Origin of the sequence: Streptomyces sp. NPDC088400, from assembly GCF_044753355.1 — a bacterium.
Classification (GTDB): domain Bacteria; phylum Actinomycetota; class Actinomycetes; order Streptomycetales; family Streptomycetaceae; genus Streptomyces.
In genome coordinates this window covers 283,703-382,375 of record NZ_JBIVMZ010000009.1, presented here as the reverse complement: position 1 = coordinate 382,375, position 98,673 = coordinate 283,703, and the positions used below count along the sequence as shown (strand labels likewise).

Annotated in this window: 70 protein-coding genes (1 of these 70 running past the window's edge); 24 read left to right on the top strand and 46 right to left on the bottom strand. The window is 70.0% G+C overall.

Features of this window, described 5'->3' with window-relative positions:
• Positions 1-94: 94 nt before the first annotated feature.
• The 8 genes from ACIQD6_RS24145 to eccD form a co-directional block, all read right to left on the bottom strand.
• On the bottom strand, positions 95-466 hold the full coding sequence (locus ACIQD6_RS24145; protein ID WP_401885551.1) for a hypothetical protein: 372 nt from the start codon (positions 464-466) through the stop codon (positions 95-97).
• A gap of 2 nt (positions 467-468) precedes the next feature.
• The gene (locus ACIQD6_RS24140) at positions 469-936 is read right to left on the bottom strand and encodes a YbaB/EbfC family nucleoid-associated protein (RefSeq protein ID WP_401885598.1); all 468 of its coding nucleotides are present in this window, start codon (positions 934-936) and stop codon (positions 469-471) included.
• 109 nt (positions 937-1,045) lie between these two features.
• Positions 1,046-4,621: an AAWKG family protein gene (locus ACIQD6_RS24135; RefSeq protein WP_401885549.1), complete on the bottom strand. Its 3,576-nt coding sequence runs from the start codon at positions 4,619-4,621 to the stop codon at positions 1,046-1,048.
• Between the two features lie 111 nt (positions 4,622-4,732).
• Complete coding sequence (locus ACIQD6_RS24130) at positions 4,733-5,242, bottom strand: type VII secretion system-associated protein (protein ID WP_401885548.1); 510 nt, start codon at positions 5,240-5,242, stop codon at positions 4,733-4,735.
• A gap of 95 nt (positions 5,243-5,337) precedes the next feature.
• Positions 5,338-5,658 (bottom strand): WXG100 family type VII secretion target, encoded by a 321-nt coding sequence (locus ACIQD6_RS24125; RefSeq protein ID WP_401885545.1) that lies wholly within the window; start codon positions 5,656-5,658, stop codon positions 5,338-5,340.
• 107 nt (positions 5,659-5,765) lie between these two features.
• Positions 5,766-6,110, bottom strand: a complete 345-nt coding sequence (locus ACIQD6_RS24120; protein WP_401885542.1) for a WXG100 family type VII secretion target — start codon at positions 6,108-6,110, stop codon at positions 5,766-5,768.
• Positions 6,111-6,325: 215 nt separating this feature from the next.
• Positions 6,326-7,774: a type VII secretion protein EccB gene (eccB, locus tag ACIQD6_RS24115; RefSeq protein ID WP_401885541.1), complete on the bottom strand. Its 1,449-nt coding sequence runs from the start codon at positions 7,772-7,774 to the stop codon at positions 6,326-6,328.
• An 18-nt stretch (positions 7,775-7,792) separates the two neighbouring features.
• A complete protein-coding gene (gene eccD / locus ACIQD6_RS24110; protein ID WP_401885538.1) occupies positions 7,793-9,193 on the bottom strand; it encodes a type VII secretion integral membrane protein EccD in 1,401 nt (466 codons plus the stop codon).
• Between the two features lie 276 nt (positions 9,194-9,469).
• Here eccD and eccCa point away from each other — a divergent pair, with 276 nt between their 5' ends.
• Positions 9,470-13,438: a type VII secretion protein EccCa gene (gene eccCa, locus ACIQD6_RS24105; protein ID WP_401885596.1), complete on the top strand. Its 3,969-nt coding sequence runs from the start codon at positions 9,470-9,472 to the stop codon at positions 13,436-13,438.
• Between the two features lie 234 nt (positions 13,439-13,672).
• Here the strand turns inward: eccCa and ACIQD6_RS24100 are convergent, their stop codons facing one another.
• On the bottom strand, positions 13,673-14,866 hold the full coding sequence (locus ACIQD6_RS24100; RefSeq protein ID WP_401885536.1) for a S8 family serine peptidase: 1,194 nt from the start codon (positions 14,864-14,866) through the stop codon (positions 13,673-13,675).
• Positions 14,867-15,300: 434 nt separating this feature from the next.
• Between ACIQD6_RS24100 and ACIQD6_RS24095 the strand changes: the two genes are divergently transcribed.
• Both ACIQD6_RS24095 and ACIQD6_RS24090 read left to right on the top strand, forming a co-directional pair.
• Positions 15,301-18,621 (top strand): right-handed parallel beta-helix repeat-containing protein, encoded by a 3,321-nt coding sequence (locus ACIQD6_RS24095; protein ID WP_401885535.1) that lies wholly within the window; start codon positions 15,301-15,303, stop codon positions 18,619-18,621.
• A 160-nt stretch (positions 18,622-18,781) separates the two neighbouring features.
• Positions 18,782-20,938 (top strand): NB-ARC domain-containing protein, encoded by a 2,157-nt coding sequence (locus tag ACIQD6_RS24090; protein ID WP_401885533.1) that lies wholly within the window; start codon positions 18,782-18,784, stop codon positions 20,936-20,938.
• Here the strand turns inward: ACIQD6_RS24090 and ACIQD6_RS24085 are convergent.
• Both ACIQD6_RS24085 and ACIQD6_RS24080 read right to left on the bottom strand, forming a co-directional pair.
• Positions 20,851-21,447 carry a transcriptional regulator gene (locus ACIQD6_RS24085; protein WP_401885532.1) on the bottom strand — a complete coding sequence of 199 codons (597 nt, stop codon included), beginning with the start codon at positions 21,445-21,447 and terminating at the stop codon, positions 20,851-20,853. The two genes, ACIQD6_RS24090 and ACIQD6_RS24085, sit on opposite strands and share 88 nt — an antisense overlap.
• Positions 21,444-22,697, bottom strand: a complete 1,254-nt coding sequence (locus ACIQD6_RS24080; RefSeq protein WP_401885530.1) for a hypothetical protein — start codon at positions 22,695-22,697, stop codon at positions 21,444-21,446. The genes ACIQD6_RS24085 and ACIQD6_RS24080 overlap by 4 nt, the downstream gene beginning before the upstream one ends.
• Positions 22,698-22,987: 290 nt before the next feature.
• Between ACIQD6_RS24080 and ACIQD6_RS24075 the strand changes: the two genes are divergently transcribed.
• Both ACIQD6_RS24075 and ACIQD6_RS24070 read left to right on the top strand, forming a co-directional pair.
• Positions 22,988-26,158, top strand: a complete 3,171-nt coding sequence (locus ACIQD6_RS24075) for an AfsR/SARP family transcriptional regulator (protein ID WP_401885529.1) — start codon at positions 22,988-22,990, stop codon at positions 26,156-26,158.
• A 1,137-nt stretch (positions 26,159-27,295) separates the two neighbouring features.
• On the top strand, positions 27,296-28,252 hold the full coding sequence (locus tag ACIQD6_RS24070; protein ID WP_401885527.1) for a phosphotransferase enzyme family protein: 957 nt from the start codon (positions 27,296-27,298) through the stop codon (positions 28,250-28,252).
• A gap of 99 nt (positions 28,253-28,351) precedes the next feature.
• Here ACIQD6_RS24070 and ACIQD6_RS24065 read toward each other — a convergent pair whose 3' ends face one another.
• The 3 genes from ACIQD6_RS24065 to ACIQD6_RS24055 all read right to left on the bottom strand — a co-directional run bounded on the left by ACIQD6_RS24065 (position 28,352) and on the right by ACIQD6_RS24055 (position 30,389).
• Positions 28,352-29,170 (bottom strand): SAM-dependent methyltransferase, encoded by an 819-nt coding sequence (locus ACIQD6_RS24065; RefSeq protein ID WP_401885525.1) that lies wholly within the window; start codon positions 29,168-29,170, stop codon positions 28,352-28,354.
• A 125-nt stretch (positions 29,171-29,295) separates the two neighbouring features.
• Complete coding sequence (locus ACIQD6_RS24060; RefSeq protein WP_401885523.1) at positions 29,296-29,529, bottom strand: DUF397 domain-containing protein; 234 nt, start codon at positions 29,527-29,529, stop codon at positions 29,296-29,298.
• A complete protein-coding gene (locus ACIQD6_RS24055; RefSeq protein WP_401885521.1) occupies positions 29,529-30,389 on the bottom strand; it encodes a helix-turn-helix domain-containing protein in 861 nt (286 codons plus the stop codon). Before ACIQD6_RS24055 ends, ACIQD6_RS24060 begins: the two co-directional genes overlap by 1 nt.
• 343 nt (positions 30,390-30,732) lie before the next feature.
• Here ACIQD6_RS24055 and ACIQD6_RS24050 point away from each other — a divergent pair, with 343 nt between their 5' ends.
• Positions 30,733-31,134: an ATP-binding protein gene (locus ACIQD6_RS24050; RefSeq protein WP_401885520.1), complete on the top strand. Its 402-nt coding sequence runs from the start codon at positions 30,733-30,735 to the stop codon at positions 31,132-31,134.
• A 649-nt stretch (positions 31,135-31,783) separates the two neighbouring features.
• Positions 31,784-32,470 (top strand): DNA-binding response regulator, encoded by a 687-nt coding sequence (locus ACIQD6_RS24045; protein ID WP_401885517.1) that lies wholly within the window; start codon positions 31,784-31,786, stop codon positions 32,468-32,470.
• 51 nt (positions 32,471-32,521) lie between these two features.
• Here ACIQD6_RS24045 and ACIQD6_RS24040 read toward each other — a convergent pair whose 3' ends face one another.
• Positions 32,522-33,379, bottom strand: coding sequence for an ABC transporter permease (locus ACIQD6_RS24040; protein ID WP_401885515.1), 858 nt, complete (start codon positions 33,377-33,379; stop codon positions 32,522-32,524).
• The gene (locus ACIQD6_RS24035) at positions 33,376-36,009 is read right to left on the bottom strand and encodes an alpha/beta fold hydrolase (RefSeq protein ID WP_401885513.1); all 2,634 of its coding nucleotides are present in this window, start codon (positions 36,007-36,009) and stop codon (positions 33,376-33,378) included. Before ACIQD6_RS24035 ends, ACIQD6_RS24040 begins: the two co-directional genes overlap by 4 nt.
• A 367-nt stretch (positions 36,010-36,376) precedes the next feature.
• Between ACIQD6_RS24035 and ACIQD6_RS24030 the strand changes: the two genes are divergently transcribed.
• The gene (locus tag ACIQD6_RS24030) at positions 36,377-37,297 is read left to right on the top strand and encodes a phosphotransferase (protein WP_401885511.1); all 921 of its coding nucleotides are present in this window, start codon (positions 36,377-36,379) and stop codon (positions 37,295-37,297) included.
• A 6-nt stretch (positions 37,298-37,303) separates the two neighbouring features.
• Here ACIQD6_RS24030 and ACIQD6_RS24025 read toward each other — a convergent pair whose 3' ends face one another.
• Entirely contained in the window at positions 37,304-38,563 is a 1,260-nt protein-coding gene (locus ACIQD6_RS24025; RefSeq protein ID WP_401885510.1) for a sporulation protein, read from the bottom strand.
• A 712-nt stretch (positions 38,564-39,275) separates the two neighbouring features.
• On the opposite strand from ACIQD6_RS24025, the gene ACIQD6_RS24020 reads away from it, so the two are divergent.
• The 3 genes from ACIQD6_RS24020 (at position 39,276) to ACIQD6_RS24010 (ending at position 40,365) form a co-directional block, all read left to right on the top strand.
• Positions 39,276-39,554, top strand: coding sequence for a hypothetical protein (locus tag ACIQD6_RS24020; protein WP_401885507.1), 279 nt, complete (start codon positions 39,276-39,278; stop codon positions 39,552-39,554).
• Entirely contained in the window at positions 39,551-39,823 is a 273-nt protein-coding gene (locus ACIQD6_RS24015) for a hypothetical protein (RefSeq protein WP_401885505.1), read from the top strand. Before ACIQD6_RS24020 ends, ACIQD6_RS24015 begins: the two co-directional genes overlap by 4 nt.
• A gap of 299 nt (positions 39,824-40,122) precedes the next feature.
• The gene (locus tag ACIQD6_RS24010) at positions 40,123-40,365 is read left to right on the top strand and encodes a hypothetical protein (RefSeq protein WP_401885502.1); all 243 of its coding nucleotides are present in this window, start codon (positions 40,123-40,125) and stop codon (positions 40,363-40,365) included.
• 317 nt (positions 40,366-40,682) lie between these two features.
• Here the strand turns inward: ACIQD6_RS24010 and asnB are convergent, their stop codons facing one another.
• The 6 genes from asnB to iolC form a co-directional block, all read right to left on the bottom strand.
• The gene (gene asnB / locus ACIQD6_RS24005; RefSeq protein ID WP_401885500.1) at positions 40,683-42,578 is read right to left on the bottom strand and encodes an asparagine synthase (glutamine-hydrolyzing); all 1,896 of its coding nucleotides are present in this window, start codon (positions 42,576-42,578) and stop codon (positions 40,683-40,685) included.
• Positions 42,579-42,934: 356 nt separating this feature from the next.
• The gene (locus tag ACIQD6_RS24000; protein ID WP_401885498.1) at positions 42,935-44,434 is read right to left on the bottom strand and encodes a CoA-acylating methylmalonate-semialdehyde dehydrogenase; all 1,500 of its coding nucleotides are present in this window, start codon (positions 44,432-44,434) and stop codon (positions 42,935-42,937) included.
• 11 nt (positions 44,435-44,445) lie between these two features.
• Positions 44,446-46,410, bottom strand: a complete 1,965-nt coding sequence (iolD, locus tag ACIQD6_RS23995; RefSeq protein ID WP_401885496.1) for a 3D-(3,5/4)-trihydroxycyclohexane-1,2-dione acylhydrolase (decyclizing) — start codon at positions 46,408-46,410, stop codon at positions 44,446-44,448.
• A complete protein-coding gene (gene iolB, locus ACIQD6_RS23990; protein ID WP_401885494.1) occupies positions 46,407-47,441 on the bottom strand; it encodes a 5-deoxy-glucuronate isomerase in 1,035 nt (344 codons plus the stop codon). The genes iolD and iolB overlap by 4 nt, the downstream gene beginning before the upstream one ends.
• 16 nt (positions 47,442-47,457) lie before the next feature.
• Positions 47,458-48,393, bottom strand: coding sequence for a deoxyribose-phosphate aldolase (locus ACIQD6_RS23985; RefSeq protein ID WP_401885491.1), 936 nt, complete (start codon positions 48,391-48,393; stop codon positions 47,458-47,460).
• Positions 48,390-49,457, bottom strand: coding sequence for a 5-dehydro-2-deoxygluconokinase (gene iolC / locus ACIQD6_RS23980; protein WP_401885489.1), 1,068 nt, complete (start codon positions 49,455-49,457; stop codon positions 48,390-48,392). Before iolC ends, ACIQD6_RS23985 begins: the two co-directional genes overlap by 4 nt.
• 565 nt (positions 49,458-50,022) lie before the next feature.
• On the opposite strand from iolC, the gene ACIQD6_RS23975 reads away from it, so the two are divergent.
• Both ACIQD6_RS23975 and ACIQD6_RS23970 read left to right on the top strand, forming a co-directional pair.
• The gene (locus ACIQD6_RS23975; RefSeq protein ID WP_401885486.1) at positions 50,023-50,220 is read left to right on the top strand and encodes a helix-turn-helix transcriptional regulator; all 198 of its coding nucleotides are present in this window, start codon (positions 50,023-50,025) and stop codon (positions 50,218-50,220) included.
• 167 nt (positions 50,221-50,387) lie between these two features.
• Positions 50,388-50,717, top strand: a complete 330-nt coding sequence (locus ACIQD6_RS23970; protein WP_401885484.1) for a heavy-metal-associated domain-containing protein — start codon at positions 50,388-50,390, stop codon at positions 50,715-50,717.
• A 690-nt stretch (positions 50,718-51,407) separates the two neighbouring features.
• Here ACIQD6_RS23970 and ACIQD6_RS23965 read toward each other — a convergent pair.
• Both ACIQD6_RS23965 and ACIQD6_RS23960 read right to left on the bottom strand, forming a co-directional pair.
• Positions 51,408-52,706: a citrate synthase gene (locus ACIQD6_RS23965; RefSeq protein ID WP_401885481.1), complete on the bottom strand. Its 1,299-nt coding sequence runs from the start codon at positions 52,704-52,706 to the stop codon at positions 51,408-51,410.
• A gap of 320 nt (positions 52,707-53,026) precedes the next feature.
• Positions 53,027-55,264 (bottom strand): ATP-dependent RecD-like DNA helicase, encoded by a 2,238-nt coding sequence (locus ACIQD6_RS23960; protein WP_401885479.1) that lies wholly within the window; start codon positions 55,262-55,264, stop codon positions 53,027-53,029.
• A gap of 227 nt (positions 55,265-55,491) precedes the next feature.
• Here ACIQD6_RS23960 and ACIQD6_RS23955 point away from each other — a divergent pair, with 227 nt between their 5' ends.
• Positions 55,492-56,919, top strand: coding sequence for a glycoside hydrolase family 30 beta sandwich domain-containing protein (locus ACIQD6_RS23955; RefSeq protein ID WP_401885476.1), 1,428 nt, complete (start codon positions 55,492-55,494; stop codon positions 56,917-56,919).
• 222 nt (positions 56,920-57,141) lie between these two features.
• Here the strand turns inward: ACIQD6_RS23955 and ACIQD6_RS23950 are convergent, their stop codons facing one another.
• The gene (locus tag ACIQD6_RS23950; RefSeq protein ID WP_401885473.1) at positions 57,142-58,479 is read right to left on the bottom strand and encodes an MFS transporter; all 1,338 of its coding nucleotides are present in this window, start codon (positions 58,477-58,479) and stop codon (positions 57,142-57,144) included.
• A gap of 70 nt (positions 58,480-58,549) precedes the next feature.
• Here ACIQD6_RS23950 and ACIQD6_RS23945 point away from each other — a divergent pair, with 70 nt between their 5' ends.
• The gene (locus ACIQD6_RS23945) at positions 58,550-59,593 is read left to right on the top strand and encodes a GlxA family transcriptional regulator (RefSeq protein ID WP_401885470.1); all 1,044 of its coding nucleotides are present in this window, start codon (positions 58,550-58,552) and stop codon (positions 59,591-59,593) included.
• Here ACIQD6_RS23945 and ACIQD6_RS23940 read toward each other — a convergent pair.
• From ACIQD6_RS23940 to ACIQD6_RS23930, 3 genes are all read right to left on the bottom strand, one after another.
• Positions 59,553-60,344, bottom strand: a complete 792-nt coding sequence (locus ACIQD6_RS23940) for a sugar phosphate isomerase/epimerase family protein (RefSeq protein ID WP_401885593.1) — start codon at positions 60,342-60,344, stop codon at positions 59,553-59,555. The two genes, ACIQD6_RS23945 and ACIQD6_RS23940, sit on opposite strands and share 41 nt — an antisense overlap.
• Before the next feature lie 65 nt (positions 60,345-60,409).
• Positions 60,410-61,639, bottom strand: a complete 1,230-nt coding sequence (locus ACIQD6_RS23935; RefSeq protein ID WP_401885467.1) for a dihydrodipicolinate synthase family protein — start codon at positions 61,637-61,639, stop codon at positions 60,410-60,412.
• Positions 61,636-62,787, bottom strand: a complete 1,152-nt coding sequence (locus ACIQD6_RS23930) for a Gfo/Idh/MocA family protein (RefSeq protein WP_401885464.1) — start codon at positions 62,785-62,787, stop codon at positions 61,636-61,638. The genes ACIQD6_RS23935 and ACIQD6_RS23930 overlap by 4 nt, the downstream gene beginning before the upstream one ends.
• 182 nt (positions 62,788-62,969) lie before the next feature.
• On the opposite strand from ACIQD6_RS23930, the gene ACIQD6_RS23925 reads away from it, so the two are divergent.
• Complete coding sequence (locus tag ACIQD6_RS23925) at positions 62,970-64,079, top strand: LacI family DNA-binding transcriptional regulator (protein ID WP_401885462.1); 1,110 nt, start codon at positions 62,970-62,972, stop codon at positions 64,077-64,079.
• A gap of 125 nt (positions 64,080-64,204) precedes the next feature.
• Positions 64,205-64,996 carry a sugar phosphate isomerase/epimerase family protein gene (locus ACIQD6_RS23920; protein ID WP_401885460.1) on the top strand — a complete coding sequence of 264 codons (792 nt, stop codon included), beginning with the start codon at positions 64,205-64,207 and terminating at the stop codon, positions 64,994-64,996.
• A gap of 134 nt (positions 64,997-65,130) precedes the next feature.
• Here the strand turns inward: ACIQD6_RS23920 and ACIQD6_RS23915 are convergent, their stop codons facing one another.
• A complete protein-coding gene (locus ACIQD6_RS23915) occupies positions 65,131-66,045 on the bottom strand; it encodes an EamA family transporter (protein ID WP_401885458.1) in 915 nt (304 codons plus the stop codon).
• Between the two features lie 186 nt (positions 66,046-66,231).
• On the opposite strand from ACIQD6_RS23915, the gene ACIQD6_RS23910 reads away from it, so the two are divergent.
• Entirely contained in the window at positions 66,232-67,140 is a 909-nt protein-coding gene (locus ACIQD6_RS23910; RefSeq protein WP_401885455.1) for a LysR family transcriptional regulator, read from the top strand.
• 227 nt (positions 67,141-67,367) lie between these two features.
• The gene (locus ACIQD6_RS23905; protein ID WP_401885453.1) at positions 67,368-69,221 is read left to right on the top strand and encodes a glycoside hydrolase family 3 protein; all 1,854 of its coding nucleotides are present in this window, start codon (positions 67,368-67,370) and stop codon (positions 69,219-69,221) included.
• 139 nt (positions 69,222-69,360) lie between these two features.
• On the opposite strand, the gene ACIQD6_RS23900 is transcribed toward ACIQD6_RS23905, so the two are convergent.
• From ACIQD6_RS23900 to ACIQD6_RS23870, 7 genes are all read right to left on the bottom strand, one after another.
• Entirely contained in the window at positions 69,361-70,866 is a 1,506-nt protein-coding gene (locus ACIQD6_RS23900) for a S28 family serine protease (RefSeq protein WP_401885450.1), read from the bottom strand.
• 189 nt (positions 70,867-71,055) lie between these two features.
• Complete coding sequence (locus tag ACIQD6_RS23895; protein ID WP_401885591.1) at positions 71,056-71,424, bottom strand: hypothetical protein; 369 nt, start codon at positions 71,422-71,424, stop codon at positions 71,056-71,058.
• A 185-nt stretch (positions 71,425-71,609) separates the two neighbouring features.
• Complete coding sequence (locus ACIQD6_RS23890) at positions 71,610-75,473, bottom strand: ABC transporter ATP-binding protein (RefSeq protein ID WP_401885448.1); 3,864 nt, start codon at positions 75,471-75,473, stop codon at positions 71,610-71,612.
• Positions 75,474-75,658: 185 nt separating this feature from the next.
• A complete protein-coding gene (locus ACIQD6_RS23885) occupies positions 75,659-76,516 on the bottom strand; it encodes a serine hydrolase (protein ID WP_401885446.1) in 858 nt (285 codons plus the stop codon).
• Between the two features lie 155 nt (positions 76,517-76,671).
• Positions 76,672-78,381 carry a thiamine pyrophosphate-binding protein gene (locus tag ACIQD6_RS23880; protein ID WP_401885443.1) on the bottom strand — a complete coding sequence of 570 codons (1,710 nt, stop codon included), beginning with the start codon at positions 78,379-78,381 and terminating at the stop codon, positions 76,672-76,674.
• Positions 78,381-79,394, bottom strand: coding sequence for an agmatinase (gene speB / locus ACIQD6_RS23875; RefSeq protein ID WP_401885441.1), 1,014 nt, complete (start codon positions 79,392-79,394; stop codon positions 78,381-78,383). The genes ACIQD6_RS23880 and speB overlap by 1 nt, the downstream gene beginning before the upstream one ends.
• Positions 79,395-79,569: 175 nt before the next feature.
• Positions 79,570-81,060 (bottom strand): sodium:solute symporter, encoded by a 1,491-nt coding sequence (locus ACIQD6_RS23870; RefSeq protein ID WP_401885438.1) that lies wholly within the window; start codon positions 81,058-81,060, stop codon positions 79,570-79,572.
• 170 nt (positions 81,061-81,230) lie between these two features.
• On the opposite strand from ACIQD6_RS23870, the gene ACIQD6_RS23865 reads away from it, so the two are divergent.
• Positions 81,231-82,841: a PucR family transcriptional regulator gene (locus ACIQD6_RS23865; protein WP_401885436.1), complete on the top strand. Its 1,611-nt coding sequence runs from the start codon at positions 81,231-81,233 to the stop codon at positions 82,839-82,841.
• A gap of 39 nt (positions 82,842-82,880) precedes the next feature.
• Here the strand turns inward: ACIQD6_RS23865 and ACIQD6_RS23860 are convergent, their stop codons facing one another.
• Genes ACIQD6_RS23860 through ACIQD6_RS23850 form a run of 3 tightly spaced genes read right to left on the bottom strand, consistent with a single transcriptional unit; the run spans position 82,881 to position 83,750 of the window.
• Positions 82,881-83,156 (bottom strand): hypothetical protein, encoded by a 276-nt coding sequence (locus tag ACIQD6_RS23860; RefSeq protein WP_401885433.1) that lies wholly within the window; start codon positions 83,154-83,156, stop codon positions 82,881-82,883.
• Positions 83,156-83,500 carry a hypothetical protein gene (locus ACIQD6_RS23855; protein ID WP_401885430.1) on the bottom strand — a complete coding sequence of 115 codons (345 nt, stop codon included), beginning with the start codon at positions 83,498-83,500 and terminating at the stop codon, positions 83,156-83,158. Before ACIQD6_RS23855 ends, ACIQD6_RS23860 begins: the two co-directional genes overlap by 1 nt.
• A gap of 4 nt (positions 83,501-83,504) precedes the next feature.
• On the bottom strand, positions 83,505-83,750 hold the full coding sequence (locus ACIQD6_RS23850) for a hypothetical protein (RefSeq protein ID WP_401885428.1): 246 nt from the start codon (positions 83,748-83,750) through the stop codon (positions 83,505-83,507).
• A gap of 126 nt (positions 83,751-83,876) precedes the next feature.
• Here ACIQD6_RS23850 and ACIQD6_RS23845 point away from each other — a divergent pair, with 126 nt between their 5' ends.
• Together ACIQD6_RS23845 and ACIQD6_RS23840 are read left to right on the top strand one after the other, a co-directional pair.
• Positions 83,877-84,671 carry a helix-turn-helix domain-containing protein gene (locus tag ACIQD6_RS23845; protein ID WP_401885426.1) on the top strand — a complete coding sequence of 265 codons (795 nt, stop codon included), beginning with the start codon at positions 83,877-83,879 and terminating at the stop codon, positions 84,669-84,671.
• A complete protein-coding gene (locus ACIQD6_RS23840; protein WP_401885424.1) occupies positions 84,664-84,885 on the top strand; it encodes a DUF397 domain-containing protein in 222 nt (73 codons plus the stop codon). Before ACIQD6_RS23845 ends, ACIQD6_RS23840 begins: the two co-directional genes overlap by 8 nt.
• Before the next feature lie 34 nt (positions 84,886-84,919).
• Here ACIQD6_RS23840 and ACIQD6_RS23835 read toward each other — a convergent pair whose 3' ends face one another.
• Entirely contained in the window at positions 84,920-85,534 is a 615-nt protein-coding gene (locus ACIQD6_RS23835; protein WP_401885422.1) for an RloB family protein, read from the bottom strand.
• A gap of 71 nt (positions 85,535-85,605) precedes the next feature.
• Positions 85,606-86,853, bottom strand: a complete 1,248-nt coding sequence (locus ACIQD6_RS23830) for an ATP/GTP-binding protein (protein WP_401885419.1) — start codon at positions 86,851-86,853, stop codon at positions 85,606-85,608.
• A 305-nt stretch (positions 86,854-87,158) separates the two neighbouring features.
• Here ACIQD6_RS23830 and ACIQD6_RS23825 point away from each other — a divergent pair, with 305 nt between their 5' ends.
• The gene (locus ACIQD6_RS23825; RefSeq protein WP_401885417.1) at positions 87,159-88,316 is read left to right on the top strand and encodes an acyl-CoA dehydrogenase family protein; all 1,158 of its coding nucleotides are present in this window, start codon (positions 87,159-87,161) and stop codon (positions 88,314-88,316) included.
• Positions 88,317-88,371: 55 nt separating this feature from the next.
• Positions 88,372-89,247, top strand: coding sequence for an acyl-CoA thioesterase (locus ACIQD6_RS23820; RefSeq protein ID WP_401885415.1), 876 nt, complete (start codon positions 88,372-88,374; stop codon positions 89,245-89,247).
• Between the two features lie 238 nt (positions 89,248-89,485).
• Here the strand turns inward: ACIQD6_RS23820 and ACIQD6_RS23815 are convergent, their stop codons facing one another.
• The 4 genes in view from ACIQD6_RS23815 to ACIQD6_RS23800 are tightly spaced (each overlapping or abutting the next) and all read right to left on the bottom strand, a layout consistent with a single transcriptional unit that may run on beyond the window.
• The gene (locus ACIQD6_RS23815) at positions 89,486-90,709 is read right to left on the bottom strand and encodes a cytochrome P450 (RefSeq protein ID WP_401885413.1); all 1,224 of its coding nucleotides are present in this window, start codon (positions 90,707-90,709) and stop codon (positions 89,486-89,488) included.
• Positions 90,706-92,682 carry an amino acid adenylation domain-containing protein gene (locus ACIQD6_RS23810; RefSeq protein ID WP_401885410.1) on the bottom strand — a complete coding sequence of 659 codons (1,977 nt, stop codon included), beginning with the start codon at positions 92,680-92,682 and terminating at the stop codon, positions 90,706-90,708. The genes ACIQD6_RS23815 and ACIQD6_RS23810 overlap by 4 nt, the downstream gene beginning before the upstream one ends.
• A complete protein-coding gene (locus ACIQD6_RS23805; RefSeq protein ID WP_401885407.1) occupies positions 92,675-93,970 on the bottom strand; it encodes a cytochrome P450 in 1,296 nt (431 codons plus the stop codon). The genes ACIQD6_RS23810 and ACIQD6_RS23805 overlap by 8 nt, the downstream gene beginning before the upstream one ends.
• Positions 93,970-98,673, bottom strand: the 3' portion of a protein-coding gene (locus ACIQD6_RS23800) for a type I polyketide synthase (RefSeq protein WP_401885405.1). 1,404 nt of this gene lie beyond the right edge of the window; the window shows 4,704 of its 6,108 coding nt (coding positions 1,405-6,108); the start codon falls outside the window, past its right edge — the gene reads right to left on this strand; its stop codon occupies positions 93,970-93,972. Before ACIQD6_RS23800 ends, ACIQD6_RS23805 begins: the two co-directional genes overlap by 1 nt.

Below are 98,673 nucleotides of genomic sequence, written 5' to 3'. Positions count from 1 at the left end.
AGTACGCCAAATTCTCCCTGGCCTCAAGGGGCATTTCCCCAATGAGGCCAAAGAGCATTTTCCGGACATCCGGAGGGAAATTGATCTCCTCCACTTAGTGCCTACCGCCTCCGACTTCATCGGAGGGGACGTCGAGCTTCGCCGCCTGCTGATCGATCGCGTCCTGCGCGTAGGACTGCGTGCCCGCGATGTTCGAGAGGTTGCCGAGCGTGGCCAGTTCGAGCGCCGAGAACGCGCTGCTCATGCCCCTGAGGAACGACACGCACATGTCGTTGTTCGCCTGGTACTTCGGGTGGACCTGGTGGTAGAAGTCGTCCGAATAGCCGTCCCAGCCACGGTAGTTCGCCTGGTCGGCGATGAAGTTGTCCGTGACCTCGTCCGTCTCACTCGACAGGCCCGAAATATCGTCGGCCCCCTGCTGGAGACCGGGAACATTCGCCTCGTACCTGCCCCAACCCATGCCCATGTTTACCGTCCCCTCGGCAGTGTGTCGTCCGCGTCTTCATGAATCTCGTCCCGCAGACGGTCCCCCGCGGACCGCCTCATACCGCTTCCCGGACCTCCGTCGAATGCCGAGCCGAACGCCCGCTCCCAGTCGATGTCCACTCCCCTGACCCCTGTCGCCCCGCCGCTCCCCTGGGCAAGTGGCGCGAACATGTCCATTACTTTACGGGCCATCTGCGCGCGCCCTTCATCGGCCGCCTCCAGTATGGACGCTGCCAACTGCGGTCCCGTCATGGACTGGTGCTTGCCGTCCAGGAATTTGAGCCCGGTCAGCTCGCCCTGCGGGCCGACCGTGGCCTCCACGACGCGGTCACGCGACCGCACGGTGGCCGTGGCCCGGCTGAGTTCGCCCTCGGCGTGTGCGACGGCGTTCTGTACGGCCTCCAGTTCGGCCATGGCCTGCGACAGCTTCTGTTCCATCGACTCGCTCAACGAACACCCCTCCAACTGGTCGTGCGGGTTTCCCCGGTCGTACGGGTCACCCCGGTCGTACACGTCCGACGCATCCGATACGGCGTCACCGTCACGCTCTCCGTACCGTTCACCGGCCGATCACCGCCGGCGCGCCGCCTTCGTCCGTTCCCCAGACATCCTCGTCCTCGGGCACCCACGAGTCGCGGGCACGGTCACCGCTCTGGGTCTGGGTCTGGTTGGGCGCGCCGCCGCCTGCCATCGGCGGGAGGAACGGGTTCTGACCGGCGGTGTTACCGCTGGCCGCGACCCTGACCTCGTCGTCGGCGTAACCGCGGCTCCCGGGAAGGGGCGGCCTCGCGCCCGGCTGCGGACGGCGGTTGCTGACGACATCCCCGTCGATCACACTGCGGACGCGCTCGGCCTTCGAGTCCTGACCGCCGCCCGCGCCGCCCATGCCGCCACCCATACCGCCCATGCCGCCACCCATGCCGCCGCCCATGGGCATCCCGCCCGAGCCGGTGCCGGTGCCGCCCGAGGACGAACCCATGGCGTCCGCGCCGCCCCCGCCGAAGCCCGGGAGCGGTCCGCTGTTCAGCTGGGTGCGGTTGTGGTTCGGCGCGCTCGACCCGGAGGACGCCGCCGCCGCGTTGCTGTCCAGGGGCGACTCGTAGGGGTTCTCGTCGAACAGCTCCTCCTCGTAGCCGGAGAGGTCGTACGAAGGCGAGTTGTAGCCGTCGAGGGAGCCGCTGTTGAGGGGGCCGGAGGTGGGGGGCTGGTAGCCGTTCAGCGGGTTGTCGAGGTCGTTGAGGTAACCGGACCTCGTCGTGCCGTCCGGGTTGGTGATCGTGGTGGAGCCGGTGTCCGGGTCGATCGTCTGGCTGGTGCCGTCCGGGTACTCCATGACCACGTTGCCCTGCGGGTCCAGCCGCGTCGTGCTGCCGTCCGGATTGGGCAGCAGATCACCGGTGTTGAGGGGGCCCGAGACGGTCGTACCGTCGGGCCGCGTCAGGGTCGAGCTGTGCGTGAGCGGGTCGATCGTGGTGGAGCTGCCGTCCGGGTATTCGGTGACCAGCCGGCCGTTGTCGTCGATGTGCGACTCGCCGCCGCCGGGGACGTCCAGGACGTCGCTGACGGGGAGGTTGCCTTCGTTGACGGGACCGGAGATGTCGGGCGAGAGAAGATCGCCACCGTTCAGGAGCCCTCGGCTCTGGTCGCCGAACCGCGCCTCGGCCTCGTTCTGCTTCTTCTCCGCCTCTTGCTGAAGCTGCTCCTGCTTCGCCTGGGCCTCGTTCTGCTTCTTCTCCTGCTCCTGTTGGAGCTGGTCCTGCTTGGCCTCGGCCTCGTTCTGCTTCTTCTCCTGCTCCTGTTGGAGCTGGTCCTGCTTGGCCTCGGCCTCGTTCTGCCTGGCCTCCGCCTTGGCCTCCTGCTCGGCCTGCTTCTGCTCGGCCTCCTTCTCCTTCTCCTCCTGCTTCGCCTCCTGCTCGGCCTGCTTCTGCTCCTGCTCGGCCTGGAGCTGCTCCTGCTTGTCCTCCTGCTCGGTGCGGATGCGGTCCGCCTTGGCCTCCTGCTCGGCCTGCTTCTGCTCGGCCTCCTTCTCCTTCTCCTCCTGCTTCGCCTCCTGCTCGGCCTCCTTGGCCTCCTGCTTCTTCTCCTGCTCTGCCTGCTTCTGCTCGGCCTCCTTCTCCTTCTCCTCCTGCTTCGCCTCCTGTTCGGCCTGCTTGGCCTCCTGCTCGGCCTCCTGCTCGGCCTGCTTCGCCTCCTGCTCGGCCTCCTTCTTCGCCTGCTCCTTCTTGGCCTCCTCCTGCTGGGCCTTGGCCTGGTTCATCTGGAGCATCTGCATCTGCTCCTGACGCCCCTGCGCCTCCTCCTGCTTGCGCTCGGCCTCTTCCTGCTTGGCCTCCTGCTTCGCCTGCTGCTCGGCCTGTTTGGCCTCCTGCTCCTTCTCCTTCTGCTCCTGCTTCGCCTCCTGCTCGGCCTGCTTGGCCTCCTGCTCCTTCTCCTTCTCCTCCTGCTTGGCCTCCTGCTCGGCTTCCTTGGCCTCTGCCTTGGCCTCCTGCTCGGCTTCCTTGGCCGCCGCCTTGGCCTCCGCCTCGGCCGCCTTCTCCTCCTGCTCCTTCTCCTTCTGCTCCTGCTTCGCCTCCGCCTCGGCCGCCTTGGCGTCCGCCTTGGCCTCCGCCGCGGCCGCCTTGGCCTCCGCCTCGGCCTTCTCCTTCTCCCTCTCGGCCTTCGCCTCTTCCTTCTCCTTCTCCGCCTTGGCCTCCGCCGCGGCAGCCTTGGCCTCCGCCTCCGCCTTCTCCTTTGCCGCTTCCTCCTTCGCGATCCTGGCCTGCTCCTTCTGCCAGGCTATGAACTCGTCCTGCTTCTTCTGGGCCTCTTCAGCAGCCTTCTTTGCGTCGTCCTCCTTCTTCTTGTTGTCATCCTCCAGCTTGTCGGCCTTGTCCTCGGCGAGCCCCTCCTTGAGGGTGTCTCCACCTCGGGACTTGACGGTCCCCAGGTCGAAACTGCTGTTGCTCCAGGCGTTCTTCACATATTCCATCGCGTCGATCGCGGCGGCCTCAAGATTGTCCTTGACGGACTGCTGCCACATCTCGATGGATTTGTTCCCGATGGCCTCCCAGGTACTGAGATCCTTGAGGTCACCGAAGTCCATCAGCGTGTCCCGCTGCGCCTTGGCCCTGTTGTCGAACCCCTCTTCCGCAATATAGTTCGTGTAGTAGCTGTAACCGGCACCCTCGATCTCGTAAGTGATCTTCGTTATGTTGTGATCCCACGTATAGTTCATCACGTCTGTCAGCAGATCGCTGAGCCAGCGCAGCGGGTTCCCCATTTTGAGTTCCCAGTCCATCCAGACGTTGTGCAGATCTATCACCGCCTTCTGGAGGTCCTTTTTCGCCTGCCGGATCTCATTCCCCTGCTTCGACTGGTAACTCCCGTTCGGGCTCGTGTCCTCCTTGTAATCGGTGTACTGCTTGTTGATTTTATTGAGGAGGTCCCAGAAGACACCCGCCGCCTGGCCGCGCCACGCCTCGTTCTTCTCCGTACCGAGCCTGCCCGCCCATTCCTCCACTATCGCCTGCTGCTTCACGAAGAACTCGGCGACCCGGTCGAAGGAACCGGCCACCACGTCGAAGGTCCCGAGCGACACGGAGTCGGCGTCGGCCACGGGGAGGCCGTTCCAGGCGAAACCGTGGGTGCCGAGCTTCTCGTCGTTCCGCAGCTTCTCCAGCGCCAGCCCGGTGCCGTAGGCGTACTGCGTGAGCTTCGTGGTGTCCCAGGTGGGCTTGCCGTCCATCCCCAGGTGTCCGTCGATACTGCTGCTGAAGGTCCCGCCCTCGTAATAGCCACCGGTCGGCGGCCCGTCCACCGACTTCTGACCGAGCAGCGTGATGCGCGCCTTGTGCATCGTCACGTCCGACCCCGCACCGCCGCTCGTCGAATAGAACGGGATGACGAAGTCTGTGTTGTTGATGTCGTAGCCGGCGTTCTCGTACAGCCAGTTCAGGTCTTCGGTGTCGACGTAGTCGACATAGCCGACATCGGATATCTCCACCTTCATCTGGGGAATACCCTCATTGCCGACCAGCGTGTCGAAGAGATCGGCCCGCGGTGGCGCTTTGAATCCCGTGAAGAAGCTGATGGCCTCCGCCCACTTGTCGTTGGTGCCATCGAGTGCGCTGGTAATCTTGCTGGGATCGAGCGCCATGCCGGGAGCCCTTTTCGGTCAGGAGGTACGGGTCAGGGAGTACGAGTCGGACGTACGAGGGAGATGCGATGCGAGAAAATTCAACAGGCCTGCGAGGAAAGCGGGACAGGATCAGTCCTCGTCTTCGTCATCCCCGCCCCCGCCCCCACCGCTGCCTTCGGAGAGCACATCGTCGACGTCCTCGAAGAAGTCGACGAACTTCTTGCCATCGATCTTGTCCAGACTCTCGTCCTGCGTCTTGAACATCTTGTCCATGCTGTCTTCGAGGTTGGCCTCGATCTCCTCGAACAATTCGCTCTGCTGCTTCAGGATCCCGTCGAGCTGCTCCAGAATGGTGTTCAACGACTTCACCAGGTAACCGCCGTTGACCCGCCCCCCTTCGTCAGCCGCCATCGTGCCGATCGCGATCGGAATCTTCTGTCCGTCGTAAAAGCCCGACGCCGTCTTCGCCCCGTTGTCCGCCAGCAGATTCCCCACCGCCGGAACCGCCAGGTCGTCGCCCGGGGCGGTCCCGTCCTCCCTGATCAGCCTGATCGCCTCCCGGAACGGGCCCACGTCGTCGGTGAGGAAGCTCTGCATCCAGGCCTTGTTCAGATTGACCGTGGTGGTGTTCTCAGCCATGCCGTTCTCCTCCTGTTTGCGCGAAGGGCGGCCGTCCGCATGACGTACACGCGGACGGCCGCCCGGGAAAAAAAGGGGGGGTGTCGCCTACGCGGTCAGCCGCCGATGCGCACGGTCTCCCACAGCTGCGTGAGGGACTTCTCGCTGTACGAGTAGCTGTCGGAGACGTCGGTGAGCAGCGCCGAGTTCTCGGCGAGGATCCTCTTCATCTCCGAGACGGCGTTGTTCCACGCCGTCTGCTTGTCGGTGTACACACCCCGGTCCTCACCCTCCCAGGACTCCTTGAGGGACTGGAGTTCCGCGTCCAGGTTGGTGAGGATGCTGTCGATCGCCTTGGTCTGCTGGACCATGTCGTCGGCGGCGTTGTTCATGTGGGAGTAGTCGACGTAGATCTGTCCGTCGTTGAAATCAGGCATCGTTGACCTCATCTCGCAGCAAGTGCGTCAGGTACAGGTGGGGGAAACGTTCATCCGGACACCCCTTGCGGAGGGGTGTCCCGGCGCGTGGGCGACCGGTGTCCGGATCAGCCGTGCAGCGCGTTGAAGATCGCGTCGGCCCGGCCGCGCTGCTGCTCGATGGCGTCGCTCGACTCGACCTGCTGCATGCCCTTCGCCCGGCGCGTCTCCTCGAGCGTGTCGGTCATGTTCTGGAGGTTGAGGGAGATGATCTCCGCCTGGCGGTCCCACGCCTCCAGCAGCTTCTGGTAGGCCCCACCGTCGCCACCCTTGTAGCCGGAGGACAGGTTGTTCTTCATGTTCTCGACGTCCTGGCGGCAGTTCTGGACACCGCTGAAGGCACTCTCCAGAGCGGTGATGCCGTTCGCTGTTGCCTGATCCTCCGACTGCTGCCTACCACTGGGACCTGCCATGGGCGTGTGCCTCCTGATTTTCGCCGCCCGGCGTACGGCCCGACGGCATGCGCGACCGGACGGGGAAGGTCTGCATCCGGTTGGTCTGGACAACTGAGACTAGAGAGTGGCCAGTTCCGGCTTCAATGGCCTCACTCACTTTCTTCTAGACACGCGTTCGCTTTAGGTGGTTCCCGGTGGAGATCTCACCCTGGTGAAACCCCATGAGATGAATCTCACTCCTTGCCGCACCGTGGTGCGGTCGTGCCGCTCCGGCCCAACGCGGCGGCCTCCGGCGTCAGATCAGGCCCCGTCGGCAGCATCGCCAGCAGCGGCGACGGGAGTCCCCGCGCCTGGCCTTCCGAGTAACCGAACGCCGCGAGCGCGTCCGCCGAGCCCACCCGGTACTTCATGCCGGTGTCCGTCACCAGATAGACCGTGGCGCCGACTTTGCTCCCGCCCGCGCCCAGCGCGCGCACCAGGGCCCCGCCGCCCGGCGGCACGGTGATCCTGCCGACCCGCAGACAGGCCGGCGTCAGCCCCTCGGCCGGCGCCTGGGCCTCCGGCCCGAGCTCGCCCGCCCCGACCAGGGCCACACTGATCCGCGGGCCGGGGTTGTCGGACTCGACCCGTACACAGGCGGTCCGGTCCTCCGGTACGGCCACCGCCTCCGGCGGCGCCTCGGGGAGGTCCGCGTCGTGCACCGACTCGCCCGCTCCCGGCGCGAGATGACCGCTCAGTACGTCCGCGCCCAGCACGGCCACCTTCGCGGCGCCGCCCCCGTACACCTTCTCGCGGGTCTCCGGGGCGCCGAGCAGCAGCGCGGCGCCGGTGGCGGTGAGCGGGGTCAGGCCCTCGCTCCGCAACAGGTAGTAGCGCTCCGCGGAGCCGGGCACCGTGACCCGGAAGACTTCGCCGACCTTGGTCGCCCGGCCGCCGAGCGACGGTCCGTCCTCGCCCATGTCCGGCACGTCCTGCGGGGTCAGATCGGGCCCCGACGGCAGGGAGTTGAGGAAGGACGCCGACACGGGCGCCAGCGGTGTGGAGCCGTAACCGAGGGCTTCCCTGGCGCGGTTGTCCTTGTCGAGCCGCAGTTTGCTGCCCCGCCACACCAGATAGCCGGCCTTGTCGGGCCCGGCCACCAGCAGTGTCTTCGAGGTGGCCAGGCCGGACGCGTCGGACTGCGCGCCCACGGCGAGGATCGTGCCGGCCGGGCCGGTGCTGCCGCCCGAACACACCTGCCACGGGCCGGTGTCCAGGTCCCCGCTCGCCGGCAGCGCGTCGGGAGCCCCGGTGATACCGACGGGTGCCCCGTGCGGCGTACCGCTCAATGAGCCGGTGCCGACGGCGGAGGCCTTCATCTTGGCGCCCAGGAGCAGCCGCGCCGAGGCGTAGTTGCGTACCGGCCGCAGCCGCCCGTCCAGATAGAGATAGCGGGAGCCGGTGTCCTTGTTGACGACGAGCGTTCCGGATGCCCGCCAGGAGTCCTTGGTGCCCGGCTTGAGCAGACCGAGGACGAACGCCCCGGCCGACAGCAGGACGGCGATCACCACACCGATGACCACACCCCTGTTGGTCCTGCCCTGCGGGCTCTCCGGGGCGTCCGGGTCGGCGCGCAGCATGCCCGAGGTCAGCCGCCCCATGATGAACATGTGCGCCTGAACCTGATCACGTTTGTTCTGCATGGCAGCGTCCCCTCCGGTTCAGCCGTTGATGGCGCGCAGCATGCCGTACACGCCGAGCACCCACAGGCCCAGGGGCAGCAGGCTGATCGCCAGGCCCGTGTGCAGGATCTCCCCGAGGCGTCCCCAGTACGGGACGAGGCGCCGCCCGGGAACGGTCCAGGAGGCGATGGCGACCGCCGCCGTGGCCGCCAGCAGGCCCGCGGCCGACACCAGTCGCATGCCCGGCGAGTAGTCCGGTACGTAGACGATGACCAGCAGGAGCAGGCCTCCCACGCCCGGGATCACCAGGGAGAGGCGCTGCCAGATGTTCCCCAGGCCCTGCGCGTGCAGGATGAGCAGCAGGGCCAGCGCGACCGTCATGATCGTCTCGGCGAGCTCGGCCTGCCGGGCCAGTACGGCCAGGCAGGCGGCGCAGACCACGCCCACCGCCCCGTACAGCGAGGTCATCCAGCCGTCGGCGAGGATGGCGCGGGCCGACACCGAGGCGGTGGAGTGCGGTTCGATGCCCTCCTGCAACTGCTGTGCGTTGGTCGGCAGGGGCGGCATGCGCATCCCCGACATGCGGAACGACAGCGAGGGGACGAACGCGCCGAGGATCACCGCGACGACGGAGAGGATCCCGGCGGTGTGCACCGGAGCCAGGTCCGTGGCGATGATCAGGACGGCGGCGAGCGCGCCGAACACCGAGATCACGGCGACGCCGAGGTAGAGCGCGGCGAACGAGGCCACGATGGCCAGCGCGAGGACCGCGCCGCCCGCTCCCGCCGCGCAGGCGGCGAGCAGCCGCGCGCCCAGCGTCTCGTACGCGTGCGGGCCGCTCAGCTGACCGCCCGGCAGCAGCCAGCCGGCCAGGGCCAGATACGGCCCCACCATGAAGCCCAGCACCGCTCCGGCGCCGGAGTCACCGACCGCGCGGCTCGCCGCGCCCGCGCCCGCGAGCAGCAACAGCCCCGCGGCGGCGGCGAACGCGGCCCTGGGGAGCGCGGAGCCACCCGGCAGCGCGATCACGATCATGCCGCCGACGAGCACCGCGATCACGACACCGAGCAGCGCCCACCGGCTGACCTTCGGGCTCCAGCCGTACGGGTGCTCCCGCATGGTGGTGGAGATGCCGTCCACCAGGTCGTCGAGGTGCACTTCGGGCAGTGCCTCGTTGCGGGGTCTGAGGTAGAGGGTCTCGCCGTCCCGCAACCCGTACGAGTCGAGGGTGCGTTCCTCGTCCATCGGTTCGCCGCCGAGGCGCTGAAGTATCCAGCCCCCGTGGTCGATACCGGCTTCTTCGAGATCGTCGCCGCCGTAGCCGAGGACGGCGGGCAGCAGGTCCGCGACGGGAACGTCGGCGGGTACGGCGAGATCGATGCTCTTGGCGGGGGCTCGTACCGTCAGACGGCACAGCTCGGCCACCTGATTGTCAGTCATCGGGATGGCTCACGCTTCTCCGTTGGTACTACTGAGAATGGGACGGAACGCTGGATGACGCGCCACCGAACGTCACGCGTCGCTGTCGCGCTCCAGAACAAGCTGAATGGGGCCGGTTGGTATCGGCCAGCGGGACGATCGTAGTATCAGCCGCCTGCCGTGGACGATGTGGCCTGTGGCACAGACTTTCTCATGACGAGTGGGCGTCCCAGCCCGTCAACGACGTTCTGCCCCGCTCTCCCTCACCCTGCCCCGTAAGGAGACGGTTCCTTGAGTGTGGTCCTGTTCCGCCGCCCGGCCCGACGCCGCGGCCCGGAGATGCCCGACGGGGAGCTGAATCTCCAGGAGCCGCCGACGCTCCCCGAAGTGGTGCCCGACACCTCCGCCGTGTGGACCTATCTCCCCATGGCACTCATGTCCGTTTCCATGATGTTCATGTTCATGCGTCCCGGCATGACCAGGGGCAGCGGCGGATTCATCTATCTCGCCCTGGGTCTCATGGTGGTGGCCTCCGCCGCCATGCTGATCGGCCAGATGATGAAGCGCAGCGCCGAGCGCAAGCAGAAGCTCAAGGGCGAGCGGCGCGACTACCTCCGCTACCTCACCCAGATCCGGCGCAAGGTGCGCGGCGCCGTCGTCGACCAGCAAAAGGCGCTGGCCTGGCGCCACCCCGAGCCCGCCGCGTTGTGGTCGATGGTGGGCACCACCCGGCTGTGGGAACGCAGGCCGCGCGACGAGGACTTCGGCGAGATCCGGGTGGCGGTCGGCGACCAGAAGCTGGGCCTGAAGCTGACCCCGAACGCCACCACCCCCGTCGAGGACCTGGAACCGCTCAGCGCACACGCGCTGCGCAGCTTCATCCGCGCCTACGCGACCGTGCCCGACCAGCCCATCGCGCTCTACCTGCGGGCCTGGGCCCGGATCCTGTTCCGGGGCGACGAGGAGCGGATACGTTCCGTCGCCCGCGCCCTCGTCGCCCAACTGGCCACCTTCCACTCGCCGGACGACGTGTGGATCGCGCTGTGCGTCTCCGACGAGCGGCGCGCGGACTGGGAGTGGGCGAAGTGGCTCCCGCACAGCCTCCACCGGCACGACACCGACGGAGCGGGCCCCACCCGGATGACGGTCTCGGCCTTCAACGAGCTGGAGGACCTGCTCGGCGCGGAGTTCCTGGAGCGGCCCCAGTTCGACCCGGACGCCGTCGCCGGGCGCGAGGAACCGTTCACCGTGATCGTGGTGGACGGGGGCACCATCCCCGGCGGCCACCGCCTGGACGGCCCCGGCTTCCGCAACACCGTCGTACTGGACCTGACCGGCGCGCTCAGCTGGCGGCCCGGCCGGGTCACCCTCCGCTTCGAGGTGACGGAGGACTCCTTCGCGCTGGTACGCACCGACCGGGACCGCAAGGAGCAGACCACGCGGCTCGGCACCCCGGACAGCTTCGGCCCGACGGCCGCGACGGCCCTGGCACGGCGGCTCGCCCCGTACCGCATGGGCATGGGCGGGGGTTCGGACGCCTCCGAACCGCTGGCCACGAACGTCGAACTGACCACGCTGCTGGGCATCCCGGACCTGCACCGCCACGAACCGCCCGAGCTGTGGCGGCAGAACGTCGGATCCAACCGGCTGAAGGTGCCGATCGCGCTCGGCGCGGACGGCGAACCGGTGGAACTCGACATCAAGGAATCCGCGCAGGGCGGCACGGGCCCGCACGGCATGCTCATCGGCGCCACCGGCTCCGGCAAGAGCGAACTGCTGCGCACCCTCGTCCTCGCGCTCGCCCTCACGAACTCCTCGGAGACGCTCAACTTCGTCCTCGTCGACTTCAAGGGTGGCGCCACCTTCCTCGGCCTGGACGAACTGCCGCACACCTCCGCCGTGATCACCAACCTGGCCGGCGAGGCGGCACTCGTCTCCCGTATGCAGGACGCCCTGCACGGTGAACTGATGCGCCGTCAGGAACTGCTGCGGTCGGCCGGCAACTACACCTCGGCCCTGGACTACGAGAAGGCGCGGGCCTCCGGCGTCGCGCTGGAACCGATGCCCAGCCTGTTCGTCGTCGTCGACGAGTTCAGCGAACTGCTCGCCGCACACCGCGAGTTCATGGAGCTGTTCGTGATGATCGGCCGGCTCGGCCGAAGCCTCGGCGTGCATCTGCTGCTCGCCTCGCAGCGCCTCGACGAGGGCCGTATGCACCAGCTGGAGAGCCATCTCTCCTACCGGATCGGTCTACGTACCTTCTCCGCCATGGAGAGCCGTGGCGTCCTGGGCGTGCCGGACGCCTACCAGCTGCCGCCGCACCCCGGCAGCGGCTTCCTCAAGTCCGGTGTGGAGGCGCTCGCCCGCTTCCGTGCCGCGTACGTCTCCGGCCCGTACCAGCAGCGGCGCGGCAGCGCCAACCAGGCGCGAGTGGCCAGCCAGACCGTGCCGTGGACCAACAGCTACGTCGTACCGCGGCAGTTGCCCGACACACCGGAACCCGAGCCCGTGCAGGAGGAGGAGACCGGCGACACACTGCTGTCCGTGGCCGTGGAACGGCTCCAGGGCGCCGGCCCGCCGGCCCACCAGGTGTGGCTGCCGCCGCTGGACCTGCCGGCGACGCTCGACCAGGTCCTGCCGCCGCTCACCCCGGACCCCGAACTCGGGCTGACCACCGTGGGCTGGGCGAACCGCGGCAAGCTCACCATCCCGATCGGCATCGTCGACCGGCCCTTCGACCAGCTCCGCGACCTGCTGACCGTCGACCTCTCGGGCGCGGGCGGACACATCGCCATCGCCGGTGGCCCGCAGAGCGGCAAGAGCACGATGGTGCGCACCATCCTGACGGCGCTGGCGCTCACCCACACGCCCCAGGAAGTGCAGTTCTACTGCCTCGACTTCGGTGGCGGCACGCTCGCGGGGCTCAACGGACTGCCCCACATGAGCGGGGTCGCGGCACGCCTGGACACCGAGCGGGTGGGCCGTACGATCTCCGAGGTCACCTCGCTGCTGGAGGCGCGGGAGCGGTTCTTCCTCGACCAGGGCATCGACTCCATGGCGAGCTTCCGCCGCCGCCGTGCCGCCGGGGAGTTCCCCGACGAGAAGCACGGCGACGTGTTCCTGGTGATCGACGGCTGGTCGACGGTCCGCCAGGACTTCGACCGGAAGGTCCAGACGTTCGGCGCGATCGCCGCGCGCGGCCTCAACTACGGCATCCACCTGATCGTCACCACCGCCCGCTGGGTGGAGCTGACCTCGTCGATCCGCGACCAGGCCGCGACCCATCTGGAGCTGCGGATGGGTGACGCCATGGACTCCGAGATCGACATGCGCCGCGCCGCGACCGTACCGCGGCTGCCCGGCCGGGGCCTGACCCGTGAGGGCAAGCTCCACTACCTCACCGCGCTCCCCCGGATCGACGGGGTGGAGTCGGCCGACGATCTGTCCGAGGGTGTCGCCGGCCTTGTCGCGGCGCTCAAGGAGAGCTGGCAGGGCCCGCCGGCCCCACGGGTACGGATGCTGCCGGCCAAGCTGCCGATCGCCGAACTGCCCGCGCCCGAGGGCGACTTCCGGGTTCCCATCGGCCTGGAGGAGGAGCGGCTGTCCACTGTGTGGCACGACTTCTCCGAGACTCCGCACATGATCGTGGTCGGCGACACGGAGAGCGGCAAGACCAACATGCTGCGGCTCACGGCCAAGGCGATCATGGACCGGTACACCCCGGCCGAGGCCCGGATCATGGTCGTGGACTACCGCCGCGCCCTGGTGGAGGCGATCCCGGACGAATACCGCCTCGGGCACGCGGTGTCCATGGACGCGCTGAAGGAACTGATCGCCGGCGCCGCCCGGGCGGTCACGGCACGCCTGCCGGGCGAGGACATCTCCCCGTCCCGGATGCGGCTGGCCGACTGGTGGACCGGCCCGAGGCTGTTCATCCTGGTCGACGACTACGACATGCTGGGCACGAGCCCGATGAACGCGCCGTTCGACCCGCTGCTGAATCACCTCGCGCTCGGCTACGAGGTGGGCCTGCACCTGATCGTCTCCCGCTCGGCGGCCGGCGCGGGCCGCGGCCTGGGCGAGATCCTGCTGCGACGCATGCAGGAGGTCAACACCCCGACCCTGCTGCTGTCCTGCCCGCCGTCGGAGGGCTTCATCCTCGGCAGCCTCAAGGGCCGCAACCTGCCGCCGGGGCGCGGGACGCGGATCACCCGTCGCAAGACGATGCAGGTGCAGACGGCGATGCTGGGGGACGGAGACATCTGACCGGGCCGGGGCCTTCGGGCCCTGACGAGCCGTGGCGAGCCGTGGCTGGGCCCTTCCCGAACCGGGAAGGGCCCTTCCCGTTCCGGGCCCCTGACGGGCCGGCGTACGGGCCAGCCGTACCGAAATTCCCGGGATACGGAGTTCCAGGTACGGGTGGGGCTGCTCGTACCCCTGGCCTCCCCCGCGAGCCCCGGCCGCGGGGGGCGACGCGAGCCCCGCGCCGTAAGACAGGGTCTACCTTCCCGCCGGGCGCCAGCCGCGCGCGCGGCCTCGGGGGATCACCACCGCCGCCGCGGCCACCAGGAGCACGATTCCCCCGCCCACCCCCGCGATGACCAGCGCTCGTTCGCGCGGTACGGCGGAGAAGGCGGGCGGGACCACTGCCGCCGCCGGCCGCGGCCTGTCGCCCTGACGCTCCGTCAGTACGGCCGTCAGCGCGGCGTACGGGTCCAGCCGCGGCGGCGCCGCCGGGTAGGCCGCCACCGTGAGCTGCCGGGAGACCTCCGCCGCCGACATGTCCGGATGCCGCGTCCGCACCAGCGCCGCCGCGCCCGCGACGTTCGCGGCGGCGAGCGAGGCGCCCGAGCCGATGAAGTGGCCCGAGCCCTCGGGGCCGACGCTCACCACCGCGTCGCCGGGCGCCGCCAGGTCCGCGCCGGGTACCACCGGGGCGTTGTCCGGGCGGCCCCCGTCGGGGCCGTAGTCCGTCACGGCCAGCACCCCGGGGGCGGCCGCGGGCCAGTACCAGGGCTCCGGCTTCTCGGTGTCGCCGGTGGCTCGGTCCTTGGGCAGCGCGTCCGGGGCGAGCGGGGCGACGACGAGGGCGTCCTTCTCGCTCGCGTACTCCACTGCCGCCGTCAGCACGGACTTGCCGGTGGCCAGCGCCTGTCCGACGTAGATGACGGAGGCCCCGGCATCGGCGGCCTCCCGTATCCCGCCGGCGAGTTGGTCCGCCGTGGCCTGGCCCCGCTGGTCCGTGCCCTGTACGGCCAGGATCCGCGCCTGGGGCGCCACCCCCGCCAGGCCCTTGCCCCCGGTGCGTGTCGCGGCGATCAGGCCGGCCGCGAAGGTGCCGTGCCCGACACAGTCCTGGCCCGCGCCACCGAGCGCCGTGACCCGGCCGGACAGCCCGGCCGCGTCCTGCCCCACCCCGGTGTCCACGACCGCGACCGTCGTCCCGGCCCCCCGCGAGAGCGTCCGGGCCCGTTCGAGCCCCAGCGCCCCCGACGTCCACGATTCGGCCTCGGCCTTCTTCGCCGAGGCCTCCACGCACGGCTCGTCCGGCCCCAGGGCGGACCGTACGACAGGCAGTCCGACGGATTCCGCGGCGGCGGGCGCCGCTCCGGCGACGGTCAGCGGTACGGCCACCAGCAGGGCGGCGGCCACCGCCGACGCGACCGGACGGCGGTGGATACGAGCACAGTCCATGGCGCGCATGATATGCGCCGCCGGTGGAGGCGGAACGTACAGGTGGGGGCCGTGAGTTCAGGAACGGGCGGAGGCCGGACGTACGGGAACAACCAGACCTACGAAAACGGGAACAACCGGACCCAGGGAAACGGGAACAACCGGACGTACGGAAGCAGATGGAGGCGCGACGTGTGGAGGGACGAACGGCCGGCGCGACGCCCCGAAGAGCACCGGCCGGACACCGGAAGGGCAAGCGACGGCCGACGGGCACACGGCGCCCCGCGCGGGTGCGCCCGGCCGACAACGTGAACTCCTCCCTCTCGCCTGGAAGATCTCAGCATCGTTCCCGTAGCCTTCAACGCGTGCGCACAGCCGTACGAAGATCCTCTCCCCCGTTCCGCCCCGGGCGGGGAAGACCGGCGGCAGCGGCACCACAACGAGGAGGTTCGAGCGTGTCACGGCAGTTGCTCACGGTCTGCCCGGAACAACCGGAGAGCTTCCGGACGATCGGTGAGGCTCTGGCTCAGGCGCGTACCGGTGCGGTGATCCGGGTCCGGCCCGGCCGTTATCCCGAGAACCTCACGGTCAAGACCCGCGTCACCATCGCCGCCGAGGGCGAGCGGGGCAGCGTGGAGATCTGCCCGCGCCGGGGCACCGCGATCCTCCTGGTCGCCGACGCCGTGATGCTCACCGACCTGACGCTGCGCGGCGGCAGCGAGGACCTGCCGGTGGTGGACTCCCCGCGCGGCCAGGTCGCCATGGACGGCTGCACGGTCGTGGGCTCGGGCTGGACGGCCGTGATCGCCCGGGACACGGGCTCCGTGGCCATGCGGGACTGCCGGGTCAGCAACCCGGACGGCGCCGGAGTCGTGGACTCCGCGCCCACCGGCAGCACCGTCGCCGATTCCGTCCTGGAGAATTTCGGCACGTCCGCCGTCGTCATGGGCGAGCAGGCCCGTACGACCGTGCGCGGCTGCCGGTTGCGCGACGCCCGCGCCAACGGCGTACTGGCCAGCGGCGAGTCGCAGGGGCTGGTGGAGGACTGCGAGATCTCCGGCACCGACAAGCCCGCCATCGCCCTGGAGGGCCGGAGCAGCACCCGCGTCCTGCGCACCACCGTCCGGGGCAGCGCGGTCGGTGTCTACATCACGAGCGGCTCGCGCCCGTCCCTGGAGTACGTGACGGTCACGAACACCACGGGCCCCGGCTTCATGCTCGCCTCGAACGCCGATCCCGAACTGCTGGGCTGCCGCACCTCACGCACCAAGGGCAGCGGTCTCGCCGTCACCGAGCGCTCCCGGGGCACCTTCCAGGACTGCGAGTTCGACTCCGCGGCCGAGCCCGCGATCCGGGTGATCGGCTCCAGCGCGCCCAGCCTCACCGGCACCGTGGTGCGGGACTGCGCCGACAAGACCGCCGCCGTCCTGCTGGAGGAGGAGTCCGCGCCGGAGTTCGACGGACTGGTGGTCGCGGACTCGGCCGCCACCGCGATCCGGATACGCACCGGCGCCAATCCGCTGGTGCGCCGCGCGCGGATCACCTCTCCGGGCGGCCACGGCGTGGAGGTGATCGAGGACGGGCGCGGCCGGCTGGAGCACTGCGAGATCGAGAAGGCGGGCGCCACCGCGGTCCGTATCGCCTCGGGCGGCAATCCAGAGATCCGCGACACGGTCATGAACGCGGCGGCCGAGGCCTCGGTCTCCGTCGGCTCGGAGGGCCTCGGCACCGTACGGGACTGCCGGATCGAGAACAGTTCGGCGTCCGCCGTCGTCGTGGAGAACGGCGGCGAACTGTCCGTGGTCCGCGCCCACATCATGGACTCGGGCGCCCACGGCGTCCTGCTGTCGAGCGGCGCCCGCGCCTCCCTCAACGCCTGCCAGATCACCGGCTGTCTCGGGGACGGCGTCCGGATCGACAGCACCGAGACGGTCTCCGTCGTCGGCTGCTCGGTCCGGGACAACCGCGGGGCGGGCCTGCGGCAGTCCCGCGCGAGCGAGCGGCTCACGGTGGAGGACCTGAACAGCGCGGGCAACGTCACACCGGACGCCTGGGGCGACACGCTGGTCGAGATGGGCGCGGCGGGAGGAGCCGCCGGCGACAAGGCCAAGGTCCCCGAAGGTCCGCTGGAGGAGCTGGAGTCGCTGGTCGGCCTCGCCGACGTCAAGCACCAGGTACGTACGCTCGTCAACCTCAACCAGCTCGCCCAGCGCCGCGCCCAGCTCGGCATGCCGGTCCCGCCGATGAGCCGCCACCTGGTCTTCTCGGGCCCGCCCGGCACCGGCAAGACCACCGTCGCCCGGCTGTACGGAGGCATCCTGGCGGAGCTGGGAGTGCTGCGTTCCGGGCATCTGGTGGAGGTGTCGCGGGCCGACCTCGTCGCGCAGATCATCGGTGGCACGGCCATCAAGACCACCGAGGCGTTCAACGACGCCCTCGGCGGTGTGCTGTTCGTCGACGAGGCGTACACCCTTCTCTCCGACAGCAAGGGCTCCGGCGCGGACTTCGGCCGTGAGGCCGTCGACACCCTGCTGAAGCTGATGGAGGACCACCGCGACGACGTCGTCGTCATCGCCGCGGGCTACACCGACGAGATGGGCACCTTCCTCTCCTCCAACCCGGGCCTGGCCTCCCGGTTCACCCGTACCATCGAGTTCGCCAACTACGCGGTGGACGAGCTGGTGACGATCACCGAGAGCATGTGCGAGGCCCATCGCTACGAGCTGGACCCGCGGACCCTGGACGCCCTCGCCCGGCACTACGAACTGATGCCGCGCGACGCCACCTTCGGCAACGGCCGTGCGGCCCGCCGGGTGTTCGAGGAGATGGTGGACCGGCAGGCCTTCCGGCTCAGTTCCATGAAGGACCCGGCGGAGAGCGACCTGACGCTCCTGCTGCCCGAGGACGTGACGCCGGACACCGCCACCGGCGCGGACTCCGGCCCGGACTCGGTGCAGTTGCTCGCCGAGCTGGACGCCATGGTCGGCCTGGCGGCCGTCAAGAACGAGGTGACCGCCCTGGTCAACCTGCTCACCGCCACCAGACAGCGCGAGGCCGCCGGGCTGCCCACCCCGAAGATCAGCCAGCACCTGATCTTCTCCGGCCCGCCCGGCACCGGAAAGACCACCGTCGCCCGGCTCTACGCGGACCTGCTGCGCTCCCTCGGTGTCCTGCCCAAGGGCCAGCTCGTCGAGGTGGCACGCGCCGACCTGGTGGGCCGCTACGTGGGCCACACCGCGCAGAACACCAAGGAAGCCTTCGAACGGGCCATAGGCGGTGTGCTGTTCGTCGACGAGGCGTACACCCTCACGCCCGAGGGCTCGTCCTCCGACTTCGGCCGCGAGGCGGTCGACACCCTGCTCAAGCTGATGGAGGACCACCGCGACGAGGTCGTGGTCATCGCCGCGGGCTATACGGAGGAGATGCAGCGCTTCCTGTCCTCCAACCCGGGCCTGGCCTCGCGGTTCTCCCGTTCGGTCGAGTTCGAGAACTACACCACGGACGAGCTGATCGAGATCCTGACCAAGCACGCCTCGGGCTACGGGTACGACTCCGCCCCGGAAACGCTCAAGGCGCTGCACACCTACGTGGACGCCCTGCCGCGCGACCGTTCCTTCGGCAACGCCCGCACGGCCCGCCAACTGCTGGAGACCATGATGACGAGGCAGGCGGGCCGCATCGGCGCCCTGCCCGCACCGGACCTGGACGACCTGCGCCTGCTGCTCCCGGCGGACCTCCCTCCGCTGTCCGTCCCCGCCTCGCAGCGAACGGGCTGAGAGGCGGCCGGCCCCGGGCAGCCCTGAGTGGACTGACCGGGGCCGTGACCGTCACCACGGGTGCCGGAGAGCCAGATCACCCCTCGCGCGGTGGATATCGATTGCGCGCACGGAAAGGATTCCTCCCACAGGCGGTACTCACGCGGTCGGAGGGGGACGGGTGCGGGGGCATGAGCGTGGAGACCACAACGAACTGAGCGGTACGGTGCACGGCGCCGCTGTACAGGCCGGGGCGGTGTACGGCGGCATCCACATCGGTGCCGGGGCCGCCTCGGGAGCGCGGGCACCGCAAGTGCCCTGGCAGCTCCCGCCGTCGGTCCCTCTCACCGACCGCTCGGCGGAGCTGGACGCGCTGGAGCGTCACCGAACCCGCGCCGAACGGGCGGGCCATCCCATGCTGACGGCGGTCAGCGGTCTGGGCGGGGTCGGCAAAACCGCCGTCGCGCTGGCCTGGCTGCACTCGCTGCGCCCGCACTTTCCCGGCGGTCAGTTGTACGCGGACCTGGGCGGCCAGGCCTCGAACGGGCCGACGACGCCTGGCGAGGTCATCAACGGCTTCCTGCGGGTGCTGGGGGTACCGGCCGAACAGGTGCCCACGACACTCGCCGAACAGACGGCGCTGTACCGCTCGTTGACCGCAGATCGGCGGATCGTGGTGCTGCTCGACGATGTCGCCACCGCGGCCCAGGTCCGGCCGCTGCTGCCGGGGGGCCGGAGCGTGACGGCCGTGACGAGCCGATGGCGGATTCCGGGCCTGACCGTCGACGGCTGCTACGCGGTCCATCTGGAGCCCCTCGGCACGGAGGCCGCGGTCGAGTTGCTGGCGGCGACCCTCGGTGACGACCGGGTGGCCGCGCAGCCCGACGAGGCGCGCGCCCTGGTGGAGCTCTGCGCCGGCCTGCCGCTGGCGGTCCGCGTCGCCGGGGCCCGTCTCGCGGCCCGCCCGAGACGCCGTATCACCACGATGGTGCACGCACTCACCGAGGAACACGACCGGCTGGAGGCGTTGGCCATCGACGGCGATCACAACGTACGGGCGGCGCTGGATCTGTCGTACCACGGGCTGCCCCCGGGGGCAGCCCGGCTCTACCGGCTGCTGGGGCTGCACCCGGGCCGGGAGTTCGACGGCGTGGCCGCTTCGGCCGCGCTGGCCGGGGACGCGACAGAGCCGCTCGACACCCTGCATGACGCGAATCTGCTCATCGATGTCGGGGAGGAGCGCTACCGCTTCCACGATCTCGTACGGCTGCACGCCGCCGCGAGGGCGGCGGCGGACGACTCCGCCGAGGACCGCGACGCGACGTTGCGCCGCATCGCCGACCACTACCTCGCGACAGCCACCCGCGCCGAGGAGATCATCGACCCTCAACACCGCACGCTCCCCCGCGACTACGGCGAAGGACCGGTGATCACGACGGATCTCGGCAATGACGCCGAGGACGCGCTGAACTGGCTGGAACGTGAACTGCCCAATCTGATGGCTGTCGTCCACCGTGCCCGCCCCGCGGGTTTCCCGACCGTGGGCTGGCAGCTCGCCGACGCTCTGTGGCCCCTCTTCCTGCGGCGCAAGTTCTACGGGCACTGGCGTGCGGCCCATGCGGAAGGGCTCGTCGCGGCGAGGGAGTTGGGTGACACCACGGCCGAATGCCGCATGCTCACGTCGGGTGGGGTGGGTGAACTCGGCTCGGGGAATCATGAGGGCGCCCTGGATATGTTCGAGGAGGCGGCCGGCATCTTCCGGAGCGGCGGTGACGCCCGCGGCCATGCCCGCACCCTCAACTACCGGGGACTGGCCCACCAGAGACTCGGCCACCTGGACCGGGCGGCCGAGCTCTTCTCACGTGCCGCCGCGGAGTTACCCAGGTGCGGCGATCCACGGGCCGGCGGACTGGCCCGGCTCAACCTGGCCGATGTCGCCCTCGCACGAGGACTCCCCGAGGAGGCGATCGCCGACGCCGACGCCGCCCGCCGCGTCCTCGCGGACGAGGGCGACACGTACAACGCCGCCCGCGCGGCCAGACTTCTGGGCCGCGCGCTCCTCGATCAGGCGCCCCTCGACCACGGTCTGCTCGACCGGGCGGAGGAGCTCCTGTCCGGCGCGCTGACCACGTTGCGTGGCATGGCCGCCGACTCCGAGACAGCCCGCACCGTGGAAAGCCTGGCCCGGCTCTCCGAGCGGCGCGGGCAGCCCGGCCGCGCCCGGAATCTCTACCGGGAGGCGCTGGATCTCTACTCCGCGGCGGGCCGGTCGGAATCGGCCGACGCCCAGGGCGTACGACTCCGGATCGAACAGCTGGAGGGCGATGCCACGGCCTGAGCCCGCCGCAGCCGCACCGACGCCGATCCCAGTGCCTCGGCCGGCAGCCCGGCCACCAGGCAGGTGTGGGCCAGCGAGGCCCAGATCCCCCAGCCAGGCGCCGGGGCCCGCCGGGCTCGCAGCGTCAGTGTCGGGCCGTCGGCACCGAAACGCATCCAGCAGTCGGGGCCACGATGCACCGCCACCACCAGGGCGCCCGGATGGCACGCCGCCAACTGCGCGGCGCTCTCGGCTCCTTCGCCCTCCCTCAGCAGTACGTCGGCGAGCTGGGCCCACCGGCCCGGCGCGGGGAGATCGACACGCAGATGCTCGTCCACGACCGGGGCGTCGGAGTCCAGCCGTACCAGCGCGACCCGGACCCGGAGAACCGGCCCTCGCACCCCGGCCGAGCCGGGGACTGCCGAGCCGGGCGCCACCGCGCCGAACTCGACCGCCTCGGACATGGCCACGTCGTAGTCGGTCGCCTCGGACACGGCCGCCTCGGACACGACGACACTCGGCGCCGTCACAGCGCTGCGCTGCCGGGCTCGTCGTGGCGCACCGTGAGCGGCAGGCGCGCCGGCTCCACCGTCTGTCGTATCGCGGGTGCCCGCAGGCGGAGCTTCCGGTAGATCAGCGCGCGCATCTTGCGGGCGAACTGCCCCGGCTCGGAGGTGATCCGGGCCGCGACGCGTTCGTGACGCAGCGCGTCGTACGCCGTGGAGCTGCGGCTGAGCTGCGGGCGCAGGGGCCGGTCCCCGCGCAACCGGGGTGCGAAGCGACGCAACTCCGCCAGGGGGGAGCCGGGGTCCACCTCCGCCTCGGGGAGGCCGGCCATCAGTACGGGGGCGCCGGTCATGACGCCGTAGAGCGAGACGGAGCCATGGTCGCCCACGATGTAGTCCGCCGCGACGAGCGCCCCGACCCAGTCGCCGTACTGGCTGATCAGCGTGAGCCCCGCGCGCTCCAGCCCCGCCAGCCAGCTGCGGATCTGCCACTCGCCGTGGGCGTTCCAGACGTGCGGGTGCAGCAGCGCGGCGACGCGGTACTCGTCCCGGGGCAGTTCGTGGACCAGTCGCTCCAGCGACTCCCAGTTCCGCCCCAGCAGCGAGTCGGACCCCCAGGTCGAACAGGCGAGGACCAGCCGCTGCCGGGCCCTGGTGTGCAGAGCCTCGCGGTAGAGCGCGCGCGAGGGCAGGCTCGCCATGATGCGGTCGAAGCACGGGTCGCCGACCACTTCCGCCGCCGGCAGGGCTTCGGGGCACTCACGGCCGAGGCGGGTCAGCTCTTCGTGGTGCGCCAGGACGATCGCCTCGGGCACCACCGTGCCGTCCCTGATCAGCCGTTGCCTGCTGAGCCCGTACACACCCCGCTCCGCCACCAGCCGCCCGCGCCGCCCGCCTGGGGTGATCTTGTTGTGCCCGGCGCCGTGCGGGAGCACGATCACGGGGGCGTGGAGTTCGTGGAGGCCGCCGTGGCTCGCGGCCAGCGCGAGGTCGAACTCCGTCTGCACCGCCTGGCTCCATGGCAGAACCAGCCCTTTGAGCTGGTCGAGAAAGGTGGCGACGCCATTGCTGAAGACATCGGGCGCCGAGGTGAAGAACACCTGCACCTGCGAGTCGCCCGCCAGCAGTCGCACCGCCTCGAGCAGCCGCTGCCCCGAGACCACCGTGTGCACGACGGCCAGGACCCTTCTACGGATACGGCGGGTGGCCCAGCGCTCGACGTCAAGGCGCACCGGCACATGACGCCACTGGGTTTCCGGCACTGTCACACTCATCAGATCAATCCCCCGGTTCTTCTCAAGTCCAGTGATCGGTCCGCTCTGCCGCGACGATCCGGCGCGGCCACGTACCAGAGTTCCCCCGGAGGTTGGACGGTCGGCTTGCAGGAATCCTGCATTCCCCGGGCAGCGGTCGTGGCGATGGGCAACCGGGGGGTGTGCGCCCGCCGCGCTCCTGTGCGCCGTTCTCTGCTACTCCTGGCCCCGCGGAAAGAATGGGACGAATGCCATAGAAATATTCAGTCGCTGCCTGAGGCGGCAGGAAAGAAGCACACCTATCGGGGGCGATGGTGGAACTTCTTGCTCTGGGATCCCTTGAGTTGTGGCATGAGCAGCAGCGGCACGCGCTCGGCTCGGTGAAAGAGCTCTGTGTGTTGGCCGTTTTGGTCCACGCCCGGGGCGAGCCGGTCACCGTGGACACGCTGATGGACCGTGTCTGGGACGGCGACCCTCCGCCAACAGCCGTGGGCACCATGCAGACTTACCTGTCCAGGCTGCGGCGACGGCTGCATCACGCGGTCGGTGACCTGGCCGGGATAGACCGACCCTCCCCACGCCTCTACCGGCTCCTCGCGGATCCGGAGGACATCGATCTGCTGCGGTTCCAGCGGTTGCGGAAGGCTGGCACCGCGGCTGCCGGAAGAGGGGAGCGGGAGGCGGCCATCAGCCTGCTGCACACCGCCGAAGGCCTCTGGCGAGGTGAGCCGCTGGCCGAATTCACCGGGAGCTGGACCGTGTCGGCGCGCGCCCGGCTGATCGAGGATCACCGCCGGGTACGGGAGGAACGGATCCGCCTTGAGCTGGAGTTGGGGCGGCACGCGGATCTCATCGGCGAACTGCGCGAAATGGCGTCGCAGAATCCGCTCGCCCAGAAGGTGGTCGCCTCACTGATGCTGGCTCTGTACCGCTCCGGGCGGCACGACGAGGCTCTCACCCTGTACCGGACCACACACCGGCGCCTCCATGAGGAGCAGGGCATCGAGCCCCGGACGGAACTCCAGGAACTGCATCGGCGCATTCTCGACCAGGACCGAACGCTCATGGAGACACACCCGGGCGCCGTCGCGTCGGCGGCTGCACCGGGCTCTCGCAACAACCTCCCCCGGGACACTCGGGATTTCACCGGGCGTACCGGCGAGCTGCGCATTCTGCTCTCGGAACCGGTGTCCGACAACAACGGGACCAAGGCCCTTCCGCTGACCGTGATACACGGGATGCCCGGCGTCGGGAAGACCGCACTGGCCATCCACGCCGCACACCAGCTGAGCTCGTCTTACCCGGATGGCTCGTTCTACGTCGATTTGCACGCCTACAGTGGCCACCCACCCCATGAACCGGCCGAGGCGCTCGCCGTCCTTCTCCGGGCCACGGGTTCATCCGGAGAGCTGCCGGCCTCGCTCGACGAACGTGTCGCCAGATGGCGGGAGTGGACCGCCCGCCACCGTGCGCTCGTGGTACTCGACAACGCCAAGGACGCCGCACAGGCCAGTCCCCTGCTGCCGGGTACTCCCACCTGCCGGGCGATCGTGACCAGCCGGAACCGACTGGCCGGGCTGGAAGGCGCCACATCGCTCTTCGTGGACGTCCTGTCAGGGGCGGAGGCGGCCACGCTGTTCACCCGGGTCGCCGGCGCCGCTCGACTGGCCCCCGACTCCGAAGCCCTGGGCCAGGTCGTGGACGCGTGCGGTTGCCATCCGCTCGCCCTGCAGATGACGGCGAGCCACTACCGCCACCGGGACTCCTGGGACCTGCGCCATCTACTCGACCGACTGACCCAGGCGGCGGACCCACTCGACGAGTTCGACGCGGCCGTCACCTCGGCCTTCCGGCTCACGTACGCCGAACTGAGCACTCCGGCGCAGACACTGTTCCGCCGCGTGGCGCTGCATCCGGGCCCTGACATCACCCTCCGGGCGGCAACCGCACTCGCCGGACCGGAGACGGGGACGAATTCCGGCACGAAAGCCTGGGCCGGCTCCGTACAGGTCCGCAGAAGCCTGGAAGAACTGCTGGACTGCCACCTGCTCGAAGAGCCCGTACGCGACCGCTATCGCCTCCACGACCTCGCCCGCGCTTTCGGCCTCCAGATCTGTATCCGGACCGAGCCGGAACCCACCCGTCAGGAGGCGGTCGACCGGCTCCTCGCCTACCACCTGACTACCGCCCACCGTGCCGACCGCCTCGCGAATCCCAACCGTCGGGCGCTTCCTCTGCCCCCCGAACGGATCTCTCCGCACGCGATCGAACTCGCCGACCCGGACGAGGCGTCGGTGTGGCTCACCGTGGAACGCGCCAACATCCTGGCGGTCGCGCGTACGGCGGCTGCCGAGCGACCGGACTACGCCGCACTGTTCCCGCACGTACTGGCCAAGTCGCTCAAGACATGGGGAACATGGGACATCGCGGCCGAGCTCTACAGAGCCGCCGTGCCCGCCCTGCGCGCGAACGGCGACCGAGCGGCTCTCGCACGGACCCTGATGGAGCGCGCGGACGTGCTGGCACAGAAGGGTCACGACGAGGCCCTGCGCTGTGCGACGGAGGCCCTGTCCCTCTTCCGGGATCTCGACGACCCGCACGGCTGCGCCGATGCCCTGTTCCAATCGGGCCGTGCCCACCTGGCGGCGGGCCAGCACGACACGGGCCTGCGGCTCGTGGACCAGTCGCTCGGGCTGTACCGGGTGGTTCACGACCGGCACGGCGAGGCCGAGTGTCTCAATCTCCAGGGCATGGTGCTGTCTCGAGCCGGCCAGTACAACGAGGCGATCCGCAAGGTGCGGGCCATGCACGACATCTACGAGGAGATGAACGACCTGTACGGGGTGGCTCAAGCCCTCAACAACGAGGGCGAGTTGCATGCCCTTCAGGGACGTGACGCGGACGCCCGCGACTGCTACGAGCGCTCGCTGGTGCTGATGCGGCGGCGCGGCGGAAGGCAACAACTGGCGATTTTGGAGACCAACCTGGGGGCGCTCAATCAGGCGACCGGGCAGACCGCACTGGCACTGGCCTGCTTCCAGCGGGCTCTCGACAGCCACCGGGCCGGCGGCGACACCCTCGGCGAAGCGAATGTGCTGATCAACATGGGCACGGCATACGCGGAGACTCAGCGAAGAGACAAGGCCCTGCTGCATTTCAACCTGGCGGAGAAAGTGGCCCGCGGTATCGACAATCCGTACGAGCGTCAGCGCGCGCTGATCGGGGTGGCCGATGTTCAGCGCGATTCGGGACGGTTCGACATCGCGCTGAGAGTTTATGAGCAGGCGCTTGACGTGGCTCGGAGCATCGAATTCCCACTGGGTTGCGCACACGCGCTCGCGGGACTCGCGCGAACCACCCTGTTCTCGCACCGAATCGAACTGGCCCGGCAGTACGGGAGAGAGGCCATCGCGCTCTACCAGAGCCTTGAAGCGGAGGCGGAGGCAGAGGGCCTGCGGCGCCTCCTGCGGGCCACGGCGTGACCGGCTCCTGATCACATGCTCAGAGAGCCGGCCCCTTTACCGATGAACCGGATCAGACGCTTACGCGGCTGCCCCGCTCCATCCCGCGCGCCACATCCACTGGAACACGTTCGCCAAGACGGTACACCCCGTTTGAACCGACTCGACGGCAGTGGCTATGACGGCTTTACAGGTAGAGCTCACTTCACTCCTTACGTGTGAAAAGACGGTGACAACAGGTAGCGATCAACGTTGCTGCCTGGGAAGATACACGTCCGTGGACGCGTACGTAGAAACAGTTGCGAAGACGCGATCAAGGCGCTAGGAGGCGTCCGTCCCGCGTTCCCGCCGGCAACCACCGCAGGCGGTGTGTGTGAGCGATGAAGTGTGACCGATGGTGCGTGTTTCCGACCCCGCACCCGCGTGACCCACCGCGTTCAAGGGAGCGGCGGAGCCGTCGGTGAGACCGGACGACGTCGTCAGCACACACGGCACACGACAGTTTGAGCTTGTGCCGCCTGACCGGTGATCGACTTACTCACACACCGACAGGATCGCGCCCTGATTTTCCGCAGCCGCGGCTCCGCCCACGGTGACCGAGGGGACGAACCCCGGACGCTCCATATGCCCCTTCTGTGCAGACAGGGCGATTCCCTCCCGCATTCGCCGCTCGCCCAATACCCGCCGGCAACGCTCTCCTGCCGGCCGGCAGGCAGCCGACACCCGCGCAGCCGCTCCCCCGGAGGAGCTCTTCCGGCATTCCGGACCGTACCGCCGGCCCGGTCCCGTACCCTCGCCTCACCGCCCCGCGCGATCCCCCGGTCGGGTGGCCGCCCACCTCACGGGTGATTCGAACGCGCCCTTACGGTCGGCCACCCGCACCTGGCACGGCCTTCGAGTTCACCTCGAACGTTTGTTCTATGATTCCCCCGGCGTCCCCCGTTACAAGCCCTTGATCAGGGGCGTTGTCCGGACGTCCGTCCCGACCGCAGCGAACCCCGGAGGAATCATGCGACCTGTCCCCGCTCCCCTTGGCGTCACCCCCGGACATCCCGCGTTCGAGAACGCCGGTGCGCCCCGCCCGTCGAGCACCCGCCCGGTTGACGCCCCGCGCCGCCGCGTGGCCCTGTCATCACGACCGTCACCGAGGTGGGGGGCATGAGTCACGAGCAGAGCCGGGGCCACGCTCCCCTCCCCCTGCACGCCAAGGTCCTGCCGTCGCCACTGCGGGCATGGGCCGAGCGCGTCGTAGGACCTCTCTCCGCCGTGGAGGACACGTCGCATCCGCGCGCGAGTTCGCGCGTCTGGGGTGTCACCGACAGCCGTGGACGGCGCTTCTTCCTGAAGCAGTCACCGGCGCCCACGTTCTACGAACGCGAGACCTTCGGGTACCAGTCCGCCGTGCCGGCCCTGGGATACGGACACGCACCGAGGCTCGTGGACAGCGATGCCCACCGGCTGGCGCTGCTGCTGACCGCCGTGCCCGGCACGCCCGTGTCGCGGCTGGCCCTCATCCCCGCCGAACACCGTTCCGTACACCGCCAGTTCGGCGCCCTGCTGCGGCGGCTGCACGGCTCGGAGAAGCTGCCGGCCGGGGCCCGCCGCGACGCCGAAGCGGCGATCGGGCGCACAGCCGCCGACGCCGGGGTACACCTCGCGCGCGCCGGTGACCTGCTGACCGACGGCAGGCGCGCGCTCGTCCGCCGCGCCGCCGACCATCTGCTCAGGCTGACCGACCGGCTCACGCCCGGCCATATCCACGGCGACGCCCAGGAGCGCAACGCCCTGTGGTCGGGCCGGCTCGCAGGGCCCGGCCGGCTGGCAGGGTCCGGCCGGCTCGCGGTCATCGACTTCGAACGGTCCCGGTATGCCCCGGCCGTCCAGGATTTCGTACGGCTGGCCTGCGGGCCGTGGCAGGACCGCGACGACCTGCGCGCCGCGTTCTTCCAGGGGTACGGCCGGCCGCTGACCGACGCGGAGCGCCAGGCGCTGACGTGCCTGGCGGCGCTCGACGCCGTGAGCTGCCTCGCCTACGGGCCGGCCCACGGCGAACACGACGTCACCGCGCGGGGGTTGCGCACGATGGACCGGCTGGAGCGAGGGATCTTCGTATGACCCGGCCGGGTCATACGACCCGGGCGCCCCGGTCAGGTCGCATGACCCGGGCGCCTCGGCCGCGTCGTACGCTCCGGGCGCCCCGGACTCCCCGGCCCGTCAGGGCTTGCGGGCCACCCCCGCGTAGATGGACACCGCCGCGTCGGTGAGGCCGTCCTGCGGTTCGCCGTCGGGACGCCACTTGTGGGACACCACGACGCCCGGGTCGACCAGGTCCAGGCCGTCGAAGAAGCGGACGACCTCGTCCCGGGCCCGTACCTGAGCGGGTATGCCACCTCGGTGGTAGATGTCCACGGCCTTCTCCCAGACGTCCGGGGCGAAGTCCGGAGTGCAGTGGGAGAGAACCAGGTAACTGCCGGAGGGCAGGGCGTCGAGGAGGTACGCCACAATCTCGTACGGCCGGTCCTCGTCCGGAACGAAGTGCAGCAGCGCGTTGAGGGACAGGGCCACCGGGCGGTTCACATCGATCGTATGGTGCAGCCGCTCCGACCCGATGATGCCCTTCGGGTCCCGGACGTCCGCCTGGATGTACGCGGTGCGCCCCTCGGGCGTGCTGCGCATCAGGGCCTCGGCGTGGCGCAGGACGATCGGGTCGTTGTCGACATAGACGACCCGGGAGTCCGGGGCCGCCTCCTGGGCCACCTGATGGAGATTGGGGCGGGTGGGGATGCCCGTACCGATGTCCAGGAACTGGCGTATACCCGCCTCCTTGGCGAGCCAGCGCGTGGCCCGGTGCATGAACAGCCGGTTGGTCCGCGCGGTGATCTTGATGGTCGGCAACACCGACTCGACCTTGGCGGCGGCCGCCTTGTCGACCTCGTAGTAGTCCTTGCCCTCAAGGTAGTAGTCGTACATGCGGGCGGGGTGGGGCTTGGTGGAGTCGATCTCGTCGACCGCCGGGTGGCCGAGGTCCGTCATGCTGGTCCGTCCGTTTCTGAGGTCGCGGGGGGAGTGGATAGGGGCAGGGATGGCGAGAGCGGAGATGGAAAGGGCGGGGAAGGCCGGAGGGGGCGGGCAGGCCGGGCGGGTGGGGCGCCCGGCCGCTACAGCAGAAAGTCGGCGAGACCGCCCTTCGCGCCCTCGATGAACTCGGCCATGGCGGTTGTCGTGCAGATGAGGCTCGGCCCCGACGGGTCCGTGGACTGGCGGAGCGCGATGTACCCGCCGTCCACCTTCTTGGTCTCGACGCAACTGCCCCCGTTGGGACCGCTCCACGGCTTCTCCCAGCCATCGGCACCCAGCTCGTCGGCGGACATGCCGTTGCAAATGTCCGGCATCAGAGCTCCTTGCGTATCCCTTGAAGAAAAGCTCTGGTTGCGTCAACAGGGGCCGCACGGGCGGACATGTTGTCCAGGACTTCGAGGTAGGCGGCGATGTCGGGGCGCTGTTCCATATAGACCGCACCGGTCAGGTTCTCGGTGTAGACCACGTCCGGCAGTTCGGGGATGTCGAACCGGAAGAGATGGAAGGGTCCGAACGCCCCGAGATGCGGACCGACCGAGAACGGCATGATCTGCAAGGTCACATTCGACAGATCAGTGGCTTCGAGTAACCGGTCGACCTGCTTCCGCATGACCTCCGCGCCGCCCACAGGTCTGAGCAGAACCGCTTCCTCCATAAGGATCCACAGAATCGGCCCGTCCGGTTTGTCGAGCAGCTGCTGGCGCTTGATCCGCAGCGCGACACGCCGCTCCAGCTCCTCGGCGTTGCGGTGGGCACCCACCCGCAGCACCGCGCGCGCGTAGTCCTCGGTCTGCAGAAGACCGGGAACGTAGTGCGGTTCGTACGTCCTGATCAGACTGGCTTCGTCCTCAAGGCTGACATAGGCGCTGAACCAGCTGGGCAACGCGTCGCGGTAACGGTGCCACCAGCCGGGCCGGTTGGCGGCCTTGACCAGCTCGATGAACTCCTCGGCCTCGGTCTCGGCCACTCCGTACGCCTGGAGGAGAAGCCGGACGTACGGGAGCTTGAGGCTGACTTCCGAATTCTCCATCCGCCGAACGGTCAGCGGGGTCACATCCAGAACCTGGGCCGCCGTTTCGCGGGTCACCCCGGCGCTTTCACGCAGCGCGCCGAGGCGCTTGCCCAGGACGATTCGCAGGACTGTGGGTGCAGTTCCCGTACGGACCTCACTCACGTGCCGCCTCCTGACGCCGACTCATGTCACAAAGTCTGACAGGTAGTTGGGGCTCCATCCAGAGAGATGGTGAGCATTCTGAAATTATCAGAACGGTTGGTTGCGAGCTGAGTGCGTCAGCCCGCATAGTGAAGACGTGGCTCATATCACGGATCACCGTGCACACAAGCAACGCCAGTCGGCCGCTGGGGAGTTAGGACCTGTCCGGGGCGCTGCCCCAGAGGCGCGGGCCCATCACCCCTGGGGAGCCTGGTGCGCTTCCGTCCGCAGGCAGCCGGAGGGAAACACCTCCGGGCTCCGGCTCCGTGCGCACGGTCAGGATTCATACGGGCATGGGGTGCGCGTGCACGGGCACGCGTGGGACGGCGTGTTCACGCTTCCCAGCCGTCAGGACTCCGTGGCCAAGGCGAGACACCGGGTCGGCGCCGAGCTTCAGCGCCGGAGCGTGTCCGACGACCTGTGCGACATGGCCGTCCTGCTGATGTCCGAGCTGTTCACCAACGCCGTGCTGCACACGGCCAGTGCGCAGATCAGCTGCGAGGTACGGGTCACGTCCGCACACGTACGGCTCGATGTGCACGACCAGGGGGCGCAGGACGGGGCGCTCAGCCCCCGGTGCCCCGACTCCCGCGCGGAGGGCGGGCGAGGGCTGCTTCTGGTCGACACCCTGTCCGAGGCGTGGGGCGTGACGGCGCGCGCGGGCGGCGTCGGGCGCACCGTCTGGGCGGTACTCCCCCGCATCTGACCCACGATCCCCCACTCACCTCACAATCCCCACCCGCCTCGCAATCCCCCCACCCACCTCACGATCCCCACCCGCCTCACGATCCCGGTGGCCCGCGATCCACCCGCCCGGCGAGTGGCCCGCCCGGCCCGCTCGGCGAGTCGCCGCTCAACAGGCCGTACGGGAAATGGAGTTGCGCCACCCGAGCCACGCGTCAGCATGGAGGGACGACGGTCCCGACCGGCAGTACAGGGGTCTGCCGGTCGGGCGGAAACCGTCAGGACGCTGACGCGACGGGCGGCTTCCTGGTCCGCCGCACGGACCGCCCCCCACGGCCGGGGCTATGGCCGGGGGCGGTACCGCTGCGGCGACCAGGGGCTGCCGGTGACGTCGCGAGCGACCATCACCTTCCCATCCTCTCGCACCTGAAGACTGGATTGCCGATCACTGGCATGGAGTCGCCACTCTCTGAACTGGCACTTGTCACGGTACGCAATCATGTGCGTACATGGAGTGGCGTACGACTCCGAGGGGATGGCGGGGGTGGTCAGCCGTGGGGGATGTTCCAGGTTCTGTGCTCAACAGGTCGACGCTGTCTGTGGGGGTGGCAGGGGAGGACGTGTTGGACACGTACCATCCGCCAGGTCGGCCGATCCGAGGTGTGCGGCAAGTGACGGCCACGCTCACCGCGTTGGTCCGCTCCGCCCGCCGTGAGCTGCTCATCTTCGACGACCCGGGGAGCTGTCTGGGCCAGTGCATTCCGGAGCAGTTCCTGGAATTCGCGGGCGCCTGTGTGCGGGCCGCGGGTGAGCGGTCCTGGGACGATGTCGGCCCGGGTGCCCTCGCCGGTACGGTCGCCGGCACCGGCAGGCGGGCGCGTCCGCCCACGATCACCGTCCGCCGGATCGTGCCCCGGCACGGGCTGGCCGGGCTTCCGTATCCCTTACCCCCGCAGCTCCCCGGCCGGGCGAGACAGACGGACTCCATCCCGTTCAAGTTGATCCTGGTGGACCGCGCGGTCGCCGCGGTCCCCCTCGATCTTCAGCTGCACTACCACGGGCTGCTGCTGATCCGTGACCCCGTGGTGGTCCAGGCCCTGGTCCGTACGCACCAGATGTGGTGGGAGACGGGCGAGGACCTGCCCACGGCCACGCTCCCCACACCGGGAGTCCTGCCGGGGCATCTGCGGCCGGTCCTGGAGGCCCTGCTGGCCGGGCTCACCGACGAGACGGCGGCCACCCGACTGGGCATGTCCAGCCGGACCTACAGCCGCCGGGTGGGCGACCTGCTCACAGCCCTCGGCACGACGAGCCGCTTCCGGGCGGGTGCGGAAGCGGCTCGTCGAGGCTGGGTGTAGGTCCTGGTGGTGCGCGCCGCGCTGCTTGGCGGACACGCCCCGGGCCGGGCGTTACGACACGATGTCCTTACGGGAGAAGCCCCGGAAGGCCAGCGCGAACAGCACCACGGCATACGTCACCGAGATCGCCGCGCCCTTTGCCATGCCGCTCCACTCCAGCTGTGGCTGAAGCGCGTCCGCCCAGGCGAACTGCCAGTGCGCGGGCAGGAAGTCCCGCCATGAACCGAGCGCCGTCACGGCGTCCAGCACATTGCCGATGATCGTCAGCCCGACCGCGCCGCCCACCGCGCCCAGCGGCGCGTCGGTCTTGGTCGACAGCCAGAAAGCGAGGGCGGCGGTGACCAGTTGGGAGACAAAGATGAACGCGACGACCAGCGCGAGCCGGGGTACGGCTTCGGAGGTGGCCAGGGAACCGCCCGTGGGCAGTTCGAGGGGCGCCCAGCCGTACGCCGCCGTGCCCGCGGCCAGCGCGACCAGGGGGAGCAGCAGCATCGCCGCGGCGCTCATACCGAGGGCCACCGCCAGCTTGCTCCAGAGCAGCCGGGCCCTCGGCACGGGCGCGGCCAGGAGATAGCGCAGCGACGACCAGCTGGCCTCGGAGGCCACCGTGTCGCCGTGGAACAGCGCGACGGGCACCACCAGCAGGAAGCCCGCCGAGACGAAGAGGCAGGTAGCGGCGAAGTTGGCACCGGAGGCGGTCGCGGTGTCCATCAGCGTCACCCGGCCTTCGCGATCACCGCCCGGTGTACCGCCGATGGCGAAGGCCACGATCAGCACGAAAGGAAGGACGGCCAGCATGGCGCCCATGGCCAGTGTCCGCCTGCGCTTCAGCTGCCGCAGCGCCTCGACCCGCAGCGGCAGCGTACGGCGCGCGCGGTAGCCGGGGGCCGATTCGATCAGCGCGCTCATGCGGAGCCTCCTGAGATCAGGGTGAGGAACGCGTCCTCCAGGCGGCGGTGCGGTCCGACGCCCGTCATGGGGACGTCCAGCCGGACCAGTTCGGTGATCAGGGTGCTGGTGCTCGCGCCGTCCAGCTGGACGAGCAGGCCGTCGTCCGTGCGGACGGCGGAGCCGATCCCCGCCAGCGCGGAGATCTTGTCGACCACGGGTTCCGGCACCTGTTCCGTGGTGGTGACGAGCAGGGTGTCACCGGAGCCGGTGATCTCCGCGACGGGGCCCGCCTGGACGAGCTGCCCACGGTCCATGACCACCAGATGAGTACAGGACTGCTCCACCTCGGAGAGGAGGTGACTGGAGACGATGACCGTCCTGCCGCCGGCCGCGTACCTGATCATCACGTCCCGCATCTCGCGGATCTGGGGCGGGTCGAGACCGTTGGTCGGTTCGTCCAGAATCAGCAGGTCCGGCATGCCGAGCATGGCCTGTGCGATGGCGAGCCGCTGCCGCATGCCCTGAGAGTAGGTGCGTACGGCGCGGGCGAGCGCGTCGCCGAGACCGGCGATCTCCAGGGCCTCCTCGATATGGGAGTCCTCGGCGGGGCGGCCGGTGGCCTGCCAGTACAGCTCCAGGTTGGCGCGTCCGGACAGGTGCGGCAGGAAGCCCGCGCCCTCGACGAACGAGCCGACCCGGGAGAGCACCGGAGCGCCCGGCCGGATGGCATGCCCGAAGACCCGGATCTCACCGGCGTCGGGACTGATCAGCCCCATCAGCATGCGCAGGGTGGTGGTCTTGCCGGCGCCGTTCGGGCCGAGAAGGCCGAGCACCTGACCCTTCTCGACGCGGAAGGAGAGGTCGCGGACGGCATAGCGGTCGGAGGACTTGGCGTACCGCTTCGCCAGGCCGGTGATCTGGAGGGGCACATCGGCGAGCGCGGGATCGGGCGCCGGAGCGGTGGTGCGGCACCGGGCGGTGAGCAGCAGCACGGCCGCGATCAGTACGCCGGCGGCCGGAAGTCCCCAGGTCCACCAGGGCAGTCCGGTGGAGCCGGCGGTGAGGGCGGGCACGGTGGGGACGGTCAGCGCGCCGTCCACGGACACCTGGTAGGTGGCCGGGGTGACCGGTGAGGCGTAGGCGAGGTCGGTGGCGGCGACGACGACCCGGAGCCGGTGGCCGGGGACGACCTGGTGGTCCACGGCGGGCAGGGTGAGTTCCACCGTCTTGCCCTCGCGCGCGTCCTCGACCCGTACGGGCGTGACGAGTTGTGAGGGCAGCACCTGCCGGCGGCCGTCGGGGCCGACGTCGTACACCTTGGCGAAGAGCACCGCGTCACCGCTGTTGGAGCTGACCGTGGCCCGGACGGTCGGTGAGCCGGTGATGCGGATCGACCGGTCGAGCGGCTTGGAGTCGAAGCGCGCGTACTGCCCGGGGAAGTCGAGGGAGAGCCCGACGCCGAGCGTCGACAGCTGGGAGAGTCCGGCGCCGCCCAGGCCCGGTACGGCGGAGATGGCGGGCGGGCTCGCGCCCGCCGGGTTCTTGAAGGTCTGTGTGCCGCCGGTGAGCGGGATCGATGTGGTGCCGCTCTCCAGGCCCGGATAGCGGTCGCTGCTCGCCCCCCGCAGCAGGGTCTGGCCGTCGGTGGAGTCGACGCCCCCGGTCCGGCTGACCCGGAACGCGGGCCCGGTGTCCGTGCCCTTGTCGTCCTTCAGATAGCGGCCGAACCAGGAGGAGATCCGGCCCTCGACCCGCGCGACCTCCCGGTCCCCGCCGTCGTGTCCGCCCGCCATCCAGTCGACGTCCACGGGTGCGCCGTTGTCACGGATGGCCTTGGCCATGGCGTCGGCGTGGCCGAGCGGGAAGAGGGAGTCGGTCTGCCCCTGGACGATCAGCGCGGGCACATCGATCTGGCCGGCCCTGGCGGACGGGCTGCGCTCCTCCAGGAGTTCACGGGCGGCGTCGTCCGGCTTCCCGGAGACGGCGACCCGCTCGTACATGTCGCACAGCTGCTTCTCGAAGGTCTCGCAACCGCCGCCGGTGGAGAAGAAGATCCCGGCCCACAGCTTCTTGAAGACACCGTTGGGGAAGAGCGCGTCGGCGAGGTTCCAGTAGGTGATCTGCGGAGCTATGGCGTCGACCCGCTTGTCGTAACCGGCGGCGAGCAGCGAGACGGCCCCGCCGTACGAGGAGCCGGTCATCCCCACCCGGGGGTCGCCCTTCCCGTCGAGCCGCACCTCCGGCTGCCGGGCAAGCCAGTCGATCATCCGGGAGACGTCCTTGACCTCGTGGTCGGGGTCGTTGAGCCCGATCTCACCGGTGGACTTCCCGAAACCGCGCGCCGACCAGGTCAGCACGGCGTATCCGTCGCGCGCGAGCTTCTCGGCCTGGGCCCGCACATCGTTCTTGCTGCCGCCGAAGCCGTGCCCGATCAGCACGGCGGGCCTGCGCCCGCTGCCCGAGGTGAAGTACGACGTGTCGATCTTGGCGCCCGGCATCTCCAGGACCTGGTCCTCACGGTGCACGGCGGGCGCACCGTCCGAGGCGACGGCGGTCCAGGTTCCGGCACCGACAAGCACAGCGGCGGCGGCCAGAACGGCCGGCCACCGTGCGCGCAGCCAGGCCCTGCGGGGGGTTCGGGTCTCCATGATTGAACCCTAAACGGGCCCGGGACCAGGGATCGCTGTCTGCGGTCTGAACGGCGGGACATCCTCGGGTAGTACGAGGTGCCCTCGCCGTACACCAGACGCGGTACACGCCCGGCCCGCCGCCCAGTGGGGGATCCCCCGGGAGAAACCGGCCGTTGAGCGCGCGCACACCGGTCCCGGCGGCCACATCACCGGGTATCGGCTGACGTCAGAGTGAGCGCTGCCTCCGCGAGTCGCGATCGCCCCGCCCCGGCCCCGTCTGTCCTCACCGCTCGTGGGTACCGTCGCCTTGATGCCGGTTGCCGACCGCTGTCTGTTCTGCGGCCGACGCTACCGGTTGGCGGTAATCGAAGGAGTGGGTACGGGCATGCCGTCTGGTGCCGCACGTCGCGCGGGAGAGGGATTCACGGCAGCCGGTGCCACAAGGGTTTTGGGCGCGGCGTGCCGGCAGGCGGGACTCGACGGAGATCGGGCGTCCCTGATCCGCCTGGGCGAGAACGCGTTGTTCAGGCTGGCGGCACACCCCGTGGTGGCGCGCATCGCGCGCTCGACGGAGTATCTGGAATCGGCGCGGGGCGAGGTGGAGGTGTCGCGCTGGCTGTCGCGTGAGGGCTTCCCCGTGACCCGTGTGGTCGATGATCTGGAACAGCCCCTCGTCGTGGACGGCCATCCGGTGACGTTCTGGCACCTGATCCAGGAAGGCAACAGGAAGGCGACGTACGGGGAGTTGGGCGCCGTCCTCCGTGATCTGCACTCGCTCCGTCTGCCGGACACGCTGTCCCTGCCCCCGTATCCGGTACTGGACCGGACGGAACGACGGATCAAGGCCGCGGTCGACATACCGGAGGATGACCGCGCGTTCCTGCGAAAGCGGGCACACGAGCTTCGGGACCGGATCAGAGGCCTTCGGTTCGGATCCGAGAAGGGGCCCGTGCATGGCGACGCACACGTACAGAACCTCATGGTGGACCGGAACGGCCAGGTGGTTCTGATCGACCTGGAGCGGTTCAGCTTCGACTTTCCCGAGTGGGATCTGATGGTCACAGCCACGGAACATCACAGCCTGGGGTGGCAGACCAAGGATGAGTACAGCGCCTTCGTCGGCGCGTACGGCAGGGATCTCCGTACCTGGCCCGGCTTCCCCACCGTGCGGGCCGTGCAGGAATTCAACATGACGACGTGGCTCATGCAGAACGTGTCCGAAAGCGCCGATACGGCAGCGGAGTATGCCCGACGTATCTCCTCTCTCCGGAACAAGGACGCCCCGCGCGACTGGAAGCCGGGCTGATCTCGGCTATTCGTCGTCCAGCCGGTTCATCGCGTCCCGCACCTGCCCGTTGAACTGCTGAACGACAGAGTTCGCCGCATGGGCGGAAATCTCGCGCTGGAAGTCGGCCACGTACCGCTGGAACCGCGCGGACTGCAGAGCGTCTCCCGCTTCGACGGCGAGACGCGCGGTCGCCACGGCCTCTTCGAGTTCTCCATTGAGCAACTGGCTCTGGGCGAGCACCATTCGACAGAATCCGAGCGTACGAACGTACTTGGGATCGGTGAGCGCAACGGCCAGTTCGGCGAAACGGACGGCTTCGGGGCCCTCCCCCAGATCGCGGAAGCAGTGGCAGAACTCGCCGAACAACTCGGCCTCGTCCATGTAGATGAGCCATTCAGGATCGTCGGAGCTGTCAGCCCGCTCGAAGAACCGTTCTGCTTCATTCATCGCGCGAGCAGCGCCCTTTCGGTCCCGCGCGGTCGAGAACGCGCGTGCCTCGTGCGCGGAGAACAGCGCCATGGCGCGGGGTGTGGAGCTGCTTCTGCCTCCCTCGACGGACGCGCGGGCAAGCGTCAAAGCCCGGGGCGCCTGCCCCAGATAGTTGGCTTGATGGCTCATGTTGGTGAGGATGCGCGCCCCCATCATGCGGTCGCCCGCCACTTGGGTGAGACGCAGCGTCGACAGCATGTAACGGCCGGAATGAGCATGGTTGCCGCTGTCGTACGCACTCCAGGCAAGGAGCTGCGACATTTCCGAGGCGGCACGGAAAAGAGACTCCCCTACTTTGGCGCTGTAGCTGGCTCCGAGCAGGGGCAGCACATCTTCGCGGAAGTAGTGCCTGAACGCCTTGTGAGCGTGCCCGCCACCAAATTGGAAGTCCAATTGCATGAAGAACCCGGCGGCGGTCCGGATCGCGGCAACATCCCGCATGCCGACTCGGCGAGCGGCGGGAGTGTCTGTGGGTAAGCCGTCCGGGCGAGAGACAAGCCAGGCAAGAGCGGCCGAGTTCACGTCACTGTCGGGGAGCGGCTCATCCGCCGGCCCGTCCTCCGGGCGCTGGTGCGTGAGGCCGTCGAGAATGCTCAGCGTCTCGGTCAAGGAACCGGCGTAGGGCATTCCTACTGCCGGGGTCGGGATGGAAGTTATGCCAGGGAAACCGATGTCCTTCGGCGCGATCCTTCGCCGCAGCTTGTCGCTCAACGCCTCTGCGACGAACACAGCGGTCTGCCGCTGAATCCCTCCGCCGTCCAGCCATCGCTGAACGGCGACGTGCGTGGTTCCCACGTGCTCACCGTGTCGCTGCGCGACCTCGCGAACGCGTTTGGCCAACCCTTTGTTCGAGGCTCCGGCCTCCCTCATGACGGAGGCCAACTGATGGTTCGGGTCCCTGTTCACATTCTGCCCCCGATGTCACGTCACGTGTTCATCCTGTCACAGCAGTTTCCGTCATGAGGGTTCACCGTGAACCTCCGTCATGGGGGTTCACCGTGAACCCCCATGCCCGCTCCTCCTGTTTCCCGTGTGCGTACGAACCCCCTTATGAACTCTGCCGCTTGGCCAAATCCGGTCGTTGACTGTCAAGACACAACAGACCCCGGTGGTGCATGCCGGCACCCAGGGGCGTGGCCTACTGAAGAAAGCGGGTCGACATGCGGAACCCTGTCGGCAGAAATTTCGAGTGGCTGCTGAGGCTGCTGTTTCCTGCTCCGGGCCGACATCGAGGGGGTGGGGTTCGTACGGCCGTGGGCTGCTTGGATGAGCCGACGCTGAGCGTGCCGCGCATCCCTGACTCGTGCCTCTGGCCGCCAGCTCGCGGCGAGGAAGTCCGTCTCGTCAGGCCGTACGTGATCGCGCACGAGCATCAGATGGAGCAACGGCATCAGTGCGGCTCCCCCCTCGGGCTGGACTGCGGTGCGCTCTGGACGGGGGTGGCGAGGTGAGTACTCCTCCTCGCTTGTTGCCATGGCTGTGCCAGGCCGGGCAACGCATCTATCTGGTGACCGACGAGGACTGCGGTGGTCCTCTGGCTCTGTTGGCTGACGAGATCGAGGAGATTCAGCTGCGCGCGGGTGAGATCCTGCTCGGTCACGCTACGGAGATGCTGAACGCCTCGAACGCCGAAGCCGGGGAGCTCCGTTTCCTGAGCAACCGATTGTGTGAAGCGCTGCGTGACACTCTGCGGGTGGCCGAAAGCAGGGGCGGGCGACTTCCGGCAGTCGTTGACAATGACGAACACAGCGACGGCCAGGCGCAGTCCGAAGGCACATCCGGATGAGCCATACCGAGGACGGGGAACAGGACTGGCGGATCGCACCTGTACCGAGCCGATCCCTGCGTCGCGAGCAAGACGGCCAGCTGGCGCTGACCTTTCAGATCGTCCGCCATCGGAAGCACGTCGCCCTTGCTCCACTGCTACTGACCGCGGCTGAGGCGGAGAAACTCCATGCCGATCTCTGCTACGCGCTCGACAAGGAGCCGGCACCCGACGACGCGCCGGAGTGCCGCAAGCCAGTCCAGTACTCCGGCAGCCGAGACAGATTCTGACCTCTGACTCTGGGACCGGACCGGGCGGGGCTGCCCTGCTCAGTGAGCGTAGACGTGACACCGGCCCCAAAAAAGCCACGCCGGCGGACGGGACACCGCACGCGAGTGTCTCCCGAACGGAACCCGCGCGGCTTTTCGAGCATCTGGTCTCATGCGACGAACCTGACGGCGCCGGCCGAGGGGGAGCCCAAAGCAACTCTTCTGAACGGAGCACCGCCACAGGATGCCGACGTCGCCGCGATTATCGCGATTCAAGCAGGTGTAATCGCGCCTGCCTTCCTGTCACATGGAGAGAAAACTTGAAGAACATACGCCGCGTTCTGGCCGGTTCCGCTGTGGGTGTCATCGCCGCTTCGACTCTGGCACTGGGAGCCGGTACGGCCTCCGCCTCGCCGGAGTCGCCGCGGGAGCCGCAGTCGCCGCGCCTCTTCAGCAGCGCCCTTGCTTGCCAGACCACCGGTAACACCTGGGCCCAGCAGGGAAAGCTCACGGGCTTCCGCTGTGTCCAGGAGGGCAACGCCTGGGCCCTCTACACCTGGTAGACCCCAGATGAGTAAGTCCGAAGTAGCGTCGTCCGCCCAGAGGGCGGGCCCGGGGGCGTCTGGTGCGTGCGATCGCAAGGCGCCGGAGTGTCTTCGTAGCGGAGCTACGGGGACATTTCGGCAACGCGGCGAGCGTGCGTGCCAGGCGTTTCCGGGCAGACGGGACTTCGGACTTACTCATCTAGGTGCTGATCCCCGGGGCGCCCCTGGCATGGCGCCCCGGAAACCATTCCGGGGCGCCATGCCAAACGGGACGCGAGGGGCCTGTAACCGCGGAAGGGCCCGTGCGGTTGCCCCTCGGGCCGGGGAGCCGCCCCTCACGAGAGCGCGATCTCCGGGTTGTAGATGTCCAGCCAGAGCGCCAGGTCCAGCGTGCGTTCCAGGCCTCGGCGTGAGGCCACGGTGACCTGGGGGGTCTCGCGTTCCGCCGCGCGGCGGAGCCTGTCCGGGGCGATCAGTTCGAACACCCGGTGGGAAGGGGTGGCGAGCAGGTCCTTGGCGTGTTGCTGGAGGGCCAGGGCGTACTTGGGGTCCTGGGTGGAGGGGTACGGGCTCTTCACCCGGTCGTAGACCGACTTCGGCAGTACGTCCGCCGTCGCCTCGCGCAGCAGGCTCTTCTCCCGGCCGTCGAAGGACTTCAGGGACCACGGGGCGTTGTACACGTACTCGACGAGCCGGTGGTCGCAGAACGGCACCCGTACCTCCAGGCCGACCGCCATGCTCGCCCGGTCCTTGCGGTCCAGCAGTATGTGCACGAAGCGGGTCAGGTGCAGGTTGCAGATCTTGCGCATCCGGAACTCGAAGTCGCTCTCGCCGCCGAGGCGTTCGATGCCGCTGATGGCCGTGGCGTAGCTGTCGCGCAGGAATGCCGGGACGTTCAGCGCCGTGTTCAGCTCGGGCCGCAGTACGTCGGCGTCGTCACCAACGTACTTGTCGTACTGCACCAGCCACGGGAACATCTCGGCCTGTCTCGCCTCCTCGTGGAAGAACTGGAGGTAGCCGCCGAAGACCTCGTCCGCCGATTCGCCGGAGAGTGCGACCGTCGAGTGCTCCCGGACCGCCTTGAACAGCAGATACAGGGACGCGTCCATGTCGCCGAGGCCCATGGGGAGGTCACGGGCCCTGATCACCTTGGCCCGTACGGCCGGGTCGGCCAGGGCGTCCGAGTCGAGGACGATGTCCTGGTGGTCGGTGCCCGAGGCACGCGCGACATCGTGCACGAAGGGGGCGTCCGGGGTGGTACGGAGTTCGTCGGCGACGAAGTGTTCCGTACGCCCGACGAAGTCGACGGCGAAACTCCGCACCGTCTCACCGGTCTCGGCCAGTTGTCGCGCGGCCAGTGCCGTCATCGCGGAGGAGTCGAGTCCGCCGGACAGGAGCGTGCAGCGCGGTACGTCGGCGACGAGCTGGCGCCGCACGATGTCGTCCAGCAGGGTGCGCACCCGCCCCACCGTGGTCGCCCGGTCGTCGGTGTGCGCGCGGGTCTTCAGGGCCCAGTAGACGTGCCGGCGCAGGCCGCCCCGGTCCACGGTCACCACCGTGCCGGGCTCGACTTCGCGCATGCCGTCCCAGATCGCGTGGCCGGGCGTCTTCACGAAGGTGAACAGCTCACGCAGCCCGTCCAGGCCGACCCGGGCGCGGGCGAGCGGGTTGGCGAGGATCGCCTTGGGCTCGGACCCGAACAGCACCCCGTCCGGGGTCGGGTAGTAGTAGAACGGCTTGATGCCCATCCGGTCGCGGATCATCACCAGCTTCTGCTCCCGGCCGTCCCAGATGGCCAGGGCGTACATCCCGTTCAGCCGTTCCGCCATGGCCGCGCCCCACTCCAGGTAGCCGTGCAGCACGACCTCCGTGTCGGAGTCGGTGGTGAACCGGTGGCCCCGCCCGGTCAGTTCGCGGCGCAGTTCCGTGAAGTTGTAGGTCTCGCCGGAGTAGACGAGCACGAGCGTGCCCTGTGGGGTCTCAAGTGTCCGTGGGGTCTCAAGTGTCCGTGGGGTCTCAGGTGTCCGCGGGGTCTCAAGTGTCATCGGCTGCCGCCCGCCCGGCAGGTCGATGATCGCCAGGCGGCGGTGGCCGAGTGCGGCGGGGCCGTCGATCCAGGTGCCGGCGTCGTCGGGGCCTCGGCAGGACATCGTCTCCGTCATCGCGTCCAACGTCCCTGACTCGGCACGCAGTTCACGGTCGAAGGAGACCCAGCCGGTGATGCCACACATGTACGTCCTCCTGCTTCCGATCCGAAGCCGGGGCGCAGGTCATCAGCCAGGCCGTGTACATGCGCGTGTACGGACAGCGCGTCCATGGCAGGTGAGTGCGCCGGGGCCAGATCGGTTGTATCCGGCATCTGTGTCGCGGGCGTGAGTCGTACGCCCGCGCCTGGTCAACGCGGCCGTGACACGGTCGGTCACGGGACCCGGCGATTTCCGCCGTACGCGGTGAACAGCCGCCTGCCTGGAAACGCCTGCGGCCCGTACGGGCGGGGGAACGCCGTACGGGCCGCAGCGAGTTGAGGAAGTGCGTGGGTCGGTGGTGTGCGGGTCGGTGGTGCGTGGATCGGTCGTTCGCGGGTCGGTCAGTGGTTGCGCGGGAATCCCAGGTCCACGCCCGCCGGGGCGTCCGACGGGTCCGGCCAGCGGGTGGTGACCACCTTGCCGCGCGTGTAGAAGTGCACTCCGTCGTTGCCGTAGATGTGGTGATCGCCGAAGAGCGAGTCCTTCCAGCCTCCGAAGGAGTGGTAGCCGACCGGCACCGGGATCGGCACGTTCACCCCGACCATGCCGGCCTCGATCTCCAGCTGGAACCGGCGGGCGGCGCCGCCGTCGCGGGTGAAGATGGCCGTGCCGTTGCCGAACGGCGAGGCGTTGATCAGGTTCACGCCCTCCTCGTACGTCTCCGTACGCAGCACGACCAGCACCGGGCCGAAGATCTCGTCGCGGTACGCGTCCGAGTCGGTGGAGACCTTGTCGAGGAGGGACAGCCCGATCCAGTGGCCGTCCTCGTTGCCCTCGACCGTGTAGCCCGTACCGTCCAGGACGACGTCCGCTCCCTGGGCCGCCGCGCCCGTGACGTACGAGGCGACCTTGTCGCGGTGGGCCTTGGTGATGAGCGGGCCCATCTCGGAGGCCGGGTCGTTGCCGGGGCCGATCTTGATCTTCTCGGCGCGCTCCCGGATCCTGGCGACCAGTTCGTCGCCGATCCCGCCGACCGCCACGACCGCCGAGATCGCCATGCAGCGCTCGCCGGCGGAGCCGTACGCCGCCGAGACGGCCGCGTCCGCCGCCGCGTCCAGGTCCGCGTCCGGCAGTACCAGCATGTGGTTCTTGGCGCCGCCGAGCGCCTGTACCCGCTTGCCGTTGGCCGAGGCCGTCGTGTGGATGTAGCGGGCGATCGGGGTGGAGCCGACGAAGGAGACCGCCGCCACGTCGGGGTGCGCGAGCAGGGAGTCCACCGCGACCTTGTCGCCGTGCACGACATTCAGCACGCCGTCGGGCAGCCCCGCTTCGTGCGCCAGCTCCGCCAGCAGGTTCGCGGTCGACGGGTCCTTCTCGCTCGGCTTCAGTACGAAGGTGTTCCCGCAGGCGATCGCCAGCGGGAACATCCACATCGGCACCATCGCCGGGAAGTTGAAGGGCGTGATGCCCGCGACGACGCCCAGCGGCTGGCGGATCGAGGACACGTCCACCCGGCTGGCGACCTGGGTGGACAGCTCGCCCTTGAGCTGAGTGGTGATCCCACAGGCCAGCTCGACGATCTCCAGACCGCGCGCGACCTCGCCGAGCGCGTCCGAGTGCACCTTGCCGTGCTCGGCGGTGATCAGCGCGGCGATGTCGTCACGGCGCGCGTCGAGCAGCGCGCGGTAGCGGAACAGGATGCTGGTGCGCCGGGCAAGGGACGAGGTCCCCCAGTCGGCGTACGCGGCCTTCGCGGCGGCGACCGCGCTGTCGACCTCGTCGGCCGAGGCCAGCGCGACCTGGGTGGTCACGGCGCCGGTCGCCGGGTCGGTGACCGGGCCCCAGTTGCCCGACGCGCCCTCGACGGCCTTGCCGCCGATCCAGTGGTTGACGGTCTTCATTGCGTACTCCTTCACAGATGACGGCGCCGGGCGGCTGCGTGGCGGTCGTACTCCTCACGGGCCCTGACGGCGGATGTACGGGTCGCGGTCTCGGCCACGGGAACATCCCACCACGCCTGGGCCGGGGGGACGCCCGACACGATGTCTGCCGTTTCGGTCTCCACATAGACACAGGTGGGGGCATCGGAGGCGCGCGCCTCGGCCAGGGCTTCGCGCAGGTCACGGACGGTCTTGGCGCGGATGACCCGCATCCCGAGGGAGGCCGCGTTGGCGGCGAGGTCGACGGGCAGCGGGTCGCCGGTGAAGGTCGCGTCGTCGGCCCGGAAACGGTAGGCGGTGCCGAAGCGTTCGGAACCGACCGTCTCGGAGAGGCCGCCGATGGAGGCGTAGCCGTGGTTCTGGAGGAGCACGATCTTCAGGGGCAGCCGCTCCTGGACCGCCGTGACGATCTCGGTGGGGTTCATCAGGTACGTACCGTCCCCGACGAACGCCCAGACCGGCCGCCCGGGGTCCGCGAGCAGCACGCCGATGGCGGCGGGGATCTCGTAGCCCATGCATGAATAGCCGTACTCGACGTGGTACTGGTCGCGGGAGCGGGCCCGCCACAGCTTGTGGAGATCGCCGGGGAGCGATCCGGCGGCGTTGATGAGGATGTCCTCGTCGGTAGCGAGGGCGTCGAGCACGCCCAGGACCTGCGCCTGGGTGGGGCGTACGAGCTCCTCGTCGGCGGCGAACGCGGCCTGGACGCGGTGCTCCCAGCGCTCCTTGTCCTCGCCGAACTCGCTGGTGTAGGCGGGGTCGACGCGGTGGCCGGACAGCCCCGCGGTGAGCTGTTCGAGCGCCGTACGGGCGTCGGCCACCAGGGGGTGGGCCGCGAGCTTGTGGGCGTCGAAGCCGGTGACGTTGAGGTTGAGGAAGCGCACGGCGGGGTTCGAGAAGAGCGTGGCGGACGCGGTGGAGAAGTCCGACCAGCGGGTCCCGACGCCGATCACCAGGTCCGCTGTCCTGGCCAGTTCGTCGGCGGTGGCAGTGCCGGTGTGGCCGATCGCGCCGACGTCGCTGGGGTGGTCATGGCGCAGCGAGCCCTTGCCGGCCTGGGTGGAGGCGACCGGGATTCCGGTCGCCTCGGCGAGCGCGGCCAGCGATTCCTCGGCCGCGCTGTAGTGGACACCGCCGCCCGCGACGAGCAGGGGGCGGCGGGCTTCCCTGACGAGCCGTACAGCGTCGGAGAGCTCTTCCGGATCGGGCGCCTGGCGGCGGACCCGCCAGACGCGCTCGGCGAAGAACTCCTCCGGCCAGTCGTACGCCTCCGCCTGTACGTCCTGAGGCAGCGCGAGCGTGACGGCCCCGGTCTCGGCGGGGTCGGTGAGTACGCGCATCGCGGCGAGGGCGGCCGGGATGAGCGCTTCGGGGCGGGTGATCCGATCGAAGTACTTCGAGACGGGCCGCAGGGCGTCGTTGACGGATACGTCGCCCGCGGTGGGCACTTCGAGCTGCTGGAGCACGGGGTCGGCGGGACGGGTGGCGAACGTGTCGCCGGGGAGCAGCAGCACGGGGAGGCGGTTGATGGTGGCGAGGGCCGCACCCGTGACGAGGTTGGTGGCGCCGGGGCCGATGGAGGTGGTCACGGCATGGGTGGAGAGGCGGTTGCTCTGGCGTGCGTAGCCAACGGCGGCGTGCACCATGGCCTGTTCATTGCGTCCCTGCAAGTACCGCATGTCCGCGGTGGCCTCGACAAGGGCTTGGCCGATACCCGCCACATTGCCGTGGCCGAAGATGCCCCAGGTGGCGTTGATCAGCCGCTGTCGGCGGCCGTCCCGCTCGGTGTACTGCCGGGACAGGAAGCCGATCAGCGCCTGGGCGACGGTGAGGCGACGCGTCCCCGTCGGCGGATTCGACGGCCCGTTCGTCGGCGCGCTGTCCGGCGTGTCCTTCGGCGTCGGCGCCTTGTTCGGCGAGATCGGCGGGGTGGTCATCGGGGTCCCTCCTCGGCTCCGTCGGGGCCCTCTTCGGCTCCGTTTGGTCCCTTCTCCGGTCCGCGAGCGTCCTTCCCCGGGCCGCGAGCGCCCTTCTCCGGTCCGTACAGCGGCAGCCGCGGGTCCACGGCGAGCCCCGGCCAAGTGTCCCGGATCCAGCCGTGGTCGGGGTGGTCGCGGATCAGCCACTCCCGGGACTCCCCCGGGCCCGCCATGACATTGAGGTAGTACATGTCGCGGCCGGGCGAGGCGATGGACGGGCCGTGCCAGCCGTCCGGGATGAGGACGGTGTCGCCCGTACGGACCTCGGCCAGGACATCCGTACCGCCGGGGCGGGAGGGCGAGACCCGGTGGTAGCCGAGGCCGCCGCCGTCGATCTCGAAGTAGTAGATCTCCTCCAGCTCGGCCTCGATGCCCGGGTGGTGCTCGTCGTGTTTGTGCGGGGGGTACGACGACCAGTTGCCGCCTGGTGTGAGCACTTCGACCGCGATGAGCCGGTCGCAGTCGAAGACACCGGCCGCGGCGAAATTGTTGACCTGGCGCGAGCAGTTGCCCGCGCCGCGCAGCTCGACCGGGACCTCCGGCGCGGGGCCGTAGCGAGCGGGGAGTCGTCGCTCGCACTTCGCTCCTGCCAGGGCGAAGCGGCCTCCCGCGCCGGAGGCGATCTGTGCATGGGCATCGCGGGGTACGTATACGAAGTCCGTGGCTCCGCTGAACACGCTCTCCCTGCCCAGCAGTTCGAAGAACTCACCTTCTGTGTGGACCGTGCAGCCGCCCGTGAGCGGGAGCACGATCCATTCGCTGTCCCCGGTGGTGAGGGTGTGCGCGCCGCCGGGCGGAAGCTCCAGGACGCGCAGAGCGCTGTGGGACCAGCCGGCCCGCTCGGGGTCGATGTCCAGGGCGTACGGGCCCGCGGCGGCGCTGCCCGCGGGGATATGACGGTCGTGCGATTCCTGCGACTTCTGCACCGCCTGTGACTCCTGCACCGCCTGTGACTCCTGGTCCGCTGGTTCGGTCCGGTTGGCTGTCATGAGGTCTCCGTACCTGTCAGAGCAGTCCCACTGCCGTGTCGACAGCCCCCGCCACGTCCCCGTCGACCGGATAGAGCAGCGAGCGGCCCACCACCAGCCCCTGAACCGTGGGCAGTCGCAGCGCCGTGCGCCATTTCTCGTACGCGCCCTCCTGGTCGCCCCCGATCTCGCCGCCCAGCAGGACGGCCGGGAGCGTCGAGGTCTCCATCACCCGGGCCATATCGTCGGCGTTCTCGGTGACGGGAACCTTCAGCCAGGTGTACGCCGAGGTACCGGCCAGTCCCGAGGCGACGGCGATCGACCGTGTCACGGCCTCGGCGCTCAGGTCCGTACGGAGCCGTCCGTCGACGCGACGGCATATGAACGGCTCGACGAAGACCGGGAGTCCGCGTTCGGCCATGGCGTCGATGGCGCGGGCGGTGGAGTGCAGGGTGTCCAGGGAGCCCGGGTCCTCGTAGTCGATACGGAGCAGCAGCTTGCCCGCGTCGAAGCCGAGCCGGGTGAGGTCCTCGGGGCGGTGTCCGGTGAAGCGGTCGTCCAGCTCGAAGGCGGCGCCGGCGAGGCCGCCGCGATTCATCGAGCCGACGACGACGCGGTCCTCCAGGGCGCCGAGCAACAGCAGGTCGTCGAGGATGTCCGCGGTGGCCAGGACGCCGTCGACACCGGGGCGCGAGAGAGCGAGGCAGAGCCGCTCCAGCAGGTCGGCGCGGTTGGCCATGGCGAGCCGGCTGTCCCCGACGGCGAGGGCGCCACGGGCCGGATGGTCGGCCGCGATGATCATCAGCCGGCCGGTGGAACCGCCGTTGGTCGCGTCAGGCCCTGTGGTCGCGTCAGTGCCTCCACCGGCCGGGCGCAGCAGGGGGCGGCGGCTCCGGCGGGCGGCGGCTTCGGCGATGGCCTCGGGGTGGTGGGCGCGCAGCCTGACCAGCTCGGACACGTCGACGCCGGTCATGACGGGGTCCCCGGGGACGGCGTGGGCGACGGCACGGGGGCCTGCGCGGGCTCCTGTGCCGGATCCTGCGCCGGGACCGGGCCGCCCGCGACGACCTGGGCGACCTCCGTGTCGTACGGCATCGCGGAGGAGCAGGCGAGGCGGCCGGCGACGATCGCGCCCGCGGCGTTCGCGTACCGCATGATCCGCTCCAGCTCCCAGCCGGCGAGCAGCCCGTGACAGAGGGCGCCGCCGAACGCGTCCCCGGCGCCCAGGCCGTTGACGACCTCGACGGGGACGGGCGGCACTTCGGCCCGGGTGCCGTCGCGGTGCAGGGCGAGCACTCCCTTGGGGCCCTGCTTGACGACGGCCAGCTCGACCCCGGCGGCGAGCAGCGCCCGCGCGGCGGCGTAGGGCTCCCGCTCCCCCACGGCCACCTCGCACTCGTCGAGATTGCCGACGGCGACGGTGGCATGCCGCAGAGCCCGCGCGTACAGCTCGCGCGGATCGGCGTCACCCAGATCCCCCGGGTCGCCCGGATCGGCACCGGAGGCCGTCGGCCAGAACATCGGCCGCCAGTCGAGGTCGAAGACGGTGGTCCCCGACGCACCGCGCGCCTCCAGCGCCGCGAGCGTCGCCGAACGGCTGGGCTCCGCGCACAGGCCCGTACCGGTCATCCAGAAGATCCTGGCCGCCCGGATCGCGTCCAGGTCCAGTTCGTGTGTGTGGATCTCCAGGTCGGGCGCCTTGGGCCGACGGTAGAAGTAGAGCGGGAAGTCGTCCGGCGGGAAGACCTCGCAGAAGGTGACCGGGGTCGGATACCGCTCGACGGGCGTCACCCAGCGGTCGTCGACCTCGAACTCCCGCAGCGCCTGGTGGAGATAGTCCCCGAAGGGATCCTGGCCGGTGCGGGTGATGACGGCGACGCGGTGCCCAAGCCGGGCCGACGCGACCGCGACATTGGTCGCGGAACCGCCGAGGAACTTCCCGAAGACGTCCACCTGCGCCAGAGGTACGCCGGTTCGCAGCGGATAGAGATCCACTCCGATCCGGCCCATGGTGATCACGTCGTACGGCGCGGACATACGTGTCCCTTCGGTTCGGCGGCCACGACTGGTCCTGGCTCGACTGCTTCCGGCCTGCTTCTGGTCTGCTTCTGACCCGACTGGTTCCGGCTCGACTGCCCCTGGTTCGCCCGGTCCTCGCTCGCTCCAGGCCCCAGGGCCCGTCCGGCGAATCTCCTCTTCGCGGGACACGCCTCAGGTGTAATGCTCTCGACAGAGTCCTGTCAATACTTTGTCCTTACATTCGGACGAAGGCCTGCGGAGTCGCGGCGACCGCTCCCCCGACTGAACTGACGCATGAGTGAACTGACGCATGAGCAAACGGTGTTACCCGCCGGCCGAACCCCCAAAACCGACCTGACCCGGCGAACCCGCACCACATGTGCCGTATGCGTGACAAGAGTCCACTTTCCGTCATACATATCTCCATTACGGGGACGTCCGGTCACGGAGTGGTGGCAACCTCGACCTCCTGGTCACCCTGCGTCGCCCGACGGGCACAGGCTGGGTGATCGCCACCGCTCAGCCGCAGTTTCCTCGACGGCCCACCGGCCGCCCCTGCGGCGAGCGCAGGGAGGTGCCACTGATGACGGACCGAAATCTCTGGTCCTACAAGGAGATCGCGGCGCACATCCGGGTGCAGCCGGACACCGTCCGTTCGTACCGCAAGCACGGGCTGCTCCCACCGCCGGACCACGTGGAGAACGGCAAGCCCTACTGGCACGCGGACACCGTCCGCACCTGGGTGGCCAATCGTCCGGGCAACAGAGGCAACAGACGCTGACACAAGGGGCCGACATGGGGTCCCGTGCCGGATTCCTGCACGGGACCCGCCCCCCCACCGCCCGACACCGCTCCGGCACACGACCCCGACCTTCGCTTCTATACCCCCTAGGGGTACAGTTTTCTCCGCTGGACCCCCGAAGCCGAACCTTCGAAGAGGAGAACGCCATGACCGCCGAGACGAAGACCGGGACCACCGAGGCCACCGAGGCCACCGAGGCCACCGGCTCCTGCTGCTCACCCACCGGCTCCTGCCACGACGGTGCGGCCGACACCGAGGCCGGCCAGGTCACCACCGTCTACCAGGTCACCGGCATGACCTGCGGCCACTGCGAAGGCGCCGTCTCCGACGAGATCTCCGGCATCGAGGGCGTCATCTCCGTGCAGGCCGTGGCCGCCACCGGGCAGGTGACCGTCGCGTCCAAGGCCCCGCTGGACGAGGCCGCCGTGCGCGCCGCCGTCGACGAGGCGGGCTACGAACTGGCCGACCGGGCCTGACTCAGATCCGATCCAGGCCGGGCCCGGACCCGCCCCACACCGGACCCGGCCTGACCAGGCCCGACCGGCAACCCTGCATAATTCCCCCAAGGAACCGAGGCGGTTACCAACTCTTTGCGTCGCCCGCCCTTCACATGAACCACAGGACCTTCACAAAGAGATCTAGATCACATAGATTAATGGGTAACCATTAGGTTGGCTCGCGTGTCTAAGAGGACGATGCCAGAGAACGTCTTGGGGGACGTTCGACGGTATGTCGCGGGATGTCTTGGGGGACATCCTGGACAAGCGATTGGCCGGGGCACGTGCACCGGGGAGCTTTGAGCGGCCCTCCCGTACGTACCCCGGTCCGACCGCGCGAGTAGCCGTTATCGGTTACGGCAGACGCCCGGCCGGATCCCGTGGGGGGAATCCGCTCCGGGGATATGGAAAGCGCCCCGCTCGCCGACCCGTGGGGGGATCGGTGGCGGGGCGCTTTTCCTCAGGCTGCGTCTTCAGGCTCCGGCCTTCGGGGCCAGCCTTCAGGCCGCGTCTTCAGGCTCCGGCCTTCAGGTCCGGCCTTCAGGCTCTGTACGGTTCAGCCCGTACGGCCCGCCGCAGCCCACTACAGCACTGAGCCGTACAGCGCGAGAAGCGCCGTACGGCAAGTGCGCGCGGGACGCGGGCGTCACGAGACGCGGGCGTTCCGCCTCAGCGGGACTCGACCGGCACGAAGTCGCGCAGGACCTCGCCGGTGTAGATCTGGCGCGGGCGGCCGATGCGGGAACCCGGCTCCTTGATCATCTCGTGCCACTGGGCGATCCAGCCGGGCAGCCGGCCGAGCGCGAAGAGCACGGTGAACATCTCGGTCGGGAAGCCCATGGCCCGGTAGATCAGACCCGTGTAGAAGTCCACGTTCGGGTAGAGCTTGCGCTCGACGAAGTACTCGTCGGCCAGCGCGTGCTCTTCGAGCTTGAGCGCGATGTCGAGCAGCTCGTCGGACTTGCCGAGCGCCGAGAGGACGTCGTGCGCCGCCGCCTTGATGATCTTCGCCCGGGGGTCGAAGTTCTTGTAGACGCGGTGCCCGAAGCCCATGAGCTTCACGCCGTCTTCCTTGTTCTTCACCTTGCGGATGAAGGTGTCGACGTCGCCGCCGGCCGCCTGGATGCCTTCGAGCATCTCCAGCACCGACTGGTTGGCGCCACCGTGCAGCGGGCCCCACAGGGCGCTGATGCCGGCGGAGATCGAGGCGAACATGTTGGCCTGCGAGGAGCCGACCAGACGCACGGTGGAGGTCGAACAGTTCTGCTCGTGGTCCGCGTGCAGGATCAGCAGCTTGTCGAGCGCCGAGACCACGACCGGGTCCGGCACGTACTCCTGCGCCGGGACCGAGAAGGTCATCCGCAGGAAGTTCTCGACGTACCCGAGGTCGTTGCGCGGGTAGACGAAGGGGTGGCCGATCGACTTCTTGTACGCGTAGGCCGCGATGGTCGGCAGCTTGGCGAGCAGCCGGATCGTGGAGAGGTCGCGCTGCTTCTCGTCGAACGGGTTGTGGCTGTCCTGGTAGAACGTCGACAGCGCGCTGACCACGGAGGACAGCATCGCCATCGGGTGGGCGTCGCGCGGGAATCCGTCGTAGAACCGCTTGACGTCCTCGTGCAGCAGCGTGTGCTGGGTGATCTCGTTCTTGAACGAGGCGAGCTCGTCGACCGTCGGCAGCTCGCCGTTGATCAGCAGATACGCCACCTCGACAAAGCTGGACCCGTCGGCAAGCTGCTCGATCGGATAGCCGCGGTAGCGCAGGATGCCCTGTTCGCCGTCGAGATAGGTGATCGCGGACTTGTAGGCGGCGGTATTGCCGTAGCCGCTGTCCAGGGTCACCAGACCGGTCTGAGAACGAAGCTTCCCGATGTCGAAGCCCGTATCGCCGACGGTGCTGTCGATCACCGGGTAGGTGTACTCGCCGTCGCCGTACCGCAGTACTACCGCGTTGTCGCGTTTCTCGCTCACGTCATCCCTCACCGACGTAGTGCCTCTTCTCCGAGGTGCCCTGACTGTCTCTACCATCCCCCATTTGGCTCAGGAGAGTGCACTCGGGGTCGGCCTTTAGGCCTTTTGGCGGCACTCAGTGCCGCCAACTTGTTCATCCTGCCCTCTTCGCCCCAGTTGTGGGAAGTGCAGGCGCCGAAAGTCCCCGGCCTCGTTTCGCACTCACCTACAGCCTCCCCCGTCTCCTCTGCCTCACCCCTCTCAGCCGCCTCACTCGTCTCACCCGCCTCGGGGCAGGACACAGGCGCGGGCGGCGGGCACGCGCAGGGGATTCCTGGCTCTCAGACTCCGCCCGACAGCCGGTGATCGAGCGCCGTGAAGCGTCTGCCCGCCGAGACCGTGCGTACCGCCTGCCCGATGGCCTTGCGGGAGCCGACCAGCACGACGAGCTTCTTGGCCCGGGTGACCGCCGTGTAGAGCAGATTGCGCTGGAGCATCATCCAGGCCCCGGTGGTGACCGGAATGACCACGGCCGGGTACTCGCTTCCCTGGGAGCGGTGGATGGTCACGGCGTACGCGTGCGCCAGCTCGTCCAGCTCGTCGAAGTCGTACGGCACTTCCTCGTCCTCGTCCGTCAGCACGGTCAGGCGCTGGTCGTCCATGTGGAGCGAGGTGACCACCCCCACCGTGCCGTTGAAGACTCCGTTCTCCCCCTTCTCGTAGTTGTTGCGGATCTGGGTGACCTTGTCCCCGACGCGGAAGACCCGGCCGCCGACGCGCTTCTCCGGCAGATCGGGTCTGGCGGGCGTGATGGCCTGCTGGAGCAGGCCGTTCAGCGCGCCCGCGCCGGCCGGGCCCCGGTGCATCGGCGCCAGGACCTGCACGTCACGCCGCGGGTCCAGGCCGAACTTGGCGGGGATGCGGCGGGACGCGACATCGACCGTGACCCGCCCCGCGTCCTCCGTCTCGTCCTCCACGAAGAGGAAGAAGTCGGCGAGGCCCTGAGTGATGGGCTGTACACCGGAGTTGATGCGGTGGGCGTTGGTGACCACCCCCGACTGCTGGGCCTGCCGGAAGATCCGGGTGAGCCGGACCTGGGGCACGGGTCCGTCCTCGGCGAGCAGATCGCGCAGCACCTCGCCCGCCCCGACCGAGGGCAGTTGGTCCACATCCCCGACGAGCAGCAGGTGCGCGCCCGGGGCCACCGCCTTCACCAGCTTGTTGGCCAGCAGCAGATCCAGCATCGACGCCTCGTCCACCACCACCAGATCGGCGTCCAGCGGCCGGTCCCGGTCGTACGCCGCGTCGCCGCCCGGCTTCAGCTCCAGCAGCCGGTGCACGGTGGACGCCTCGGCGCCGGTCAGCTCGGCGAGCCGCTTGGCCGCCCGCCCGGTGGGGGCCGCCAGCACCACCTTGGCCTTCTTGGCCCGCGCCAGCTCGACGATCGACCGGACCGTGAAGGACTTTCCGCAGCCGGGACCACCGGTCAGGACGGCGACCTTCTCGGTGAGCGCGAGCCGGACCGCCTCCTGCTGCTCGGGCGCCAGCTCCGCGCCCGTACGCCCCGCCAGCCACGTCAGCGCCTTGTCCCAGGCCACGTCCCGGAAGGACGGCATCCGGTCCTCGCCGGTACGCAGCAGCCGCATCAACTGGGCAGACAGGGACAGCTCCGCGCGGTGGAAGGGCACCAGATAGACGGCCGTGACCGGCTCGCCGCCGTCCGGACCCGGCACCTTTTCCCGTACGACCCCTTCGTCCTCGGCCGCCAGCTCGCCGAGGCACTCGATGACCAGGCCCGTGTCGACCGCGAGCAGCTTCACCGCGTCCGAGATGAGCTGCTCCTCGGGCAGGAAGCAGTGGCCCTGGTCGGTGGACTGGGACAGCGCGTACTGGATGCCGGCCTTGACCCGCTCCGGACTGTCGTGCGGAATGCCGACGGCCTGGGCGATCCGGTCGGCGGTGAGGAAGCCGATCCCCCAGACGTCGGCCGCCAGGCGGTACGGCTCGTTCCTGACGACCGAGATGGAGGCGTCGCCGTACTTCTTGTAGATGCGCACGGCGATGGAGGTGGAGACACCGACGCTCTGGAGGAAGACCATGACCTCCTTGATGGCCTTCTGCTCCTCCCACGCGGCGGCGATCCGCTTCGTCCGCTTGGGGCCGAGGCCCGGGACCTCGACGAGTCTCTTGGGCTCCTGCTCGATGATGTCGAGCGTGTCGAGACCGAAGTGCTCAGTGATCCGGTCGGCGAACACGGGGCCGATGCCCTTGATCAGACCGGAGCCGAGATAGCGGCGGATGCCCTGGATCGTGGCGGGGAGGATCGTCGTGTAATTCTCCACCGTGAACTGCTTGCCGTACTGGGGATGCGAGCCCCAGCGGCCCTCCATGCGCAGTGACTCGCCGGGCTGCGCGCCGAGCAACGAGCCGACCACGGTGAGGAGATCGGCGCTCCGTCCGGTGTCGACCCGGGCGACCGTGTAGCCGTTCTCCTCATTGGCGTACGTGATCCGCTCAAGGACACCCTCCAGTACCGCAGGACGGCCACCCTCACCCTGCCTGGTCCCGCCGACGGACACGCCACCACCCCCACAACTCTCGGTCTGGAATGGAGGCTACCGCCGGGGACCGACACAGCCCCTGTCCCTGTGGACCAAGGGCATACAGAAGACTGTCCACAAGCCGTGTGCCCCCGTGATCAGCGCAACAGCGGCCGCGGGTGCGGGTGCGGCGTGACCGCCGGTCACGAGGGGAAGGATCATGTCAGTGCCATCCTTACGCCCCCCACACGCAGGGATCACCACACGTGCCATCCTTTCGAGCCCCCACACGCAGCAGCATCCCCGCGGCGGCGAGCGCCCTCGCGCTCGTTGTCGCCTGCCAGACCCTCACCAGTCCGGTCGCGCGGGCATCCGGGACCACGGCGGAGGTCTGGATCACCACCGCCGACGGCGTCAAGAAGCTCACCAAGTCCGCGGACGGCACCTTCGACAGCAGTCCGCGCAAGGTCGACATCACGGTCGACGCCGATGCGCGCGCTCAGCGGTTCACCGGCGCGGGCGCGTCCCTCACCGAGGCCTCCGCGGAGCTGATAGCCGGCCTCCCCGAGCGCCGGCGGACGGCTCTGCTGCACGATCTCTTCTCCTCCGGCGGTGACGGGATCGGCCTGGACTATCTCCGCCAGCCCCTCGGCGGCACGGACTTCGTCGCCCGGCTGCCGTACTACTCGTACGAGGACGACCCGGGCGACTTCTCCATCGCCCGCGACAAGCAGAAGATCCTGCCCCTGGTACGCCGGGCCCTGAAGATCAACCCCGATATCCGCATCATGGCCTCGCCCTGGTCGGCGCCCGGCTGGATGAAGAAGAACGGCTGGCTGGGAGGCGGCCGCCTCAAGCCCGAGCACTACGACGACTACGCCGGTTACCTGGTCAAGTCCATACAGGCGTACCGGAAGGCGGGCGTCCCGATCGACGACCTCACCGTGGCGAACGAGCCGCTCTTCGAGGCGGTCTATCCCTCGATGCGGATGTCCTCCGACGAGCAGGTCAAGCTCTTCCGGATTCTCGACAGGAAGCTGTCGGCGGCGGGGCTCGGCACCGGCCTCTTCGCGTTCGACCACAACTGGAGCCGCCCCGACTACGCGTTGGACGTGCTCAACAAGACCTCGGACATCAAGCGCGTCCAGGGCGCCTCGTTCCACTGCTACCGCGGCCGACCCGAGCAGCAGCAGGACGTGCGTGACGCCGGCGAGCGGGTGTTCTTCACGGAGTGTTCCAGCACGGACGGCAAGAACGGCACCCAGGACTTCTCGGAGGCGCTCAAGTGGCAGACGGAGAACTGGGTGATCCGTACGCTCCGCTCCGGCTCCGAGACCGTGGTGCTCTGGAATCTCGCTCTCGACCAGCACGGCCGCCCGAATTACGGCTACTGCAAGGACTGCAACGGCGTGGTCGAGGTGCGGGGCGACACCGTCCGCAAGAACGCCGAGTACTACACCCTCGGCCATGTCTCGAAATTCGTGGACCAGGGCGCCCGCCGCATCGGCTCCACCACGCAGGGCCCGGGAGGCGTCCAGAACGTGAGCTTCGAGAATCCGGACGGCACACGCGTCTCCGTCGTCCTCAACAGCGCCCGTTCGGCGCGGACTTTCTCCCTCACGGAGAACGGGAAGTCGCTCGCGTACAAACTGCCCGCGGGCGCCGTCGCCACCTTCACCTGGCCGGGCCCGTGACCAGGATCCGCAGGCCCTGACACGTACGGGCAAGGTTCCTCCGGCTGCTCACGTGGCCGCTCACGCGACACGCTGCGACACACTCATGGGGCCCGGTCCGTCGGACCGGGCCCCGCTCCCCCTCCAGCAGAGCTTTCCAAATCCCCCCGGATTCCTCCCCCGAAAGCTCTGACGCCGTATATGACTCACGTAACCCAGGAAGGGTTGCACGGCTTCGCAGAGTTATTTTTCCGTGTTCGCCGCCGTCGCCGTGTTCACCGCCTCCGCCGGGCGCCCACGGACGACGAGGGCCAGCAGCGCGGCCGCCGCGCAGAGCGCTCCGGAGCCCGTCCACACCGGGTCGTACGTCCCGAAGGTGTCCCGTACGACACCGCCGAGACCGGCCATCAGCCCGGCCCCCACCTGGTGCGCGGCGTTGACCCAGCCGAAGACGATCGCGCTGTCCGCACCGTAGAAGTCGCGGCAGAGCGCGATGACCGGAGGCACGGTCGCCACGTCCAGCAGCCCGAAGCACACCGCGAACAGCACCAGCGGCAGGTGCACGGTGGCGCTCATCAGCAGGGGCAGCAGGACCAGGGAGACACCGCGCAGGACGAAGTAGCCCGCGAGCAGCCTCCTGGGGTCGTACCGGTCGGTCAGCCAGCCGGATGCGACGGTGCCCGCCACATTGCAGACGCCGATCAGCGCGAGGACGGAGGACGCTGTGGTCGCGGCCATGCCGTGGTCGTGGGCGGCGGGGGTGAAGTGGCTCCACATGATGCCGTTGGTGGAGGCGCCGCAGACCGCGAAGACCCCGGCGAGCAGCCAGAACGGGCCCGTGCGCGCGGTGGTCAGCAGCACCCGTACGGTCCGCCTCGCCGCGCCGGGCACGGGGGCCGGGCGGGGCACGAACTCCCCGGCGCCGTACGGCTTGAGCCCCACGTCCGCCGGATGGTCCCGCAGCAGCAGCCGGACCACCGGCAGCAGGACGAGCGCGGCGAGCGCCACCGTCACCAGGGCCGCGCGCCAGCCGTACCGTTCGACGGTCCAGGAGAGCACCGGCAGGAAGACGAACTGTCCGAAGACCCCGGCGGCGGTGAGGATTCCGGTGACCAGCCCGCGCCTGGCGACGAACCAGCGCTGGGTGACGGTCGCCGCGAACGTCATCGCCAGGGCGCCGCTGCCGAGGCCGACCAGCAGCCCCCAGAAGAGGGTGAACTGCCAGGCCGCGGCCATGACCGTGGTCAGCAGCGCTCCCGCCGCGAGGACGGCCAGGGCCGCCACGACCGTACGGCGGACACCGAACCGGTCCATCAGCGCGGCGGCGAAGGGCGCGATCAGCCCGTACAGCGCCATGTTGACCGAGACGGCGACGCCGATCGTGGAGCGCGACCAGCCGAAGGTGCCGTGGAGCGGGTCGACGAGCGTCCCGGACAGGGTGGTGAAGCTGCCCGCCACGACGATCGCCAGAACCGCGGCGACGGCGACCCACCAGGCACGGTGCACCCGTGGGGCGCGCGGTCGGCCTGACCGGTCCGCGGGCCGTGCCTCTCGTGCCGGTGCTTCTCTTGTACGTTCCATCCCTCGACGGTGCGGGCATCGGCTCCCGCGATCGAGTTGCCCGATGGACAGGAGAGGAAAGAATCGGGCCATGCCCGTATTTCCGCATCCCGGCCGTCATCGCGTCGCCGTGTTCGTCCGTCCCGGCCTGCTCCAGATCGAGCTGGGCATCGTGCACCAGCTGTTCGGCCAGGCGGTATCCAGCGCCGGGGAGCCGCTGTACCAGGTGCTGACCTGCACGCTCGCGCCCGGCGCGGTACGGACGGACGCCGATGTCACCGTCAATGTGACGCACGGCCCCGAGCTGCTGGGCGAGGCCGACACGGTGATCGTGCCGACCTCGGACGAGGACTACACCACGGTCGACAGCCGGCTGAGCCCGCCGCTCGCCGCCGCGCTGGCCCGGATCCGGCCCGGCACCCGGATCGCCTCGATCTGCACCGGGTCCTTCGTGCTGGCTGCCGCCGGGCTGCTCAAGGGGCGGCGGGCGACCACGCACTGGAAGTCCTGCGACCAGTTCCGCGCGCTGCATCCGGACGTACGGCTCGATCCCGACGTCCTCTACACGGAGGACGGCGATGTGCTCACCTCCGCGGGCGTCGCCTCGGGCATCGACCTCTGTCTGCACATGATCCGCGGCGACCACGGCGTGGCCGTCGCGAACGCCGTGGCCCGTACGACCGTTGTCCCGCCGTACCGGGACGGCGGCCAGGCCCAGTACATCCGCCGCCCGGTCCCCGAACCGACGGTCTCCTCGACGGGCGCGGCCAGGGCCTGGGCCCTGGACCATCTCGAACGGCCGCTGCCCCTGCGGGAGCTTGCCGCGCTCGAATCGATGAGCGTACGGACGTTCACGCGCCGCTTCCGTGAGGAGGTGGGGCTCTCCCCCGCGCAGTGGCTGATCCGCCAACGTGTCGAGCGGGCCCGCCAGTTGCTGGAGGAGAGCGACCTTCCCGTCGACCGTGTGGCGGCCAACGCGGGCTTCGGGACGGCGGTTTCGCTGCGGCACCATCTCCTGGAGGCGACGGGGGTGACGCCCACGGCGTACCGGAGGACGTTCCGGGGGCCGCCCGAGGAGCCCCCGTCGTCCCGTCCTACAGGGCGTGCTCCACGTACCGTTCCGCGACCTCCGTGAGCAGTTCCACGCCGTCCCGCTCCCACAGGTCGTCGTTGAACAGCTCCACCTCGATCGGTCCCGTGTAGCCCGCCTTGTCCACCCGTTCCCGCCAGGCACGCATGTCGACCGCGCCGTCCCCGATCTGGCCGCGCCCGTTCAGCACGCCGGCCGGGAGCGGTGTCGTCCAGTCCGCCAGTTGGAAGGAGAAGATCCGCTCGGCCGCGCGGGCGACGGCCGCCGGAGCGCGGTCGTCCCACCAGATGTGGTACGTGTCCACGACCACGCCGACCTGCTCGGCCGGGAAGCGTTCGGCCAGTTCGAGGGCCTGGTCGAGGGTCGAGACCACACAGCGGTCCGAGGCGAACATCGGGTGGAGCGGTTCGATCGCCAGCCGGATCCCGCGCTCTCCCGCGTACGGTGCCAGCTCGCCCAGCGCGTCGGCGATGCGTTCGCGGGCGGCGGGAAGATCCTTGCTGCCGGCAGGGAGCCCCCCGGAGACCAGCACCAGGGTGTCCGTGCCCAGGGTCACCGCCTCGTCGATCGCCGCCCGGTTGTCGGCCAGCGCCTCGGCCCTCCGGTCGGGGTCGACGGCCGTGAGGAAGCCGCCCCGGCAGAGCGTGGTGACCGTGAGGCCCGCCTCCCGTACGAGCGCGGCGGCGGCTTCGACTCCGTACGCCTGGACGGGTTCGCGCCACAGGCCGACGCCGGGCACGCCGAGGCGCACGCAGGCCTCGGTCAGCTCGGGCAGCGACAGCTGCTTGACCGTCATCTGGTTGATGCTGAACCGGGAGAGGTCGGGCGCGGGCGATCCTGGCGTCGGCGCGGGCGATTCGGTCACTGGTCCACTCCGTACACGCTGAGCAGGGATGCCATCCGGGCCTCGGCCACCGCCGGATCGGGGAACAGGCCGAGCCCGTCGGCCAGTTCGTACGCCCGCGCCAGATGCGGCAGCGAGCGGGCCGACTGGAGGCCGCCGACCATCGTGAAATGGCTCTGGTGACCGGCCAGCCAGGCGAGGAACACCACGCCCGTCTTGTAGAAGCGGGTGGGGGTCTGGAAGAGGTGGCGGGACAGTTCGACGGTGGGGTCGAGCAGTTCGCGGAAGCCCTTCACATCGCCGGTGTCCAGGACGCGTACGGCCTGCGCCGCCAGCGGCCCCAGCGGGTCGAAGATGCCGAGCAGCGCGTGGCTGAAGCCGCGTTCGTCGCCCGCGATCAGCTCGGGGTAGTTGAAGTCGTCGCCCGTGTAGCAGCGCACGCCCTGCGGCAGCCGGCGGCGCAGCTCGACCTCGCGCCGGGCGTCCAGCAGCGAGACCTTGATCCCGTCGACCTTGTCCGGATGCTCGGAGATGACCTGAAGGAAGGTTTCGGTGGCCGCGTCGAGGTCCGTACTGCCCCAGTAGCCGTCCAGCGCGGGGTCGAACATCGGGCCCAGCCAGTGCAGTACGACCGGTTCCGAGGCCTGCCGCAGGAGGTGCGCGTAGAGGCCGAGATAGTCCTCGGGGCCGTCCGCCGCCGCCGCGAGCGCGCGGGACGCCATCAGGATGGCCTGCGATCCGGTCTCCTCGACGAGCGCCAACTGCTCCTCGTACGCCTGCCGGACGTCGTCCAGGGAGTGCGCCCCCGGCGTGAGCTGGTCCGTGCCCACGCCGCACGCGATCCGGCCGCCGACCGCCTTCGCCTCGGCGGCGGAGCGGCGGATCAGCTCGGCCGCGCCCGCCCAGTCCAGGCCCATGCCGCGCTGCGCGGTGTCCATGGCCTCGGCGACCCCGAGGCCGTGCGACCAGAGGTGACGGCGGAAGGCGAGGGTGGCGTCCCAGTCGACGGCGGCGGGCGCGTCGGGGCTGATGTCGGCGTACGGGTCGGCGACGACATGGGCGGCGGAGAAGACCGTACGGGAGGCGAGCGGCGGGCGCCCCGTACCGGCCGGATCCGCGCCGCTTCTCGTACCGGCCGGATCCGCGCCCCTCCCCGTACCGGCCGTATCCGTAAGGAAGTGGGCCGGTTCGGTGCGAGGGACGTACGTACGGAACCCGCCCCCGGCGGCGGGAAGTCGGAGGGTCACAGGCTCAGCTCCGGTACGTCGAAACGGCGGCCCTCCGCCGAGGAACGCAGCCCCAGCTCGGCCAGCTGCACGCCACGCGCGCCCGCGAGCAGGTCCCAGTGATACGGGTGGTCGAGCGCGACATGGCGTAGGAACAGCTCCCACTGGGCCTTGAATCCGTTGTCGAACTCGGCGTTGTCCGGGACTTCCTGCCACTGGTCGCGGAACGACTCGGTGGCGGGCAGATCTGGGTTCCACACCGGCTTCGGGGTGGCGCTCCGGTGCTGGACGCGGCAGCGGCGCAGACCGGCGACGGCCGAGCCGTGGGTGCCGTCGACCTGGAACTCGACCAGTTCGTCGCGGTTGACCCGGACGGCCCAGGAGGAGTTGATCTGGGCGACGGCCCCGCCGGCCAGCTCGAAGATCCCGTAGGCGGCGTCGTCGGCGGTCGCGGCGTACGGCTTGCCCTGCTCGTCCCAGCGCTGCGGGATGTGTGTGGTGACGTGCGCCGAGACGCTGGTGACCCGCCCGAACAACTCGTGCAGGACGTACTCCCAGTGCGGGAACATGTCGACCGCGATGCCGCCGCCGTCCTCGGCGCGGTAGTTCCAGGAGGGGCGTTGGGCGTCCTGCCAGTCGCCTTCGAAGACCCAGTAGCCGAACTCTCCCCGTACGGAGAGGATTTCGCCGAAGAAGCCGCCGTCGATGAGGCGCTTCAGCTTGAGCAGGCCCGGCAGGAAGATCTTGTCCTGGACGACGCCGTGCTTGATGCCCGCGCTCCGGGCCAGCCGGGCCAGGTCGAGGGCGCCGTCGAGGTCGGTCGCGGTCGGCTTCTCGGTGTAGATGTGCTTTCCGGCGGCGATCGCCTTCTTGACGGCCTCTACGCGGGCGGAGGTGACCTGGGCGTCGAAGTAGATGTCGATCGTGTCGTCCGCCAGCACGGCGTCCAGGTCGGTGGACCATTCGGTCAGACCGTGCCGCTCGGCGATCTGTTCGAGGGCGTGTTCGCGGCGGCCGATGAGGACGGGCTCGGGCCAGAGCACCTCACCGTTCCCCAGATCCAGTCCCCCCTGTTCGCGAATCGCGAGGACGGAGCGCAGCAGATGCTGCCGGTATCCCATCCGCCCGGTGACGCCGTTCATGGCGATCCGCACTGTCCTGCGTGTCACGAAGTTCCCTCCATATGGACGTAGCAAGCGCTTTCTATGAGGTAAGAAGCTAGCCTGCGACAGCGGCCGGTACAAGGGCCCGGCCCCGATCCCACTCGTGGGGCGACCGACACCCGCCGTGCCCGCCCCATGACACCCCGTGCCATCCTCGATCTCTTCTCGTAACTTCTCGGAGGAAAGCGATGACAGTCACCCTGTCGGACGTGGCGGCCCGCGCCCGGGTGTCACCCGCCACCGTCTCCCGTGTGCTGAACGGCAATTATCCCGTCGCCGCCGCCACCCGGGAGCGTGTGCTGCGGGCTGTGGACGAGCTCGACTACGTACTGAACGGGCCCGCGAGCTCGCTCGCCGCCGCCACCTCCGACCTGGTCGGCATCCTCGTCAACGACATAGCCGACCCGTTCTTCGGGATCATGGCCGGAGCGGCCCAGACCGAGATCAGCGGGCAGGAGGGCACCGGCCGGGCGGGCGGCGAGAAACTCGCCGTCGTCTGCAACACGGGCGGCTCGCCCGAGCGCGAACTGACCTATCTGACGCTGCTCCAGCGCCAGCGGGCGGCGGCCGTCGTACTGACCGGCGGGGCACTCGAAGACCCCGAGCACATCGCCGCGATGGACACGAAGCTGGCGAAACTCGCGGACGCGGGGACCCGGGTGGTGCTGTGCGGGCGCCCCCCGCTGCCGGGCAGCGACGCGATCGTGGCGTCCCTGGCCTTCGACAACCGGGGCGGCGGCCGACGGCTGACGGAGCATCTGCTCGCGCTGGGCCACCGCAGGATCGGTTACGTCGCGGGCCCGGCGGAGCGGACGACGACCCGGCACCGGCTGGAGGGGCACCGGGCGGCGCTGGCGGCCGCCGGCGTGACGCCTCGGGGGACGGGCCGGAAGCAGGGTGACGACCAGGACTCGCTGACCGTGCACGGCCCGTACACCCGCCGCTCCGGGTACGAGGCGACGCTGGAGCTGCTCCGCCGCGCACCGGATCTGACGGCCGTCGTCGCGGCCAACGACACGGTGGCGCTGGGCGCGTGCGCGGCGATCCGCGACCAGGGGCTGCGCATTCCGCAGGACATCTCGGTGGCGGGCTTCGACGATCTGCCGTTCTCGGTGGACGCGGTACCGGCGCTGACGACCGTACGGCTGCCGCTGTACGAGGCGGGGGCGCGCGCGGGCCGGCTGGCGATGGGAACGGAGACACCGCCGCCGGGCGGGATCGCCACGATCGCGGCGGAGCTGATGGCACGGGCGTCCACGGCGCCGCCTCGGACGGACCGATCGCCTCGGACGGACTGATCGGGGAGGCCGTGGGAGCGGTCGACGTGGACGGTGAGTGGATTTCGCCCGAGACCGGGTACCGGCAAGTGATGCCAGAGGCACACCAGGCACACCAGGTAAACCAGGCAGGAAGGACCATCGACATGAAGTTCGCGTTCTCGACCCTCGGAGTGCCGGGTCTGCCCATCCCGGAGGTTCTCGCTCTGGCCGCCGCGACCGGCTACCAGGGGGTGGAGCTGCGCGCCCACCCGGAGGAGCCCGTACACCCCGGGATCGGGACGGCCGAACGGGCGGCCGTGGTGGACGAGTTCAAGCGCGCCGGCGTCGAGATCCTGACGGTCGCCGGATACGTACGGGTGGCGAAGGCGGACGCCGACGAGGCCGTACTGCACCAGGAGCTGGAGCAACTGCTCCTGCTGGCACGGGACTTGGGCGCCCCGAACATCCGCGTCTTCCCGGGCGGCGGCGACCAGGCCCCCGCCGACGCGGACGCGACGGCCGCCCGGCGGCTGGGCACGGCGGCGGAGTTCGCGGCGGACTGCGGCGTACGGATCCTGCTGGAGACACACGACTCGCACCGTACGGGCGCCGACGCGGCCCGCGTACTGGGTCCCGTGGGGCACCCGCAGGTGGGGGCGCTGTGGGATGTGATGCACACCTGGCTGGGCGGCGAGGCCCCGGCCGCCTCGCACGCGGTGCTCGCCCCGCACCTCGGCTACACGCAGGTGAAGGACATCGCGTCGGCGCAGGACACGACACCGCTGGCCCTGGGGGCCGGGGTGCTGCCGCTGGGCGAGTGCCTGGCGTTGCTCGACGACGACAGCTGGGTGTGCTGGGAGTACGAGAAGCGGTGGTATCCGCAGGCGGACGACCTGCCGGGGCTGCTGGCGGCGGGGCGGGAGCATCTGGAGGGGCTGATCGCGGGAAGTCGGTGACGGGGGAACGCGGGACGGTCGCGAGGCCGGTGGCCGGGCCATGCGGCCGACGGGCCGCTAGGCCGACGGGCCGCTAGGCCTACCGGCCGTCAGGACTACCGGCCGTCAGGACTACCGGCCGTCAGGACTACCGACTACGGCCCGGACGTGACTTCGCGACCGGTTGACATCGCGACGGAAGGCACGGGTGCGCGGGCCCCACGGGGCAGTGACGTGAGGGCCACTCCCCCGACCAGCAGAGCCGCCGCACACCAGCGAAGTGGGCTGATGGACTCGTCCAGCAGCAGCGCCGCCGAGGACATCCCGAAGACCGGGACGAGCAGCGAGAAGGGCGCGACCGACGAGGCCGGGTAGCGGCGCAGCAGGAAGCCCCACACCCCGAAGCCGAAGACGGTCGTGATCCAGGCGACGTACAGGATCACGCCGATCCCGGTCGCGTCCAGGGCGCGCAGCGCGGCCAGGTCCGCGTCCGGGCCCTCGAACAGCAGGGAGAGCGCGAGCAGGGGCAGTACGGGGACGACCGACACCCACACCATGAAGTTCAGGGCGTCCGGCGGCGACGCCTTGCGGGTCAGCACATTGGAGACGCCCCAGCAGGCCGCGGCGGCGATGACCAGCGCGAAGGCGAACAGCGGCCCAGCGGTCCCCTCGTCCAGCGCCGCGACGGCGATACCGGCGAGGGCGACGCCCATGCCCAGCAGCCGTATCCGGCCCGGCCGTTCACCGAGGGCGAGGACGGCGAACAGGGCCGTGAAAACCGCCTGGATCTGGACGACGAGCGACGACAGGCCGGCCGGCATGCCCTGGTCCATGCCGACGAAGAGGAGTCCGAACTTGGCCACCCCGAGCGCCAGTCCGACCCCGGCCACCCACTTCCACGCGACCTTCGGCCGCCCCACGAAAAAGACCGCGGGCAGCGCCGCCGCCAGGAAACGCAGGGCGGAGAAGAGCAGCGGCGGGAAGTGGCCGAGCCCGACCTCGATGACGACGAAGTTCACGCCCCAGACGGCGGCGACCAGAACGGCGAGAGCGATGTGTGGGGGGCGCATACGGAAAGGATCACCGGACCGGACCATGTAGCACCAGCGCGGATTTCTTCATGGTTGAATTGAGCGTTGCTTACGATTCCCCGAGTTCAAGCGGACACTTCAAGCGCACACTTCAAGCGCATCTTCAAGCACACACTTCGAGCGCGCACTTCGAGCGCCTGAGAGAACAGCAGACAGGGGGCGGCCATGCTCGATCTGGCCCGGCTGCGGGCGCTGCACGCCGTCTCCGTCCACGGTTCCGTCGCGGCTGCCGCCGCCGCTCTCGGCTACACCCCCTCGGCCGTCTCGCAGCAGATCACCAAGCTGGAGCGGGAGACCCGTACGACCCTGCTGGAGCGGCGCGGACGCGGCGTGGCACTCACCGACGAGGCGCTTCATCTCGCCGCGACCGCCGAGGAGTTGCTCGGCATCGTCGAGCGCGCCGAGACCACGCTGGAGGAGCGCAGGGGGCAGCCCACCGGACAGCTCGTCGTCGGGGCGTTCGCGTCGTCCGCGCGGGGCCTGCTGCCCGGAGTGCTGGCCGAGCTGGCCGAGCGTCACCCCACGCTCGACATCCGCCTCAGGGAGATCGACCCGCATCTGTCCATCGACCTGGTGGCCCGGGGCATGATCGACCTCGCCGTCGCCCACGACTGGGACATCGCCCCGCTGCCCGCCCCCGAAGGCGTGGAGCAGGCCGTCATCGGGGACGACCTGTGCGACGTACTCGTACCGGCGGCGCATCCACTCGCGAAGCGGTCCGTCGTCCGCCGGGAGGATCTGTCGCGGCAGCGCTGGATCTGCCAGCCACCCGGTACGGTCTGCCACGACTGGCTGGTGCGTACGCTGCGCGCGGCCGGCTGCGAGCCCGATCTCGCGCACCAGGCCGAGGAGAACCACACCCAGCTGGCGCTGGTGGCGGCCGGCCTCGGTATCGCGATGATCCCGCGCCTGGGGCGTGGACCGCTGCCCGAGGGGGTACGTGCCGTGGCTCTCGATCCGGTGCCGTTGCGCCGGTTGTACGCCCTGTGGCGTACGGGAGCGGCCAGGCGCCCGGCCGTCACGGCGACCGTGGACACCTTGCGACGGCACTGGCCGGAGGTCTCGACCGCCTGACGGCAACGACGGACGGGACCCGACCGCCTGATGTCAGGATGGACCAGGGCAGGACGCACCGGACCAAGCCGGACCAGACCTCCCCCGATCCTCCGTCCGTCTTTCAACGGCGCGTCTTCGGCACATCCCTTGACTGGCAGTTACCTTCCGGATATCCGTGAGTCCTTGGAAGTTTCTTTCACTTCCTCGCGCACGTCCCTCGCAGCGCACGGCCGGAAGGAGCACCAGTGCACGACCGGACCATCTCCAGACGCACTCTCCTCAGCGCAACCGCCGTAGCGGCGGCTGCTGTTGCCACAACAGCCAGCACATCCATCACAGCCACCCCCGCGCAGGCCGCTCCCCCGCACAACGACCACGGCCACAGCCCCGACCACGACCGGCTCCGCCGGCTCGTCTCCCGTATGAGCCTGGAGGAGAAGGTCGGCCAGCTCTTCGTCATGCGTGTGTACGGCCACTCCGCCACCGCCCCCGACCAGGCCGACATCGACGCGAACCTGACCGAGATCGGTGTCCGCACCGCCGCCGAGCTGATCGCCAAGTACCACGTCGGCGGCATCATCTACTTCGCCTGGGCGCACAACACCCGCGACCCGCATCAGATCGCCGCGCTCTCCAATGGCATCCAGAAGGCCGGTCTGGCCAAGGCCACCCCCGTACCCCTGCTGATCTCCACCGACCAGGAACACGGCATCGTCGCGCGCGTCGGCAAGCCCGCCACGCTGCTGCCCGGCGCGATGGCACTCGGCGCGTCCGGCTCGCGCACCGACGCGCGGGAGGCCGCCAGGATCGCCGGTGCCGAGCTGGCCGCCATGGGCATCAACCAGAACTACGCGCCCGACTCCGACGTCAACGTCAACCCCGCCAATCCCGTCATCGGCGTACGGTCCTTCGGCGCCGACCCGCAAGCCGTGGCCGGCCTGGTCGCCGCCCAGGTCAAGGGCTACCAAAGCGCCGGAATCGCCACCGCCGCCAAGCACTTCCCTGGGCACGGCGACACGAAGGACGACAGCCACTTCTCCCTGCCCACCATCCACCACACCCGCGAGCAGTGGGCGGAACTGGACGCGCCGCCGTTCCGGGCCGCGATCACCGCCGGGGTCACCTCGATCATGACCGCGCACATCGTCGTCCCCGCCCTCGACCCGAACGAGGACCCGGCGACGCTCTCGCACCCCATCGTCACCGGCGTCCTGCGCGAACAGCTCGGCTACAAGGGCGTCGTGATCACCGACGCGCTCACGATGGAGGGCGTGCGGAAGAAGTACGGCGACGCCCGGGTGCCCGTCCTCGCGCTCAAGGCGGGCGTCGACCAGCTGCTCAATCCGCCGGACTTCCCGCTGGCCTGGAACGCCGTTCTCACGGCGGTCAAGAACGGCGAGATCAGTGTGAAGCGCGTCGAGGAATCGGTTCTGCGCGTGCTCGAACTGAAGCAGCGACTCGGCCTGTTCCGCGAACCGCCGTACGTCTCCCGCGCGGACGTGGACCGTACGGTCGGCGTCCGGGCGCACCTCGCCGCCGCCGACCGGATCGCCGGGGCGACCACCACCCTGCTCGTCAACAAGGACCGGCTGCTGCCCCTGAGCCGCCGCCGGGAGAAGAACCTGCTGGTCGTCGGCGCCGACCCGGCCTCGCCCTCGGGCACGACCGGCCCGCCGACCACCGTCCTGGCCACGGCGCTCACCGAGCTGGGGTTCACCGCCACCGCCCTGTCCACCGGTACGGCTCCGACCGCCGAGCGGATCGACGCGGCCGTGGCGGCCGCACGCGGCAAGGACGCCGTCGTCGTGGCCACGTACAACGTCGCGGCCACCAGCTCACAGCGCACCCTGGTCGCCGCGCTGACCGCGAGCGGGGTGCCGGTCGTGACGGTCGCCATCCGCAATCCGTACGACATCGCGCACCTGCCGACCGTCACGGCGTCCCTGGCCGCGTACTCCTGGACCGACGTCGAACTGCGGGCCGCGGCGCGGGTGATCGCCGGCCGGGTCAAGCCCCGGGGACTGCTGCCCGTACCGGTGCAACGGGCAGACGACCCGGCGCGGGTGCTGTATCCGGTCGGCCACGGTCTGAGGTACTGACCGAAGAACTGGCCGAGTATCAGCTGAGGGATACACCACGTGCTGTGCCCGCCGTTCGTGAACGGCGGGCACAGCACGGCTTCAGCTTCAGCTTCAGCTTCAGCTTCAGCTTCAAAGAAGCGGTTGAGGAGTTGAGGAGTTACGGCCTCAGGGCCTGCTCCCGTTCCATCTTCTGCTTGTCCAGCTTGGCGTCGAACGGCGCCAGCGGCCTCGCCTTCGCCTCGTCCTTCTGTACGGCGGCGGGCGCGACGCCCGCCCACTCCAGGATCCTGGCCGTGGCCTTCGCCTGCTGCTCCGGGACCAGGCCCGCGACATTGGCACCGTGGTTGGCGCCCGGCGCGACATACACGTAGCTGTCGCGCGCCCCCCGGCCGAGGTGGAAGGGCTCCGCACCCCACGGGTCGTTCTGCCCGTACACGAACAGCATCCGGTCGGCGTGGTGACGGACCCAGTTGTCGACGTCCGGCATCGCCAGCGGGTTGAAGCGCATGGGGATGTCGCGCGGCACGAAGTTCCGCGGCGGCTGGTAGCCGTAGCGGCTCAGCTTGCCCAGGTGCGGCTGCTTGATGTCGGGCGAGCCCAGCTGGGTGCCCGCCTGGTAGTAGTACGGCGTGTACGTCTCCAGGCCCTGGTCCGTGTACGCGGAGAAGCCGGAGATCGTGTCGACGGTGTCGTAGATCTCCTGGTCGGAGGCGGTGGCGGCGTCCGGGATCAGCTCACAGTCCGCGAGCAGGCTGTACTGCCAGAAGCCCCAGACGAAGTCGAGCACCGTGGCCTCGTACGCCCGGTCGAGCGAGCCGATGGTGGTGAACGTCCCGTCGTTGGCGTCCGCCCACTCCTTGAACGTCTTCTCCAGCGGCTCCCGCCGGACCAGCGCCTCGCGCTGCACCGCGTTGAGCCTGTCGCGGCACTCCTTCGTACCGACGCGCTCGAAGAACCGGTCGTACGCCGAGTCCTCCTTGTTCACCACGTCGTTGGGCGCGACGTACGCGACGACGCCGTCCATGTCACGCGGGTAGAAGCGCTCGAAGTAGGTGGCGGTCATGCCGCCCTTGGAACCGCCGGTGGACAGCCACTTCTTGGAGTAGATCTTCTTCAGCGCGGTGAAGATCCGGTGCTGGTCGCTGGCCGCCTGCCAGATGTCCAGCTTCGACCAGTCGGCCGGCTGCGGGCGGGACGGAGTGAAGAAGCGGTACTCCATCGAGACCTGGTTGCCGTCGATGATCCGGGTCGGCTCACTGCGGCCGGGATTGGTGGAGACGTTGTATCCGCCGGTGAAGAAGACGGTGGGCCGGTCGGTGTCCTTGTGCAGCAGCGTGACGCGCTGCTGGAAGGTGCCCTTGGACGGACGCCGGTGATCGACCGGCTGCGTGTAGGTGAGGACGAAGTAGCGGTAACCCTCGTAAGGCTTCTCCTGGACCAGGCTCATCCCCGGGATCGCGAGGATGCGGTCCTTGATGTCAGTGGCATCCGTGGTGCCAGAAGTATCCGTGGTGTTGGAGGCATCGGTGGTGTCGATGGTGTCAGTTGCATCGGTGGCGGATTGGTGGTCCGCACTCCGATCGGCGGCGGTGGCCGCACCGGCTGTTGCCACCGTGCCTATGACCAGCACGAACGACAACAACCATCTCAGCGCCTTGCGCATTCACACTCCCTGTGTTCATGACAGACGCCGTGAACCTAGCGGGGGAATGCCCGGCCCGCCAGCCCCGGCTTTACCGAGCCTCCCCCTGACACCCCAACAGCCAACCCTCGGCACCACCGCTCAGCCCCTCGCGGCGCACCGCCACTCGGCCCCTCGCGGCCGACCCGCGTACCACTCGCCGCGCGCCGCTCAGCAGAGGATCCAGCCGGTCGACACCTTCTTTCCGGAGACGGCGCCGGAGACCCGTACGCAGCGGTTCAGGGCGTGCACCGTGACCGGGCCGGCCCACTGGGTGAATTTCCCGCTGTCCACCACCGGGCGCGCGCCGCGCGCCTGGAGGCTGACCGACATCGCGCGCCTCGTCCCGGGATCCTTGGCGACGGTGAGCGCGCAGGCGTAGGCGCGATTCTTGTAGATCCGCAGCTCGCCGGTGGCGAACTTCACCGTCGTCTGCGCCCGCCCCGAGCAGACGGAGACCGCCTCGGCCCTCGCCGCATCGGGGCCGACCAGAACCAGGGCGCTCCCGGCGGTCAGCGCGACGAGGCAGCGCAGCAGCAGCCTCCCGCCGAAACCGCCCCAGCCGGCTCTGCTGCCCCAGCTGCCTCTGCTGTCAGCCTCAATCGAAACGAACACGCGTGCCCCCTATGGCCACTTTGGCGTACACGTGTACGACGCCCTGGGGGTCCCGTCCGGTTGCGACAACCGGAGGGACCGAGCCGGAGGGCCGGGTCCCTGACCGTGCCTCACCGCACCGGCGCGGGCTCCTCCTCGCCGATCCCACCCGTCTCGCCAGTTTCGGCGCCGGCCTCGTCGATCTCGCCGATGAAGCTCCGCCACAGCCGCGTGTACCGGCCGTTCAGCGCGAGCAGTTGGTCGTGCGTGCCGTCCTCCACGACCCGGCCGTGGTCCATCACGACCACCCGGTCCGCGCGGGCCGCGGTGGTCAGCCGGTGGGCGACCACCAGCGTGGTACGGCGGCCCGTCAGCCGGTCGGTCGCCTGGTTCACCAGCGCCTCGCTCGCCAGGTCCAGAGCGGCGGTCGCCTCGTCGAGCAGCAGGACGTCCGGGTCGACCAGTTCGGCACGGGCGAGGGCGATCAACTGACGCTGCCCGGCGGAGAGATTACGGCCGCGCTCGGCGACCTCGTGCAGATAGCCGCCGTCCAGCGTCGCGATCATGTCGTGCGCGCCGACCGCGCGGGCGGCGGCCTCCACCTGTCCGTCGCTCGCCTCGGGACGCCCGTACGCGATGGCGTCACGGACCGTACCGGCGAAGAGGTACGCCTCCTGCGGTACGACTCCGAGCCGGCGCCGGTACGCCGTCATGTCGAGCTCGCGCAGGTCCGTACCGTCCGCCGTGACCCGGCCGCCGGTCGGGTCGTAGAACCGTGCGACGAGCTTGACCAGAGTGGACTTGCCCGCGCCGGTCTCACCGACGAAGGCGACGGTCTGGCCGGCCGGTATCCGCAGGTCGACCCCGATGAGCGCCGCGTCCTCCGCGCCCGCGCGCACGCTCTCATCGCCCACGCCGTCCTCACCGGCGTACGCGAAGTGCACGCCCTCGAAGGCGATCTCGCCGCGCAGCGAGAGCACGTCCATCGGCTCCTTCGCGGCGGCCGTGGATGTCGGCTCCCGCAGCAGTTCCTGGATCCGGCCCAGCGAGACGGTCGCCTGCTGGTAGCCGTCGAAGACCTGCGAGAGCTGCTGTACGGGGGCGAAGAACAGGTCGATGTAGAGGAGGTACGCGACCAGCGCGCCGGTGGTCAGCGTGCCGGCCTCCACCCGCCCCGCGCCGACGATCAGCACGGCCGCCGCGGCCGCCGAGGACAGCAGCTGGACGAAGGGGAAGTACACCGATATCAGCCACTGACCGCGCACCCGGGCCGCGCGGTAGTGGTCGCTGCGCTCGGCGAAGCGCCGGGAGCCGTCCTTCTCGCGCCGGAACACCTGGACGATCCGCAGCCCGGCCACGGACTCCTGGAGGTCGGCGTTGACGGTGCTGATACGCTCGCGCGCCAACTCGTACGCCTGCACGCTCTTGCGGCGGAAGAAGACCGTACCCACGATCAGTACGGGCAGGGTCGCGAAGACCACCAGCGCCAGCTCCACGTCGATCACCAGCAGCACGACCAGGATGCCGAGGAAGGTGACGACGGAGACGAACGCGGTGACGAGGCCCGTCTGGAGGAAGGTCGAGAGGGCATCGACGTCGGTCGTCATCCGGGTCATGATGCGGCCGGTCAACTCGCGCTCGTAGTAGTCGAGTCCGAGCCGCTGGAGCTGCGCGAATATCTTCAGCCGGAGCGCGTACAGGATGCGCTCGCCGGTCCGTCCGGTCTTGCGGGTCTCGCCGATCTGCGCCACCCACTGGACGAGGACGACCAGCAGGCCCAGCGAGGCGGCCACCCACACCGCGCCGAGCGCGAGCCGCTCCACACCCTGGTCGATGCCGTGCCGGATGAGGACCGGCAGCAGCAGGCCCATCCCGGCATCGACGGTGACGAAGGCGAGGCTGACCAGCAGCGGCACCCCGAAGCCGCGCAGCAGCCGGCGCAGCCCGTACGAGTCCTCGGCGGCGACCGCGCGCCCCTCGTCCACCTCGGGGGCTTCGGTGGCCGGTGGCAACGCCTCGACCTGGGCGAGCAGTTCGGGGGTGGCGCCGGGCGCCGCCGAGTCGTCGGCGGCGGCTTCGTCCCGTACCCACAGAGCGGGCGTGACGCCGCGCTCCACGTCGAACTCGGCGTCGATCTCCCGCTGGAGGGCGCGGGCCTCCTCGGAACACTCGGCGGTCGGCTTCACCTGACCGCCCGTACCGCCCAGTTCCCCGTCGGCCCGCTCCAACGCCTCGGTCGCCACCGGGGCATGACCGGGCGAGGTCCCCGAGAGCTCGTCGGGTTCCGTGAGCAGCCGCCGGTAGAGAGCCGACCGCTCCTGAAGCTCCTCGTGCGTACCGATGTCGGCAAGCCGTCCGTCGTCGAGTACGGCGATACGGTCGGCCAGGCCGAGGGTGGAACGGCGGTGGGCGATGAGCAGCGTCGTACGCCCGGCCATCACCGTGCGCAGCGCCTCGTGGATCTCGTGCTCCACCCGGGCGTCGACCGCGGAGGTCGCGTCGTCGAGCAGCAGCAGCCGGGGGTCGGTGAGGATGGCCCGCGCCAGGGCGATGCGCTGGCGCTGTCCGCCGGAGAGGGTGAGGCCCTGCTCGCCCACCTTGGTGTCGTAGCCGCCGGGCAGGTCGGTGATGAAGCCGTGGGCCTGGGCGGCCCGGGTGGCCTGGAGGATCTCCTCCTCGGTGGCGTCCGGCCGGCCGTAGGCGATGTTGGCGCGGACGGTGTCGGAGAAGAGGAAGCTTTCTTCCGGTACGAGTCCGACGGCGGCCCGCAGCGAGTCGAAGGTCAGTTCGCGGACGTCGTGGCCGCCGACGAGGACGGCGCCGTGGGTCACGTCGTAGAAGCGGGGCAGCAGGAGGGACAGCGTGGACTTGCCGCTGCCGGACGCGCCGACGACGGCGACGGTCTCGCCGGGGCGTATCTCCAGCGAGAGGCCCTTCAGGACGGGCCGCCCGTCCTCGTACGCGAACGAGACGTCGTCGAACTCGACCGATGCCTCGGCGTCCGCCGGCAGCTCCTTCGTCCCGTCCTGAATGCTCGGCTCGGTGTCGATCAGCTCCAGGACCCGCTCCACGCCGGCCCGCGCCTGCTGTCCGACGGTCAGCACCATGGCGAGCATCCGGACAGGGCCGACGAGCTGGGCCAGATAGGTGGAGAAGGCGACGAAGGTGCCGAGGCTGATCTCCCCGCGGGTGGCCAGCCAGCCGCCGAGCGCCAGCATGGCGACCTGCCCGAGCGCGGGGACGGCCTGGAGGGCAGGGGTGTAGCGGGCGTTGAGCCCGATGGTGCGCAGCCGCCCGGCGAACAGCTTGCGGCCGACCTCGCGGAGCTTCCCGGTCTCCTGCTCCTCCTGCCCGAAGCCCTTGACCACGCGCACGCCGGAGACGGCTCCGTCCACGACCCCGGCGACGGCGGCGGCCTGCGACTGGGCGTACCAGGTGGCGGGGTGCAGCCGGACGCGGCTGCGGCGGGCGATGAACCAGACGGCGGGCGCGACGGCCAGCGCGACCAGGGTCAGCGGCGGCGACAGCCACGCCATGATCGCCAGGGATATGAGGAACAGCAGGACGTTGCCGATCGTCATCGGCAGCATGAAGAGCAGGCTCTGGACGAGCTGGAGGTCGCTGGTGGCGCGGCCGACGACCTGTCCGGTGGAGAGGCTGTCCTGGCGCCGTCCGTCGAGGCGGCCGATCGTGTCGTACATCTCGGTACGGAGATCGTGCTGGACGTCGAGCGCGAGCCGGCCGCCGTAGTAGCGGCGGATGTACGTCATGACGTAGACGGCGAGCGCGGCGAGCATCAGCAGGCCGGTCCAGACGGCGAGGGAACGGTCGCCGCCCCCGATGACATCGTCGATGACCACCTTGGTGATCAGCGGGACGAGGGCCATCACCGCCATGCCCGCGAGCGAGGAGCCGAGCGCGAGCAGCACATTGCGCCGGTACCGCCACGCGTACCCGGACAGCCGCCGCGCCCAGCTCTGGTCTGTCGCCGCCACTGAAACCTCCCGATCGTTCTGACCTGCCGGAAGGCACCAACGCGGGCAGGGGCGGATTTCATCCTTCCGCAACAAAGACCGGTCTGCGGTCCTACGGAGACCCGTCCGTGGTCCTAGGTCCGCGGACGGCCTCGCGGACGGCCTCGTTAGAGCCGCATGGGCTTGAGAAGGTCCCGGTCCGGGTCCTAGGCCGGGTTGAGGTCCTTGTGTACGGCCTTGGCGACGGCCTGGATGGTGTTGACCCCGTCGTTCATCTTCTTGTCGTCGTCGGTGAGCACGGCGATCTGGTAGTCGTGGCCCTTGCCGGTGAACGCGCCGATGCTGTGCACCCGCCAGCCGCGGTTGGACCGCTCCAGCCAGCCGTTCTTCAGCTGGACGGTGGCCGAGGCCGGGGCACCGGCCGGGACGCCCCAGCGCTGGGACGGGACGACCTTGCCCATGCGGTCCAGGACGTAACGGCGCGACGTGTCGCTGAGCACGCTGTTCCGGGCGGTCACCAGGGCCAGCAGCCGCTCCTCGTCGTGCGCGGTGACCTGGGTGAGCCCCCAGTAGCCGCCCTCGCCCGGGGTGGTCTGCGTCATCCCCGCGGCCTTGAGGAAGCCCTTGATCTTCGTCGGCCCGAGCTGATTCCACAGCGTGGTGGTCGCCTCGTTGTCCGACTTGGTGATCATCGCTGTGGAGAGCTTGTTCTCACGCTTCGTGAGCGCGCGGTGCGTCTTCTGCGCGTCCCAGAGCAGGGCCGAGAGAACGGTCACCTTGACCACGCTGGCTGAGTCGAACTTCTGCGAGCCCCGCAGGCTGCAGACCGTGTCGGTCGTACGGTCGCGGACCGCCACGGCCGTGGTGGACTCCCGTCCCCTGAGCGCCGCGATGATGTCCTTGGACAGCTTGTCGGCGAGGCCGGGCTTGCCCGAGACGCAGTCGACGCCGCGCGTCGTGCCCAGGGCGGGTGACGCTCCCGAGACCGTCGGCAGGAGCACGCCCGCGATCAGGACGACTGAGAGCGCGCCCCGGCCACGCCGGGGTATTCGGTGGTGAGTCACTGGAGGTTTCCCGCCCCTGTCACATCGGCGCTGTCACGTCGGCGGGCGCGCCCTGATCGACGCACCCGCCCGACATGATGCACGGATAGGGGCAGATAGGACTATGAGGTCGAACACAATTCCGGCGGGCAAAGGTCAAACCAGGTGTACGCAGGTCAGTCCAGGTGGGTCGGGGCGAACATCCGGAGCAGGGCCGGGAGGACCACGACCGAGGGGCCCGGGGCGGCCAGGAACGCGGACAGGTCCTCGCGCAGGGTCTCCGGGGTCGTACGGACCGCCGGGACGCCGAAGGATTCGGCGAGGGCCACGAAGTCCGGGCGGGACAGTTCCGTACCGGTGGCGTCGCCGAAGGCGTCCGTCATGTACTCGCGCAGGATGCCGTAGCCGCCGTCGTCCACGATCAGCCAGGTGACCGGAAGGTCGTACTGGCGGGCGGTGGCCAACTCCGCGATCGAGTACATCGCGCCGCCGTCGCCCGAAACGGCGAGGACGGGGGTCGTACGGTCGGCCGCGGCGGCGCCGATCGCGGCCGGGAAGGCGTAGCCCAGGCCGCCCGCGCCCTGGCCCGAGTGCAGCGGGCCCGGCCAGGCGGACCAGGCCCAGTAGGCGAGGATCGTCATGTCCCAGAAGCTGGGGGACGTGCCGGGCAGGGCGTCGCGTACGGAGGCCAGCACCCGCTGTTCCAGTGTGAGGTCCTGGGCGTCGATCCTGGCCCGTACCTTCGCCAGCACCTCCCGGACCGCCTCGGCCGCCGACGAATCCGCAGTCGGGTCCGCCGTCGAGTTCACGGCCGGGTCCGCGCGCTCGGTGACCGAATCCAGCAGCGCGGACAGCGCGTTGCGGGCGTCGGCGTGGATGCCCAGCGCCGGGTGGTTGGACTCCAGCTTGCCGAGGTCCGCCTCGATCTGGATCACCCGGCCGCGCGGCCGGAACGTGTGGTAGTTCGAGGAGAGTTCGCCCAGGCCGGAGCCCACCACCAGCAGGACGTCCGCCTCTTCGAGGAAGTCCGTGGTGTGGCGGTCCTCCATCCAGGACTGGAGGGACAGGGGGTGGGTCCAGGGGAACGCGCCCTTGCCGCCGAAGGTGGTGACGACCGGCGCGGCGAGCTTCTCGGCGAGCGCGCGGAGCTTGCCGACCGCGTCCGCGCGTACGACTCCCCCGCCCGCGATGATCGCCGGGCGGGAGGCGTTCGACAGCAAGTGGGCGGCCACGGCGGTCAGTTCGGGACGGGGGTGCAGTTCGCGCGGGGTGGCGTCCATCGCCGTGACGACCGGCAGGATCGTCTCGGCGAGCAGGACGTCCTGCGGGATCTCCACCCAGACCGGGCCGTGCGGCGCGGTGAGCGCGGACTCCCAGGCTGCGGCGATCGCGGACGGGATCTGCGAGGCCGTACGGACCGGGTGCACGGACTTCACGATGTCCCGGAAGGACGCCTGCTGGTCGCGCAGTTCGTGCAGATAGCCGTGCCGGCCGCCGCCGAGGCCCGCCGACGGGACCTGGCTGGAGATCGCCAGCACGGGCGCGGACGCCGACGCGGCCTCCTGGAGCGCGGCGAGGGAGGTGAGCGCGCCGGGCCCGGTGGAGAGCAGCAGCGGGGCGACCTCGCCGGTGACGCGGCCGTACGCGTCGGCGGCGAACCCCGCGTTGTTCTCGACGCGCAGCCCGATGTACGTGAGATCGGACCGGCGCAGGGCGTCGAACATGCCCAGCGCGTGCTGACCCGGCAGGCCGAAGACGGTGGTGGCGCCGAGGCCGTACAGCGTCTCGACGACCAGGTCGCCGCCGTTGCGCCCGGCGGGCGGGGCGAGGGCGGCGGCGGTCTGTTCGGCGGTGAAGGGCTGGAACTCGTGGTCGTGGTCGTGCACTACTTCGTCCTCTCGGCGGCGGTCTGTCGCGACGCGGCGATCTGTCGCGACATGATCGTCGTCAGTTCGTACGCCGTGTGGGAGGCGGCGACGGACGTGATCTCCGCGTGGTCGTACGCGGGCGCGACCTCCACCACATCGGCCGAGACGAGCCGGCAGGAGGCCAGGCCCCGCAGTATTTCGAGGAGTTCACGGGAGGTGAGCCCGCCGGCCTCGGGAGTGCCGGTGCCGGGCGCGTGCGCCGGGTCGAGCACATCGATGTCGATGGAGATGTACAGCGGGCGGTCCCCGACGCGCTGCCGGAGCTGGTCGGTGATCTCGTCCACGCCCCGGCGCATGACGTCGGCGGACGTGACGATCCCGAAGCCCATCTTGGCGTCGTCGTCCAGGTCCCGCTTCCCGTACACCGGACCGCGCGTGCCGACGTGGGAGAGCGCCTCCGTGTCGAGGATGCCTTCCTCGACGGCCCGGCGGAACGGCGTGCCGTGCGTGTACTCGGCGCCGAAGTAGGTGTCCCAGGTGTCCAGATGGGCGTCGAAGTGGAGCAGCGCGACGGGCCCGTGCCGCTTCGCCACCGAACGCAGCAGCGGGAGCGCGATGGTGTGGTCCCCGCCGAGCGTCATCATGCGGGCGCCGGTGGAGAGCAGATCGTCGGCCGCCGCCTCGATGGTGTCGACGGCCTCGTTGATGTTGAACGGGTTCGCGGCGATGTCCCCGGCGTCGGCGACCTGGGCGAGCGCGAAGGGCGAAGCGTCCTGGGCCGGGTTGTAGGGGCGCAGCAGGCGCGATGCCTCACGGATCGCGTTGCCCCCGAAGCGGGCGCCGGGGCGGTAGGAGACCCCGGTGTCGAAGGGGACGCCGACGACGGCGACATCGGCGGTGCCGACCTCGTCCAGCCGGGGCAGCCGGGCGAACGTGGCCGGTCCCGCGAACCTCGGGACACGGGACGAGTCGACGGGACCGCGCGGGCCGACGGCGTCGGTGGCCAGGGGCTGGTGTTCGTTGCTGCTCATCGTCGGACCTCTCCGGGTAACGCCTGTGCGGCTCTGCACAGCTCTGCGTCGCTGTATGTAGCTCTGTGTCGCTCTGGGTCGCTCTGGGTCGCTCTGGGTCGCTCTATCAAGAATGGACCGGCCCACTGACAGTGGGCCGGTCCGGCCTCACGCCTCCGGCCTCGCACCTTCTGCCTCAGCCCACGGGGACGACCTTCTCGCCCACGGTCTCCTCATCCGTCCCGCCCTCGCCCGCGAGACGGAGGCGCCACGCGGCCAGTACCGCCTCGTCCGTGGGCTTGGTGGCCAGACTGACGATCACATAGGCGGCCAGCGAGGCGAGCAGCCCGTAGTAGATGGGCTCGTTCGCGAGGATGCCGTAGCCCGCCATCAGCCCGACGACCGCGCCGCCACCGACGACCACGGCGGACAGCGCCCCGTACACCGTGCCGCGCTTCCACAGCAGACCGCCGAGGATCGGTACGAGCAGTCCGCCGACAAGCATGTTGTACGCGACCGTGAGCGCCTCGACCACGTTGTTCAGCGCGATGGCGATGGCGATGACGGCCACCCCCATGACCAGGATGAAGAGGCGGTTGCCCCGGACCTCGTCGTGATCGTCGCGCCCCGTACCGGCACCGTCCTCCGCGCGGCCGGCCACCCCCCGCAGCCGCGACCAGATGTCGTTGTTGGCCACGGTCGCGCAGGCGATCAGCGCACCCGACGAGGTCGACATCACCGCCGCGAGCGCGGCGGCCAGGACCAGCCCCCGTACACCCATGGGCAGTTCGTGCTTGACGATGGTCGCGAACGCGTCGTCGGCGCTGCCCAGGTTCGGGTACAGCACCCTGGCCGCCGTCCCGATGACCGCGCCGGCCAGCGCGTAGACCAGACAGTAAGTACCGGCGACAGTTCCGCCCCAGCGCGCGACCTTGTCCCCGCGCGCCGTGAACACCCGCTGCCAGATGTCCTGTCCGATCAGCATGCCGAAGGTGTAGATGAGCACATACGTGAAGATCGTCTCGCCGCCGATGCCGAACGGCGTGAAGTACTCGTGCGGCAACCGCGCCTTCATCTCGCTGAACCCGCCCGCCTTGACGACCGCGATGGGCAGCAGAAGCAGCAGCACCCCGATCGTCTTGACGACGAACTGCACCATGTCCGTCAGCGTGATGGACCACATGCCGCCGAGCGTCGAGTACGCGACGACGATCGTCCCGCCCAGGATGATCGCGACGGTGCGGTTCAGGTCGAAGAGGACGTCGAAGATCGTGGCGTACGCGATGGTCGAAGTGACCGCGAGCATCAGCGTGTACGCCCACATCACGATGCCCGAGATGACACCGGCCCGGCCGCCGTACCGCAGGTCGAGCATCTCGGAGACGGTGTAGACCTTCAGCCGGGCGATCCGCGCGGAGAAGAAAACGGAGAGCGCGAGCAGCCCGAGGCCGATGGAGAAGACCATCCAGGCGCCCGAGAGGCCGTGTGTGTAGCCGAGACCGACGCCGCCGATCGTGGACGCGCCGCCGAGGACGATGGCGGCCATCGTGCCGGAGTACATCCAGGGGCCGAGCCGCCGTCCGGCCACCAGGAACTCGCTCTTGGACTTGGCGCGGCGCATGCCCCACCAGCCCATGGCGAGCATGCCGACCAGGTAGACGACGATTACCGCGTAGTCCACAGCCATGGGCTTCCTCCGTCACGTCTCGTGCGTGCGCACGACTCGTCCCGCACGTCGCGCCGCGTACGTCTCACCGTGTGCGGCGTGCCTTGTGCGTCATGACGGTAGGTGGCCGGAAAGCAACGCTGAAGTGTATGTTTCATCCAATCTTTTCGCTGCCGATGGATGGACTGTCCATGCCGGAGACCACAGCAGCCCCACCCACCCCGTCCATCCCGCTTGCCGCGCTGCTCGACCGCGAGGATCTCGCCCTGCGCCAGATCGCCGGACCGACGGACGCGGGCTCGGTCGTGCACTGGGTGCACACCTCCGAGATGGCGGACCCCTTTCCGTATCTGCTGGGCGGCGAGCTGCTGCTGAGCGCCGGAGTGCTGCTGAAGGAGCCCGATACGTATGTGTCGCGCATCGTGCAGGCGGGGGCGGCGGCGCTCGGTTTCGGGGTGACGCCGGTGTACGACACTGTGCCGCCGGACCTGGTCGAGGCGTGCGACCGGCATGGCCTGCCGCTCCTGGAGGTCCCGCCGAGCACGACGTTCGCCTCGGTGGCCCGCGAGGTGTGGCAGTTGATGGCGGAGGCACGCCATCGCGAACTGCGCCGGGTGACACAGGCGCAGCAGGGTCTGGCAGCGGCGGCGGCCCGCCAGGATCCGGTGCCGGCCGTACTGCACCAGCTGGCCGTACGGCTGAGCGGCCGCGCGGTGCTGTTCGCGCCGGACGGCTCGGAGCTGCACGCGACGGGCCGGATCGCGTCCCCGGCGGCGCGAACGGCGCTCGCACGCCTGGCCCGGGTGGTACGCCCGGCGCCCGGCGGCCCGCCCCCGCTCTCGACGCCGCCCTCCTCACCGACGCCGCCCTCCTCACCGACGCCGCCCTCCGTACAGAGGACGTCGTCCGTACAGCCGTCCGCACAGAGGACGCCCCTCTCCGCGCCACCGCCCTCCGCCGCTCCCCCCTCAGCCGCCCCCTCCGCCGCTCCCTCCTCCGCCACCGACACCGCCCACGGCGCGCATCTCACGGCCCACGCCCTCGGCGGCGCGCAGGGCCTGGTCCTCGGGGTGGCCGCCGGGGGACGGGAGGCCGGGGACCACACCATCACCGGTGTCGCCGTCGTCCTGCTGTCCCTGCTGACCGCACCCCACCAGGGCGCGGCCGAAGCGGGCCGCTCGGCCACGCTCGTACGGCTGCTGCTCGGCGCCACTCCCGCCGAGGCCGCACCCCTGCTCGGCCCCGGCCCCTGGACGGTGGTCCACGCACGCGGTACCGAAGCCCCGTTCGCCGGAGGCGCGTTCGCCCCGGGCGCGCTCGCGGCGTCCCTGGGCAGCGCCCTGGTGGACACCGACGGCACCACGGTCCGCGTCCTCACCGACCACGAGGTCACCGCCCAGCCCGGCTGGACCCTGGGCGTCAGCGACCCGGTCGCCCCGGCGGAGCTGGCCGCCGCCGACGTACGGGCAGGGCGCGCGCTGGCCCGCGCCGAGGCCACCCGCACCGACCTCGGACGCCACCACGAGACGGGACTCACCGGCCTGTTCGCCCCCGAGGAGGCCGCCGCCCACGCCCGCACCCGCCTGGCCCCCCTCACCGGCCCCGGCGCCTCCCCCGCGCTGGTCGAGACGCTCCGCGCGTGGCTGTCACTGCACGGCAGCTGGGACCGTACGGCGGTGGCCCTGACCGTCCACCGCAACACGGTCCGCCAGCGCATCGCCCGCTGCGCGGCCTTGCTGGAGGCCGACCTGGACGACGCGGACGTACGGATGGAGCTGTGGTTCGCGCTGCGCTGGGTGTGAGGCGAGCTGACCGTGGAACGGCCGAACCGCCCACCGCTCTCACAGATCCGGCGCGCTCTCCCCCGCACTCTGGGCTTCACCACACGCCAATGACACGAGGCGGGCTCCCCTGCTCTCCGCGATCCGGTGCACGTCACGCAGCGCCTCGGTCAGACATTCCGCGAGGAAGCGCAGCTGCGGTGCGGTGACGGCCCGGTCGCCGAGCATGTCGGCGGCGTGGCCGAGGAGTTCGGCGGACATGGCGAGCTGCGCGGCCTCGATCTGGTCGGTGAGGCCGGAGTCGAACGTAAGCGTGGCCGCCGGCCGTTCGGTCATCACGTGGTCACCGTCGCGTGGTTGAGAGTTCGCGGCCCGAAGTCCACACCGCGCACGGCGAACCACAGCTCGCGGCGGCGCGGGGCGTGGCAGTACGCCCGCTGCCGCTCCTCGTGTGCGAGCAGGTAGGGCCGCACGAGCGGCGAGTCCTCTCCCCTCAGCAGGCGAAACCGGGGCAGCGGTACGGTCGGCGTGTCCACGGGCGGATGGTCGTACGCCGACTCGGCCGACCGGTGGCGGTCACGACGGTGACGGCCCGAGGCGGGCCGGGGCCGGTGCCGCCCCGAAGCGGGGCGAAGGAGCCGTACGAGCGACTCGAAGACACGGGCGACGCGGTACGGCATGTCGTCAACTCCCGTGCGCCGTCTGGGCCACAGCGCCGCGAGCGATGACAGCCGCGAGCGCACGGACCACCTGCGGCGAGCAACGCCCCAGGTCCACCAGGGCGTACGTCGGTGCGTCGGCGTAACCGAACGGCCGGACGTCCATGGCCGGAAACTGAATCCCGGCCTTCCGCAACGCCCCGGCCAACTCGTCCCGCGCCGCCCGGGCTTCCGCGACCTTGTCCCTGCGCCGTCCGCCAGCAATTGCCATGGCTCCGCTCCTCCGCATTCGCTTTCGCTTTCGCTGTGTAGCGATTCACACACAGAGTGAGACGGCTCGGGCTAGGCTCGCCAGAGAGTCGCAGGTGACAAGGCAGCTGTCGCAAGGGAGTTGACTGTGAGTAACACGTATGGGGAATGGCTCAAGGCCCAACGCGAGGCGACCGGGCTGACGCAACAGGAGCTGGCAGACGCGGCGATCATGACCCGCTCACACATCTCCCACATCGAGGCGGGCCGCCGGGTGCCGTCCAAGGAGGACGCGCAGAGGCTGGACAGGGCGCTGAATACGGGGGATGTGCTGAGCAGTTTCCTGCCGGGGGACGACATTGCGGTTGAGGACTACTTCGAGCCGGCGCGACAACTCGAACAACAGGCAACGGTGATCCGTGAGTTCGCACCGTCCTTCGTGCCCGGCATCCTCCAGACGGAGAGATACGTGCGTGCGATCATGCGTACCCTCCCCTCGCCTATGAGCGAAGAGGAGCGTGACAGGCGCGTCGTCACACGACTTGAGCGCTCCAAGATCCTCACCAACCCACTCACCCCCGTGGTGTGGGCGCTGTTGGACGAGGCGGTGCTACGACGCCCGGTCGGTGGTCCGAACGTTATGGCTGAACAGACCACGCACATCGTCCGGCTGGTGGAAAGCGAACGTATTCGCGTACACGTGATGCCATCTGGACTGGGCGCCTACCAGCTCATGCAGGGCATGTTGTCGCTGATGTGGTTCGAGGACCAACCCCCACTGGCGTACACCGAGGGTGTGAGCATCGGCAAGGTGCATGACGCCCCAGACATGGTCGAACGGCTCCAGAACGCTTACCATCTCGCACTGAGCGACGCCTTGCCGCTGAAAGAATCACTCGCCCTCATGAAGGCAACAGCGAAGGACCACGAACGACATGAATGACCACGTAATCCTGGATGCCTCCACCCTGAGCGGCTGGCGCAAGTCGTCGTACAGCGGGGCGGAAGCAGGGAGTTGCGTCGAGATCCAGGACAACCACCCGTCCGGCATCCCCGTCCGCGACTCCAAGACGCCCCACGGCCCCGCAGTCGTCTTCCCACCCGCCGACTGGTCCTCCTTCGTCACAGCCCTCAAAGACGGAAAGTTCCCCGCCTGAGCACCTCGGCTCCCGGCGGTGTCTCGCCGAGGCGTCAGTACGAAGCGATTCCGAGCCCGTCCTCAACGAAGTCAAAGACGTTGGTGTACGGATCGCGATGGGAAACCAGGGTGTAGTCGGGGTGCTCGGCGTTCATGTCCAGTGCCCTCTTCCGGGCTTCCTCGAAGCGTCCCTCGACCTGTTTCGGCACCACTGACTTGATGCCGCCCGAAATCTGATGCCACTCATGAGGCAAGCGCTGTTCTGCCGCGCCGCACACCCCGCCGAACGTACCGGTGACAGACTTGAGGTGAAGCACCCGCCAGACCTCGAAGCAGGGGTGCGAATACGCGACCTTCACACCGGCCTTGTCGGCCCGCGACAGGGCGGTCTCCACCCCCTCGTGCTGGTCCCGGTCGAACAGGCACCACACCTGCGGCCAGGCCGCATCGCCTTCCTTCAAACCCGCACGCTTGGCTTCTCGCTTCTTCTCCCGCAGCAAGGCGATCGCGTTGTCCACGAGAACCAGCGGCTTGCGCTGCGAGCCCTGGTCCGTGGCGTTGGCGATCTGCACGTCGACCCTGGCCTTCGGGTTCCTGAGGGTGCCGAGCTGCTGGATGGCTTTGATGTACTCCGGTTCGGTGACTTTGCCCTCGGTGAAGACGTACACGACCCGGCTGCGCCCACGGCTGTGCGGCTTGCCCGGCGCGAGGGAAGCCTTCCCCTTGGCTCTCTTCCCCATCAACCGCGCTCCGTGCTCTCGCCGGTCTCGCCCCGTACCGCCCCGAGCCGACGAACGATCTGTCCCGCCAAAAGTGAGGGGACACCGCCGAACGCACCCTCCAGATACGACTTGGCCAAGTCCTCGTGCGGACCGGGAGACAGCGAACTCAGCGGATACAGCTCGGTGGCTCCGTCCTTGTCCTTCTCCGTGAACCAGACCTGCCCGGGATCGAGCAGTCGCTCCCCGGTCGGCGTGCTCAGCACAGTCACCTCGTGCGAGGTGAACAGCAGCTGGGCGTTCTTCGGGTTGGACAGCGGATCCTTGAACAGACGAATGACCTCGGCGGCGAACCGTGGATGCAGACTGGCGTCGAGTTCATCCAGCAGCAGCACCGCCCCGTTCTCCAGCGCCAGCATCATGGGGCCGAGGAGCGCGAACCAGGAGCGGGTGCCGAAGGACTCGCGCTGCCAGTCGAGCGCGACCTCGCCCGACGACGAGCGGTGCACCAGGCGGACCTTGCCGGTTCCCCGCGCGGCCGGATCGACCAGCGCGTCCGTGATGCCGAGGTCGGCCACCCGTAGAAGCTCCTTGATCCGGTGGCCCTGATCGCCTGTGAGCTCGGAGGCGGTGAAGGCCTCGCGCTGCGCCAGCTCCCTATCGGGGCCGGTCTGCCACAGCCTGCGAAACCAGTGGAAGAGCGGCGAGAGCTGGGGGTGGTTGTCCGTGCCGGCGGCCGACAGCAGGAGGGCGTTGGGCCGCGTGCGGCGGGCCAACTGTGCCCGGCCCTTCACCCGGTTGCTCGGCCACCGGTAGACCTCGGCCCGTGAGGCATCCCGGTCCATCCATTCCTGCTGATGACCCAAGGGATAGCAGTGCAGCCACTCGGACTCGACGCGGCGAGCCCCCAGTTCGAAACCGTAGGTCCAGCGCACTCCGTCGATGGCGACATCGACCTCGAAGAAGGCCGGCTCATCCGTGCTCTTGTCGTCGAGCGCGAAGACCTCACGGGGGATGCCTTCGTACGAAACCCACCGGGCATAGGAATTGAGCACCGCCTCACACATCGCGGCCAGAGCGTCGAGCACGTTCGACTTGCCCGACGCATTGGCCCCGAAGACGCCCACCAGGGGATAGACAGGGACAGTCCCGTCCGCCAGCTCCACCTGTCGGGCGGCGGAGGTCTCCTCGTCCGCGGATGCGACGAAGGCCAGCTCCTGCTCATCTCGCAGGGACCGAAAGTTCGCCACGCGGAATCTCAGCAGCACACCGTCCTCCTCTCGCGCTCGCGGTCAGAGTAATCGGTCGGGCCGACAACAGCGTGCCCGTCTGTCTCCGCCCGTCCCCGGGAACACAGCGCCCGCCGACGGCTCGCCCGCCCCCGCCGAGTGTGACCCGCGTGACCCGTCCCCGCCTTCTCCGCCCCTGGACACTCGAACGAACCGCTGGGTAACTTTGACCTGAGCAAGCGCTTAGAGCCGTCAACCGCGACCATCGGTTGAGCAACCACACGGCGAGCAGCCACCTCCGCGAAAGCGGCGGCGGTTCAGCCGCGAAGACGGAGGGGGTCACCGTGCGCCGTACGGTTTACAACGAGGACCACGAGGCATTCCGGGAGACCATCCGCGCCTTCATCGAGGCCGAGGTCGTCCCCGTATACGACGAGTGGTACGCGGCGGGCGAGGCGCCCCGCGACTTCTACCGGCAACTCGGCGAGCTGGGCATCTTCGGGATCGAGGTGCCGGAGGAGTTCGGCGGGGCGGGCGAGGAGTCGTTCAAGTTCCAGGCCGTCATCTCCGAGGAGTGCGCCCGCGCGGGTGTGTCCTTCGGCGGCTCCGGCGTCCATGTCGCGCTCTGCCTGCCGTACTTGAAGGCGTACGCCACCGACGAGCAGAAGAAGCGCTGGCTGCCGGACTTCGTCAGCGGCGAGAGCATGTACGCCATCGCCATGACCGAGCCGGGCACCGGCTCCGACCTGGCAGGTATGAAGACCACCGCCAAGCTCTCCGAGGACGGCACGCACTACGTCCTCAACGGCGCGAAGACCTTCATCACCGGCGGAGTCCACGCGGACCGCGTCATCGTCTGCGCCCGTACCGCCGCGCCGACGCCCGAGGACCGCCGCTTCGGCATCTCCCTGCTGGTCGTGGACACGAAGTCCGAGGGGTACGCGGTCGGCCGCAAGCTCGACAAGATGGGCCTGAAGACCTCCGACACCGCCGAGCTGTCCTTCACGGACGTCAAGGTCCCGGTCGAGGACCTGCTCGGCGAGGAGAACAAGGGCTTCTCCTACCTGGGCCAGAATCTGCCGCAGGAGCGCCTCGGTATCGCCGTCGGCGCGTACGCGCAGGCCGCCGCCGCGGTCCGGTTCGCGCAGGGCTACGTCCAGGAGCGGACCGTCTTCGGCAAGTCCGTCGCGTCCTTCCAGAACACCAAGTTCGAACTGGCCGCCTGCAAGGCCGAGGTGGACGCGGCCGAGGCCGTCGTCGACCGCGCGCTGGAGGCCCACGACCTGGGCGAGCTGTCCGCCGCCGAGGCCGCCTCCGCGAAGCTGTTCACCACCGAGGTCGCGCACCGCGTGATCGACAAGTGCCTTCAGTTGCACGGGGGCTACGGTTATATGAACGAGTACCCGATCGCCCGTCTGTACGCGGACAACCGGGTCAATCGCATCTACGGTGGCACCAGCGAGGTCATGAAGATGATCATCGCCAAGTCCATGGGCCTGTAGGGCGCCCGGTCCCCCAGGACGCTCCGCCCGCAACTCCCCTCAAGAGATGTCAGTCATGAACGAAGCCCTTGACGCACTGCTCGATCTGCTCGACCTGGAGCGGATCGACGAGGACATCTTCCGGGGCCGGAGCCACTCCTCGGTCGTCCCGCGTGTCTTCGGCGGCCAGGTCGCCGCCCAGGCGCTGGTGGCGGCGGGCCGTACGGTCCCTTCCGACCGTACGGCCCACTCCCTGCACGCGTACTTCCTGCGGGCGGGCGATCCCGGCGCGCCGATCGTCTACACCGTCGACCGCATCCGTGACGGGCGCTCCTTCACCACGCGCCGGGTCGTCGGGGTCCAGCACGGCCAGCCGATCTTCCACCTCTCGGCCTCCTTCCAGACGTACGAGGAAGGCCTGGACCACCAGTCGGAGATGCCGCCGGCGCCGGACCCGGAGACGCTGCCGACGGCGGCGGAGATGCTGCCGCGCTACGCCGACGGGTTCGTCGATCCGGGCATGGCGGACCGGTTCTTGGAGGCACGGGCCGCCGTCGATCTGCGGTACGTGGACGCGCCGCCGTTCGGCTCGGTGGGGCAGCCGCGCGAACCCCGCTCCCAGGTGTGGTTCCGTACGGCCGGCAAGCTCGCCGACGATCCGCTGCTGCACGTCTGCCTGGCCACGTACGTCTCCGACATGACGCTGCTCGACTCGATACTGCTGGCGCACGGGCGGGGCGGCTGGGCGGTCGGCGACGTGGTGGGCGCGAGCCTGGACCACGCGATGTGGTTCCACCGGCCGTTCCGCGCGGACGAGTGGCTGCTGTACGACCAGGAGTCCCCGTCGTCGGCGGGCGGCCGGGGCCTCGGCCAGGCGCGCATCTTCACCCAGGACGGGCGGCTGGCGATCTCGGTGATCCAGGAGGGCGTGATCCGCGTACCGCGCGACTGAATCCGCGTACCGCGCCGTGGGACGGCCCCATACGCGCCACCGGCCCACACGCGCCACCGGCCCGCACGCGGCACCAAGCCGCTGTCCGCGCAACACACCACCGGGGCTGTCCCACACCCCAGGAATCACACCTGCGCCACCAGCGCGAAGGCCGGCACCAGCCTTTCGGCGGTGCCGGCCTTCGCGCGTGCGGGCGGTTCGTTTCCTTCGGACAGAGCGGTCGCCGCCGTGAAGCGGCTCAGCCCGTGGTGGCCCTCATCGTGAGGGGAAGGCTGGTGGTGCCCCGGATGAAGTTCGACCGAAGACGCCGTACCGGGCCGGAGACCGAGAAGGAGAGCCGGCTGTCGGTCATGTGCCTCAGCAGGATGCCGAGTTCGACCTGGGCCAGCATCGCGCCGATGCAGCGATGGATACCGATACCGAACGACAGGTGCCGGTTCGGCGTACGGGTGATGTCGAAGGTGTCCGGATCGGGGAAGCGGGTCTCGTCGAAGTTCGCCGAGGCGTTCCACAGGGTCACGGTGTCACCGTCCTGGATCAGCCGGCCGCCGATCTTGAATTCGCGGACGGCCTGGCGCATGACGTAGGCGTTGGTCGAGCTCCAGCGGAGCATCTCGTTGACCGCGCTGTCCGTGAGGTCCGGGTCGGCCTGGAGGAGCGCCTTCTGCGCCGGGTTCCGGTGCAGCGCGAGGATGCCCGCGCAGGCCGTGTACGAGGAGGTCTCGTTGCCGCCGACGGCGACGTTCATGCAGTTGAAGAGGATGTCCTCCTCCGGCCAGGGGCGTCCGTTGCGCCGGGCCTGGAGCAACATGCTGACGAGGTCGTCCTTCGGGTTCTTCCTGCGGTCCGCGAGCAGTTCCGCGAAGAATTCGAAGATCTCGGCCTGGACCACCGCGAGCCCGATCCGTTCGTCCTCCCCGGGGTCCGCGAAGACCGGGTCCCGGAAGCCGATCATGCGGCGGGTCATGCCGATGAGTTCATGGGCCTGGGTGTGGGAGACGCCCATCATGGCCATGATCGCGCCGGCCGGGAGCTCGGTGGCGATGTCGGTGGCGAAGTCGCAGCCGCCGTCGGCCACGGCGCGGCGCACCGCGGTGTCCACCAGAGTGGTCACCTGGGTGGCGATCCGTCGCAGCATTCCGTTGCTGAAGGCACGGTGCACCTGCTGGCGGATGTGGCGCTGGCGAGGGAGGTCCGAGGCCACGAGCATCCGGCCGGCGGACGGGTCGGCGGCGCTGCGGAACGATCCTCCGAGCATGGGTCCGCCCTCGGAGCTGAGCGCGGTGTGATCGTTGTACGCCGTCTCGATGTCCGCGTACCTGGTGAGCGCCCAGAAGCTGCCGCCGTCGGGGAGGGGGTGCCGGTGCACCGGGTCGTTGTGCCGTAATTGACGGAAGATCTCCCCGGCGTCCTCGCCGAGGAACAGTTCGGGGTCGGTGAGGTCGATCGTCGGAGTCGTCATACGAGATCGTCCGCCTTCCGGGAGGGTACGAGGGCGGTTTTGGAGCGGACCAGGTCGGCGAGCGCTCCCAGCTCACTGGTCACCAGGATTTCCCGGTTGCTCACCTCCACTCCGAGTTCCTTGACGATGCGCCGTCGGAGCCGGAACGCCTGGAGGGAGTTGCCGCCCAGGGCGAAGAAGTCGTCGGTGAGGCCGACCTCGTCCACCGAGATCAGGTCCTTCCAGAAGTCGGCGAGCCGGATCTCCACCGGATGACTCGGTGCGACCCGGTCGGCGCGGTGTTTCTGGTGGTGCGTCACGATCTCCCGCAGCTGTGCCAGGTCCCGCTTGCCGCGGTCGTTGGAGGGCATCTCGGCGATGCTGATGAAGGCGCTGGGCACCATGTAGTCGGGCATCGAAGAGGCGGCGGCTTCGCGCAGTCCGGCGAAGGAGCTGTCGCCGTACAGCACCACGAGTGCGGCGAGGTAACGGTCGACGCCCTCTCCCCCCACGACCACGGCCACGTCGCGTACGTGGTGATGGCGGGCCAGCTCGCGTTCGACCTCTCTCGGTTCGATCCGGTAGCCGCGTATTTTGACCTGGTCGTCCGTCCTGCCGACGTAGCGCAGCAGGCCGTCCTCGCCCTGTACCGCCAGGTCCCCGGTGGAGTAGAGCCGACCGCCCGGAGCGCCGTGGGGGTCGGGAAGGAACCTTTCGGCTGTGAGTCCCGGCTGACCGTGGTAGCCGCGGGCCACGCCCGGTCCCCCGATGTGGAGCTGGCCGACGGAACCCGGTGCCACCTCGGTCAGGGTCTCGTCCAGGACGTACAGGCCGATCCCTTCCAGGGCGCGGCCGATCGGTACGCTGCCGTGGTGGTCCGCGTCGATGACCGGGTGGGCCGAGCAGGCGGTGGCCGCCTCGGTGGGGCCGTAGAGGTTGACCAGTTCTCCGGCGAAGCCCGCCGCGAGCAGATCGCGGCAGGCGCCCGGTGACACCACGTCGCCGCCGGTGGCGAGTATCCGGAGCGAGGAGAACGTCTCCGGCTGCTCATGGGCCAGGTGGTTGAAGGCCAGTGTGGGGACGAGCATGGCGGTGATCCGGCGCTGTTTCAGTTCGCGCCGCATGTCACCGCCGATCAGGTCGGGCATGGTGGGCAGGGTGACCACCTCGGCGCCCGCGGCGAAGGCGCACCAGGTCTCCCAGTGGAAGGCGTCGAAGGCGAGGTTGGAGACGTGACCGACCCGGTCCTGCGAGGTGAGGGCGGGCAGCGCCGGGTTCTCGGCGAACTGGACCAGGTTGCGGTGTTCCAGGAGCACCGCCTTCGGCATTCCGGTGGATCCGGAGGTGAACAGGACGCTCGCGGCCTGCCGGGGCGCGGCCGCGGTGGCGGGGCCCGGTTTCGGGTCGGCGTGGTCGCCCGCCACGTACTCCATGACCCGCGCGGTGGCCAGGCCGTCCAGCCGGCCGGTCATCTCCGGGTGTGTGATCACCGTGGTGGCACCGCTGCGGTCGATCAGCAGGCGCAGCCGGTCATCCGGGGCTGCGGGGTCCAGCGGCACGTACGCGGCCCCGGCCTTGAGGGCGGCCAGCAGGGCGACGAACGGGGCGACGCCGCGGGGCAGCAGGTAGGCGATGTGGTCGCCGGGGCGGACGCCGCGCGCGAGGAGCGCCTGGGCGAGCCCGTCGGAGTGCCGGTTGAGCGCGGTGTAGGTGTAGGTGAGTTCGCGGTCGGAGACCGCGGGCCTGGCCGGGTGGCGGCTCACCGTACGGCGGAAAAGTTCCAGCAGGGTGCCCTCGTCGCCCCCCGTCGGGGTGAGGGCGGCGGCGGGCCGTTCCCGGCCGCGCCGGTCGGCCTCCGTCAGGCAGGAGGCGTGGCTGCCCTGATGGCCGGCCGGCCGCCAGCCCGGTGGGGCCGGACGGGTCACAGGCCAGACGCCGAGGTCGCCCTCGGTGTTCTCGACCAGCGAGTGGCTCGCGGAGCCGCTGTCAGACATGGGCGTTCTCTCCTGCTCGGTGGGGGGAATCCGCCGGCACATCCGCCGGCGGGGACAGGGCGTCGACCCGGATCCGGAACTCCTCCGCCATACGGAGGAATCCGGGGCGCCACCGCAGGTTCTCGGGCTCCGTGGCGAGAGCGATCCGCGGGTAGCGCCGCAGCAGGGTCCCGATGGCACACTCCGCCTCGATCTTGGCCAGCCTGGCCCCCAGGCAGTAGTGGATGCCGTGGCCGAAGCCCAGATGGACGGTGCCGGGCGACCGGGTGATGTCGAAGCGGTCCGGGTCGGTGAACGCCCTTGGGTCGCGGTTGGCGGCGGCGGTGGCGATGACGACGGAGCCGCCCTTGGGGATGGTCACCCCGCCGATCTCGATGTCCTCCTGGGCCACCCTGTTGATGCCCGGGTTGATCGGCCCGTCGTAGCGCATCACCTCGTCCGTCATGGCGGACAGCAGCCCGTGATCGGCGCGCAGGGCGGCCATCTGACGGGGGTTCTGGTGCAGGGCGAGGACCGCGTTGGTGATGAGCTGGACGGTGGTCTCGTGCCCGGCGAAGATCATCAGGCCGGCCATCGCGACCAGCTCCTCCTCCGTGAGCCTGCCGCCCTCCTCGGTGGAGTGGATGAGATCGCTGAGCATGTCGTCGCGGGGGTCGTCGCGCTTGTCGGCCACCAACTGCCGTACGTAGACGTCGAAACCCTCCAGGCTCCGGAGGGTCTCCCGGGCCCAGTCGTCGTCGTCCATGAAGCCCGCGAGGACCGCGGCGGCGCCACGGAACACGTCGACGCCGTCCGCCGGCACGCCCAGCAGGGTGCACACCATACGGATCGAGAGCGGGTAGGCGAGCGTCTCCAGGAGGTCGAACTCGTCCTGCCCTGCCACCGTGTCCAGCAGGGCGTCGGTGACCTCCTGGACCTGGGGCCGCAGTGCCTCCATGCGCTTGGCGCTGAACGATCGGACGACCAGCTTGCGCAGCCGGGTGTGGTCCGGCGGGTCGAGGTTGGCCATCGCCCGGCCCTGGACGGCCTCGGCCTTCTTGACCGCCTGTGCGACCAGGCTCGGCTCCGCTTCCCCGGCGCCGCCGTCCGGGCCCATGCCGGCGAACAGCTCGTTGCTGAACCGCAGGTCGTTGAGCGCCTTGAGCGCGTCCTCGTACCGGGTGATCAGCCATCGGGGCCGGCCCAGACCGTCCAGGACCTCGATCTGGTGCACCGGGGCTTCCTCCCGGAGGCGGTGCAGCAGTGGGAAGGGGTCGGTGTTGAACGTGTTCGGGTCGATCGTCACCATCAGTGGTTCTCTTCCTGTGTCAGGGGGTCGTGCTGCCGCAGCGCCTGGTTGAGCTGTGTGGCGAGGCCCGGGGCGTTACGGCGGTCCATCACGGTCCAGTGGTCACCGGCGACCGAGCGGACCTCCACGGCGGTGTAGAGGTCGCGCAGCCCGCGCTCCAGCCGCAGGCGGCCTCGTTCGTTCAGCCCGGCCTTGAGGATCACGGCGGGGCAGTTCACGGGCTGGGGGACGTAGCGGAACATCGCGTTGATGCTGTGGTTGTGCACGGAGACGAAGTCGGCGGCCGTCTTCTCCTGCCGTCCGGCCCTGGCGCGCTGCCTGCGCCAGCGCGTCACGTCCGCGATCCGCAGGATCCGGTCGTCCGGCTCCGGTCCGTTCGCTCCCGCCGGCTGCGCGCCGCCGAGTCCGAGCACCGCCTGGGTCTTGTAGACCAGGCCGCCGAGGAGGAAGCCGGGCTGGGTGACCATGGGCATTCCACCGGTGTTCGGGAGATAGCCGTCCACGCCGGACAGCAGGGCCACTTCCCCGCCGTCGGCGATGATCTGACGGGCGATCTCGTGGCTGAGCATCATGCCGAACGACCATCCGCCGAGCAGATACGGGCCGTCCGGTTGGATGCTCCGGATCAGCTCGACATGGTGGTTCGCGATGTCTTCCAGCCGGCTCAGCGGCGCGCGTCCGTCGTGCAGACCTGGGGTCTCCAGGCCGTAGAGGGGGCGGTCGCCGAGGTGCTTGGCGAGTCCGCGGTAGCACAGCGCGCTGCCCGCCGCCGGGGCCGAGAAGAACAGCGGGGTGCCCTCACCGGTTTCGTTCAGCGTCATGAGGTTCGGGCTGTCGACCGCTGTACCGGGGACCGGAGTCGAACGGTGCGGCGGTGCCGGTGTCCGCGTCCCGGCCCGGCGCTGCGACTGCTGCTGCCGTGCCTGTTGCTGTGGCTGTGCGTGCTGCTGTTGCTGTGCGTGTTGCTGTCGCCGCGGCTCGGGCTGCGGCTGCGGCTGCGGCGCGGAGCCGACCAGACCCGCCAGGAACCCGTAGGTGGGGTTGCGGGTGAAGTCGGACATCGGCACCTTGATCCCGCACACGTCCCGCACCCGGGCCAGCAGGTGGACCGCGGCGAGCGACTCGCCGCCGAGGGCGAAGAAGTCGTCCTCGGCCCGGGAGTGCGGCACGCCCAGTTCGTAACGCCACAGCTCGTCCAGGGCGGCGAGGGCACCGCTCGGGCCCGCGGCGGCCGGAGCCGGCACCACCGGTTCGGCGGCCGGGGCGGCCGGCGGGGCTTGTTCGCGGCCGGAGGCCGGGGCCGCAGGAGCGGGCGCCACGGCGGGTCGCAGGGTCTCCGGGACGTCCGCCGGGGCCATGGGCGCGGGGGCGGCGGAGGCCGGCACGGTGTCCGGGATCTCCGGTGCCCGCAGCCGGGCCGGGTGCGGCAGCCAGGGCTGGCCCAGTACCTCGGGCAGCGCGCCGAGCACGGCCGAGCCGAACCGGTCGGCGTGCAGATGTGTCCAGTCCGCGTCCGCCGGAGAATCCAGCAGAGCGCGGGTCGCCCCGTCCAGCGGGCCGGTGCTCAGCAGCACGCCCGGGGTGGCCGCGAGCGGTCCTTCGGAACGTACGGACTTCCAGCGGGCGGTCGCGTCGAGCGCCGTCCGCTCGTCGGGCGAGCGCAGCACGGACAGCACCAGGTCGACGTCCGGGGAGGCGGGAGCCTCGTCCGTCGGGCGGGACGGCGCCGCGATCATCAGCGTGTGGTCGGAGAGTGTGCCGTCCGGGACCACGGTGATCTCCGGCAGTCCCGACTCCGCGAGCACCCGCTGCCAGGTCGCCGCGTCCAGCACGATCGAGTTGCTGCGCAGCTCGTCGTCGAAGTCCCACCAGCCCGGTGCCAGTCCCCACAGCAGATGGCTCCACCGGGTGACGTCGGTGACCTCTACGAGGGAGACCGCGCCGGACGGTGACAGCAGGCTGCGCAGATGCCTCAGGGCCGTGTGCACCGAGGGTGCCACGTGGATGACGTTGTACGCGATGACCAGGTCGAAGCTGCCCGCGGCGAGGCCCTGTTCCACCGGGTCGCGGGTCATGTCGTAGGTGGAGAAGCGCACCCCGCGGATACCGTTGGTACGGGCGTACTTGGCGGCCCTGCGCACCAGCAGTGTGCTGATGTCGGTGAAGTGGTAGTCGACGTTGTCCCGGTCGTGCCAGCCTTCGAGGAGCTGCCAGGTGAACAGGCCGTGTCCGCCGCCGACCTCCAGGATGCGCAGCGGGCGGTCGCCCCAGGTCCGGTGGAGGGAACGTACCGTCTTCTCCAGGGCGTCGAGGCAGAACCCGCCGTCGTAGATCTCCAGCCGGTTGTCCGGCAGGCAGGAGCGCAGCATGCTGTCGTCGCCGTCGGGCCAGAGCACGGCGACCGGTTCCTTCTCGCCGTCGAAAACCGCGGGCAGTCCGGCGGCGATGCTGTCGAGCAGCCGGTGCAGGCCGTCCACCTCGCCGAGGCCGGCGCCGGCCGCGAGCAGATCCTGGGGCCCGGCGGCGACCAGGTAGCCGTCGGCGCCGTCCACCTGCCCCGGCCGCAGGACGTCCTCCTCGACGAGGGAGCGCAGCAGGAAGTCGAAGAAACGGGTCAGTCGTTCACCGGGGTTGAGCCGGTGGCACAGCTCGGACGCGGTGATCCGGTCGCCGGGACGCAGTCCGGCGCGCTCCAGGGCGAAGCGAGCGATGAGACCGGCGCTGTAGCGGTCGACCCGGGTGTTCAGCTCGGGCCGCTGGGAGAGCCGGGCCTGGCCGGCCCGCCAGGTCTGGGTGGCGGCGATCGTGCCGGCCGTCGGCCGGGCGGGCAGGGGGCCCTCGCCGGCCAGGGAGGCGACCTGGACGCCGGCGGCGGCGAGGTCGGCGGCGAGCACGGTGGCGTCGGGGGCGTCGGTGACCAGTGCCACCCGGGGGGCGTCGGTCACCGGCTCGACGGGGACGGGCCGGGGCAGCAGCGCCCACCAGCCACTGCCGCGCCAGGCGTAGCGGGTGGCGCCCGGCCACGGGGCGGGGAGCCAGTCCGGGCGGCCCGCGGGGCCGATGTCGAGGAGCGTGGTCCGGTCGCCGGCGGTCCCCCGGTGGCCGAGCCACTCGGCGGCCCGCGACGGGATGCCGGCCGCTTCGGTGCTGTCGTCCAGGACGTCGAAGACTTCCCGGCCCAGCAGCAGGAGCTGGACTCCGGCGGTACGGGCCCGGTCGGCGAGGGCGGTCAGCGCGGCCCGGTCCTCGTCGTCCGGCAGTTCGGCGACGACGACGGAGGCGGTGAGCCCGGTGAACCGGTCGTCGGTGGCCGGCAGGCCCAGTTCGGCGGCGAGGCTCTCGCCGACCGCGGCGGCGCTGTGCGCGGACAGGCGCCGGGAGACCGAGGTCCAGGCGTCGGTGGTGAGGGTCGGGTGCGTCTCCGGCGCGGCGGGGGCGGTGGGCTCGGGGTGTCCGGGCACCTCCGGCGCGGCAGCGGTACCGGTGGTGGGGGCGGGGCGGACCGGGAGGGGCTTGGGCTCGTAGGGGTGTGCGGGCAGTTCGGTGATGGACGGCTCGTCGGCGTCGAGGAGTCCGGCCAGGTCGACCGCGACGCCGTGCTCCCAGAGGGTGGCGCAGAGTTCGAGGACGCTCTCGGTCTCCTGGTCGGCGGAGCGCCCCAGGGCCGGGATCGCCGGGGTGGCGGTGTTCCAGTCGGGGTGCATCCGCAGCCCGCGCAACGTGCTCTGCCCGGGGCCGAGTTCGACGACGAGGTCGTGGGGGGCGTCCAGGAGGGTGCCGATGGCGCGGCGGAGCTGGACGGTGCCGCGCAGATGGTCGCCCCAGTGTCCGGCGTCCATGAGCTGCCCGGGTTCGACCGCTTCGCCGGTGAGGGTGGAGACGACGACGGTGTCCCCGAGGTCCGTGCCGCCCGTGGGGGTGGTGGCGGCGACGGCCCGCAGTTCCTCGGCCGGCGCGTCCATCATCGGGGAGTGCGAGGCACGGTCGATCTCCAGGATCCGGCAGGACCAGCCGTCGGCCTCCCAGGTCTCGAACGCCTTCATCACCGGCTCTGCCTCGCCGGACAGCACGAGTTGGTGCGGGGCGTCGATGGCGAGGGTGACGCCGTCGGGTATCCCGAGTTCCCTGTCGGGCCGGCGGACGACGGCGACCATCCGGCCGGGGGCGGCGGACAGCATTCCCCGGCCCCGCAGATGGACGAGGGACAGTGCGTCCTCCAGGCTCCAGACGCCGGCGAGGGCGGCGACGACGTACTCGCCGACGCTGTTTCCCATCATCGACGCGGGTCGCACTCCCCAGACGCGCAGTTGGCGGCCGAGCGCGTAGCCGAGGGTGAACAGGGCGAGCTGCTGGAAGGTGATCTCCTCGACGGGGGCGTCCTCGCCAGTGACCAGGGCGCTCAGGTCGATGCCGTACCGCTCCCGGACGATGTGGGCGGCCTCGTCGAAAACCCTGCGGAACTCGGGCAGCAGCCGGTGGGCGGCGGCTCCGGCGCCTTGGTGGAGGGTTCCGTGGCCGGGGAAGACGAAGGCGACGGCAGGGGCGGAGCCGTGGTGCTCGACCGGGGCGACGGGGGTGCGCAGGGCGGCAGCGAGGCCGTCCCGGTCGGCGGCGACGACCGCCGTGCGGTACGGAAGCCTGCGGCGCCCTTCGGTGAGGGTGAAGGCCACGTCACCGAGCCCGTCGGCGGAGGCGGGGGTGGG

Excerpts from the sequence above, each read along its gene's own strand:
- ACIQD6_RS24145 (WP_401885551.1), bottom strand. The coding sequence starts at position 466 with ATGGGCATGGGTTGGGGCAGGTACGAGGCGAATGTTCCCGGTCTCCAG.
- ACIQD6_RS24135 (WP_401885549.1), bottom strand. The coding sequence starts at position 4,621 with ATGGCGCTCGATCCCAGCAAGATTACCAGCGCACTCGATGGCACCAAC.
- ACIQD6_RS24130 (WP_401885548.1), bottom strand. The coding sequence starts at position 5,242 with ATGGCTGAGAACACCACCACGGTCAATCTGAACAAGGCCTGGATGCAG.
- ACIQD6_RS24125 (WP_401885545.1), bottom strand. The coding sequence starts at position 5,658 with ATGCCTGATTTCAACGACGGACAGATCTACGTCGACTACTCCCACATG.
- ACIQD6_RS24120 (WP_401885542.1), bottom strand. The coding sequence starts at position 6,110 with ATGGCAGGTCCCAGTGGTAGGCAGCAGTCGGAGGATCAGGCAACAGCG.
- eccB (WP_401885541.1), bottom strand. The coding sequence starts at position 7,774 with ATGCAGAACAAACGTGATCAGGTTCAGGCGCACATGTTCATCATGGGG.
- eccD (WP_401885538.1), bottom strand. The coding sequence starts at position 9,193 with ATGACTGACAATCAGGTGGCCGAGCTGTGCCGTCTGACGGTACGAGCC.
- ACIQD6_RS24100 (WP_401885536.1), bottom strand. The coding sequence starts at position 14,866 with ATGGACTGTGCTCGTATCCACCGCCGTCCGGTCGCGTCGGCGGTGGCC.
- ACIQD6_RS24080 (WP_401885530.1), bottom strand. The coding sequence starts at position 22,697 with ATGAGTGTGACAGTGCCGGAAACCCAGTGGCGTCATGTGCCGGTGCGC.
- ACIQD6_RS24075 (WP_401885529.1), top strand. The coding sequence starts at position 22,988 with ATGGTGGAACTTCTTGCTCTGGGATCCCTTGAGTTGTGGCATGAGCAG.
- ACIQD6_RS24070 (WP_401885527.1), top strand. The coding sequence starts at position 27,296 with ATGAGTCACGAGCAGAGCCGGGGCCACGCTCCCCTCCCCCTGCACGCC.
- ACIQD6_RS24065 (WP_401885525.1), bottom strand. The coding sequence starts at position 29,170 with ATGACGGACCTCGGCCACCCGGCGGTCGACGAGATCGACTCCACCAAG.
- ACIQD6_RS24060 (WP_401885523.1), bottom strand. The coding sequence starts at position 29,529 with ATGCCGGACATTTGCAACGGCATGTCCGCCGACGAGCTGGGTGCCGAT.
- ACIQD6_RS24040 (WP_401885515.1), bottom strand. The coding sequence starts at position 33,379 with ATGAGCGCGCTGATCGAATCGGCCCCCGGCTACCGCGCGCGCCGTACG.
- ACIQD6_RS24035 (WP_401885513.1), bottom strand. The coding sequence starts at position 36,009 with ATGGAGACCCGAACCCCCCGCAGGGCCTGGCTGCGCGCACGGTGGCCG.
- ACIQD6_RS24030 (WP_401885511.1), top strand. The coding sequence starts at position 36,377 with ATGCCGTCTGGTGCCGCACGTCGCGCGGGAGAGGGATTCACGGCAGCC.
- ACIQD6_RS24015 (WP_401885505.1), top strand. The coding sequence starts at position 39,551 with ATGAGCCATACCGAGGACGGGGAACAGGACTGGCGGATCGCACCTGTA.
- asnB (WP_401885500.1), bottom strand. The coding sequence starts at position 42,578 with ATGTGTGGCATCACCGGCTGGGTCTCCTTCGACCGTGAACTGCGTGCC.
- ACIQD6_RS24000 (WP_401885498.1), bottom strand. The coding sequence starts at position 44,434 with ATGAAGACCGTCAACCACTGGATCGGCGGCAAGGCCGTCGAGGGCGCG.
- iolD (WP_401885496.1), bottom strand. The coding sequence starts at position 46,410 with ATGACCACCCCGCCGATCTCGCCGAACAAGGCGCCGACGCCGAAGGAC.
- iolB (WP_401885494.1), bottom strand. The coding sequence starts at position 47,441 with ATGACAGCCAACCGGACCGAACCAGCGGACCAGGAGTCACAGGCGGTG.
- ACIQD6_RS23985 (WP_401885491.1), bottom strand. The coding sequence starts at position 48,393 with ATGACCGGCGTCGACGTGTCCGAGCTGGTCAGGCTGCGCGCCCACCAC.
- iolC (WP_401885489.1), bottom strand. The coding sequence starts at position 49,457 with ATGTCCGCGCCGTACGACGTGATCACCATGGGCCGGATCGGAGTGGAT.
- ACIQD6_RS23975 (WP_401885486.1), top strand. The coding sequence starts at position 50,023 with ATGACGGACCGAAATCTCTGGTCCTACAAGGAGATCGCGGCGCACATC.
- ACIQD6_RS23970 (WP_401885484.1), top strand. The coding sequence starts at position 50,388 with ATGACCGCCGAGACGAAGACCGGGACCACCGAGGCCACCGAGGCCACC.
- ACIQD6_RS23950 (WP_401885473.1), bottom strand. The coding sequence starts at position 58,479 with ATGGAACGTACAAGAGAAGCACCGGCACGAGAGGCACGGCCCGCGGAC.
- ACIQD6_RS23945 (WP_401885470.1), top strand. The coding sequence starts at position 58,550 with ATGCCCGTATTTCCGCATCCCGGCCGTCATCGCGTCGCCGTGTTCGTC.
- ACIQD6_RS23940 (WP_401885593.1), bottom strand. The coding sequence starts at position 60,344 with ATGACGGTCAAGCAGCTGTCGCTGCCCGAGCTGACCGAGGCCTGCGTG.
- ACIQD6_RS23925 (WP_401885462.1), top strand. The coding sequence starts at position 62,970 with ATGACAGTCACCCTGTCGGACGTGGCGGCCCGCGCCCGGGTGTCACCC.
- ACIQD6_RS23920 (WP_401885460.1), top strand. The coding sequence starts at position 64,205 with ATGAAGTTCGCGTTCTCGACCCTCGGAGTGCCGGGTCTGCCCATCCCG.
- ACIQD6_RS23915 (WP_401885458.1), bottom strand. The coding sequence starts at position 66,045 with ATGCGCCCCCCACACATCGCTCTCGCCGTTCTGGTCGCCGCCGTCTGG.
- ACIQD6_RS23910 (WP_401885455.1), top strand. The coding sequence starts at position 66,232 with ATGCTCGATCTGGCCCGGCTGCGGGCGCTGCACGCCGTCTCCGTCCAC.
- ACIQD6_RS23900 (WP_401885450.1), bottom strand. The coding sequence starts at position 70,866 with ATGCGCAAGGCGCTGAGATGGTTGTTGTCGTTCGTGCTGGTCATAGGC.
- speB (WP_401885441.1), bottom strand. The coding sequence starts at position 79,394 with ATGAGCAGCAACGAACACCAGCCCCTGGCCACCGACGCCGTCGGCCCG.
- ACIQD6_RS23870 (WP_401885438.1), bottom strand. The coding sequence starts at position 81,060 with ATGGCTGTGGACTACGCGGTAATCGTCGTCTACCTGGTCGGCATGCTC.
- ACIQD6_RS23865 (WP_401885436.1), top strand. The coding sequence starts at position 81,231 with ATGCCGGAGACCACAGCAGCCCCACCCACCCCGTCCATCCCGCTTGCC.
- ACIQD6_RS23860 (WP_401885433.1), bottom strand. The coding sequence starts at position 83,156 with ATGACCGAACGGCCGGCGGCCACGCTTACGTTCGACTCCGGCCTCACC.
- ACIQD6_RS23855 (WP_401885430.1), bottom strand. The coding sequence starts at position 83,500 with ATGCCGTACCGCGTCGCCCGTGTCTTCGAGTCGCTCGTACGGCTCCTT.
- ACIQD6_RS23850 (WP_401885428.1), bottom strand. The coding sequence starts at position 83,750 with ATGGCAATTGCTGGCGGACGGCGCAGGGACAAGGTCGCGGAAGCCCGG.
- ACIQD6_RS23840 (WP_401885424.1), top strand. The coding sequence starts at position 84,664 with ATGAATGACCACGTAATCCTGGATGCCTCCACCCTGAGCGGCTGGCGC.
- ACIQD6_RS23820 (WP_401885415.1), top strand. The coding sequence starts at position 88,372 with ATGAACGAAGCCCTTGACGCACTGCTCGATCTGCTCGACCTGGAGCGG.
- ACIQD6_RS23815 (WP_401885413.1), bottom strand. The coding sequence starts at position 90,709 with ATGACGACTCCGACGATCGACCTCACCGACCCCGAACTGTTCCTCGGC.
- ACIQD6_RS23810 (WP_401885410.1), bottom strand. The coding sequence starts at position 92,682 with ATGTCTGACAGCGGCTCCGCGAGCCACTCGCTGGTCGAGAACACCGAG.
- ACIQD6_RS23805 (WP_401885407.1), bottom strand. The coding sequence starts at position 93,970 with ATGGTGACGATCGACCCGAACACGTTCAACACCGACCCCTTCCCACTG.